This is a genomic window from Nitrospira sp. (assembly GCA_029194665.1).
Classification (GTDB): domain Bacteria; phylum Nitrospirota; class Nitrospiria; order Nitrospirales; family Nitrospiraceae; genus Nitrospira_D.
Map to the genome: position 1 here is coordinate 168,912 of JARFXO010000004.1, position 115,343 is coordinate 284,254.

The following is a 115,343-nucleotide window of genomic DNA, read 5'->3' on the forward strand; positions in this document are numbered from 1 at the left end:
GGATTCGTCTTTCGCTATTGATGAAGCCGTAACCAAAACGCCCCCGATCACAAAGAAAATACCCGTTGACCTCGCTGTGGTACCGGTTGAGGATGCGTCGTAGCGTGCCGTAGCGTTCTCCGGCAATCGTGTTGCACCCCAGGCTGCAGTGGGCGCAAACAGACGGGGCGGTCTGCAAGTCCCATTTACGGGTATAGTGCGGCATCAAGGTTTTGTCGTCGAACACCCCGGTCGGACAGACTTCGACCAGGTTGCCGCTGAATTCATTTTCCAGCGTGCCGTCTTCATGCCGGCCGAAGTAGACATGGTTGCGCGAGCCGAACGCATCGAAATCCCGCCCCCCCGCATAATTCCGATAAAAACGCACACAGCGATAACACTGAATACACCGATTCATCTCATGGGTGATGAACGGTCCGAGGTTCTGATTGCGGAAGGTACGTTTGGTGAACCGATAGCGGCGGTAGGCATGGCCGGTCATCACCGTCATGTCTTGGAGATGGCATTCGCCGCCTTCATCGCAGACCGGACAATCGTGAGGATGGTTCGCCATCATCCATTCGATGACGCTCGCGCGGAACGTTTTCGCCTCGAGATCCTCGATGGAGATGCGCGTACCATCGGTGGCCGGCGTCATGCAGGCCATGACCAGGTGCCCTTGATGGTCTCGCTCATCCCTGAATTGCTTGACCGCGCATTGCCGGCAGGCCCCGACCGATCCCAACGCAGGATGCCAGCAGAAGTACGGCAGATTGAAGCCGAGCGAGAGGCAGGCCTGCAGGAGATTTTCGCGCTCGTCTACCTGGTAGGCACGATCATCGACGATGATACCGGCCATGTTCTTGCTCCGTCCGCGCCATTGCGCCAATCCCGCCAGGGGCAACGTTTCTCATGGATGTGTCGCTCGAAATCGGCCCGACAATATTTTAAAAGGCTTTGCAAGGGGTCCATCGCCCCAGGCGCCAAGGCGCAGAAGGTTCGCCCCGGGGCAAGCAGCTTTGTGTGCATGGTCAGGATATCGATCTCATCCATCCTTCCCTGTCCTGCTTCCAGACTCTGGAGAATTCGTTCCGTCCAGGACAGTCCTTCCCAGCAAGGCGTGCACCAGCCACATGATTCCTGCGCAAAGAAGTGCTCCAAGTTTTGGGCGAACCCGACGGGACAGGTCTGATCGTCCAACACGATCATCGTGCCGGTTCCCATGCGGCTGCCTCCTTGCGGAATCGATTCGAAGTCCATCGGCAGATCAAGATGCTCTTCCACGAGCATCGCGGTTGAGGCGCCCCCCGGCAACAGGCCGCGGAAGGCGAACCCGTCGCGCATGCCTCCCGCATGCTCCTCCAGAATTTCACGAATCGAGGTGCCCATCGGAAGCTCCCAGGCTCCGGGCCGTTTCACGTTGCCGCTCACGCCATAAATTTTGGTCCCCCCGTCCTTTCCCCGGCTCAACTGCCTATACCACTCGATGCCGTGAGTAATAATATGAGGGACGTTACAGAGGGTCTCCACGTTCTGGACGATCGTGGGTTTGCCCCAGAGTCCGACGATTTGCGGAAAGGGCGGTTTGGCTCGAGGGATTGCGCGCTTCCCTTCCAACGCATTGAGCAAGGCAGTCTCTTCTCCGCAGATGTACCGGCCGGCGCTGCTGTGTAAGTAGATTTCAAAGCTGAAGTCCGAGCCGAGCAGGTTACGGCCCAAATACCCCTTGGCGCGCGCTTCCTGGATGGCCTTCCGCAGGCGGGCGGCGGCAATCCCATATTCCATGCGCAGGAAAATGTAGCCCACGTCTGCCTGGATCGCATAGGCGCTGACGATCATGCTCTCGATCATCTGGTGAGGATCGCCTTCCAGGAGTAGACGATCCTTGAATGTGCCTGGTTCCATTTCATCGGCATTGACAACCAGATATTTGGGACGAGGTGTGTCCGGTCCCATCGGGACGAAACTCCACTTCTTGCCGGTCGGAAACCCAGCACCGCCGCGACCACGCAGGGTCGACTCGGTGACGAGCTTCTGCACTTCTTGGGGAGCCATTGTCCGCAGCGCCTTGCGCACTGCTTCGTAGCCGCCGGCCTTCTCGTATTCGGCGAGCCACAGCGGTTCAGCCTTCGGCTTGATATTGCGTGTCAGCGGCCGGTCCATTGTTTCCTACCTCATGGATACTGTTCTAGGACCTGATCAACCTTTTCAGTCGTCAGATCTTCGTGCAAGTCATCATTAACCATCATGGTCGGCGCATGGTCACATGCGCCGAGACAGACAATCGGGAGCAGCGTGAATCGCCCGTCTGGTGTCGTCTCGCCCATCGAGATCCCTAGTCGACTCTGAAGACTGTTACGCATGGCGTCGCACCCGCATACCCAACAGCTGATGCTGTCGCACAGGAAGATCACGTGCCGTCCGACCGGCTTCCGAAAGATGAGGTTATAGAAGGTCGCCACGCTGTCCAGCTCTTCCCTCGTCATGCCGAGCAAGGCTGCGACGCTCTTGAGACTCTCGTCGGAGACCCAACCTCGATGCCGCTGGACGACCTTCAATGCCTCCACACACCCCGCCTGTTTATCAGGATAATGTGAGAGCTCCTCCTCGATCTCGGCTCGCTCGGCGTCGGACAACATGGGCGAAATTAATTATGAGTCATGAGGGCTGAATTATGAGTTCTCGATCATGATTTCGGAGTGACGACGTGCTTTGGATTCAGGAAACTCAGAACTTCCAACTCAGCACTCAGCACTTTCTATCGGTCCACGTCGGCCAGCACGAAATCCACGCTGCCGAGGATGGCCAGGAGATCCGCCAGCAACAGCCCGCGCGAGATCAATGGAACCATCTGCATGTGCGGAAAGGACGGCGTCCTGATACGCACGCGGTACGGCCATGGGGTGCCGTCGCTGACCAAGTAATAGCCGTTATTCCCCTTGGTGGCCTCAATCCCGACGAAGGCTTCGCCTGCCGGAATGACCGGGCCCCAGCTCACGCTCAGAAAGTGCGTGATCAGCGTTTCGATGTCGTGCATCGTCCGTTCCTTGATCGGCGGCGTGGTCAACGGATGGTCCGCCTTGTACGGACCATCCGGCATATGGTTGAGGCACTGTTCGATGATCCGGAGACTCTGGCGCATCTCTTCGACGCGAACGACGGCGCGATCGTAACAGTCACCGTGCATGGCGATGGGAATGTCGAACTCGAACTGATCGTAGCCGGAATAGGGCCGTTGCTTCCGAAAGTCCCACTCGAATCCGGTCGCTCGGAGTCCCGGGCCGGTCACGCCCCATTCGATGGCCTCTTCGGTTGAGTACCGGCCCACGCCTTGCGTGCGGGCCTTGAAAATAGCGTTCCGCATCACCATGTCGTCGTATTCGGCCAGCCTCGGCGGAAGATAATCCAGGAACTCCCTGACCAGTTTGTCCCATCCTTCCGGGAGATCCTGCGCCACGCCGCCGATGCGGAACCATTCCGGGTGCATCCGTCCACCGCAGATCGCCTCCACGATGTGAAAAATACGCTCCCGATCGGTGAACATGTAAAAGACCGGGGAGAGCTGGCCCACGTCTTGGGCGAAGGTGCCGTACCAGACGAGATGGCTTGCGAGCCGGAAGAATTCCGCCATCATGACGCGGATGACTTTGGCGCGATCCGGGACGTCGATGCCGGCGAGTTTCTCTACGGCAAGCACATAGGGCAACTCGTTCATGACGCCCCCGAGGTAGTCGATCCGGTCGGTATACGGGATGAATGTGTGCCAGGTCTGGCGCTCGCCCATCTTCTCCGCCCCGCGATGGTGGTAGCCGATGTCGGGCACCACATCGACGATTCTCTCTTCATCCAGTTGGAGGACCAGACGCAAGATTCCGTGGGTGCCGGTGTGCGCCGGTCCCATATTGAGGAACATGAAATCGGATGTCTCACGTGAACGTTTCATCCCCCACTCTTCAGGACGAAACTTGAGGGCCGCTTCTTCCGCTTCCTGCTTGTCCTCCGGCAAGTAAAACCGGCCCATCTCGGTGGCCCGAGCCGGATGATCTTTCCGCAGGGGATGGCCTTGCCAGGTCGGCGGCGTCAGAATCCGTCGGAGATGCGGATGGCCGACGAAGGTGATGCCGAACAGGTCCCAGACTTCCCGCTCATACCAGTTGGCGGCGGGCCAGAGATCGGTGATCGTGGGAAGAGAAGCGGCGCCCTCCGTAAGCGGGATCTTCAGACGCACGTCTTCATTCCGCTCGAACGAGAGCAGGTGATAGACCAGCGTGAAATCGCTGGGAGATTGATCCTTCCTCACCCGCCGGACCCGCTCGTCGATCGCCGTGAGGTCATAGAGCATTTTGTAAGGCCGTCCCGCTTCAGTCTTGAGGTAGCCGAGCACCTCGCGCGCCCGTTCTTTCGTCGTCCAGACGGTGGGAATTCCGTCACCCGTCTCTTGTCGACCAAACGTGCCGGACCCGAAGCGATTGCGGAGTTCATCGACGATTGCCGTCTGTGTCATTTCCACTTTTCCTGTTTCAACTCGGTCACCGGCAACCTATCTATCGTCAGCAAGTCCGTCGCTCGTTCTCTCTCCGCTCGTTTGTGATCGCGTTGTGATGGCATCGACGGCCTCGACACTTGCCGGTCGCCCATCACCCAGCTCAGCGGCCGCCGCTCTCGGCCGACCTGTTCCTGCAACCGCAACAGGCCCTCCATAAACGTATGCGGAGGAGGGGGACAGCCGGGAAGATAGACGTCCACCGGCAGGAACGAATCGACCCCCTGGACAACGGAATAGATGTCGTACATGCCGCCGGAATTGGCGCAGGATCCCATGGAGATCACCCAGCGGGGTTCCATCATCTGCTCGTACAGCCGCTTGATGATCGGCGCCATTTTCATGAAGACGGTTCCGGCGATGACGATCACATCCGCTTCACGCGGACTGCCCCGGACCACTTCGGCGCCGAACCGCGCGATGTCATACTGGCTCGTAAGGCTTGTCGCCATCTCGATGTAGCAGCAGGACAGACCGAAGTTGAACGGCCACAGCGAGTTCTTGCGGCCCCAGGCGATCAGGTCCTGGAGGCGTGCCGTGACGACGCTGCGCCGCACCGCTTCATCGAGCGTCCCGTCGCCGATCTCCGATCTATCTCCCGACTGATGATCGGAGATCGGCTTGCTGAGCCACCAACCCATCCTGTTGCTCCTGTCTCGGCGCCTCAATCCGCCGCTGAGAGGTTCCCCACTCCAACGCGCCGACCCGCCACACATAGGCCAGCGCGATAAACAGCACCGCGATGAAGACGAGCATCTCACCGAACCCAAGCCAGCCGGCCTCCGGCACCGCCACGGCCCAGGCGAACAGATACACCGCTTCTAGATCGAAGATCACGAACAGCATCGCGACCAGGTAAAACTGTATGGGTAACCGGATATGCGCCGAACCCGTGACGGTAATTCCGGATTCGTAGGGTTCGTCGGTTGCCTTCTCGCGATGCCGCTCGCCCAAGAGAGCGGAAGCGCCGATCATGATCGCCGCAACGATCAGAACCGCGATAAAGTAGCCGACGAGAGCCCAGAAGTATTCTGCCACTGAGTAGCTCCACGATGAGACGCGCCGTTCACCGTCCAGTAGTCCACCGCCACCGATCAATGCGGCGATGACGAAGCGGGCCGTCTCGTCGAACGGCCACAGACCAATGTGTCAACTGTATTTCCCTTGAGTAAAACAAATCTCTTCCCTCGAACACACTCGCAAAACCCCTAGCTGACTACGGAAAAGCCCTCTGACCGAACGCAACGCGCGACGTCTGAAAAGCCAAGAGTGAGGAAATCCTCCGCAAGGTTCACCGGGCTAAGCAGGTGCTGGCGATATAGCGATGTATGACCAAAGAGGACGCGACACGAGTTCCAGCCGGTGCAGACTGTCTCTATCGCAAGCAGCCACAGTGAACGCGGAACCCCATGGCTTAATCCAGGTGTGTTATAAGAACACAAGAGGGAAAACAGTGGACGAACAGCTTCGAAATCAGCTGTCCAGGCATAGGACCGAGTTGGCCAATGAGCGGACGTTGCTGGCCTATATCAGAACTGCGTTAGGTTTTGTGATTGTCGGGATACCGGCTATGTGGGTATTGGAACACCCGTACCTGCAGGCATTGGGCGGGTTGTCGTTGACGGCCGGAGCGGTGTGTCTCGCGCTGGGTTTACGTCGGTTCATGGCGGTCAACGCCATGATCGCGCGGGCATTCGAGTCGTAGTGAGTCGTCAGCCACTCGACACCTGGTATTTCGCCTGCCGTCGCGCGACAGCTGCTACAGATCCATGATCGAGGAAGCCATCACATTTTTACGAAGAAGGGCGTCGAGGAGATCTTGAATTTACAAACCAAAGGCGCTTATGGGAAACCCTACCAAGTCAAGCAGGTCCGTCATGTGATCCTTCGTTATAAATTGGGAGGCGAGGCGGATGATTAAGTATGAAGTCATCATCTATTGGAGCAGTGAGGACCAGGTATTCATTGCTGAGGTACCGGAACTTCCAGGCTGTGCGGCTGATGGAGCCACGTACCAAGAGGCACTGGCGAATGTGGAGGTCGTGATTCAGGAATGGATCGAGACTGCGAAAGAGCTTGGTCGCCCCATCCCTGAGCCCAAAGGCCGATTGACCTTTGCGTAGGCCATTTGACGCGTTCCCCCATTGAGGACAGGGCAATCCCTCTTGTTCGAGGAAGGCCTCCGACCGACCTGTTCTTCTCACTCAAAAGAATCGTTTTGGATTTCCGCGCGAATGATCGTGGAAGCCTCCTTGCGGGCGAACGATCCCCAGGCGCCGGTGGGAGCGATTCGCAAAGGCCTCTTTCTCCGCTTTTACGGGCATGAGTTTGATGCCGACAGCCGCGCCAAAATCCTCGCCGCCATTGATCGAGCAGCCCATCCCACCAGTAGGTAAGTTCAAACTGGCAGACCCCGCGCCAGTGCTCAGGGCAGGCATTTTGACAGGCCAGACTCATTGTGCGCAGTCAAACAGGAAGTCTCGAAAGTGTGGACTCCGAGTGACCTCGGATGTCACAGCATCGTGCCAGACTATGTCCACTATCACGACGTCCTGACGATGGACAAGGAGACTGGAACCATCATGACACTGTTGTTCTGAGCTACAGGTATGTTTCCGGGTCACCGGAAATAGTCGAGGTGAAAATCTTTTCTGCCTTCTTCGTTCATCCGACAAGCAAAGAGCGCCATTCTTCTTTCAGGTACGAAAGAGCGGTTGTATTATCTGTCCTTTACGACCATGTGATTCTTTACCGCATTCCCAATCTTGCTTCGTGATCTGAGCGTGACGGCCTATCTCGCCCATGTGCGCCGGAACGACGACGGGTCGTTTGCGATCCACCATCTTGAAGACCATTTGCGCGCAGTGGGGGATCTCGCGGGGGAGTTCGCGTCGAGCTTTGGCCATGCTGATTGGGGCCGACTCGCAGGGATCTGGCATGATCTTGGAAAGTATTCCGCTGCCTTCCAAAACTATATTGCTCACGCAAGCGGCTTTGATCCTGAGGCACACATTGAGGGTGCCAAAGGCCGAGTGAATCACTCCTCAGCAGGAGCGCTTCATGCGGTCGTAAAACTTGGCGGGAAGGGAAGGCTTCTTGCCTATCTCATTGCTGGTCATCACGCGGGATTGCCCGACTGGCACTCTGATGAACATGCCCTTGCCTCACTATCCAAGCGATTAGAAGATGAGCAGCACTTGCGAGCCATCTCTAATGTGACCATTCCTGCTGATGTGCTTGATCCTGGTATTACTCCAGTCACAAAACCTCTGGGCGACAGAGATGGCCTTGCGCTCTGGTTGCGGATGTTGTTTTCCTGTCTGGTTGATGGGGACTTTCTCGACACAGAGAAGTTCATGGATGGCGAGAAAGCGCAACCTCGTGGAGCGTACTCCTCGCTCGTGGAGCTTCTCGGAAAATTAGATACGCACATGGCGCAGCTCATGGCCGAGGCTCAGCCGACACCTGTGAACCACGTGCGTGCTGAAGTGCTTCGTCAGTGCCGTGACCAGGCGTCAAGTGCGCCAGGCATCTTCTCGCTGACTGTTCCTACTGGTGGCGGCAAGACGCTCTCCAGTTTGGCTTTCGCATTAAGTCATGCGATCCACCACAACAAGCGCCGCATCATCTATGTCATCCCCTATACCAGCATCATCGAGCAAACGGCAGGAATTTTCCGAGGTATTTTGGGTGAAAACGTCGTTGAACATCACAGTAATCTCGATCCAGAAAAGGAAACCGCCAAGAGCCGCTTGGCAACTGAGAACTGGGATGCGCCGGTCATCATCACGACCAACGTGCAGTTTTTGGAGTCCCTATTCGCCTCTCGAACTTCCAGCTGTCGCAAACTCCATAACATCGTGAACAGTGTCGTGGTTCTGGACGAAGCGCAACTGCTCAATCCTGAGTTCCTGCAACCGGTCTTGGACACCATCAATCTGCTAGCACGGCATTATGGCGTCACGTTTGTGCTTTCTACAGCGACTCAGCCGGCGCTGAATTCACGGGAGGGATTTGGTTGGACATTCAGGGGACTGGATGGCGTGCGCGAAATCACGACCGACCCGGATGCGTTGTATCGCAATCTTAATCGGGTGACAGTTGAGATGCCGCCAGATTTCCATGCTTGCCGAGGATGGGAACAAATTGTTACCGAGCTAATAACTCATGAGTCGGTGCTGGCCATCGTCAATACTCGGCGTGACTGCCGCGAACTATATCGACTGATGCCGGAAGGAACGATCCACTTGTCAGCTGCCATGTGTGGCGAGCACCGATCTCAAGTCATTGCAAATATTCGAGAGAGGTTGGAAAAGAAAGTCTCTACGCGGGTCGTCAGCACACAATTGGTTGAGGCTGGGGTAGATATCGACTTTCCGGTTGTATATCGCGCACTGTCCGGCCTGGATTCCATTGCTCAGGCATCCGGTCGCTGCAATCGGGAAGGAAAGTTAGATCGCGGCAAGGTAGTTGTGTTTGTGCCCCCCAAGTCATCGCCTCCGGGTACGCTCCGGCGTGCCGAACAAACCACCGTCAGTCTCTTGAGCGGCAGCACGAGTGACCCCATGGCGAGGGAGTTGTTCACGCGGTATTTTGAGCATTTCTACATGAAAGCGGACTCGCTCGACAAGCATGACATCAACGACTTGTTGACGAAGGATGCAGGAGAGCTGAAGATTCAATTCCGCAGCGCCGCCGATAGGTTCAAGCTGATTGACGACGTGGAAAGCCAAACCATCCTTGTCTGGTATGGTGAGAGCCAAGCGTTGATTGGAAAGCTCAAGAAGGATGGGCCGGAACGGTGGCTCATGCGAAAGTTGCAACGATACAGCGTGAACCTGCCCCGCCGGGACGTGGAAAAGCTACTCCAGTCTGGCGAAATCGAAGAAGCCTGGACGGGAATCTTCGCACAGAAGGTCAGCACGTTATACGACGATAAAATCGGTGTGACCATTGGCGGTGCATTAGCTGCTGAACAACTAATCGGGTGAGGGATTCTATGGCCAAATCGTATTGTCTTGAGGTGTCGGGCGACTTTGCCTGTTTCACGCGGCCAGAGATGAAGGTGGAGCGTGTCTCTTATGATGTGATGACTCCATCGGCAGCAAGAGCAGTATTTGAATCTATTGTCTGGAAACCAGCTATGCGATGGCGAGTGACTAGGATCGAAGTGCTGAAGCCGATCAGGTGGATCAGTGTTCGTCGGAATGAAGTGGGAGCCGTGGCCTCTACCCGGAATGTTCAGACTGCTATGGGGGCTGGCACTGGCAGCTTAGGGCTCTACGTCGAAGACGAACGTCAACAACGTGCAGGCTTGTTCTTGCGCGACGTGGCCTACCGCATTCACGCCCACATTGAACTTCGCGACCCCAGCTTTCATAAGTCTCATTTCCCACACCTGTCCAAAGTTCCGATCAATCGCGGGGAAGACGATCTGCTGACGATGCCTGATAACAATGCTGCGAAGTTCATGAGCATGTTCGAGCGACGAGCTTCACGCGGCCAATGTGTCAATCAACCGTATCTTGGCTGCCGTGAATTCGCCTGCTCGTTCAGATTGGTAGAGGACGTGAAGGATGAACCGAAACCGATCGCAGAGACAAGGGATTTAGGCTGGATGCTGTATGACTTGGACTACAGCAACCCTGCCGATCCCAAACCGCGTTTCTTCCAAGCTCGAATGGATACCGGCGTCGTCAATGTCCCGGCATGGGAGAGCGAGGAGGTGAGGGGATGATCCTCCAATCGCTCTACAATTATTACCAACGAAAGCCGGATCTGCCACGCGAGGGATTCGAGTGGAAAGAAATTCCATTTGTCATCGAATTGAACAAGAGCGGCTCAGTGGTTCAGATCGAAGATACGAGAACTACTGAAGGCAAAAGGAAGCGGGCGAAATCCTTTCTCGTCCCCCAAGCCGTTAAGAAAGCGAGCAACATTGCCTCGAATTTGTTGTGGGGAAACGTCGAATATGTCGTCGGTTTGCCAGATCCGAAGAAGCTGGCTGAAAGGAAAAACAACGGTAAGGAAGGAGATTACAGAGAGCGACTGAAGGAAATGCATGAGACCTTCATTGGGGCCATCAAATCTCTCCCTCCACCATGCCAAATTGATGCGGGCGTTCGCGCCGTTTGTAAATTTTGTGAAGATATCGATCTCACCGGTCTTCAGCGGTCCGGTGATACCTGGAAAGAGGTGCAAGCAAGCAATTCAAACATAACCTTTCGTCTTCAGGGTGATACCGAACTCGTTTGCCAACGTCAGGCGGTCATCGATGCCGTGTCCAAAGCAACCGCGAAGGATACACCTGACGGCGTGTGTCTTATCACGGGAAATCCTGATGAGGTCGAGCGCCTACATCCAGCCATTAAAGGCGTGTGGGGCGCTCAAACGTCAGGAGCCAACATCGTTTCGTTCAATCTTCCCGCTTTTAATTCGGGGGGTAAGGAGCAAGGCGCTAATGCGCCCATAGGCAAACAATCCGTCTTTGCTTACACCACCGCACTCAATCACCTGTTAGCGAAGGACAGTAGGCAGCGCCTCCAGATTGGCGATGCCTCCACGGTATTTTGGGCTGATAAGCCGACTCCGCTAGAGGACCAATTTGCTGACATTTTTGCCGAGCCACCCAAGGATGACCCCGACCGCAACGCGCGTGCGATAAAAGCCTTGTACGAATCGCCACGCCAAGGAGTGGCGCCGGTCAAGGACGATCAGACCCGTTTCTTTGTGTTGGGACTTGGTCCCAATGCTGCACGAATTGCTATCCGCTTCTGGCATGTAGGAACGGTTGCAGAATTAGCGAAGACTATTCAGCAACACTTTGATGATCTTGAAATCGCTCGGGCACCGTTCGAGAAGCCTTATCTCTCGGTATTCCGTCTGTTGCTAGCCACCGCTGTGCAGAGCAAGAGCGATAATATTCCGCCGAATCTTGGGGGGGACGTGATGCGATCGATTATGGAATGCCTCCCATACCCCAACACACTATTGCAAGGCGCGATACGACGCGTACGTGCTGAGCAAGATGTGTCTTATCCACAAGCAGCTATTCTCAAAGCCTGTCTCAATCGTCGGATGCGTTCTGAAGAAACCTCAGAAAAGGAGATGACCGTGTCACTCGATTATTCCAACACAAACTCGGGTTACCGCTTAGGACGACTTTTTGCCGTTCTGGAAAAAATCCAGGAGGAGGCGAACCCTGGAATCAATGCCACGATACGAGAACGTTTCTATGGGGCGGCTTCGAGCACTCCTGTAACAGTATTTTCCAATCTTATGAAGCTCAAGAACCATCATCTCGCCAAGTTGGAAAATCCTAGCCGGAAGGTGAACCTGGAGCGTCTCATCAGCGAAATTATCGACGGAGTCAGCGATTTTCCGTCTCACTTGAATCTTGCGGACCAAGGTCGCTTCGCCATCGGCTACTACCACCAGCGGCAAGCCTTATTTTCAAAATCCACAGAAGCTAAACAAGGAGACTAAAGATGGCCATTCAGAATCGCTACGATTTCGTGCTGTTGTTTGACGTAAAAGACGGCAACCCGAACGGTGATCCCGACGCCGGCAACCTGCCACGCCTAGACGCTGAAACTGGACAAGGGCTCGTGACAGACGTATGTCTTAAGAGAAAGATTCGGAACTTTGTTGCGCTTACCAAAGACCAAACCGAATCCTCAGAAAAGCTTCAAGGGAAAGAGAAGCGTTATGAAATCTATGTGAAAGAGAAGGCAATCCTAAATAAGCAGCATGAACGTGCTTACGTGGCTATTGGCCGTAAGGATCTGCTTGATGGGGATGATAAGAAACGCAAGGGTGGTGACGCTGTTAATCAGGCGCGCGATTGGATGTGTGCGAACTTCTTTGATATACGGACATTCGGTGCTGTCATGTCTACGGGGGTGAATTGCGGTCAGGTTCGGGGGCCAATCCAGATGACATTCGCACGGTCGATCGACCCTATAGTTGCATCGGAACATTCAATCACTCGGATGGCGGTTGCGACTGAAGCGGAAGCGGAAAAGCAGCAAGGGGATAATCGAACGATGGGACGCAAGTTCACGGTGCCGTACGGCCTATATAAAGCACATGGATTTGTGTCGTCTTTTCTTGCGAGACAGACAGGATTCACGGACGACGATCTAACCACTCTTTGGGAGGCTCTCGCATCAATGTTTGAGCACGACCGATCTGCGGCTCGGAGCCAAATGGCTACTAGAGGACTCTACGTCTTCAAACACGATTCCGAGCTTGGCAACGCTCCCGCCCACAAACTGTTCGATCTCATACAAGTCAAACGATCAAACGGTAATGGGGGACCACCAAGGAGCTTTAGCGATTATTCTGTGACGACGCCCGATGACGGACCGATCAATGGTTTTACGGGCGTGGCCTTCATCAAAAAGGTCTGATAGCTGTGCCAGAAGACGACGACCCCATCATGATCTCCGCGTTGGAACACTGGAGCTATTGCCCGCGCCAGTGCGCGTTGATTCATGTCGAGCAGACGTTCGATGAGAATCTCTACACGCTGCGTGGGCGGGCCGTGCATAAGCGGGTGGATGAGCCGGAGACAGAGGAACAAGCCGGGGTGCGGATTGAACGGGCGCTGCCTTTGTGGTCCAAGGCTCTCGGGTTGATCGGAAAGGCCGATGTGGTGGAGTTTCACGGGGAGACACCGTATCCCGTGGAGTACAAGCATGGGCCGCATCGGGCACACGAGCATGATGACTTGCAGCTCTGCGCACAGGCCATGTGCCTGGAAGAAATGCTGGGAAAGCCTGTGCCGCGCGGAGCGATTTATCATCACAGCTCGCGGCGGCGTCGCGAGGTGGCGTGTACGCCTGAACTGCGGGCACGGGTGGTGCAGTCTATTCAGGCGATTCGTGCCATGTTGGCGGCCAAGCACCTTCCTCCACCGGTGAACGATAAGCGATGTACCCATTGCTCCCTTCAAGAATCCTGCATGCCTGCTGCGATCGGTGAGGGTCGGCGGGCCTCTGCTGTGGTGCGCAACCTCTTTACTATCCACCCGTGAGACTGCCATGCATCAACTATTGAACACGCTCTACGTCACGACGGAAGGTGCGTACGTGCGGGTGGATCATGACACGCTGAAGATCGAGGTCGAGAAGGAGACCAAACTGCAAGTGCCGTTGCACCATATCGGCGGGGTGGTCTGTTTCGGCGATGTCATGATGAGTCCGGCAGCGATGGCTCGTTGCGCGGAGGATGGGCGCTTCGTGGTGTTGCTGGATCGGAATGGACGGTTCAAGGCACGTATTGAAGGCCCAGTGAGCGGGAACGTGTTGCTGCGTTGCGCACAGCATGAAGCGATGCGCGACTCTGAACGAACGCTGTCGATCGCGCGAAACAAGGTCGGAGGGAAGATTCAAAACTCCAGGCAAATTGTCTTGAGAGGCGCGCGCGAAGCGGACGATCCAACCGATGCCGAGGCATTGCGGAACACCGCCGATGCGCTCGCGAATGCCGTGGGAAGAATTCCTCAGTGCGATAATCTTGAAACGCTGCGTGGCATTGAAGGCGAGTCGGCACGTAGCTATTTCTCCACCTTCGATCGGATGATCAAGGAAGATCGCGAGGCCTTCAAGATGGAGGGCCGAAACAGGCGTCCGCCGACCGACCCCATCAATGCGTTGATGTCGTTTCTGTATGCGCTCGTCCTCAATGATTGTGTCGCGGCAGCGGAAGGCGTCGGCCTCGATCCGCAAATGGGCTTTCTGCATGCGCTCCGTCCAGGGCGGGCTGCGTTGGCCTTGGATCTCATGGAGGAGTTGCGCAGCCTGTTGGCTGATCGGCTGGTGCTGACGGTGATCAACCGTCGTCAGGTCACTGCCAAGGATTTCACCCAGCGCTCAGGTGGCGCGGTACACATGGAAGATGCCGCTCGCAAAGAAGTCATCGTCGCCTATCAGAAGCGTAAGCAAGAGGAGATCACGCATCCGGTACTTGATCAGAAGATGCCCTTGGGCTTGGTGCCGCACGTGCAGGCTCGCTTGCTGGCGCGTGTGTTGCGTGGTGATCTGGAGGCCTATCCACCCTATCTGTATCGGTAGGAAGCAACATGAATATTCTGATCACCTACGATGTCTCAACGGAGACGGCGGCAGGTCGCAGACGGCTTCGGAAGGTGGCGTTGGCTTGTCTGGACTTTGGTCAACGGGTGCAGAAATCCGTCTTTGAATGTTCGGTCAGTGAGATGCAGTATGAGGAGGTGATGCGGCGATTGCTGGAGATTATTGAGGAAAAAGAAGACAGTCTGCGGGTGTATCGCTTGATCGAGCCGAAGGAGAAATATGTGCAGGTCTATGGGGTGAATACGGCTGTCGATTTTGAGGAGCCGTTGGTGTTGTGAGCGCGAACCAGGAGCTCTGATGAAAAGCTGGTAGGATCGCGATGAATCTAACTCCTTGGAAGAGCAAGAGATTTGGTAGGCGTGAAGGGCGAGGAACTTTCGGACCTATCGAACTATTTCAGAGTTCGCGCGAACAGCCTCGCAAATCAGCAGAAGAACACGTGGTTGCAGTAGTACAGTAGCGTCCGCTCGAAAGGGCGGGCGAGGATTGAAACCAGCCGTGGGACTGGATAGCTACATTACGCTCGATGTAGCGTCCGCTCGAAAGGGCGGGCGAGGATTGAAACCAATGATCTGCTTCGCAAAATCGGCAAAACTTTTGTAGCGTCCGCTCGAAAGGGCGGGCGAGGATTGAAACATGTTGGCCACCGTGATCGCGCAGACGACGATGAGTAGCGTCCGCTCGAAAGGGCGGGCGAGGATTGAAACGTCCCTCTTGAGACCAATACCCGCTACCGTCATAGTAGCGTCCGCTCGAAAGGGCGGGCGAGGATTGAAACGCCGCTACGAGGGGCCTTAGAACTGCCCTTACTCCGTAGCGTCCGCTCGAAAGGGCGGGCGAGGATTGAAACGATCACGGCCGGCGAGAGAAGCCGGCGGCTACCAAGTAGCGTCCGCTCGAAAGGGCGGGCGAGGATTGAAACCCTGGTGCCAGCGTCACGTCCCGATCCAACACGATGTAGCGTCCGCTCGAAAGGGCGGGCGAGGATTGAAACATGTAGAAAGACAGCCATATTCTTCCCCCCTCGTAGTAGCGTCCGCTCGAAAGGGCGGGCGAGGATTGAAACAACGACAACATGGCATTTCGAGCATGGCATGATTGTAGCGTCCGCTCGAAAGGGCGGGCGAGGATTGAAACCGAATAGTTAAACCATAGTCCTTTATGTCATAACGTAGCGTCCGCTCGAAAGGGCGGGCGAGGATTGAAACTGACCCCCCAACACAGAGAGGGGATCATAGAGAAGTAGCGTCCGCTCGAAAGGGCGGGCGAGGATTGAAACACAAGCTCAACGTAGATGGTGTATCTAAACATGGGTAGCGTCCGCTCGAAAGGGCGGGCGAGGATTGAAACGGCGGCTTCAACTCTTTCAGCACCACCGGCGACCGGTAGCGTCCGCTCGAAAGGGCGGGCGAGGATTGAAACACAACAATCACTTTGCTGACAGTGGGCATTTGTGGTAGCGTCCGCTCGAAAGGGCGGGCGAGGATTGAAACACAAACTTGGGATTGATAACAACCTGACTCCTCGGTAGCGTCCGCTCGAAAGGGCGGGCGAGGATTGAAACCTCCCAAGCGTTGCGTGAAGAAGGAAGGGGGTCGGATACGTTTGGTTGGCAACCAACGTTCGATGTAGTAAGGCCATACCCGTCCAAATCCAATTGTGTCCTCGTCGGGCCTGCGTCTGTTCTGTTAATCCCTCCGCGCATCCGCTACAATGCCGGCATTGTGAAACCGGCGGCCTTCGATACGACACCGTGACTAGGACTGGCGGGACGATGCGATGCATCGACGTATCGACCAGTCAGCTAGGAGTTTCATGAGGACGATCGACACAGTCTCGGCACATGAGCTGGCAGCGCTGGCTGATCTGCAGCAACGAGTGTGTGGGGAATTGCCCGGCGTAACCATGCGGTGGACGCTCTTCGGCTCGCGGGCGCGGATCATCCTCCTCACGGCGGCGGGCGGGTCGGATCGGGCGGTCGCTGCGCAGTTGCGAATCAACCGCCACACAGTGCGGTTGTGGCGGCAGCGGTTTGCCGAGAAGGGGCTGGCCGGACTCACCGAGACCCCAGGCCGGGGCCGCAAACCGGTGCTCACCGACCGCGTGACGGCATCGATTCTGACCGGGGCTGTTCAACCGCCGCCCCATCGCGCACGATGGAGTTGCCGATCGATGGCTGCCGCCCACCACGTCTCCAAGAGCACGGTCCAACGACTCTGGTCGAAGAACGACATCAAGCCGCACCTGACACGGACCTTCAAGATCTCCACCGATCCGCGGTTCGACGAAAAGTTCTGGGATGTGATCGGCTTGTACCTCAATCCGCCGGACAAAGCGTTGTGCGACGAAAAGAGTCAGTGCCAGGCGATCGAGCGCACCCAGCCCGGCTTGCCCCTGAGCGTGGGGCACATCAGAACCGCCACCCATGACTATATTCGGCATGGCACGGTGACGCTGTTTGCCGCGCTCAATTATCTGGAAGGCAAGATCGTGTCGATGCTCGCGCCCCAACACCGGCATCAGGAGTGGCTGAAGTTTCTCAAGCAGATCGATCGGGAGACGCCCGCCGGGGTCGAGTTGCATCTGATTGCCGACAACTACGCTACGCACAAGCAGGCAGACGTCCACAAGTGGTTGACGAAGCACCCGCGGTTTCACATGCACCTCACCCCCACATCGGCGTCGTGGATGAACCTGGTTGAACGCTTCTTTCGGGATCTCACCGTCGACGTCGTGCGGGAGGGCAGTTTCACACACGTCAAGGAACTCTCCCGCCAGATTCTGGCCTACCTGGCCGAACGCAACGCCCATCCCATGCGCTACGTCTGGAAAGCCAAGGGGAAGGACATCCTCCGTAAGATTCACCGGGCCAAGCAGGTGCTGACTGTATAGCTATTTGAGAGACGCTGCACTAGCTTGTACTGAGAAGGGGCTCGAAGGACACCATAGGTTGCTTAATTATGAAGATGACGCACTGTGACGGGCGCCAAGGCCTTAGCGCGAGCTGGTATTGGGGTTTTGATGATCGTCTGCTGGCGGCAGGCAGGTCAAACAAGAAGTGGAGGACATCATGACAACATTGACAATCGAATTACCGGAGGGCGCGTTCTCGGCGTTGCGTCGCTCCCCTCAGGAGTTCGCGAAAGAGATGCGCATCGCGGCGGCCGTCCAATGGTATGCGCAGCAGCAGATTTCCCAAGAGAAGGCGGCGGAAATCGCTGGATTGAGCCGAGTCGAATTCCTCGACGAACTGTTTCGGCGGCGTGTGCCGGCCTCTCAGGTGACGCTGCAGGAATTAGTCAAGGAAATCGAGCGTGCCGGTGAGTGACGTCTGGGTGCTCAACGCGTCGCCGGTAATTCTATTAGGGAAAATCGGTCGGCTGGATCTGCTGGAGAGTCTGGCGGCCAAGGCCGCCGTACCGGACGCGGTGTTTCTTGAAATCCAGGCTGGGATCGGCGAGCACCAGGCGGTACAGAACACGGTGGATTGGGCTGCACCTCGCCGGGTGGCTGATGTGCCGATTCCCTTGTCGATTGAACGATGGGATTTGGGGCCGGGTGAGTCACAGGTGATTGCGCATTGCCTGAGGGAAACACAACGTGCAGTCCTTGACGATGCCCAAGGCCGCCAATGCGCAGGCGCACATGGCATCGCAGTCATCGGCACAATGGGGATCGTGCTGAGCGCGAAGCGTCAGGGGATGCTCTCGGCTGCCCGCCCTGTTTTGGAAACGCTCCGCCGCTCGGGCATGTACCTGTCTGACCAGATCCTCACCGAGGCTCTCAGACTGACAGGAGAATAGGGGACATGGCCATGCTGAAACCGTGAGTGGGATGGACGGTATTATCGCATGCGGCAAGTTGCCCCTGTGGTGGCTGAAGAGCCGGATCGCATTGTGGTAGTAACCGTGTACACCGTCTATTTCCAAGAAGGAGGCAAACCGTGAAGATCGAATACGACAAGGCAGCAGACGCGATGTATATTCGCCTCCATGAAGGTGAGTTTCAGTGCCGCAACGTCCGCCTCACGGACGATATTGCCTTGGACTTTGCTGTCGGGGAACAGCTCATTGGCATTGAACTGCTGGGTGCGAGTCGCCTATTCGAAAAACCTGAATCGCCTCTGATCGAACTGAAAGACCTCATTCCGAAAGTGATCGCCGCTTGATGACGGGAATGGACAGCCGAACCATGGCGATATCGTAGGTCTTAGGATCTTATGGAACCTTGATCCAAAATCGCGATGCCGCGTCCAGACGTCCGGGAAGGGCGGTCGTTCAATGCTGATGAATGTGCCATTGCGCTCGAGCAACCGGAGAAAAGGGACTGACAGGTTTCCACGAGGGACGAATTTTCAAGCGAAACGACGTTCAAGGCTTCGTAGAACAGGAAGTACCGGGGCCGAACGTAGCGGAGCTGCTTAACGTCCGGTAGAAGATTTCATGAGGCTATCTGCCTGAGGCGGAAGGAAGCCCTGGTAACCTCGGTGGCGTTCAGCCAACTCCAAGACGGAGAACGGTTGTCCATCGACGGTTTCCGGCGTGGAAAAAATTTGCCTGAGAGGCCCGCCCGCTGCTCCGACGATGCTGCCGGCGAACACCACACCCTTTTGCTGCAACCGAGCGACGGCCTGTTCGATATCTTCCACTCGGACGGCCACATGGTGAAAGACCTTGTCACCGAATTTGTTGACCCAGCCGGGAATGATGCTGGTCTTCCCTCGTGCATCCGGATAGGCTTGGTCGACGAAGAGAGCGGGATAACCGATCTTGCGGTAGACCTTCGCGTACCAATCGTCGTACTGCAAGGTCTCGTCATAGGCATAGCCCAGCTTGACGAATGGTTCAGCTCCACGATCGATATCGAGCGTTCGAATCGTGACATGATCAATGACGGGCGAAAAGCCTACGCCGGTCTCGTCAAGCATTGCCTTCAGGACCCCTGCCGCCCGGTTACGAGCGACATAGGTTGCAACCATTTGTTCCATAAGGTCATCGAGTTCATGAGCCTGATCCATCGGTTGCACCTCGTTCAAGATCCGAACTTAATCCCTTGCGCCAGTGGTAATTCTGTTCCCCAGTTGACTGTGTTGGTCTGACGGCGCATATAGGCTTTCCAGGAGTCCGATCCCGCTTCGCGCCCTCCTCCTGTTTCCTTTTCTCCGCCGAACGCTCCTCCGATCTCGGCTCCAGAGGTTCCAATATTGATGTTGGCGATCCCGCAGTCGCTTCCGGCCGCCGACAGAAACCTCTCGCTGTGGCGCACATCGCTCGAGAACATCGCCGACGAGAGACCCTGCGGAACGTCGTTGTGCATCTGAATGGCCTCGTCGATTGTCTGGAAGGTCATGACATACAGAATAGGCGCGAAGGTCTCACGCTGCACGATCGGCCATTGCTTTTGTGCTCTGATGATCGTCGGTTCAACAAAATATCCGGGTCGATTCAACACATGGCCGCCGAAGAGAATCTCGCCGCCTTCTTTCTTGATTTCATCGAGGGCCGCACGATAGCCCTCCACGGCCACATGGTCGATGAGCGGCCCCATGAGCACGGCTTTTTCCAGCGGATTACCGATCTGTACTTGGGCATAGGCCTTCACGAGCCTGCCGACCAATTCCTCGTAACGTGATTCGTGAACGATCAAACGTCTCGTCGTTGTACATCGCTGCCCGGCGGTTCCGACGGCTCCGAAGAGGATGGCACGTACCGCCATGTTGATATCAGCGGTCGCATCGACGATCACGGCGTTGTTGCCGCTGAGTTCGAGGAGGGTTCGGCCCAATCGCTGCCCGACCAACGAAGCGACCCGTCGACCGACCGGCACCGACCCGGTAAACGAGATGAGCGGCAAACGTTCATCCTGCACCATCTGTTCGGCAAGAGCCGGTTGGTCGGCGATGAACAGCGAAAAAATACCCGAATAGCCCTGTTGCTGCATGACACGGTTACAGATCTGTTGCACCGCGACGGCGCAGAGCGGCGCCTTCGGCGAGGGTTTCCAGATGACCGTATCGCCGGCAATCGCCGCCACAAACGCATTCCAAGCCCACACGGCAACAGGAAAATTAAACGCGGTGATGACGCCGACCGGTCCTAGCGGATGCCATTGTTCACTCATCCGGTGGGCCGACCGCTCCGACTGCATCGTAACGCCGTAGAGCATCCGCGACTGGCCGACGGCGAAATCCGCCATATCGATCATCTCTTGCACTTCCCCATCGCCCTCGGCCTTGATCTTGCCGACTTCCAGCGAAACCAACGTCCCCAATTGGTCCTTCTTTTCGCGGAGGGCTTGACCGATCAGTCGGACGATCTCGCCACGCTTCGGCGCCGGCACCGTTCGCCAGGCGCGGAAGGCCTCAACCGATTCTCTCACGATTCGCTGATAGTCTTCTAAAGAACACGGATACACTCCGGCTATCTGCTCTCCGGTTGAGGGATTGATCGACGACAGGAGGGACCCATCATTACGACCGGACCACCAGCTGTTGCCGGTACTTCCGCCGGAATTCACGGCTTGGATGCCCAGGTCTCTAAGCGCACTGTGTGTCGTGCTCATCGGAAGCAAGCTCCAAAATCATTGTCCAAGAAATCTTTCAATAGTATTGATTCCTGAGTGATGAATCCATGGTACGCCGATGGATGGGTCAACACAAGATCCATGACACAGCAGGCACTGGATGCAGTCGTCACTTGAATCGCCGACCAGAGTTTGCCCTTGATGCATTGCGGATACACTTTCTTCACATAATTTTCCTCAAAGAACCCATCTTCGTTCTTTCCCGTGACCGAGGCATAGATCAAGACGACGTCTTGCAGGGTTTGTGGAACGGCATGTTCGAGCACACGCTTCAGGGTCTCTCGATCTTCGTTCAGTTTGAGGTCCTTCATCAACAGGTGGATCTTTTCGCAGTGGCCGGGATAACGGAGAGTTTTGTAGTTCATCGTTCGAACTTTTCCCGCATAACTGTCGGCCAAGGTACCCAATCCACCGGAGGTGTTGAACGCTTCGTACAACAGCCCATCCAGCTCGATCGTTTCGTATCCTTCAAGCGGTTGCAGCTGGACTTTCTCACCCTCTTCTATGCCGTAACAGACATTGCCGTATTCATTGATGAGTCCATCAGTGGACCAGGTGAGCGAATACTTGAGGGCATTACTCGGATGGACGGGCAGCGCGCCGACACGCATTTTGACCGTATCCAACGTTTCAAAGTGAGTCATCAGCTCGTGGGCGACGATACTGATGAACCCAGGCGCCAGGCCACATTGCGGCATAAACGCATGGGTGGTGCCTTTGCTCAAAACCTTGATCTGGTTTGTCACTTCGACATCCTCCGTCAAGTCGAAGTAGTGCAGATTATGAGCTAGGGCCAGTGCGGCGACGGTCGGATTACAGAAATAGGGAAGGCTCGAGAGCACGGCGTCGAATGGATGCGCTGAGAGATAGGTGCCGACGGCATCCGGATGTCGTACATCCAGCAGACATGGGGTGACCCGTTCCAAACCGAGATCTTCGACCAGATGCTTCGGCGCATCCAAGGTCATGTCGCCCAGATGAACCTCGTACCGGCCATGTTGATTGAGCAGGCAGGCAATCAGAGATCCGATCTTGCCGGCACCGAGGACGAGCACACGATTCATCATGGCGCATTATACTCTACCCCGGAATTCTGACCACTCGCTTTGAGAAATGGCGCGGCGACAGATCGAGTCGTCACTGTTGATCGAGAGCATCGACGACATACTGGGGATGGTTGGTCGGTGCCGTTGTCGTCTGGCTGTACCGGCAGGGAGGAATATCGGCCTGCAGTCTTCGTAAGAGCGTCGTCACCTTCATTGTGCTGGGCACGTCGCAGATCCAGACATGCATGCCGGATTCCAGCTCATCAAAATGACGCAGGACGCGAAACCCCGGCTGCTCCATGAAGTAGGCGGAGAGAAAACCGTTCACGGCCGTCACGATCCAGGGATGTTCCTTGATATAGCGGTAACTCAGCCGCAGTTCCGTCGTCGTGGCTGGTTCTTCAGACTCCATCGCCGCACTCTATCAATTCCGACTATGAGACCGCCACTCCCTCGATGGAAGGTCCGTGTTATCGATCTCGACCGGAAGGTGCGGCGGGTGGTGATGTGAGAGAGCCGCTGAACTGAGCGGATCGAAAGGATTCGTGCCACGACAACAATTGCCAGCTACCGTTACGACGTTCGAGAACCCCGGTTTCTCGCATCGGGAGCACGGTCCGTTTCAATGCGGCTCCATCGGCAACATAGCGGATATAATCGAGTTCCATCGCATACCAGGCCAAGTCTCCCTTGGTCCACACCGTAAGTTCATGAATCGGAATCTCGATCTTCTGAGAATTGGCGAATTCCTCTCGCATTCCCTTCTCAAGCTCCGTCCAGCCGCTGTACTTCCGTCCGGCGACCGCGTAACTGATGATATCGGCATCGTGTGCCATCAACCGTGAAAGCGTCGGCAGGTCCTTTTCGGCGTTGGCGCGCACCATCCGACGGATCGCCGACTCCGGATCATCTAAGGGCTCGGACGCGATTGCGGCGGTCGGGACAGTGATGAGCAACGTCAGGACACAGCACGCAAACAGTTTGGGGCAGATCACGGAGAACGACCTTTCATCAACAAACTCAAGTTTCCGCACTGTCGGTCATCAATCCCGGGAATGAACGAAGAATCGAATCAACGTTCCCATCGATACCCGACGAGAAACGGCATAACCGTCAACACGCCGAGCGCGCCGACAGGAATCGTTCCAACGGCTGCGTCTTGACTGGTGACGTACCCCTGGAACGACAAGCTCTGAAGGGTTTGTATGACCGTCCACTCCGAAATCAGCATGAGGCAGAGGGCCACAAGCCCGACACCGAGGCGAATGCCGGGCAGCGGAGGCAAGGTGAATCGGTCCACCACCCACCGCGCTCCGATCATGGTGGCGAGCAGCACGTTCGGAATCTCCAGCATCTCGGCAAGCTTCTCGCCGATGTGCAGGGCCACCACTTGTAGGCGAATGACCTCCAGGACAAACTCCGCTCCGACCGCGACCAAGTAATAAATGGTGCCGGCCTTCAACACCTGCACCAGGCCATGCAGTTTCTCACTCCCGGGCGTCTTATCTGGTACGGAACTCACAGGATATGTCGCATCGCTGAGAGGAGAGTCAACTTGGCGCCTCCTTATGCAGATGAGGGGATAGCCGATTATTTTTGGTAGGTCAGTCTAGCGGAAAATCACAGTCAGATCCATGGTCTGAAGAATATGGAACGGCGAGGCAGCTCCATGGCCTGACAACCCTGAGCCCCACCTTCTGGCGGCGCAGAAGGAATGATGAGTGATAATATTCCCTGCTCCCTACGAGGTGTTGGGAGGCAAGTTGATCAAAGAGGGTTCCATGAACCAGGAGGACCTTGATGCATACGTGAAGCATCAAGACCTCGTCCTGCCGGTCGTCGATCAACAAGGGCAGCAAGCGTTCAGTACAAGATGGAAGGGAGAAAGGAACCGGCAGGCTTCTGATAGAGCCCGAGGCTCATTAGCGTCATGGGTTGGACGACCCGCAGGCCCTGAGCCAGGCACCATTGGAACAATTCCATGTTCCTGGTCGGCAGCAAGAATCCTAGTCCTGTAAAGGCCGGCGCCGCACCGATCAGAGCCTTGAGGTCTTCGTTTGTCCGACCGACTGCATGACCAAAGAAACCAATCCCCGTGGCATAGCCGGTAATCCGACTACAGTGCTCGACGACCGTTGCTGTTCCATCGGCAATGGCATGCGCAATCTCGCCGTGACGATCATGTCCATGCACGTTACGGCACAATGCATCGCACAACGCGAGATCGTCCACGATCGCTTTCCGTACACGATAGCCATGCAGATCTAACCTCAGGGGCGGTCCCTGTAGGATTGAGAGAGGCTCTCGTGCCTGGAACCCGAGTTTGGAGTATAGAGAAAGCGAGCGGTTATGGTACGCGGCCTGGACCAGCCGGACTCCTACCTGACGGCGAGCGTTGGCACGGTCCAGCACGGATTCCATCAACTTGCGTCCAATACCGGAGTTTTGGGCAGTCGAACCGACGGTAATCGGTCCCACCCCTGCGATAGGATCGCCTTCCCAGAGAAAGTTGCTGCCGACGACTTGACCGTCGAGCTCAGCGACAACTGAGTACACATCGGGAAGCGTCAATATCTTTGAGAGCAGTTCCACTGCTCGATCGACGGATGGAAAATCTGGTGTGAAGCCATGCTGCTCGGCGATCGCCTTGAACGCCTCATAACCGATTTGCCCGCACGCCGCGGCATCCCGCACCGTACCTGGTCTGAACGTCGGTTCCATTGGTTTGTCCTTTAAGAATGAAGGTACCTTTCCGTGGGGAAACGAGTCAATCGGCATATCATGGGGTAAGGCTTTCCAAGAAACCGGAGGACCATTCGGCAAGATGGTAGCCGCTGTGCGGCGCTGCCTGGGCCCGCACCAGGTTGAACACGACAGACCGGCAGAGCTCCAGAGGTACAAGGGGAGCAACCGTAGATGAAACCGAGATACGACGTGCGTCGCACATCGAGAAACCGCTGTCGGTCCTTGTCATCTAAGGAGATGTCCTGGCGGGCGTTGTCGCGATGAACAGAGAGTTTTCCCGCAGCCCGCTAGGCGACCGATACAACCGGCGCCTGCCGCGGTTGGAGCACCATGCGGATGCCACCTTTCGGTCGCAAGGTCACGAAGAATTCAGGCTCGACAGTCTTTTGATCCAGTTGCAGATTATAGCGGCGACCGATCAAGGCCAGCAGGAGCGGCCCTTCAACCGATGCGAAATGAAGTCCCACGCAGGCGCGCGGTCCTGCGCCAAAGGGGAGATAGGCATAACGAGCAGCCGGTCGCTCGCCGTCCAGCCATCGCTCCGGCAGAAATTGTTCGGGGTCCGGCCAAAAGGCTGGGTGTCTATGCAGATTGTATGTACTCATCATGATGAGTGCGCCGGCATGTAGCGGTAATCCATGGACAGTGGTGCTGGTTGCCGCCTTGCGCTGGAGGACTGGTGCGGACGGATACAGCCGGAGTGATTCGTTGAATATGGCTCGAGTATAGGGGAGGTGCTGAAGATCATCGACGTTTGGCGCTTTTCCGTGGAGAACCCTATCCACCTCTTCGTGAAATCGTGCCTTCGCCTCCGGATGGGTTGCGAGGAGGTACCACGTCCAGGCGAGCGCGTTCGCAGTCGTCCCGTGTCCAGCTGCAAAGATCGTCAAGGCCTCGTCGCGCAACTCCTGATCGGTCAGTCCGACACCGGTCTCTTCATCGCGGGCTTGGAGCAGCAGATCGAGGAGATCGCCATGCTGCACCCCGCTTTGACGCCGCTCGGCCAGTAATCCATAGATCAGTCCATCCATGAACTGCATGACGGAGCGAAATTCACGGTTACGTGGAGTCGGCACCCAGCCGGGTAGTCGCAATGGATTCTGAAACGAGTCGAATGCATACTTCAGGCTCACACGCAGTGCATGATTGATCTGATCGATGTGTTGCGCCGTGCTGGTGGTGAACATAGTTTGCGAGATCACTTCGAGCGCCAACTGCCTCATTTCGGCTGCGATATCGAGCGACTCTCCTTCGTGGTCTCCCCAGTCGGCAATCCGCTGCTCGCCCACCTGGACCATCCGATCGGCCATCGCCGCCATACGAGAGCGATGGAAGATCGGTTGGATGATGCGACGATGGCGTTTCCAGATCTCCCCTGAACTAGTCACCAATCCATTGCCCAGGACCAGTGCGAGTCCGGCCGGCCGCCGAGGGTCGTACACTTTCGCGAAACGGTCGGCTTGCTGGACCAGAATTTCTTCGGCGAGATCAGGATGACTGAAGAGGTGGAGAGTTTTCGGACCGAGCCGAAAGCGCAGCGCATCGCCGTGCCGGTGCCACCACGTCGACATCGTCTCCAAGGGACGCTTCTTGAACGTACCCAGGTGGCCCAGGAGGGGCATGCCACCGGGCACGTCGACAAACGTAAAGGTAGGAACCGAGTTCGGCATGAGAAATGGACTGTATCAAACTAGGGCCTGAGCAGCAAATGGACTGAGAATAGCCCTTGCTGCGGATGAATGCGGTCGATGGAACTGTGAAAGCCAGAAATCGCAAAGGGAACCACCGGACTTTTGGACAGTGTGGTAAGTGGAGGTCTGGTTTCTTGGTCGAAACACTAGACCCAAGTCCGAGTAGACGCGCCTTCTTCCTTCGTATGCGGCCGACAGATCCCGAACTACGCAGCTCCACAGCCTGTCCGGCATAAGGAAAAAGAGTAGCGCGGCAGTGACGGTTTGCTGGAGGACGAGGCGCGGGTTGTCCATATCGGGTTTTCGGCGCAAGGCTCCTGGATGTCCTTAGGCACATTTCACGATAGGTTAATTGCGGAGGGGTGTGGTATGATCCGTCGTTGTGACAACAGAGACAGACGGTACTCTCCCAATTCCGTCGACGCCGGATGCGATCAGCTCCAGCTGGCTCACACGAGCGTTACGTCACGCAGGGGTGCTCAACCGCGCCGAAGTGGTCGCCATCGATGTCACTCCGATCGCGGCCGGCAGTGGATTGGTTGGGCAAGCAGCCCGACCTCAACCCCATCGAGCATGACTTCGCGGCCATCAAGAAACATCGAGAGTATCAGGAACATGCAACCATCGACGATATCGTGAAAGCCTATCACTGATTAAGGGCTTGGCTATAAAGATTCACGATGTAACCGCCATGGATGGTACAAGACCTGTCCCGCTTGTACTCTCGGGTGCGGCGGTCGGCTGGTTTCGCCTGTGCGGTGATGCACAGTACAAGACCCGACCCCCAGGAGTTGTCTGCCTCTATCGAAATCCGTCGCGAAGTCCTCTTTGGGAGGGCAGTCTGACCAGTCAAGTTGGTTTTTCTAAACAGCCTGCTATTGCAGGTCTTCCAAGCTGTACATCAGCTCATGAACGAGCCGATCTGTCCTTATCATGAGGTCGTAGTGGACATCCTGTGTTGTAAGGAGTGTTTCGAGGCTCTTTCCTTGACTTCGTTCCAAAGCGAGTCTAACTGGCCCTCTTGAAATAAACCTGGGATCAACACCGACATAACGGCAGTCCCATAGGCGTTACGAGCAGGCCTAGGGTGAGTGTCATCACCGAGCACATCGGATAATTCCCTCCACAGGTCGAGGTAGTAGTCTTTCCTCTGATCAAAGCTCTTGAGGATGGGGATGAAGGTTTCCGTGATGACCAGCCGAGCATCCTGGGAGAGGGGCTGAAGCCAGCCTTCGCGGAGACCCACTTCGCGATAGATCCGAGGGATCAGGACATCTTTCGGCCCAACGCCGTCGATTCCAAGGACCTGGCAGATCTCCGAGAGGATATCTTCGTCATACCTGTTCAGATAATAAATGGTCTGTCTGGGAAAACTCTCGGCTGGAAGCACCAGCGAGTCGGCATGCTGTGTAACCGAGCGAGCTTTTCCCGCATCGTACCGGTTGGAGGAAGTCCGAGATCTTGCAGCCACTCGGAGAGCTCCTTGGACATAGAAAAATTGAGATAGCAGTCAATGAGTCTTGCCCTCAGCTCCTTGTCGTCCGGAGATAAAACAGCCACCTGTCCGCTAGGCTCGCTCGCTTGATCGAGCTTTCCTGAAACGGCTTTCTCGAATCTCATCTCGTCAGACGCCTTCACCTTGGTGCCACAGAAAGGACAGAACCGAGCTTTCAGCGGGAGCGCGGCATCACAATGTGTGCAATTCATGGCGACCTCCCACGCGGGGCCGGACGGCTTTTTCCGCTACTCTGTTCGATTTATCCCAACACCCAGATTGCCGTTCCGGACAAATCCCGCAATAACCGATCGGTGATGCTGCTACTAAAGAGTCGCTTGGTGCCCGTCGTTTCATGACGTGCGACGACGATGGTGCCATAGGCCCCGGATTTTGCCTCGTCGATAATCGTGTCGGCAATATCACGCTCATGTCCGAACTTGAGCGTGACGCGATCGATTGGGAACCCGGTCTGCCCCAGTCGTTCCAGCGCTTTGAGCAGGATGGGATATTCGACAGCTCCCTCCATCCGTACCCACTCCTCCTGCTCTTTGCGTAACTGCGTACCCAGACTGTCCTCGACCTTCGGATTCTCGGAGCCGCCGTGCTCCATCAACTCACGAGGCATCGGTTTCAGCACGTGAAGCAGCGTCACGTGCACATCGTGGGTGTCGCGGAGCAACGAGCCCACGTAATGCATCGCATGAAGCGATTGATCCGAATCATCCACGGCCACGAGGATTTTCTTGGGGAACGTTCCGGTCGTGTGGGCCTGCTGTTCTGCCGAGGGCAATGCATCTGGTTTGGGTATCGTAGCCATGCTGTTCACCATTTCTCAGGGTGACGAAGGTCTCTGTTTCTCGCCGCACTTTCTCCCTTCTTTCTTGAAAGGATTCTGCGTCAGGTGCTTCGGAGGCACGACGACCGGTTGTGGTAGAAGAGGCTCGTCTCGTGGGTTGTGATCAGACTCCTGATCGGAAGACTATCGTGATGATTCTTGAAGATCGCGTGACAACCGACCGACCAGAAGCCCGCTGTCACATCGGCGGGCCACTGTGAATTGGCGGACTCAGCGGTTCCATTGTACCCCTCCTCGTGGAACGATCAGCCGACCACATCCGGCACATGGAACAGCCATCAGCCTATTCCCATCGAGGAAGGAAGTCAACGCTCGGACCTGACATGTCAACCCAATTTAGAAATGTCCTGTTTCTCCCACAGTAGAAATGTTCGGGTTTAGGTGAGAGCCGCGTTGTGCAATCCTCGGAGATGGCCTTAGCCGGTTGATCCACTTGGATCAGGTCGGTATAGAGGCGGAGCTTGAGGATGCATGGGTGTCAGCTATTCTCACGTTGAGACCATCAGCATGCCCTGTGTATGGTATAGGAATTCATGGGAGATGCTCTGATGCCACTGACCACATACAATCGCCTTTCCATTCCCTCTTTTATGTACGGCACGGCCTGGAAGAAAGAGGCTACGACCGGGCTGGTGCTGCAAGCTGTGGAAGCCGGATTCACTGCGATCGATACGGCCAATCAACTCGTCCATTACGATGAAGCGGGGGTCGGGGAGGCACTGCTACAGCTGTCGAAGCAAGGCCTCACCCGCAACAAGCTGTTTCTTCAAACGAAGTTCACACCCATCAACGGTCAAGATCATCGCCTTCCATACGACGCACGAGCGAGCATTACCACGCAGGTGCAGCAATCGTTCACCAGTTCTCTCGAACATCTTCATACGGACTATCTCGACTCCTATGTGTTGCATGGACCCTATTCACGGCGCGGCTTAGGAGCGGAGGATTGGGAGGTCTGGTCTGCGATCGAGTCTCTCTACGAGGCCGGCAAGACGAAGGTGATCGGGGTCAGCAACGTCACGGCCGATCAGCTGACCTTGCTCTGCATGAAGGCAAGACATAAGCCGATGGTGGTGCAGAATCGCTGCTATGCGGCCTTCGGATGGGACAAGGAGGTTCGGGAGATTTGCCGGACGCATCATATCATTTATCAAGGATTCTCGCTTCTGACTGCGAATCGCGACCTGTTCGTCGATCCTGCGATACGAGCCATGGCAGCGCGATATGAGATTACCCTGGCCCAGCTCATTTTCCGCTTTGCCATGCAAATCGGCATGCTGCCTCTGACCGGCACCACGAATCCTCAGCATATGAAAGAAGACCTGCAATCGGATCAATTCACCCTGCTGTCGGAGGAAGTTCGACAGATCGAAACCATCGGCCTCTAGCCCTCATTACTCATGACGACTTGTTGCAGCGGCGTATCGGCGATTGCAGTAGAAGCGTTCATGAATAATGTGGGCTAGAGCTCCAGGCTATGGATCTGGGGATTACAGGTTCAGCGAGCTCTCCTTTTTTCAGGCGCGATCGTTCGCAGGAAGCCTGAGGATTGAACAATCATAACCATCGGCGGACTGAACGTTTGTACGTTGTAAATGCCTCTGGGAATTTGGAGGCTAAGGCCCGTTCCTCGGGTAGGATTTGAAAACGGTTCATGTACCACACGAAAAGCGGGAGGATTACGAAGGCCAGTAGGTGAGAGAGATCAATCGCCCAGCCGGCAAGAATCGAGAGGAAGCCCAGGTACATCGGGTTACGGGTGAAGCGGTAGATGCCCGAGGTGACCATCGTCGTGGTTGCTTCCGGAGTGAGTGGATTGACGGTGGTTTTCATCCGGCGAAACGTCAAGACGCCAGCCAGTACGATCGCTGATCCTCCGGTGTAAAAAACAAGGGCGAACGCCGGACGCCATGGCAGTACGATGGTGAACATAGAATAGGCAGAGACGAGCCACATCAGCGCCCCGAACAAGAATACGAGCGCAAGCGGGGGCACTTTCAGTTCTAGGGTATTGAACATGTGAGTTGGGAACGAGTAGGGGCGGGCTCAACTTGGGCGTTTAATCATCCCACAGGCCACTTCCCATAGCGCCTGGTTGATACTGCCTGGTTCCACGGGTTTCCCATCGCCTTGTTCGACCAATACCGCATTTTGAGTTCCGGTGCCCATATGTTGAGAGAATTCCGAAGAGGCCAATAGCCGAACCTTGTTGCGTACGCAATCAAACTTCTTGTGCGTTTTCGTCGAGAAAAATCGGTGAGGGCTCATCATGAACGTCCCAGACGACGCATTCCCTTGCATCCACTTATAGTCTGTCAATTGCCATAGTGTCACGAGATCTCCACCTCGGCGAATCGTCTTGGGATCATAGTACACCATTTCCCGCGAAGGGGATTGGTACGCACCATCGATGGCTACCCAACTTTCCCCAGGCGGCATCTCGCCATATCCCCGTGGTTGACTGATCTGGTAACTAGGGGTTCCACAGGACGCAAGGCTGAGCAGGAGGACACAGAAAGAAAGACCGATACCGGTAATCTGGAGCATAGATCCCTCGCCGGATAACGCATTCTAGCAAAGAGTGAAAAGGAAGGTGCAAGGGCTGTTCGCTGGGCGTACTGATCTCCTAGTCGCACCCTTTAAACTGTGACTGCTGACAGCGCCGCGCCATCTCCTGGCCTTCTCGATCTGCGCAGTGGTCATTTGTGAGGTCAGAGGTCTCGACGCCTCAGAGCTGTCTTCTCCTCATAGCCAGTCAACATAGCGGCGACGGTGTACCACATACGCGCGCGAACGACGTCTTTCCGGATGCCTCGTCCTTTTTCATACATGAGGTCCAACGTTGCGCGAGTGAAACGGGTGGGGAGTAATTGTTTAAGATGTGTTCTGGGACGAGGGATCGTTGCCACGAAAAGTCTCCCGACCCGGTTGTTGTCTTCCGTCGCTGTCTGATTCCATTCACACACCTATTGACACGACCTCTCTAGTGATTCGGTGTGGCCTGGCCGGCTGTGCATGCCAGGTGTGAGGGAATCTCCAGCTGCCCTGATGGACGGAAGCCCCAGGCTGTGGCGAGGGCTTGGCAGGTCAGGTTCTGAACGGTTTTGTCGTTGTCTCCAACGCACTGTGGGTAATAGGCGTTGCCCCGCAGGACAGCTTCTTGGCGTTCCACTGAAAGGCCTCGCACATGGACATTGATGTTGAAGAGTGCGCCGCAGTTCGCCCGGATCAATGCCCCTTCCTTCAGTGCTTCCTGCTCCAGCATGAGCACAAACGCGGCATTCGCCTCTGCCGCGACCGCAAACGCTCCCTGACGATCCGATGAAGTGTGAGACCGCGGAGGGGGTATCAGGGTGTGTGAATAGTGATGAGACCGGAGCCATTCGTCAGCCACGCTGGTCAGGAGAGGATCCCCCCAGATGAGGATGCGCTGCTCCTCACTTGGCAAGAGCGTATGGGAGCCGTTGGTGATCGGAAAGTGGACGCCGGAGGGAGGTGGTGTAGACAAGCATCCTTCCAGAAGGAGTAGAACGGAGAGAAGACACGTGAGCGTGATGGCCGAGCTGAAGCAATCTCGTCGTTCCACAGAGCAGGATTATAACAAATGGGAGCGGTGTGAAAGGTAATCGAGACGGCGAGGGGAGGAACGGTGCGGAACTGTGTCAAGAAGAGATCCCCAGCCCCTTTGTGCTTCTGGTAGAAATGAGGCCGGCGGGTGTGGCGTCTGCTGCGCGTGTCGGCCAAAGTGTCTCCAGGCCCTTATCGATTTGACCAGGATTGGATCGGCACGGTGGAGATGGCATTTTGTGGCGACCCCTCGATCACTCGATCGCTATAGGCGAGATAAATGTAGGTCTGGCGTTTTTTGTCGAAAAATCGTACAACTTGTAACTTCTTAAAAATCAGGGATCGACTCTCACTGAATACCTTTTCCCCTTCCTTCGGCTCACCCACAACGCGAATAGGACCGACTTGGCGACAGGCAAGTGAGGCATCTGAGGTTTCCTCTGCCAATCCGACCATGCCTTTGAAGCCGCCTTTTTTTGATCGACTTAGGTAACAGGTGATGCCTTCAATCTTTGGGTCGTCAAACGCTTCAACCACAATTTTGTGATCCGGACCCAACCATTGGAATTCCGTGTCGACATGCCCAATTTCCTCTGCATGACTTGCCGAAACGATCGTCGCGCAACAGAGCAACATGGTCACATACATCGTTGTCTTCATCTGCCTATTCTCCCCTCATAGTGTCGCTGCGTTGACCTGGCTCCCCTGTGGAGGTTCAGTCTATTCGACCCCTTTACGGTCTATTGCTGCTATTCAGAAGGGTTTCGCCCTGTAGCCATGATCGTGGCCTGACTCTTCCTCATGTCGGCTCTTCTCTCGCATCTCCCTTTCGGCCTCCACACGGCGTTGCTCTGACACGATCATTCGGTCGAGCTCTGCCATGTGCTGCTCGGCGAACGCTTTGATCGGTTGTCGTTCGTCTGTCAGCCATCGCGTCAACGACTCCTTCTTGACCCGCCATGCTTCCGCAAGCCCGAATTCACCGGAGACCACGCCGGTGCTATTGATGTTGATCCGGACTTCGTCCATTTTGCGATCGTCATGCGGAAATCGCGACACAATCTCTTTCAAGATACCGTCGGTGGAGGTCGAACCAAGGTAATTCTGGAGAATCGCCAGAGAGAAATCTGCCTCCCTGTCGCCGCCGGCTTTGACCAACGCGGCGAGCGCGGCAGCGAACTCGGGTGTACATGTGGGAAACGCTCTGCCGAGCAGGCTCCCTCCTCGAAAGCGAAATTCTGCGCGGTCTTGCGCGAACCACGCCAGCCCCTTGCTGATGGCGAGTTCAGGGTCTTTTGAAAGCACCGATTCCAGTCCTTGGAACTCAAACGGCACGACCTCGACCTGTTCTTCGTCGCGGTCCTCAGGCTTCCTCGCAAGCAGAGTTGCCATCACGTCGTCGAGTCGCTGCTGTTCAGTCTCTCTGATCCGAACAAAAGTCAGCCCTGCGGTTTCCTCATTCACCCACTGCACATCAGCCCCATCAATCATCAACGCCCAGTCCAAGCCTGGCACAGCGATGCGCAGTTCTAGCGAGAGGCCAGGCGACATGAGGAGCGGGCTTTCCAGCCGGCACCCGCCCCCTGAGAGATCGAGGATGAGGCCCGTTCCTTCGGGCTGTGCGGAGCCTGACAACATGGCGCGAAACTGCACACCAACTCGGGGCGCTGACCGCTGATCCTCTACCTTTAGATCCATGACGGACATTCTACTTTTTCAAAACGGGCGCGTCTATGACAGGTGAGAAATAAAGGGCGGAGGGTCTGCCATCTGTCGAGGTAAGGCTGGACCCTTATTCCTGAGTCACGCACGATTCAAGATCCAACCCTAACTGTCCATGGGCTGAAGATCGTATCACAGAACGTGTGAGCGTCCTGTCGGTGATTGGATGGGGTTCGAATCCCTGTTCCGGGGGGCTCCTGCTGGTGTCGGCGGTGGCCTTCGGCTACACTGCACTGGGGCATCGCGGTCTTTTACCCTAACCAGGAGCGTACACCATGCAGAACCGTTGGCCGGTCGCCGTCTGTAGCTTCGCACTGAGCCTCTCCCCCCTCTCGGTTCAGGCCGGAGACTTTGAAGGCATTCTCCATATGACCATCAAACATGCGGGAACCGGCGCTCAGAGTTCGACGGATCGATATCTCAGCCCTCCGAGTACGATGGATTGGTATCTCAAGGGCGACAAGGCGCGAGTGGAGTCATCCCGCGGTGACGGACAAACGCATGTGATGATCTTCGATGCCCGGACCAGGACGATGCAGGTGGCGATGCCGGGGCAGAAGCGCTATATGGAAATCAGCATGGACGGTGAACGAGGCGAATATGTCACAGATGCCTTTGAAAAACAGACGGTCGAGCGCACGGGAAAGACCGACAAGATCGCCGGCTATTCCTGTGAAATCTGGCGGATCACGGACAAGGAGGAGAATCGGCTGAAGAGCGACGTCTGCGTGGCGAAAGGATTCGGCAAGGCGGCCACGTTCTGGATCGATCCGAAGGAGATGCGCCGGTCTTCACAGCCGAGTTGGGTCAAGCGGCTTGTGGAGGAGGGAGGATTCGGACTCCGGAGCATTCACTATGACGACGTGGGCAAGGAATCTTCCCGCACGGAAGTGACGAGCATCGACAAGAAGAGCCTGGACAACGCCCTGTTTGCTTTTCCTGCCGATTGGGTGAGGCAAGATATGTCGGCCATGCAGGAGCGGATGAAGGCGATGCGGGGGCAGAAGGGGCAGGGAGGCGAAGACTTCTCCAAGATGATGGAGGAAATGAAGAAGCGAAAGGCCGGTCAGGGCGGTGCGAGGGAGCCTTCCGGCGAAGGCGGAGAGGAACCGGATATGAAAGAGGTCATGAAGCAGTTCGGCGAAATGATGAAGAAAAAGCAGCAGGGCGGACAATAGAGACCCCGGTTGTCAATAGTGGACGCCATGAGTTGCAGCCTCACGCCGTTGGCTGTTGACGGGCCCACTGCTGGGCAAACGCAGCGGGCGAGCGATTCCCGAGTCGAGACTGCCGCCGCTGCCGGTGATAGAAGATCTCGATGTACTCCGAGATCTCGCGCCGAGTCTGCTCACGGGTCTCGTCGCGACGCTGATGCACCGGCTCATTTTTGAGCGTCCCCCAGAAACTCTCCATCGGGGCGTTGTCCTAGCAGTTGCCCCTCCGACTCATGGACGCGGTCATGCCACACTGGCGGACCTGATCTTGAGAGTCCTGGGCACAATACTGCGAACCACGATCGGAGTGGTGGATCAGTCCCGGGCGCGGGCGCTTCGCCCATACCGCCGCTCTCAGTGCCTGGATCACTCACTCCGTCGTCATCCGGGCCCCCATCGCATGGCCGACGACCTCGCAGGGGAACAGGTCCTTGATGCCAGCGAGATACAGCCAGCCTTCCACGGTCGGCACAGAGGTAATATCGGTGCCCCAAGCCTCATCGGTCGCCTGGCGGCGAAGGTCTGAGCCAACACGTTTGCCGCTACCGGCAGCGCATGCGTCGAATCCGTGGTGGTCGTGAACCGGCGCACCTGTGGACAGCGCAGGCCTAGTTTCTTCCGCAGCCGCTTAATGCGGCCGATCCCAGCTGGCAAGCCGTCCTCACGCAGTTCGCCGTGCAGCCGTTCCGGGCCATACGTCTGGCGGGTACGCACCTGCGCGGCCTGGATCGCCACGTCCAGCCGCGCGTTCCCCTGAGCGCGCGTCGAGGGGCGGCGGGTACGCCAGGCAGAGTACCCGCTTCGGGACCCGTCACGGACCCGGTGTCAGCGGTCATGCAATAATCCCCAGATGTGGTCAATGAATTCTCCCCACCCTCTCACCGAAGGAGGGATGTGATGGAACTTGACGATAGCAAGGAGACAACGATCATACCGTCCCAGGTAGACCACACTCGGGAGGTATGTATGGTGGATCAAGAGCGGTGGGCGGAGATTCGACGGTTGCGTCATGAAGAGCGGGGATCCATTTCAGGGATTGCGCGGCGGTTGGACCTGGATCGGAAGACCGTGCGGCGCAGTCTGCAGCAGACGACGTGGCAACCCTATCGCCGAGCGGCGATGACGGAGACGCTGCTGACCGCCCATGCCGACTTTGTGCGGACCCGTGCGTCGCAGGTTAATTATTCGGCGCGGATTCTCTATCAGGAACTGCGAGCGAGCCACGAGTACATCGGCAGTTATGAGACGGTGAAGCGAGGGGTGGCGCCGCTGCGTGAGGGTCAGCTGCAGGCGGAGCGGGCCCTCCTCCGCTTTGAGACACCGCCGGGCCAGCAGAGTCAGATTGATTGGGGCCAAGCCACCGTGCCCTTCCGCGCCGGCCCGACGGTGGTGCACGTGTTCGTGTTGACGTTGGGGTTCAGCCGACGTGGGTTCTATTACGCCTGTGCCGATGAGCGGCTGGCGCAGTTTCTCGAGGCCCATGAACGGGCTTTTGCGCATTTCGGTGGCCACACGCGAGAGCATCTGTATGACCGACCGCGAACCGTCTGTTATGCGGATGAGACGGGGCGGCGGCTCTGGAATCCCACCTTCAAAGCCTTCGCCGACTATTGGGGCTTTGAGCCGCGCGTGTGTCGGCCCTATCGGGCCCAGACCAAGGGTAAGGTCGAATCCGGCGTGAAATATCTGAAACGGAACTTTCTGCCGGGACGAACGTTTGTCGATCTGGTGGACTTTCAAACCCAACTTGACGAATGGACCGCGACAATTGCCGACCGCCGCATCCATGGCACGACGCATGAGGAGCCACTCGTCCGGTTTGCGCGAGAACGCAACCACCTGGTCCCGCTGGCGGACCAGCGCGCCTTCCAGCAGGAGGCGCGCGTCTCACGGATCGTGGCCGAGGACTATTTGGTCAGCCTGGCGACGAACCGCTACTCCGTGCCCTTCCGGCTCATTGGTCAGCGGGTTGAAGTGCAACGACGGGGGGACACGGTCCACATCTTTCACCGTGACCAAGAGATCGCGACGCACCCGGTGCTCCCGGGCCAGCACCAATTCCGAATCCAGCCCGAGCACGGCCCTGGAGCCAGTGCGCGTCTCGCCCGCCACCGTCGGTCCACGGTGAGCGATCGGTCCCCTCGCCCCGATGCCTTGCCGGAGGTCGAAGTGCGGGATCTGGCCTGGTACGAGGCGGTGTGTGAGCGCACGGCGTCGCAGGAGGGGCGGCCATGAACGCGGCGCAACTGGAACGGCTCCGTGACCAACTCACGCGCCTACGGCTCTTGAAGAGTCGGGAGCGGCTGGAGGCCCTCTTACAAGAAGCGGCCGTCAAGGAGCTGCCCTATGCCGACTTCCTCGACCAGGTGCTCGGCGAAGAAGTCGCGTCCAAGACCGCGAAGAACATTGCGATGCGGACGAGTTTGGCGCGATTTCCATTCGTCAAGAGTCTGGAGGTCTTCGACTTCAGCTACCAGCCTTCGTTGGATAAGAAGCAGATTCAGCAGGTGGCGACCTGCCACTTCATCGAGCACGGCGAGAATGTCGTGATCTTGGGGCCGCCCGGTGTGGGCAAAAGCCACCTGGCCATCGGGCTAGGGCTGCAAGCCATTGCCCAGGGCTATCGGGTGTTGTTCACGACAGCCGCCGCCATGATCGCTACGCTGACTCGGGCGCTCACGGAGAATCGGCTGGAGGACAAGCTGAAGCTCTATACCATTCCCCGGTTGCTGATCATTGATGAGATCGGCTATCTGCCCATTGACCGCACCGGGGCCAACTTGTTCTTTCAGCTCATCTCACGCCGCTATGAGAAGGGGCCGATGATTTTGACCAGTAACCAGAGTTTCGGGGCTTGGGGCGAGGTGTTTGGCGACCGGGTGCTGGCGACTGCGATCCTGGATCGGGTGCTCCACCACGCGATCACCATCAACATCCGGGGCCATTCCTACCGGCTGAAGGAGAAACTCAAAGCCGGACTTGTGCGGGTCGAAGAAGCGTCAACGACAACCTAACGGGGTGGGGAATTTTCGATGACCATAACTGGGGCAATTTGGATGACCCTTGACAACCCGGCACAACAGACGCAACGGATACTGGGGACACAGCGTGCTCATGAGCGCGTACCGGGCCGCGGCGCCTTGGCAACGTACGCGGTGGCTCTTTTGGATGTCACGCTCCATCCGCGCTGCAGCGAGATCGCGTTTGAGTCGGGACCGCTCCGCTTCCAGATCCGTCACGGGCCGTCGGCACTCCCCCAGCGTTGCGAGCTGGCCCTGTCGGGCTTGACACACCCAGCGCTCAAGAGTCTTACCCGACAGGGTGAGGCGTCTGGCTGCCTCCGGAATCGTCAACTTCTGTTCCAGGACCCGCTGCACCGCTTGCTCCCGGAACTCCTTCGTCTACTGCTGTTGTGGTACTTGTTCCATCCCCCACCTCCAGACCTCAGATCATAGGGTGAAGGCGTCCACTTTTTCGAGCCTAGCACATCCCGAGTTCCGCCAGCGCCTGCGGACACTTTCCGTGGGGTTGCCGATTGCGACGCAGTTGGACTGGAATCTCAGCGAGACCGACGACGCGGATCACGCCTCGGCTCGTACCCTGTATGCCGTTGTACTCGCCGTCCAACCGTCACCCTGGAGGCTCAGGGCTTCCCCCTAATCGTATTTCAACTGCGGACTTCAGGATAATATTCAGAACGTCCCTGTTTTCTATTCCATCGCCGAGGCTAACGTGCACTTCAGCCGCAGCGGCATGGATTGTCTGCGGGCGCCATCGTGTGTAAGTGCGCGTTATGTGGTCTATCACTTGTAAACACGCCTAATTCCCCCAGAGAGTGCACCTGGCAAGACTGAGATGTGACTCTCCTCAGGGTATGTCCGCGTGATCCAACGGAGGCCGTCGTAGCGGCGCGACTCTATGAGCCGGTTGAACTCCGCCCATGGTTCGAGGATCGTGGGGTCCTCCTGATTCCCCACCGCGGTGAATACGGTTGCAGTGAGTGCGCTGGACTTGGCACGATAGTCGGCCTCGTACTGCCAAATACGTCTGTTGTCCCAGACAAGAGGCGGCCCGATCAGGATGTACCGGTGGAACAAGGCTGGACGGGTAAAGAGGCTGACTGTACCGAAAAGCCCACCGAACGAGAGGCCAGCCACCGCGCGATCATCAGCCAAGGCCCGGTAGCGGCTCTCGATGAGCGGAAAGAGCTCTCTGTACAGGAACTCCTCGAATTTGACCGCTCCACCTGCCTGTGGCCATTCTCCCCAGAGCCTTGTCACGTCTTGCGTCGGCGTGAAGTCGCGGCTCCTCTTCTCCCACCAGTCGCGACCTGGGCCATACCCGATGCCGACGACGATGAGATCGGGAGCCTCCTTCGCCCAAGCAAGCCATTCCGCCGTATCTGCCGCCAGGCCGAAGCACTTGTCGCCATCGAGCACGTACAGCACTTGGTACTTTTTCTCGGTGGTGGCATACGATATCGGCAGTCGAACCTGGATGACGAAGGTGTCGTCAACGTACGCCGACTCAATCGTGTGTTGCACCGAGCGCTCAACGGTGACCGGCACAACGCTCTGCCCCAGCGCGTCAGTGCACGCACCCCCCGCGATTCCAACCGAGAAGAGCAGGACAGCTAGAAGTCCAATCCGCATCGTGCACCTCACAATAACGATCTGTTGCTCCGTATAACTAGGGAAGGTCTGATTTGTTCAAGGTTCCAACAAATAATTAACTCAATTCCCCGTGTTTTGAGTACCAACTGATTACAATCAGGAATTAATCAGACCTTCCCTAGGTTTAGGCCGTTCCGCACAACACTTCTCCCGTGAATCGGTCCACATGCTGTTCAACGGACTGCGAGCACCTACTGCTCCATGATAAAGAACAATGACACACCACAAATTTAGGGTCTGGTCTTGCCATTTGCATTCCCCATCTAGCCTCTCACTGTCCAACTCGAGCCGCCATGGCGAAGTGAAAGAAATAACGGTCGAGAGCAGCTGAATCGCTGCCGTCGGCGTTCCCTCCGAACATCGCATCGCAGAGCAGCTCTCGTGCGCGTGTCAGTTCTTTCCGCTGGCCTTTCCACCGCTCACCCGCGATCGTCAAATCCAATAATTCTAGAGTACGATCGAAGGCCTTCTCGCAGCGTTGCTGGTCCTTTCCCCACCAATGGGCGGCGCGTGTAACATCGCTGCCGACATTGGCCAGTTGCTCGACGAGCGAGAGAGTGTGCCATCGTCCTGCGGTTAATTGCTCGTGAATGAGTGCCATGCTAGCCTCCTGCACCAATCGATTGACGATCGCTATGACGGCGTCGCGTAACTCCTCGCGTCCGACGTATCGAGAACGGTTCTCCTCGGAGTTAGACCGATACCATGCATCTTTGCCCGTTACATTGCCCAAAGCGGAGGTATTGTAGGCTGTTCTCATTTTTAGGTCCACATCCCATTCATGATCACCTTCTCCGCTTTTCAGGTATTTAGAACCTGGCTATAATACTCACCATGGAATAGACCAAATATATCTTTTTGGTAAGATGAGGGGAAGTGGCTCGGCTATCTGCAAGAGTACCCTGATTACTGGACGCAAGGAGAGTCTTTAGAAGATCTGCAAGCCCACCTTCGCGATCTGTATCACGATCTTACCAGTGGTGAAATCCCCGGAGTGCCCAAGCTGGCAGAACTAACACTTCAGGAAGGTCTGATTTATTCTTCTCCCTGAATGTGCTACGGGTAGCACAGCACTGAACGGGCGGCGCACCCATGCACCAACAGACCTTTGCGGAAGTCACCTTCGAGCAGTATCGCAAATCCACCCGCCGCGAGCGGTTCCTCGACGAAATGAACCGCGTGGTGCCGTGGGGGGAACTGATGGCTGTGATCGAGCCGGTCTACCCCAAGGCCGAAGGCCCCGGACGTCCGCCGGTCGGGATCGAACGCATGCTGCGTCCCCATTGTTTGCAACAGTGGTTCAACCTGTCGGATCCGGCCGTGGAAGAGGCGCTGTACGACTCGCGCGCCATGCGGCAGTTTGTGGGGATTGATCTCGGCCGCGAACCCGTGCCCGATGAGACGACGATTTGCAAGTTTCGGCATCTCTTGGAAACCCACCAGTTGGGCCAGCAGCTCTTTGCACGGATCGGGGAGTATCTGACGAAGCAGGGGCTGCAGGTGAGCCGAGGAACCATCGTGGATGCGACCATCATTAGTGTGCCCAGTTCGACGAAGAATCGGACCAAGGCGCGGGATCCCGAGATGCATCAGACCAAGAAGGGCAATCAGTGGTCTGTCGGCATGAAGGCCCATATCGGTGTGGACAGCCAGACGAAACTGATTCATTCGGTCGCGGCGACCGCCGCCAATGTGCCTGACAGCCAGGTGTTCCCGGAGTGGCTGCATGGCCAGGAGACCCGGGTGTGGAGCGATGCCGCCTATAGCGGGCAACGCGACGTGATCCGGCAGCATGCGCCCAAGGCCAAGAGTTTCCTGCAGGCGAAAGCGCCTCGCCATCGGCCGCTGAGTGAGGAGGAGCGGGCTCGCAACCGCACAAAGTCGAAAGTGCGGGCGAAAGTCGAACATGCGTGCTTGGTGATCAAGCGGATCGTTGGGTGGGCCAAAGTCCGGTACCGGGGGCTAGCGAAGAACACCCACTGGCTCCAGATCAGCTGCGGCTTGGCGAATCTGTATGTGGTGCGGCGGCGCCTCCTGGCGAGAGCCTAGCGAGGGGGGCGAACGGGGTTACGAGCGGCCCGACGGCGGGCGACCCCCAAGAAAAGCACTCCCGAACGAGCAGATTCCCACCTGAGTGCTCGTATGCAATCACTCAGAAACAGAGTTCTTCATACAAACATGAATTAATCCTGAATCATGCGGGAACAACACCTGAGATTGCCGTCTGGTCCGCGTGCCGACGGGTTTGTCTGGCCGTCTGGTGGTTGCACTGAAGCCTACTTTTTAAGTAGGGTTCAGTGCGATGGCAAAGGGTCCGCGAAATGTGCAGATTACGTTCGGTTCGCCAACCCTGACGCATTACGGCGGTGTCTATCTCCTGCACCGCTTCTTCACGCGGATTGGACCGAAACACGCCTTCGCCGAGAAGCTCCGGGTCTGCCATCGCAACACGCGCTACACCGTTGGGGAGATGGTCTTGGCGGTGTTGTATCCGATGATCCTTGGCCTTGGACGGATCGAGACGACGCAACTCCTCCAACACAATGGTGTCTTCCAATATCTGACCGGCCTGCAGCGCTATCCCAATCCCACGACCGTGCGGCGCTTCTTGCTGCGGGCGGCACCGACTGCGCTGCCAAGACTGCGCCGGCTGCACGATCGGTTTCTGGCCCTGATGACGGGACGGCCACACCAGCCATCGCGGCTGATCTTCGATGTCGACTCGACCGTCCTCGTCCTCTACGGCAAGCAAGAGAAGGCGACGATCGGCTACAACCCGATCAAGCGTGGCCGGCCCTCGTATCACCCGTTGCTCTGCTTCGAGGGCCGGAGCAAGGATTTCTGGCACGGCGAATTGCGGCCCGGCGCCACCCACACGGCCAGCGGGACGCCCGATCTCCTCGCGGCCTGCTTCGCGAAGATTCCTGCCGGGGTTCGGCTGGTCATCGTCCGCGCGGACAAAGGGTTTTACGACCACACCCTGATCGAGTGGCTCGAAGAGCGACGCGCCCGCTTCGTCATCGTCGCTCGCTTGACGACGCCCATCAAACGCAAGCTGGCGCACCTGCGGTATGTAAGTCCCCGTCAGACCATCGACGTCGCCGAGTTTCGCTATCAGCCCCTCCGGTGGCCTCGGCCCTATCGCTTTGTCGTGGTGCGACGGCCTCAGCCCGACGAACCGACCGACCAATTGACGCTCTTCAAGCTCGGCCGATATCACTACCAGGTCCTGGTCACAAATCTGCCGTTGCAGCCGCTCAACCTCTGGCGCTTCTACAACGACCGCGCCGGAGTCGAATTGTTGATCAAGCAGCTCAAGGGAGATTACGCCCTGGGCAGCATTCCCACCCGCCACTTTCTGGCCAACGAGACCTACTTTCATCTATTGCTCTTCGCGTACAACCTCATCAACTGGTTCAAGCGCCTCTGCTTGCCGGCGGAACTACACACAGCCACCTTGCAAACGCTGCGGCAGCATATCCTGCTGATGCCGGGGCAACTCTCGCGCACCGACAATCGCCCGCGTCTGATTCTGCCCGCAAGCGGCTCCCGCGAAGCAGCCTGGAAGTATGCCCTGGATCACATCGAGAACCTCAAGTTGTGAAACCATCACTTTTCACGCCGGATTCAGGTTAATCAGACGTTCCCTAGCTACAGGTTTGATGGTTGGAAGATGGACGGGTTTCCTAAGAAGTGGTACTATGTCTTTATCAGGAGGGGGGGCGGTGTGAGCAGAGTTGAAGCGATTGAACAGCAGATTAAAACGCTATTGCCCGACGACCTTGCCGCGTTTCGCCGGTGGTATGCCACAGTTGATGCTGAGGGCTGGGATCGCCAGTTTGAGGCTGATGTGAAAGCAGGGAAACTCAATGCGTACGCTGACAAAGCGCTCCATGCCCATACTACCGATCGGACCAAGACTCTTTGATTCACCACGCCTCACCCGACTTTGGACTTGCTACAATGCGCTGCCTCCTTCAATCCGTGAGCAAGCTGATCGTGCCTACGAACTCCTCAAAGTGAATCTCAAACATCCGTCGTTGCATCTGAGACAAGTGGGCCGGTTCTGGTCTGCGCGAGTCGGACTCCAATATCGAGCTGTCGGGGTTGACGCAGCAGACGGAATTGTGTGGTTTTGGATTGGAGCCCCTGCTGAGTATGACAAGTTGATGCGGTAGCATCTCCGCTCCCGCCCCCTTGCATATCCTTCTTTCTCCTCCGTACAATATTCTTTTTATTCAGCTAACTCATCGTCTTTCTTGTTCGTTTTGATCAGTTTGAGGGAAGAGGTCAGGCCTGCGTGAAGATCGAGTATTCTAAGGGCGAACGGGCTTCCAAGGAGCTGATTCTCCTCAATCGCCAACAATTCGAATCCACCAGCGGCCGGAAGATGAAGGTGATGCTGATCTTCCCACCGGACTGGTACCCCTCCGAACCCTATTTGAGCCTTCCCTCTCTCACAGCCGTTCTCCGCCAGGCCGGCCATACGGTCATCCAAAAAGACATCAACTGCGAAATGTGGGACTGGTACTTCAGCGAGGACTTCCTGAGGAAGGTGTTGCGTCGGGTGCCGCAGCAGTTGGATCGGCTTCGCAAGCTGGCGAGGAAGCGGGACTTGGCCGAGTGGGAGATGGATGTGCAGCTGGCGCTCTGTGATGTCACGCGTCCCCGGATGGAAAAATTGATTCGGGATGCAGAAGAGGCGAAGGATATCGTCAGAACCGAAAAATTTTATGATATCGATAAATTAGAATGGGCGATTCAAGTCTTTCGCGAGGTCACCTCGATCATTTCACTGGTCTATGCCCCGGCGCGGATCTGCATGCCGCCGATGGAAACGAATCTGTCGTACAAGCCGTATGTCTCGGCCGAAGTGATGGATGCCGTAGAGAATGAACAGGTCAACGTATACCGGGATGTGTTCGACCATCTGGTCAGGCCAGTGATCCAAGCTGAGCAGCCGGACGTGGTTGGGATCTCGATTGTCTTACAGCAGCAGATGTTCTCGACGATGACCTTTTGTGCCCTCATCAAGCGGCATTTTCCGGACATTCACGTGACGATCGGCGGCAATACGGTGACTCGCCTGCGTGACGTGCTGCCCGAATCGCCGCTCTTTCAGTATTTTGACAGTGCCGTAGTCTATGAAGGAGAGACGGCCTTCGTGCAACTGGTCGAGGTGATCGGCGCCAAGCAGAGTTTGGCCGGCGTGCCGAATACGATCTATAAGGACGAGACGGGAATTCATGTTTCTCCACTGAGTTATGCGGAGGATATGGCTTCGCTGCCGCCACCGGACTTCGACGGCTTGCCGCTCGAGAAGTATTTTGTGCCAACAAGGATTCTCCCCTATCTGGCGACGCGGGGCTGTTACTGGGGACGCTGCGAGTTCTGTGACCATGGTGAGGGCTATACAGCGGGTTATCGGTCGAAGAAGATCCAGGACATTCTCGCCGACATCACCTATCTGCGCGACAAGTATGGCGCCAAACATTTTCACTTTACCGACGAGTCCTATCCACCGGCTTTGTTCCGCAAGCTTTCGCGAGGATTGATTGAAAGTAAGATGGATATCTTCTGGACGACGCATATGCGGTTCGAGAAGAGTCTGTTGGAAGATGCCGTTTGGCAGGATGCCAAGGGGTCAGGCTGCCGCTATCTCCACTTCGGCTACGAATCCGGAGTTGAGCGAGTGCTGCAGCTGATGGATAAGGCAACGACGACTGAAGTGATGACGAGGCACCTCAAGCTCACGGCGGAGGCGGGCATCTGGAACCACTGCATGGGCTTCTTTGGTTTTCCCGGTGAGACGAAAGAAGAAGCCTGGCAGTCGGTTCAGTTCCTAGAGCAAAACAAGGATCATGTCCATTCGCTGGGGTTCGGGACGTTCGACTTAGGCCGACACAATCCGGTGGCCAAACATCCGGAGAAGTGGGGCGTAACGGCGTACAAGAACCCGGAGTGGGATCTCGCGCTCGATTACTATTACACCGTGAAAAACGGTATGAGCATCGAAGAGGCCGAGCGAGTATTTGAACAGTTCGAACGGAGCCACAATCCCGGCTGGGATCTGAGGCTGTATATCCGAGAATATATCTTTCTCTATATCTCAAGATTTGGTTTAAGGAAGCTGCAAGATCTTCAGTATCAATCTGTCAAAACCGCCGGAGTGATGCCGACGTTAGCAGGAAAAATGTAGGGGACTGGCTCCGGCCTCGCCGGTGCCTGTCCCATTTCTTAAGGCTCGGACGGGAATAGTTGCCAATCGGAAGGGCGACAATCCCCAAGCAGGGACGATGAGCGCAAGTGGCTTGGTGCAAATAGATGGGCTTACGCCGATCAAGCGGGAAGATCGGAAGCAGTCGAAAGTCACGCTCATCTTTCCGCCTGAGTGGGTGCCGACAGCGCCGTACCTAGCATTACCCTCACTCACAGCCGTCTTGCGAGAGGCGGGCCATAGGGTCATCCAGCGCGATATCAACATCGGCATGTGGGATCACTTCTTCAGTCTCGAATTTCTGATCTGGGTGAAGGGTCGGCTGGCGATGCAGCTCAAGGCCTTGCACGAGAAGGAAAAAGCAGGGTTTCTCACGGAACGGGATGTGGACCAAATGGCCGTCGTGGAGCAGGCCGATGCCGTCGATGTGTTCAATCTGGCGGATCGGGCTGAAGAGGCTAAACTGATCGTGCGTGGCGAACGTTTCTATGAGGCTGAGACGCTGGAGGGGGCGCTCAATACTTTCCGTGAGACGATGTTCTATATCTCTGCCGCCTACTATCCCGCCTCACTCGTCTTTTATCCGATGGAGAGCAATTTGGGCTATCGTCCGGGAGTCTCGAAAGAAGTATTTGCCTGTTTAGAAGATGAGCAAGTGAACGTCTATCGGGATCTCTGTAATCAGTTGGTTATGCCGGACATGGCGAGAGAGCAGCCGGATGTCGTCGGGATTTCCATCGGGACGCAGATGCAGCTATTGGCAGGCCTGACTTTCGCGAAGATGATCAAGGAGGCGTTTCCAAAAATCCATGTAGTGGTGGGCGGGAACGTCATCACACGGCTTCAAGAAGACCTCATCAATCATGAGAGGTTTTTTGCAGAAGTGTTTGATTCAGCGATCCTCTATGAAGGGGAACATGCCTTGCTGTGGCTCATCGAAGCGTTGAATGAGCACCGGCCGCTTGCCTCTATTCCCAACCTCATGTATCGCGATGAGTCAGGTCTCCATCGGAATTCTGAAGTGTATACCGAGAAGACCAATGAGCTACCCTTGCCGGACTTTGAGGGCATGCCGCTGGATCGCTACTTCGTTCCGGAACTGATCATTCCCTACTTGGCGACGCGCGGCTGCTATTGGGGGCGCTGCACGTTTTGCGACCATGGTCAGGGCTACTTCGATCAGTACCGAGGGATGGCGGCTCAGCGGGTGGTTGAGCAGATCAAGGCTCTACGGGATAAGTACCAGTGCCGGCACTTTCTCTTCTCCGATGAATCCTATCCACCGGCGCTCTTCAAGAAGGTTTCGCAGCTGCTGGTGGACCAAGAGGTGAAGATCAAGTGGACGACGCTCATTCGATTTGAAGAGACTCTGCAAGATCAAGCCATCTGGAATCTCGCGGCTGAGGCCGGCTGTTGCACGCTCTATTATGGGATGGAATCGGCGAACGAGCGGGTCTTGAATCTTATGGACAAGCATGCTCGGAAAGACGTCATTGAACGCAATCTCCAAATGGCGGCGAAGGCGGGGATTTGGAACCACGTGATGGCCTTTTATGGCTTTCCCGGCGAGACGTTTGAGGAGGCCATGGAAACTCGTCAGTTTGTCCTCGATCATCAGCCGGTGATTCATTCCCTCGAACTGTTCTACTTCGTGGCGTACCGCCACACCCCAATGGTGCGGCATCCGGAAAAATTCGGCATCACGATCCATAAGCAGGAGGAGTACGATCTGCCGTTGGACTATTACTACACCTTGAACGACCCGAAGACACTGGCTTGTCTCGACGCAATGCAGCTCTGCGAGGAATTCTATAAGAACGATTTTCATCCCTGGGCCGTGCGGGTCAACTCTCGCGAACATGTCTTTCTCTATATCTCGAAGTTTGGGACGAACCGGTTACCCCAAATTTATGCTCAGCAGACGCAGCCGGTGGGGTCACCAGACGGAGTGTCAGGCTTGATTACCTGGCCGGTTGTACATTCGCAAGGCGACGAAGGAATGTCACGTGTCACCAGTCACGACACCGGCTGAGGTGGGACGCGTCACCTGTCGGGAGTGAGAGCAGATTGTTGTTAGGGATTATCGTTCGGCTTCGTCGGGAATAAACACGGCAGAGATCAATGCATAGGCGGCTTCGATCGTGCGAGTCATGTCCTCAGCTTTTTGAAACTGTTGCATGTATTGCTTCGGATTGTTGGTGAGACCGGCATAGCGCGTAGGATTCCAGTTGTAGAGCTGGACGCGCTTCGCCCGTTCCAGGTCTTCGGTGGTGATGGGCAGCGTGAGGTTAAGAATGTCCAACGCATGGGCGACATCCTGCTCGGTGATGTGGTCCATGGGCGGAGTCTGCCAAATATAACGAGGCCTGTCAAATGTCGGGCGGTTGTTTTCTGACGGCACGGATTCTCAGGTGGTGTGGTCCAGACGAGTTCGGGAGTGACCATGGTTGAGCAACGGTCTCTCAAATTCTATCAGGCTGATGTCTTCACCTCTCAACCGTTCGGGGGTAACCCGGTGGCGGTTTTCCCCGAGGCGGATGGACTGACAGACGACGAGCTGCAGCAGATTGCGCGGGAGATGAATCTCTCGGAGACGGTGTTCGTTTTACCACCGACCGATCCTGCCGCAGTCGCTCGCTTGCGGATCTTTACCCCGACCCAGGAAATCCCCTTTGCTGGCCATCCAGTATTGGGTACATTTTACGTGTTGGCCCAACTGGGAAAGGTTTCTACCAGGGAACAGGTTACGCATGTCATGCAGGAATGTAACATCGGTCTATTCCCGGTCGAATTGCATGTGGAACAGAGTGGTGTGGTGCGGGTCGTCATGTCTCAACCCAAACCGGAATTTCTCGATCCTATCGAGGCGATCGACGAGGTGCATTTGGTCGGTGGAGCTCTCGGCTTGCCGAAGCACGTGATTGCCGACATGAAATGGCCCCTCCAAGTTGTGTCGACAGGCTTGCCGGTTTTGATCGTGCCGGTGCGAACGTTGACGGCCGTCCGGTCGATCAACCCTGATGCGTCGGCTATTATCAACATCTGCGAACGATTCGGGGCCAACGGGATTATGGTTTTCACGACGGTGACGGTTGAATCGTTCGCATCTGTCCACGCGAGGATGTTTGCTCCGAAAATTGGAATCTTGGAGGATCCTGCGACGGGGAGCGCCGGCGGCGCGCTTGGAGCGTACCTGGTCCAGAACGGCGCCGTTGAAGTTGGACCGAGGACGGACATTATTGTTGAACAGGGTTATGAAATCGATCGGCCATCTCGGATTCTGGTGCAAGTTGAGTCGGATGACGATGTCATCCAAGGGGTGAAAGTCGGTGGGCATTGTGTGATGGTGGTGGAAGGAACGTTGACGTTTTAGGGGAAGCGCTGAATCCTGTACGGCCCTTTCAATCTTGTCCTCACACTCAGAACTCAGCACTCAGGACTTAAAGCACTCAGGAGTTAGTATGAAGGTGGTGTTGTTTCGAGAACCATGTGTCCTGCTTTCCCTACTCGCAATTTTGTGACGAACAATCCAGGTCATGCGACCGAACGGCCTCGCACGTTCCACTCATTCATGATACTCTACGCTGGACCGAAGAAGCCGGCGTTCGAACGTCGGCAATCCACCACCACAAGATGAGTATGAAAGGGGGAGGGAATGCCTACAGTTAGTCAAATTGCGAACAAGAGTCCAAAGTCCATCGGACTGAAGATGTCGATTGCCAGTGCGGCCAGGACAATGCGCCAGGCTCGTGTGGGATCGCTGTTGGTAAAAAAAGGCAAGCAATTGGTTGGAATCGTGACGGATACCGACATCGTGCGTCGTGGGGTCGCGAGCGGCAAACCATTGGGTAAGTTGACGGTCGAGAAAATCATGACGGCGCCGATTTGCACGATTGAGGGGAGTGAGACGATCGACGACGCCCAAGACATGATGGCTGAATTGGGTGTGCGCCATCTCGGCGTCACCAAAAACGACGAAATCATCGGCGTCGTCTCAGTGCGCGATCTGCTGCGGCACTATAAGCGGTACGCTCAGTCGAAGATTTCGACAGAAGGGATCTACGAGGAACCGAAGATTACTCAGGATTGAATCAGTAGTGGGCGATGAGGACTGAGATGAAAGCCGACGATTTCGCGGCCCTCAGCCCTCAGTCCTACTTTGTGAGTTCTCTGACCAGGTGGCCCAGCTCTGGAAGGATCAACTTTTCCATCGCGAGGCGGACGGCGTTTTCGGAGCCGGGGACGGAGAAAAGCACACGACCGTCGATCACGCCGGCAGTGGCCCGGCTCAGAATGGCTGATGGCCCAATCTCCTGATAGGTGAGCAACCGAAAGATTTCGCCGAATCCATAGAGCCGCTTTTTTAACATTCCGTCCAGAGCTTCGAAGGTCGAATCGCGCCGCGAGATTCCTGTGCCACCGTTGACGATGATGACCTGCACTTCCTCATTGGCGGTGCTTTGAGCGATCCGAAACTGAATCTGCTCCGGCTCGTCCCTGACGATGTAATAGGCGGCGACAGTGTGGCCTTGCCCTTCAAGCAATTTCTGAATCAGTCGGCCGCTGCTGTCGGTTTCAGACGTACGGGTATCGCTACAAGTAATGACGACGCACCCGATTGAGCTGGGAGCATGCTCTTTGTGCTCCTGATGGCTTGGTGTGGGCATGTGCTAAGAGATACGCTATCAGTAATCAGGTTGAGCAATCAAGCTGCAGTTTCAGCTGACGGTTCGAAACAAACCGCCGGTGACAAAGGTTATTTCCACACGGAGTCTGGGTTCAGCTTCGCTGCCGGTGTTCCTTTCGCGACATGTTCATCCAGGATGGTGACGACGTCCGCCTCAGTGACCTTGGAATACCAGGTGTTGTCCGGATAGACGACGACCGTCGGGCCCTGCTCGCAGGGACCGAGACATCCCGTTGCACTCACCAATACTTCTCCGGGCGGGACGGCGCGTTGCATCAGTCCCATGTTGAAGGCCATCAGCAACTGCGCAGCACCGGCCGACCCGCAAGACGGTTTTGGGTGGCCGGGGGGACGGGAATTGGTACAGACGAGAATATGATATTTTGGTTTCGGCATAGTCTCCTCAATCAAAAAGCGACAGGGAACATGTAGCGACGGTACGTTATCGAGGTCGATACGACTCCCACTCCTGGATCACTTCCTCCGGAAACTTCCACTGTTTGAGCCCTTTCAGCACCCAGTCCAGGTAATGGTCTTTGGGCTTAAACTTCCCGATCGGGTTTGCTGCGTAGGTGGTGACGAGTTCTTTGTCTCCGCCCGCTGCCGAGACGGTGACTTGGAGGTGGCGGTAAGCTCCTTGCGGTATGTCCTGCTCAAACTGATCCATGATGTTCACGTCCTCGTCCGTGACTTCAAACACTCCGCCCCAGGTCCGTTCACCTGGTGAAGGCACGATACTGACGAGTCCGCATCGCCATTGTGACGACCATCGGCAAAATTTGACGGCATGGTCCGACAGGGTCGCGAGATAGAGAAACCTGTGTTCAGGAGCTCGCCGTTTGAGTTGTGAGGGATTGAGGAGATCACCGTACAAAAAGAACTTCATGCACCGTACTCATGTTGTGCTGACCGTCTTGAAGCTTGCTCGTACTTGTAACACACCGGCTTTTCGCCAGACAAGCGGCCCTCATCACAACCAATTCTCGACGATGCATTGACATGGCGTCCGGGCCTTCCTAAGATGCCGTGCAGTCAACAAGGGTTCTCGACTCTTGGTCTCCATAGGGCGACAACACTCCGGCATGACTGACAGCGGTACCTTCTCTCGATCGTTCGTCATCCATCTCATCCGCTACGCAATCGCTGCGGTCCTGCTGTTGGGTGGACTCTACTATGCATGGACCACGCTTCCGTCGACAACTCCGTCGAGAGACAAGCGAGAAGCTGAGGCATTGACCTTGGTGCAGGGTCATCCGGCGATTGGACAGCCGACAATCCTAATGGCCATGAATGAGCATGTCCGTATCATGAAGGATCGCGGACAGGGGGTTCGGCTCGGCGAATGGCGAGTCAAGCATGTCGAGGGAGATATCTACGAGATTCGTGTGCAGCTTCGCGATCAGGGGGCGCGCGGTCAATGGTTCGAACGGGAATTCATCTGGCATGCGCATCTCGAACTCAAAAAGGTCAATGCAGCCTCGTTACCGGCGGATGGAGTGACACCGAAAGGGACCGATAATGATCCGTGAGCCGCTCCTTCGCCGCATCCTTCATCCTATAAACGGCAGTTGAAGCAGTGGCCTACTCCGGTATAGCTTTGCTGGAAGCGGAGTAGCGGCACATTTCTTCATACGAAGGGAGTCACCCAATGGGTGAGGCACCACGCAAGGGGGTGGCAGGACAGAAGGGGGCGATTGCGCTCGATACGTTTGGAGGGCGCATCCATGTCGAGTGGGATCCAGCTGCAGCCGTGACCCCACTGGGCCAGTTGCCGTTCTTCATCGAGTTTCTCAAGGTCAGTGGCCTGTTCGAGGCGTGGGTAGCGGACTGCCCGCTCACCTACCACAGCAACCACGCGTCGAATAAACGCGCGGTGCTGGCCACCTTGCTGTTGTCGATCCTGGCCGGCCACCACCGCTACGCGCATATTACGGCGATTCGCCATGACGGGATTCACCCTGAGCTTCTGGGCGTCACGCAGCTCGTGTCGGAGGATGCCGCACGGCGGGGGCTCGCCCGGATCGACGAGTCATCGGGCGTGGCCTGGCTCGATCGGCAGCTGGCGAAGACGACACACCCGTTACTGACGACGCTGTGGATTCTGGATCTGGATACCACGGTGAAGTGCCTGTACGGCAAGCAGGAAGGGGCGGTGGTGGGCTACAACCCGAAGAAACCGGGGCGACCGTCGCACAGCGATCACAGCGCGGTGATGGCCAACACCCGGCTGGCCCTGGCAGTGGACGTGCTGCCGGGCAATGAGACGGCCCCGCTGCATAGCATGCCGGGGATCTGGGCCTGGCTGGATGCCTTGCCGAAGGAGGCGCGCCCCGCTGTGCTCCGAGGGGACGTGGCCTTTGGCAACGAATCGGTGCTCCGCGAGGCCGAGGCTCGCGACCAGCCCTATCTCACCAAGCTGCGATTGACGAAGAACGTGAAGGCCCTCATCAAGACGTGGTTCCGCTCCACCGCATGGGAAGAGGCGGGACAGGGTTGGGAAGGGGTCGAGGACAGGCTGAGGCTGTCAGGCTGGAGCCGTGCACGACGCGTGGTGGTGTTGCGCCGGGCACTCACCGGCGAGATGCTGATGACTGGAACGGACGACGATCAGGAGTGGTTCGACTTCATAGAGAGCGAGGGGCCGACCAAGCGGTACGAGTACGCCGTGCTGGTCACCTCAACCCCGTACGAGATCATTGCCCTCGCCCAGCTCTATCGCGATCGGGCCGATGCCGAACACACCTTCGACGAGCTGAAGAATCAGTGGGGCTGGGGCGGCTTCACCACGCAGGATCTGGCGCGCTGCCGGCTCATGGCACGGATGGTGGCGTTGATCTACAACTGGTGGACGTTGTTCGTGCGGCTCGCCCAGCCACACAAGCACTTCGAGGCGATCTCCAGCCGGCCGCTGTTGCTGCATGGCGTCGCCACGCAAACTCACCACGCTGGACACACGCGCCTGACCATCACCAGCCTGCACGCGAAGCGCTCGGCCATCCAAGCTGTGCTGTCGAACTTGGCGGGCTTTCTGCGGACCCTCAAAGCGACTGCGGAGCAGTGGACCGATGCCGACCGCCTGCGTGCGATGCTCACCCGTGCATTCGCCACATTCATGCGCACGACAGCGGGTCCTCCGACCCTGTTGATCTCAAAAACTGCCCCGACATGACACGTTGACTGCCGTTTTTAGGTTCATCGCAAAGTTAAGCTGGTTCTCTGAAGGCCGGGGGGATGGCGATCTGAACTTCGTTACCTTGGATCCGAACCTCGCAGCAAGCAACGTGGAAGTTCGGGTTACCGACCCGTTCTCCAGAAATGACACTGAATTTCCAGCCATGCCAGGGGCATTCGACAACCGCGTCGCACAGTTTCCCTTCTCCGAGCGGGCCGCCCGCATGGGGACAGGAGTTATCGATCGCATAAAAACGTCCTTCCACGTTGAAGACCGCAACCCAGATCCCATCGACTTCAACGGTTCGTCCTGTGCCTGGCGGAATCTCGTGCGTGAAGGCCGCTCTGACGAAATCGTTCACCATGGTCATCTCTCCATCGGTCCGCCGCGTGCGGCATCAGAAGGGCGCTTGCTTGATTTCAACGTCACCTTATGGCATAGAACTATCAGCCTGTAGCCCTGCCCCGCGGAAACAGCCCCTGGCCGCTGTAGAGGCCCGATTGGGGATGAGGTTCCTTCATGGAAATGACTCTCCTGCTCAACGCGACCTATGAACCCCTGCGGGTCGTCCATTGGCAAAAAGCGATCGCGCTTCTCTGGCAAGGAAAAGTCGAAGTCTTGGAGGTATACGACAGGGAGATCCACGGGATTTCCCTATCGATCAAGCTCCCAGCCGTGATGCGGCTGCTGAAACTGGTTAAACTGAAAGACAGTCATCGAGCCGTCAAGTTTTCCCGTATCAATATTTTTACGCGAGACGGGTACTGTTGCCAATACTGTAATCACAGGTTTCGGACGGAGGAGCTGACGTTCGATCATGTCGTGCCCATCGCCAAGGGTGGGAAAAAGACATGGGAAAATATCGTGACTGCCTGCTGGCGATGCAACAATCGGAAGAGTGGGCGTACGCCGGAAGAGGCCGGCATGAGGTTAAAAAAGCGGCCCGTGAAACCTCGATGGAGCCCCGTCATTACTATTACTATCGGCATTCGCAACACACCGGAAAGCTGGCGTGATTATCTCTATTGGAATCTGGAACTCGATGCAGATCCAGCCGAGACATAACGGGCAGTCTTGAAATAATCGTCAACAGCCGATTGGTCTGAAAGTGCTCTTTCCGGTCAGTCTTCCAAGACCGCACACGAAGTTCTTCCAGCCTTTCGAGCTTGCTGCATTATAGCGACGGACCGATCAAAAGGGAAAATGGAGTGTGGAGTCCTGAAATCTCTCTTGCATGACGGAGGTCCATTTTCGGATACTGAGCCATTCGATCGAAACGGGAGTTGCGTCATGACTGCCAATCCTGGTTTTCCCTTGGTCTTGGACGTGAGAGGCTGGCCGGTTCTGGTCATCGGTGGCGATGAGGAGGCATCGGAGAAATCTCAACGCCTGCTTGAGTCCGGCGCGAGGGTCACAGTGCTCAGCCCTACCCTGAACGAACCGCTACGCCTGCTGGCGGCTTCGGGGAAGATCATCCATCGCGGGCGACTGTTTCGAGAAACGGATCTCGAACACGCTATTCTCATTCTCAATACTATTCGAGGCGATCGTGACTTCGCTCAGATGTTGTCGGCTAAAGCCCGAGAAAGGCGGGTGCTGCTTTGGTCGGTAGACTACCCGGAGGCAAGCAGCGTCACGATGCCGGCAGTCGTGGCAGTGGGACATGTGCGAGTCGCGATCAGCACAAGCGGAGTGGCACCGGCCCTTTCCGGGTTCATGAAAGAGGATCTGGAACAAATCCTCGATGCGGAATTCATCGAGTTCGTCGAGTGGCTTGGGCATCTTCGTGAACAGGCCAAGATGAATGAGCCGGATGCCGAAAAGCGACGGGCACTGCTCCGCGATGCGTTAGACGGGTTTCGTTTCCTCGGCAAGGTACGATATCCCAAAGTCTGGTTGGAACGACGAGCCGAGACCGTGACGAACAAACAATCCGATATGGAGAAATAGATAGGAGCACCGATGGTTCTACTGGAATTCAGCATGTCGCCCTTGGGAAAGGGCGAGAGTGTCGGGAAATATGTGGCCCGTTCCCTCGATATTATTGATAGGAGCGGAGTCGCGTATCGCTTGAACCCGATGGGAACGGTCTTAGAAGGGGAATGGGAAGAAGTCTTCGCAGTGGTGCAGCAATGCTATGAGCGAATGAAAAAAGATTGCAACCGCGTTTCCTGTACGATCAAAGTCGACTACCGAAAGGGCTATTCCGGGCGTCTCCAAAGCAAGGTTGCGAGTGTCGAAAAGAAGCTCAAGCGATCAGTGAAACAATAGGGGGTGCAGTTAGCGGCGCTCTGGCGTAGACCTCCCGCGCGTCGAGCATCAACTCCTCGGACATTTCTCCCCATCTTTGGACCGGCTTCCCCCCACTGATGCGAGGGGACAACCCTTCGTATTGCAAAGGTCACCCAGTCGCCATATACTCCGCCAGCCATAGGCGCTGTTTCTGCAGGCGAACGCTGCAGGGGCTCAAGACCTGTGGCCCTGTTCCGTCCTACGACCTTCGTGATGACTGACAGCGATGAAGGTGCCATCGTCTACTTCCGCCACATAGACCTGTTGTCTTAGGGGATGACGCCATGACAAGCAGCACGATCGACATCGTCGAGGCCAAGATCGCCCCGAACATCGAACTCTTACCAAAAGATCGAACTATTCTTGAGCAGGGCGCAATGGTATTTCGCCCGTTCGGTTTGGATGAACAGGGTCAAACAATCCGCGACCTCAGCGGCGTCAGTATCAGAGCGGTGACCGTCTTTTTAGAGAAGTTGGCCACGTCGGAAGGAGGCGCGTCGGCTGGAACAGAAGCAAGCGAGGAGTTGTGCCGCCTCTTGAACGACCGCATCAAGGATCCCGTCTATCACGTGACGCCAGAATTCTTGAGGAACCCCTGGAACAGTTACTCGTACGAATTTGCCTCGTATTTGTATGAATTCTGTGAACGGATTTCGGGCGACCCTCGCTTTGCCTTCAAAGCGGGGGCAGAAAAGGTGTCTCCCATCATGCTGGCCCTGACTCGTCCCTTTTCCCTGTCACAGATCTACACGATGTTTCCCTACTTTGGGAATAAGTTTACGTCTGGAGCCGTCGAGTTCCGCGTGGCGGAAGTCACGAGCAGTACGGCTGCGGTGGGGATGCGGTTTACCGACCGAACGCTTCGACAGTTCGGGCCCTATCGCAGGCGCTGTGCTTGCCTCGTCTGTCAATCTGCCCAGGGCATCATGGTTGCCATGGCTGCTCGCATCCACGGTCTCGCTCAGGCGGAAGCGATCGAAACCTCTTGCATCGGCGATGATGATGAATGGTGCCAGTGGACGATCCGATGGCAGGAAGAGAGCCGGTATCGGAAGCGATTCTGGCGAGTGCCATCACCCCTTGAGCAGACACGACCGACTCGACTGAGCAGTGAGTCGGTCGTCGCCGGAGAGCGTGCCCAAGACGCTCGGCCATCGGCAGAGACCCGCGTCGAGCCTTCGCCCCATGTGCAGCAGAGTGTTACATGGCTTTTGTGGGGAGGGCTGTTGGGCGCTGCTCTTATGGTGGGAGTCGCGGTGCTGAATCCGGCGGTGAGTCTCGGCGAGCTGTTGTTGGTCGGATTGTGCCCGATCCTCGCTGTGGGCATCATGGTCAATCGACGGCTCCTTCGTGAGAGCGAGCGACGCGAGGCCTTGATCCAAGAACAGATTACATTCGTCGAATCCCGGCATGAGGAATTGCGCGAAGCCTATCTGGAACAAGAGCAGATGCGGGTGGAGCTGCGCCGGAAAGTGGCTCAACTCACGGCGCTTCATCGAGCGGGGCTCTCATTCGGCTCGACCTTCGAGCGAGATGCTCTCTTGCATCAGGTGTTGGAAGCCTTGACGCACGAGCTCAACTACAACAGTGCCATGGTGTCCATGTTTGATCCCTGTGAACATTCCGTCCAACATATCCGTCTGATCGGCGCGGCTCGGGAGGTTGAATCGTTTGCCCAGTCCTGCCGGATTCCAATCACCGATCCCGAGAGTCCCGAGGGGACGGTGGCCCTTCAAGGGCGCCCCCTGTTGGTCAAGGATATCGAGTCGATACGACACAGCCTTCATCCGCTCAATCAACGCTTAGCCGAATTGAGCGGGACCAAAGCCTTGGTCGTGGTTCCCATCAAGACCAAAGACCGTATCTGGGGGATGTTGACGGTCGATCGCTCGCACAATCAAAGCGTGACGGAAGACGATTTGGAACTGATGACGACGGTTGCAAGTCAAGTCTCCATGGCCTTGGATAACGCGTCAGCCTACCAGCAGATCGAAGCATGGAATGAAGGGTTGGAGGCCAAAGTAAAAGAGCGCACCGAAGCCCTTGAGCGGGCCGACCGGTTGCGTGCACAGTTCCTCTCCCATGTGTCCCATGAATTGAGAACACCGCTTACGTCCATCAAGGGATTCATACAAAATCTGCTGGATGGACTGACCGGACCGTTGAACGAAAAGCAGCAGCGTTATCTCGTGCGTATGTCGGAAAACTCGGATCGGCTGGTTCGTATGATCGAGGATCTCCTCGATCGCACCCGTATCGAGACCGGACGCTTGGAAGTGCATCCGGCCGATGTCGAGCTTGAACCCTGTCTTGCCGAGGTGATCGAGCAACTGAAGCCTCTGGCTCATGCAAAGCAACAGGCACTGGAATTCCGTGGTGCCGACACCGAAGTCATCGTTTGGGCGGATCGTGATCGTTTGATTCAGACGGTCGTCAATCTGGTGCAAAATGCCATCAAGTTCACTCCGCCGGGTGGAACCGTGTCGATCGCCTGCGAGTTGCTGAATCACCGCAGGGCAACCGTTTTGGTTCGAGACACGGGCCCCGGTATTGCTCAGGAATACCTTGACAAGATTTTTGAGCCGTTCTTCCGCATCCAACAGGGCCAACGCACGGCTCCCAAAGGGTTGGGACTTGGACTTTCAATCGTGAAAACGCTAGTGGAGTTGCAAGGAGGAGAGGTGGCGGCTCGTAATCGACCGGAGGGCGGCGCAGAACTGTCCTTCACAATTCCGATCCATGCCGTGAAGGCGCCACTGTTACTTGAGTCTCATCTCAGAGGCCAACACATCTTGGTTGTGGATGATGATGCCGACATTCAGCAACTGCTTCATGACCGGCTGAAGGCAGGAGGGTACCGGACATCCTCGGCGTTCGACGGCTGCCAAGCACTGACGATTCTCCAATCACAGGAGTTTGATGGGATGATTCTCGATATTGGAATCGGTCAGGTCGACGGCCTGGAGGTGCTACGACTGGTACGGCTGACGAATCAATACCTTCCCATCATCATGATTACGGCGTCGGGATCCCAGGAACTCGCCGTGAGGGCCATCGGGTTGGGGGCCCAAGCCTACCTGCTCAAGCCATTCGACGCGGGCCAGCTTCAGGAAACCATGGAGCGGTGGTTCCGACGTGCATGAACCGGATACGAGGCAGGCTCTGAACCATTCGAGATTGCGCTGCGGGGGGCGACGGCACTCCTCTCGAAATGGCATGCAGGTTCCTGTGCGCTGGGGGCTCGCGTTTCTGACTCTGGTCCTTGTCTCTTACAGTTCGTCCTCTGTATCGGCTCAAGTCCCCCGCGTCTACGGACAGGGATCGGCCGCGTCCGGGATGGGCAATGCCTTCGCCGCACAAGCAGACGATCCTTCAGCTCTTCATTACAACCCAGCTGGGATGGCGCAGCTTCGGGGAGTGCAAACGATGGCCGGCTTAACCTTCGTTGGAGGGACCACCGGCTTTACAAGTCAAACCGGGATCTCGGTCACGGGGGACCATAATGGCGCCTTCGCATGGCCTGGTCCAGGCCATGCCTATATTACAGCGAATCTCCAAGGCCTTGGCGTTTCCCTGCTCGATAAACTGACGGTAGGGGTCGGGGTGACCACCCCATTTGGCTCAGTGTTGAGGTGGCCCGATGACGGTCCCTTTCGGACCGTGACCACATTTACCGCATTGCCCTTGTTCGACATCAAGCCCACCTTTGCATATCAGCTGCTCCCAAACCTCTCAATCGGTGTGGGAGCGGATATCTATACCTTCGCGAGTTTCTTCGGGGAAGGGCAGGCAGAACGGCAGTTGATCTCGCCAGGCGGGTTGGCGCCCGCTGAAAGCCAACTCGAGGTTAGCGGAAAAGGCACAGCTCCTGGATTCAACGTAGGAGCATTGTATACGGCACTCCGAAATGGCGAGGGGCAACCGGTAGCGAATGTCGCCGTGGTCTACAGAAGCCAAGCGACACTCCACCTGGACGGGGCCTTGTTGGTCAACGGTGTGAAGGCCCAAGATGCGACGACGACGTTGGTATTGCCTCAGGTGATTACAGGTGGAATCGCGCTATGGCCGGTTCGGAACATAGAACGGGAGTGGAAAGCCGAATTGAACGTGGACTATGTGGGTTGGAACTCGGTCCAAAATCTGGATATCCATCTGGCAAGCGGAACCGTCATTCCGCAGCCGCAAAATTGGACGGACACCTACGCTATTTTGATCGGGACGGAGTATCGATGGCTGAAGATCGAGCGGCTGCCTGGCTGGGAAATCGCGCTACGCGGCGGCTATACCTACCAGCAAGCGCAGGTATCGGACCTCAATTTCAGTCCCGGAGTTCCATCGGCCGATCTACATGTTATGTCAACCGGCGTTGGCTTGCACTGCCGGAGAAATGGATCATTCTTGGGCCTGATCCCCTGTGGCAGTTTGGGCGTCGGTTCGGCAAAAGCAAGATTGGTCGGCCTGGACTTGTCGTACCAGACGTTCTTCTATGAGCCGCGAACGATTTCCGGAAATACCGGGTCTCGTGCCGTGGTGAATGGACTCTACGATACCACCCTGTACGCGGGCGCATTGTCGGTCCGAGTCAGTTTCTGATTGGGGTCTTCGACAGTGATTTTCGCACACATGCCCTAACACTAGGGCGTCTCCTCAATTGAGCCAGATGACGGCAGCGGCGAGATGGATGGCGCCAAGAAAGTTTCTGGCGGTTTTATCGTAGCGGGTCGCAATGGCGCGGAACTGCTTGAGTCTGGCGAAGAAGTTCTCAATCAGATGCCGTGCTTTGTAGATCTCTTGATCGTAGGCGCGTGGGACCGTTCTGTTGGCTTTCGGCGGGATCGCGATGATCTTGCCGGCTGTGCGCAGCGGCTCGATCACTCGCTCATCGGCATCAAACGCCTTGTCGGCAATAATGGTGTCTGCGGCCAGACCAGGGAGCAGCGCATCGGCTCCGTCCAGATCATGCGCCTGTCCCGGCGTGAGATATAGCTAAGCCCATAGTTATGAATAGGCCTTCACGATCTGATCGAGGGTAGCGGTTTCATGGTATTCCCTGCGTTTCTTGAGGGCAGCGAAGTCCTGTTCGATCGGGTTAAAGTCGGGAGAGTACGGCGGCAGGAACAGCAGCGTGGCGCCGGTGGCCTCGATGAGCGCCGCCGTCTCCGACGATGTGTGAAAGGCCGCGTTGTCCATGATCACGAGGTGCTGGGCATTGAGACGCGGGCACAGCCTCGTCTTGAGCCAGGTGTTGAAGACCACCGTATCGCACGTCCCCTCAAACAGCAGTGGTTCTTCGAATCGCCCATCCATACGGGCCGCAATCAGCGAGGTCCGTGGCCGGCGCTGCCCGGAGACCAGGCCGTCCACGCGGTGACCCTTCGGTGCGTACCCATACCGCCGCGCCGTCGACGACGCAAACCCGCATTCATCGATATGGACGGGTCGTTTGCCACGGCGAAAGAACCGCTCGCGCAGGCGCAGGAATTGTTTCCGTTGCTGCGGATCGCGCTCCTGGTACCCGATCCTTTTTTTTATGGGTCAACGCCAGTTTGTGGAGTGCGTTCCAGATGCAATGCCGGGACACCTGGAAATGCCGTGCTCGCTCCGCTTGTGTCCGATCGGGATGGACTTCCACATGACGACGCAAGGCGTCCCAATCCAGTTTGTGGGGTCGTTGTGGGCCGGGACGCTTGTATGCTAGGCCGCCGGGCTTGAGCCAGCGGTAGACGCTGGCCTCGCCCACCTTGAATCGCCGAGCCGCCTCGGCCTTGCTGCCACCACTCCGGACAAAATCCACGACCCGTTGGCGCAAATCTGATGAGCATCTCATGCCCCATGATCGCAAAGTCCACCGTCAATGTCCATCAGTAATTGAGGGCTTGGCTATAAACGCTCGTCGGGTTGCCCAACGCATCGCAGGTGGCGTGGATTTTGGTGGTCAGTCCGCCCTTGCTACGCCCGATGGCTTCCCGGTCGCGGACGTCTTGGGTTGCTTGCCCACCTTTTCCCGCGCCCCTGCCGCATGCTGATGCGCGCGCACGATGGTGGAGTCGATCATGGCGTATTCGTTGTCGGCATCGGCAGCCAGCTGTGTCAACACCGCTGTGGTCAAGCAGTATGTCATCCAGGTTTACATTGAAGTCAGCGACGTGAGCACTGACAAGCTGCGTACCCGCAGGTTTTGGAGCGTTTGGCGCCTTGAAGAAGATTTGCCGAGTATCCTGCTGACCACCATGGCCATTCACATTTAGTTTAAAGAGTGGGCCACCATCAACGGTTATGAGGCTGTTAAATGGCCCGGCGGCGCTCGTGCTGACCAGTGCATCATTGTTCCCTGTGATGTGTAAGAATATGCCTGTCATGTTGATGTGGCCGTTGTTACGAATCCGGACTCGAAACGAGTGGACCTCATTTACGTTGACCGCTCCTGCCGTGGCAGGTGGCACGGCAGCGACGTCTACAATGGACAAATCTACAGCTGTCCTACCGAATACGATTTCCGCCCTAACGGGGATGCTGCACGAAGAACGGCCAGACCCGATCGGGAAGATTGAAATTCAAAGGCGGATTGTTCGTGCCATTGGGATACTCGTGGACGACATCGTCAAGAAAAGTGAAGACCACCTCGTTCCCATCGATGTTGCCGGCTTGTGGAGTCTGCGCGCGTAGCTCTGTCCAGTGGACGTTGGTCACGGTGGTGACGGGCGTGGCTTCGAGATTGAAGGAATCAAGAGTGACCAAAATTCGGCTCTTTATTTGCGGAATCCTGTCGAGAGCCGAGGGATTCAATGGTAGCTCGGTTATCGGAGTCCTTCCCAAAGCGACCAAATAAGCGTTGATTCCCGCCAGTGCGTTATCGTCCCGCGTACCAAGAGAAAAATACGCGGAAAGATTACGATGCCCGACCAGCGTTTCATGCACCTCACCCAAACCTGACGTATGGCAGGCGACCGCCGCGATAAGATGCGACAGCTCAACACCGAGACGCGCACACATCGCACCACCGCTCGAGAAGCCTGCTACATACATGCGCCTGGGATCGGTCGCGAGCTGTTGGAGGACGTCATCCCCGATTTGACGAATAAACTTCACATCATCCGCCGGCCAAGACGACGTCGCGGGATAGCCCGCCGGCCGCCTATTTGGATCATAATCAACCGGAAGCCCATAATTGTTCCAGCGGGTGGAGAAGCGCTGGTGTTCCAGGACAAAATGTTCCACCGCCGTTGGAAAAATTGCGGCAAAGCCTTCCTGGGTCGCCTTTTCACGCCAACCTGACATATTCAGGAACTGTTCGCCCGTGCCGCTCCCGCCGTGGAGCATGAAGACCGCTGGGCGGTTCGCGGGCACGCCGGCGAGCGGCACCCACACCACGTATCGGCGGGTATAGCCGTCTACCTCCATCAACCTACAGTTCACGCCCGGCACATAGGCAATACCGGCGACACCGACGCTATCGCAGTGAATGCCAAACGGCGCAACGGAGTGATTCGCATGAGCCCACGACATGTGCCCGAACAGCGCAGCTATCATCAGCACAATGCCCACGAAATACCGGAAGAGATGAGTGCTCACTTCCATCGACGATCGTTCGAGAACCAGTGGTCGAGTCTCGTTAGCACGAAATATCAAGCCACCGACAGTATGGTTGTGTTTGAACGACAATCGTTGCCTTTTCATAACATGCTCCTTTGATTATTCGGGACAACGGTTATTCTAAGGGTCAGTATTTTGTGTGTGCTCGCCATTTCCGCGTTACTCCACTCTTATAGGATTGCACAGGCTAGCCGCGTACCCCGGTACATTTAAACCATCGATCTTTGGAAGAATTTACCGCTGTTCATCTACCTGCATCGGACAGGATTGCTGTTTCTCGACCTGAGCGACATACATGCGACTGTGTCAGCAAGTCACGTGCCGGAACGACTACGTAGAAGTCTTTCCTACTCTTATTCAAAAGATACGAATGGGTGTATCTGTCCGGAAGAGAAATCAGGGATGGGGAAACGTATCTAAATAGATAGGACCAGTATCGAAAGAGATACGAGGTCAGGCGCGGGCCACTTCTTACGAGGAGAGGGATGGAACAGCCGCCACCGTCGGATCGGGTCAGAAACCTGATTCTCTTAGAGGGACAGGCACTCTCGAACGGGTACGACCTCTTTTGCAGAAGCGAGTCAGCGCGGAGTAGAGCCGAGTACAAGTGACTTATGCTTATCTCAAACCCTGCACTGGAAGTGGCGTTTCGTGCTGGATGGCTGAGGCCGACTCAAGCTATTCCAGGCATGGATTTGAACCTGGCAATTTCGGATGCCAACGTCCATGTCCTATAGCTAGGAGTAGGCTCTATCTGCAAGAAGCCAGGGAGGATTGATTAGGTTTCGTCTCATGGGTGTATCTGTTGTGATACCGTCAGTTATCCTTTCCGATACACTCTTCTCGCCTGAATTCTTTCTAGAATAACTACGCACATTCGTATCGTCTGAATAAAGCTAGGATCACGGCTAAGTAATTGTTCTGGCATATGCCTTGCCGTCTCGCTGACGTGTATGGCGTTCGGATCACGAAGCAGCAATTGCGTTCGGTATGACAGAACAGAAATTCGGATTGCGAGCACCTTAATAAGGAGAGAACCGGTTCGTCCAGTCACCCTCATTTGGACAGGGATATTCTCTGTCACAAACGAAAGGAGATTCATGATGCACACAGACAAATCGAGATCGCGGTCGGCGGTCTATTCAGGTGGCGCTCTGAATGCGAGTAATGGTGATGGGTGTCAGGATTTGAGAAAAAATAGCAATGGCTCAATATCTCCTCAATTATCACGTCGCATCTCCAACGTAAGCACAAGGATCGTGACAGCGTCGCAGGCTCTGGTGAAGCTGACCCTGGCGGCCTTGGTCTCGTGTGCTGCCTTGGTCTCCTCACCGACCTTCGGGCAGTCCACGGCCCCGGCGGCCGACCCCGCATGGCGGCAATCGGTCGAACAAGTGATCGAGTCGTACATTCGATCACATCCCGAAATGATTCAGCAGACGCTTCAGGCGTTGGACGCAAAACGTCAAGAAAAAGAAGAAGCGAGTGTGAAACAGGTGATCGTCGCGCATCAGAGCGAATTGCTGCACGATCCGGCATCGCCGGTAAGCGGCGATCCGGCCGGTGACGTCACAGTGATCGAGTTCTTCGATTATCGCTGCGGATTCTGCAAACGAGCCGCCGGGTCCGTCACGCAATTGCAGAAAGACGACGCGCGAGTGCGCATTGTCTATAAGGATTTCCCTATCTTAGGAGATGCCTCCGTACAAGTGGCGAAAGCGGCGTTAGCGTCACGGGCGCAAGGCCGTCATCAAGCGTTTCATGAAGCCCTCCTCGCGGCGAAAGGCGATCTGTCGAAAGAGCATGTGCTTCAGATCGCGAGGGACGTGGGCTTGGATGCTAAGAAATTGGAGGTGGACATGGAGCAACCTCAATGGCTCACGATCATTGAACGTAACCGTGAACTGGCCAATGATTTGCGCGTCACGGGCACCCCGGCGTTCGTCGTGGGTAACGAGTTGGTTCCCGGCGCCATAGACCTGGCGGCCCTCAAGGCTCTCGTCGCACGAGCCCGCACGCGAGCATCGCACTGAGCGTGAACGGCTAGTGACCGTGGTGTAATGAGCGCCGGCTGCCATGGCAATCTAGCAAACGAGCAACTCAATTGAATAACTCTAAGCTTGAGCAAAGGAGGACGATATGTTTATCCGCAGACTCTTCATCATTGTTCTTGGTGCTTTCTCCCTTGGTTTTTTTGCAGCGCCGGCCTTAGCCTATTCCATCAAGAAATGCGATGCGAGTGCCGAGCACGATGTCATAGGGGCTGCCGACTATATCGACCGGCGGCTTCAACGAATCGCAGACGAATTCACGCATCTTAGCAACGACAACCGCGACGAGTTTGTCCGGAAATGGCCGCGCATCAATATCGTCTGCCAGGATGAAGGGCCGAAAGGGAAGTCGCGCGAATGCTTGAACGCGCAAACCCTCAACGGTCTGGCCCATGATGGGGTGGGGAATCGGGTTAACATTTGCTACTACAATCACGTCGATCGTGGGGAGAAACTCTGCGACCTGATCGGTAGTATCGTCCATGAGGCTGGCCATGCGAACGGGTTCCCAATACTTGAGAACCACAACAATCCGACGCCCTTTGTCTTTGGCAACGATCCCGTCTACGTGATGCAAAAGCAGGCACAGGCGTTCTGCGAGGCAGATAAGACCTTCACGAATACGCTGCTCGTCGGACGCAGCGATCTCGCACTTGGTGCCGCGTGTCAAGTCGACGACCAATGCCGCACCGGACGCTGCCTCGGCGGCACCTGCCAATGCGACCAAGACGGCGACTGCCCAACAGGTCAAAGCTGCTTCAAACCGGCGGTTGGAAAGAATTTCTGCTCAAGGACCGACTTGGCGATCGGCGCTGCGTGCACGCGGGAGTCTGAGTGCCGCTCGGATCATTGCGAGAGCGGCCGGTGCGTCTGCCGCCGTGACGGCGATTGTCCAACGGGCCAAGTCTGCCGCACGCCGATCACGGGGCCAAATCGCTGCGAGGCTGGCACTGACGGTACCCTGGCACTTGGCGCTGCCTGCCAGAAAGACAATCAGTGCAAGTCCGGCCAATGCGAAGGAGACCGGTGCGTCTGCCGCAGCGACAGCGACTGCTCCACCGGGCAGAGTTGCTTTACTCCGATAACTGGACAAAACTTTTGCCAGAGCACGACCTTGGGGCTCGGGGCTGCCTGCAACCGCGACAGCCAGTGTCGCACCGATAAGTGTCAGGGCGGCGCATGCCGCTGCAATAAGGACAGCGATTGTTCGGGTGACCAAAAATGTAAGAAGCCACTGATCGGAAACAATCACTGTGAGTAACGGAAAAGATCGGCGCCGTAAGCGAAAGGGGCCAACTCATTAACGGTGTCGATGCCTAACCAGGCGGTTGAGAGGGATGCCGCAGAAAACGCGGCACCCCTCAGCTTGGTTTGCTAGGCATACCGTCTGTCACAGAATCGTAAGGAGGGAGAAAGCATGAGCGCACAAATGATTGTCCACTTGCGGTCGATACGGCATCACGCAGGCATTACAGTACTTATGGCTTTTGCAATATTTGCAGTGAGTCCGTGTACCACCTCGGCCGAGGCTGTGCCCGTGACTGTGATTGTGAATCCGAATGGGACCTTCACACCGAATCCGGTCAACATTGTAGCAGGCCAATCGATTCAGTGGGTGGGTCTGTCCAGAACCGATTCAATTGTCTAAATCGGCGACGTAAGGCGATTCCCCATGGCTGATCCGTGTGGAATCAAGGGCAATGATTTGGACCACGCATTCGCGGCGACTGATCCCAACGAGTTCACCGGACCGAGTCGTCAAGGGGTGTCGGGGATCTTCGCGCTGGGTCCAAATGAACCGGGCTTTGTCCAAAATCGGTCAACGGAGACATGCCTCTGCGAGAAGCAGAAATTGGACGAGCTGTGCGTTCCCTTGCTGGTCGACTCACTGGACGGAAACTCGTACAAACTCTGCCCACGGGAAGGAGGAATCATACAGACACTCGATACGACCTGGACCAATCCGGACATCACTAGCGTCACCATCCGCATCAACTGGAGCGACATTCAGATCGAAAACCACGGCAGGATCGTGTTCCATTGGGATGATCTCGACAGAGAAATGAATAAGGCGGTCGCAAACGGGAAGCTCTTCACTCTCGACGTGCGGGCCGGAAAGGTCGGCACTCCACTCTGGATCTTCAACGACTATGATCCACCAGGTCCGGTCACTCCGCTCAGCTTTAAGGACTTCGGCAGCGACGGATCACCGCCGCCCCATTGCGGATTCGACCTTATCATCGGCTCGCCCACGCACGTCAACTACCGGGATCTCTACGTCGCAATGATCACTGCACTGGCAGACCACGTTGCGAGCGACTCACGTTGGTTTCAAGCATTGGCCCACGTGAAGATCTCAGGGGCCAATTTTCTTTCCTCTGAAGCGCGCCTGCCGAAGAGATGCCTTGACGAGGGCGGCGATGGCGTTCTCGACACCATCGAAGGGGATGATTGTTGGTGTAATTCGAAGATATGGGCTACCGAGGGCAACTATACGCCCAACGGACTGTACGAATACTACCGGGTCATCGGCAATACGATGTACAACGCCTTCTTTCAGAGGAAGTCGATGGGTTACCAATTAATTCAAGACGGGTTTCCACGGGTCGAGAGCCCCACCAACTTCCAAGGAGATTCTCTGCGGGATCAGCGGGGCAATAATCTGCTCAAATCGCCCGGAGTGACCTTGGATGATCTCGGCCCCTTCATACAGACCAAGACGATTCTCCAGGAGGGACGAGAAGGGCGTTTCATTGACCCCTTCCTGAAGCTAAACGATCTCGCGGCTGGAAAGCTTTTCGTGCCCCAACACAGCGGTCTCCATCGTTTGCCCGAGGATGACGATCCGGTGAACGGCAACTGCACGCAGTCTGTGGCTGTCCATCCTGTAACCCAACAGGCGCTCTTCCCTATTCCAGTCGGCACCAACGGCGATGGAGCACCCGGCTGTCCCAATAGATGGGCCGTAAACGAAGGAACGCTCTTCTCACAGATCATGGGATTCCAAACTGACAACCCTGAGGGGATCACCTCATCGGCGGACGTCGAGTCGGCCCTCTGGAATCTGACCATCAACTCCAATGGAGTCTTCATCGAGCTGTATGAGCAGCGCCTGTGGGAGATCTATCATTCACGCGGTACCGGCGCAGCGGCTGCTGTGCTTGACCCCACGCCAATGGTCCTGCCGGAGGACCACCCGGCGCATTTTTCCAAAAACCTCTTCACCTGGTCAGAGGAACTCCACGGCAGGAGGAAGACGTTGGTAGATTCGACCAATCTGCACCTTGGCGACCCTTTTCCGGCATTCTATACTTACACGTTTGCAAAGGCGATCACCGCACCAGAGACCTACTATTACATCAACCCTTCCGAATGCTCGATGACCATAGAGCCGAACCGCGTGGGCCAGATCACAGTTGCTCCGTAAATTGTTCAAGACAATAGAGAAGGAAGTCATGAGCCTGTTCTGAAAATGCCACCACTCTTAGGCCGGAGGCTCAAGGATCACACGATGGCCCAAGGGCTCCAACTGCTTGACGCGCCGGCGTGTGGCGTGCTCCCGATCCCGCTGCTCAAGATACGTGGCTCCCAACTCCTGATACGGGACGTGGTCCTTTAGCAGATGATAGGTGATGACCAATGCCATTCTGATCGGGATGAAGATCGAGCGGCTGCCTGGCTGGGAAATCGCGCTACGCGGCGGCTATACCTACCAGCAAGCGCAGGTATCGGACCTCAATTTCAGTCCCGGAGTTCCATCGGCCGATCTACATGTTATGTCAACCGGCGTTGGCTTGCACTGCCGGAGAAATGGATCATTCTTGGGCCTGATTCCCTGTGGCAGTTTGGGCGTCGGTTCGGCAAAAGCAAGATTGGTCGGCCTGGACTTGTCGTACCAGACGTTCTTCTATGAGCCGCGAACGATTTCCGGAAATACCGGGTCTCGTGCCGTGGTGAATGGACTCTACGATACCACCCTGTACGCAGGCGCGTTGTCGGTCCGAGTCAGTTTCTAGTCCCTCGGTTTGCTCCAGTCCCTGCGGAGGTTGTGCGGGAGTGGATTAGGATGAGAGGTAGAGTCTGGGAATCTGCGGACTGATAGCACAGAGAACTTCGTAGGAGATCGTCCCGGTCCACTCGGCCATGTCGTGGGCTGTGATTTGCTCCTGCTCTTGTTGTCCGATCAACATGACTTCGTCACCGACGGCAACGCCCGGTATCGGGGTGACATCCACCATCATCATGTCCATGCACACCAATCCTGCGATGGGAGCTCGCCGTCCCCGGATGAGAACATAGCCTCGATTCGAGAGGTGCCGGCTCAACCCGCCTGCATAACCGATCGGGAGAACGGCAATCCGCGTGAGGCACTTTGCGGTGAAGGTGCGATTGTAACTGACGGTTTCACCAGGTTGGATGGTTCGGAGCTGAGCGATAGAGGTCTTCAGTGAGAGGACCGGTCTCAGGTCCGGAGTCTCAACCGTGTCGGGAAGGGTGTGGTAGCCGTACAACATGATGCCGGGCCGCACGAGGGAAAAGTGGGTTGACCGGAAGCGAACCGCTCCACCGCTATTGGACACATGAACGAGAGGAACCAGAAACCCGCCTTCCAGAACGACTTTCAGGGCTTTATTGAAGCGACTGAGTTGTTCTTCGGTTGCGCTAGGGTCTTTTCCATCCGCATCGGCCAGATGGGTCATGAGCCCTTCCAGTCGAAGCGAGGGAGGAAACTTTGATGAACGGATGAGTGCCATCAGCTCATTCCGTGTCAGGCCAAGTCGACCCATGCCGGTCTCGATTTTGAGGTGGATCGAGTGGGAGATCTCGCGCGAGGCCGCAGCCTGTCCCAGCGTAGTGAGCACGGCAGGGTCACTCACCACCGGAGTGAGGTGATGTGCAAAAAGATCACCGAATTGTTCTTGGAAGACCGGTCCGAGAACGACGATCGGCACAGTGATGCCGGCTTGGCGAAGTGCGACCCCTTCTTCCGTCGAGAAGACGGCAAGGCGAGTCACACCATGCCGTATCAGTGTCCGTGACGTTTCGATCGCGCCATGACCGTAGGCGTTGGCTTTGACGACCGCCATAACGTCGCACCCAGGGGACAGAATCCGACGAAATTGGGAGAGATTATGTGCCAGCGCTGTCAGATCTATGGTGGCAACGGTCGGGAAGAATGTCGGCGTACTCGGCACGCGCAGAAGGAAAAATCAGGAAGTCGGACTCAGACCTCCATGATTTCCTGTTCCTTTTTCTTGATCACGTCATCGATCTTCTGCCCATATTGCTCGATCAGCTTCTGGGTCTCTTGCTCGGCCTTGCGCAGTTCGTCTTCGGTGAGCTTGGCATCTTTTTGGAGTTTCTTTAACTCTTCATTCGCGTCTCGCCGAAAACCTCGAATCTGGACCTTCGTCTCCTCTCCATGCTTTTTGCAGATCTTGGTCAACTCCTTCCGGCGCTCTTCCGTCAGCGGCGGAAGCGGGACTCGGATCACTTTACCATCGTTTGAAGGCGTCACCCCCAACCCTGAAGTGGAGATGGCTTTCTCGATTTCTTTGATCAGTTTCGGTTCCCAAGGTTGAATGATGATGAGTCGTGCTTCGGGGGTGGAGACATTTGCGATCTGTTTGAGCGGAGTCATGGTTCCATAATAGTCGACACGGATGCCGTCGAGCAGCGCGGCGGATGCCCTCCCGGTTCGGAGACCGGACAGATCCTTTCGCAAGTGGTCGAGAGACTGATCCATGTGGGTGATGAACGCCTGCCGAACCGGGGCTGCGTTGGACATGAGACACCTCGTGATGGGATCAGTGATCGCCGAGCGTAACCAGGGTGCCGATCGGCTCGCCTAATGCCACGCGTTTAAAGTTGCCCTTGACTTTCAGGTTGAATACGATGAGCGGTAATTTATTGTCCATACAAAGGCTGATCGCCGTGGAATCCATCACCGTGAGCTTTTGGTTGAGGATGGACAGAAATGAGATCCGCTCGTACTTCTTCGCCGACGGATTGGTGACCGGATCGGCATCGTAGATGCCGTCGACTTTCGTTCCTTTCATGATCACTTGAGCACTGATCTCCATCGCCCGCAGGACGGCGGCCGTATCGGTTGAGAAATAAGGATTACCCGTGCCGGCGGCAAATAGGACCACGCGGCTCTTTTCAAGGTGGCGGATTGCCCTCCGACGGATGTATCCCTCTGCGAGCTGACGCATTTCGATGGCAGATTGAATGCGGGTCATAATTCCGATCCGCTCGAGTGCGTTCTGGAGCGCCAGCGCATTGAGCACCGTCGCCAGCATCCCCATGTAATCAGCCGAGGCCCGTTCCATACCGGATGCACTTGCTGCAATTCCACGAAAAATATTGCCTCCCCCGATGACGATCGCCACTTCAACGTCAAGGGCGACGACGGAAGCAATTTCCTCCGCGAGGTTTTCCAAAACGGATGGCTGGATGCCGTAACCCTGCTCACCGGCCAACATCTCCCCACTGACTTTCAGAAGGAGGCGTCGGTATTTGGCAGAGCTCATGCTTCGCCTAACTGATAGCGAGTGAATCGGCGGATGTTCATGTTTTCGCCGATCTTAGCGATCTTCTGAGCGAGTAGATCTTTGATGGTGACGGCCGGGTCTTTGATGAATGACTGTTCCAACAGGCAGCTTTCCTGGTAGAACTTTTCAAGCTTGCCTTCGACGATCTTCGGCCATGCAGTGGGAGGCTTGCCCATTTCCTTGGCCTGCCCTTCGTAGATCGTTTTCTCTTTCTCGGCAACATCAGCCGGAACATCTTCGCGCTTCACGAATGACGGCTTTGCGGCCGCCACCTGAAGGGCCAGATCGTTGACGAAGGCTCTGAATTCCTCATTTCGCGCGACGAAGTCGGTTTCGCAGTTGACTTCGATCAAGACCCCGATCTTGCCGCCCATATGAATGTAGGAATGAATCAGCCCTTGGTTGGTTTCGCGCCCGGCCTTCTTGGCCGCCGCCGCCGCGAGGCCTTTTTGCCGCAGATAGTCGACGGCTTTGTCGACGTCGTTCCCGTTTTCGTTGAGCGCCTTCTGACAATCCAGAATGCCGGCGCCTGTTTTTTCCCGAAGCTCTTTTACGAGCTGACTGGATCCTGCCATGATTCGTTCTGTTCCTTCGCTTGGTCGATGATGAGAATGAGCCGTTGATGGATCAATCGTGTTAATTTACGAAACCGGAACGCTTTCCACGCGCATGGGCTGGTTCTTTTCGCCGCCGGCTGGAGTTGCTTGAAACTCCGCTTCTTCCCGCTGGGCTTTCACATGCGCGCCCTCGATACAGGCATCGGCGATTTTGGAGGTAATCAGTTTGATCGAACGAATGGCGTCGTCATTTCCCGGAATCGGGTAGGCGATGTCGTCCGGGTCGCAGTTGCTGTCTGGATGGCGATCACCGGGATATCAAGTCGCTTCGCTTCCTGGACGGCAATCTTCTCGACTCTTGTATCCAACACAAAGACCGCACCAGGAAGGCTGCGCATGTTCTTAATACCGGACAGGTATTTTTGGAGCTTGGCGATATCCTTCTGCATGAGAAGGACTTCTTTCTTTTGAGACCATGCTCGCTGGGATTCAGGAGCGTCGTTTCCATCTTTTTCATCTTATCGATGCTGCGGCGAATGGTTTGAAAGTTGGTCAACATCCCCCCAGCCAACGCTGGTTGACGAAAAACATGTTGGCGCGCTTGGCTTCTTCTTCGAGGATTTCCGCCGCCTGCCGCTTCGTGCCGACGAACAAGACGGAGTCTCCGGCTGCAACAAGGTCTCGGACGAAGGCATAGGTCTGCTCCATCCTCGCGACGGTTTGCTGAAGATCGATGATATAGATGCCGCTGCGTTCACCGAATAAAAACTTCTTCATCTTGGGATTCCAGCGGTTGGTCTGGTGCCCGAAATGAACGCCGGCTTCCAACAATTCCTTGATCACCACCACTCCCATGCCTTCACCTCCCTTCAAGCTTGCAGAGCACCCACACACCGGGTGAGGGAATTGCTTCCCTTATTCTCAAGCCGCGCAGCGTATCAACGCTGATAGAGATTTTATTCAATGGGGCCGTTCTCTCTTTGTGTCGGAAACGAACCCCTGCCGAACCCAGACCGGGGACGCTACCATAGTCCCGTCGAGGTTTCAAGCTGCCCGCAGTCTTTTTGAACTAGGATCGATAGCTCGCGTTAATGCGAACATAGTCATACGAGAGGTCTGTCGTCCACATGTGGGCATGGGCGTGACCCTGCCCAAGCTGAACCGTGATCGTAAACTCCTTTTGTTTGAAGACGGACGCGATTTTCTGTTCCGCTTCCGGTCCCATTCCTACCCCTCGCCGCACCATGACAATGTCATCGAATCGCACCGTGATCTGAGCTGGGTCGATCGCAACACCCGATCGCCCGATGGCAGCCATGACTCTGCCCCAATTGGCATCCTCTCCAAACAACGCCGTCTTGACCAGATTTGATGTTGCAATGGTGTCGGCCACTCGTTTGGCCGCTGCCGTCGTGGCGGCTTCTTGCACCCGAATCGCGACGACCTTGGTGACCCCTTCTCCATCGCGGCAAATCATGAGAGCCAATTCCTGTGCTGCATCAGTCAAGAGCCGCTCGAACTCGCGAACTGCCTTGGTGCCTTGTTGAATAGGTCGGTTCTTGGCCAGGCCATTAGCGAGACAGAGAACCGTGTCGTTCGTGCTGGTATCACCGTCCACCGTAATGCAATTGAAGGATTGATCGACTGCCGATTTCAACGCCGACTGGAGGGCAGCTGGAGCAATCGCTGCATCCGTCGTCAGATAGGCAAGCATGGTGGCCATATTCGGGTGGATCATGCCCGAACCCTTGGCCATACCGCCGATGGTGATGACCCGACCGCCGATCTTCGCTCGTCTCGCGACGGTTTTAGGCCGCAAGTCCGTGGTTAAAATCGCTTGAGCTGCTTGATCGCCTCCTGGGATGCTGAGACGCGCGATCAGGGTCGGGACGGCTGCGGTGATGCGATCAATCGGCAGGACACGACCAATCACACCGGTCGAACCCACGAATACTTGGTGCACGGGAAGGGAAAGCTGTTCCGCCACGGCCCTAGCCATTGCTTTCGCCGCCACCAGCCCTTGTTCACCCGTGCAGGCATTGGCATTCCCACTGTTGACAATGATAGCTCGCCCTCGGCGAGACCGAAGATGGTGTCGATCCAGGAGTACCGGTGCGGCGACAACGCGATTCTTCGTGAAAACCCCGGCGATCGGTCCGCTTGCGTCGGACAGGCAGAGGGCCAAATCGAGCAGATCCGGTTTTTTGATCCCGCAATGGATTCCGGCGGCTTGAAACCCCAGCGGTGCAGTGATGCCGACGTGTCTTGGTTTCATAACGAGTTCTCGAGTGGTGTGACGGTTGAGTACGCGATCCTCGAGGGGATTGGTTAGGGATAACTGCCCGGTGCGGTAAGGCCGGTGTCCTCGGGAATGCCGAGCATCAAATTCATGGCTTGAATGGCCTGACCAGCGGCTCCCTTGACGAGATTGTCGACCGCCGCCACGGTGACGACCCATCCGGTGCGCGAATCCACATACACGCCGATGTCGCAATAGTTTGTGCCTTTGATGTAACGCGGATTGGGAACGATGTCCTCGTAGAGCCGGACGAAGCGTTCACCTGCGTAGAACTCTCGGTACAAGTCTCGAAGGTCAGAAAGCTGCATGGGTTGCGTCAGTTTACAATACGCCGTACTCAGGATACCGCGATTCATCGGTACAAGATGAGGTGTGAATGTCACGGTCACGGAGGCGACGTTGTCCATGAGTTCGGCAAGTTCCTGTTCGATTTCAGGAGTATGGCGATGTTGACCGATCTTGTAGGGCTCCAGGGATTCATGCGCTTCTGGAAAATGGTAGGCCAGGGCAGGACTCCGTCCCGCTCCTGACACGCCGGACTTCGCGTCAATCACAATCGTCTCCGGCCGCGCGAATCTTTTAGCGAAGAGGGGCGCCAACTGTAGGATCGCGGCAGTGGGATAACAGCCAGGCGAAGCAACCAGTCTCGACTTGGCAATCGCGGTCCGATGGAGTTCCGGCAAACCGTACACCGCGTCTTGGAGCAAATGGGGGTGGCCATGCGGAGCGTGATACCACTTCTCATAGATGCCGACGTCTTTCAGTCGATAATCTGCGCTCAGGTCGACGACGGGTTTGCCTGCCTTGAGACAGGCTGCAACGGGGTCCTGTGATTTTGTATGAGGCAGTGCGAGAAAAATGGCATCCGCCCGCTCCGTCAGGGCTTCCGGCGTCAAGGCTTCAAATTGATGGTCGACAATTCCCTTGAAACTCGGAAACACGGATGAGACCGACTGACCCGCTGATTTTTCAGACGTTACGGCGGTGATGGCAAAATAGGGATGGGCCGCAGCGAGCCGAACAAGTTCCGCGCCGGCATATCCGCTGGCTCCGGCAATGGCGATTCGAAATTTCTTACTCACGGGTGAATAGTTCTCTCCTCGCCGACAGTCGGTTCACCTGAAAAAGACACAAAAAAGGGAAGGCATGGAGCCTTCCCTTTTTCTGGATCGTCGGCCCCTGCGCCTAGCGCTTGGAGTATTGGAACCGCTTGCGCGCGCCCTTCTGTCCGTACTTTTTTCGCTCCTTCACGCGCGAGTCACGAGTGAGTAACCCCTCTTTTTTCAGGGGACTGCGGGTGGCAGGGGTTATCGCGACAAGCGCCCGCGCAATGGCATGGCGGAGAGCGCCAGCTTGTCCGGTCGGGCCGCCCCCATAGACGGTCGCGCTGATCGAGTATTTGCCCATCAGGCCGGCCATCTCGAGGGGTAGCTGGATAATTTGCCGCAGGGTGAGACGAGGGAACGCCTTCTCCAACGGCTTCTCGTTCACGATAATATCGCCCTCGGTGCCTGTGACCCAGGCCCGTGCCACTGCGCACTTTCTCCGCCCCGTTGCGTATTGTGTCACCACTGCCATGCGGCTTGTCTCCTTCTGTTTGAGGACATGTCTCTAGAGAGAAATAGGTTCAGGACGTTGAGCCTGATGCGGATGGTTGGGTCCGACATAAACGCGGAGCTTACGCGCCATCCCATTGCCGAGCGGGGTTTTCGGAAGCATGCCCTTGATCGCTCTTGTCAAGAGCTGCGTAGGGTCTTTTCGAAATACGTGTGCGGCGGAGGCGGTTTTCAACCCTCCTGGATACCCAGAATGGCGCCGGTACAGTTTGGTTTCCATCTTGTCGCCGGTCAATTGAATCTTTTCCGCATTCACGATGACCACATGGTCACCCAGATCGACATTCGGTGTGAATGTCGGGCGATGTTTTCCCCGTAAGACGCCGGCCACTCGTGCCGCCAATCGGCCCAGGGTTTTCCCCTCGGCGTTCACCAGATGCCAGGTTTCTTTCACATGAGTCGGATTCGCGAAGTACGTCGTCATCTTTCTCTCCACAGTTGCAATGCTGTCGGCATTTGACACGCGTTAGACTTCTTGGGCACCGATATTCTTTGTTTCCAGCTTGGACAACCACGCGTCCAGATTCTGACCGCTACGTCGTCGCCAAACATCCTGAGTGACATAGATCGGCGCGTGACATCGAAGGGCCAGCGCGATGGCGTCACTCGGTCGAGCGTCAATGGTGCGTATGACTCCTTTGTTTTCAAGGAAGACGGTCGCATAGTAGGTGCTGCTCTTGACGTCGGTGAGGACCACTCGTTCCATCTTGATACCGAGATGTTCGCCGAAACTCTTGATCAGATCGTGGCTCATCGGCCGTGGTGTGGTCGATGTGTCTAGGGCACGCCTGATTGCTTCACCCTCCGACGCTCCCACCCATACCATGAAATGGTCTGACGCGCCATCGGTTCGTGCCAGCACGACGATCCTGGTATCCGTCGTCGAGTCTTCTACGACTCGATTGACCGTAAGACGTATCAACGGTTCGCTCGTTTGGGGCGTCTGCGCGTCCATGCAACGATCAACAAATTCGTCAGGTGTCCAATTTCCCGAAGTCCTCTGGCTTCAGGTTTTCCAGCCACTGATCGAGTTCCTCTGAGCTCTGCTTTCGAATCACGGACTCACTCGCAAAAATCGGGGCCTCGCTCCGGAGCGCGAGAGCAATGGCGTCGCTGGGACGGGAATCGACGGTGTACTCTGAGTCTGCATAGGTCAAATGGACTTTGGCGAAATAGGTATGTTCATGCAGGTCTGTGATCACCACACTAATGACCTTGGCGTTGTACGCATCCAAGTAAGACTTCATGAAGTCGTGGGTCATGGGACGGGGGGGGGCGACATTCTCGATCGCCAGGCTGATCGAACTGGCTTCCGATTTCCCGACCCAGATCGGTAACATTTCTGATTGATCATCGTCTCGGAGTATGACGATATACGCATTGTTGTAGGGGTCAAACATGAGCCCCTTGACCTGCATCTGCGTGATCATCTTCGAACCGAATCCTCTCTCTTTCCTCATTAAAAGTGATGAGAATGGCAGAGCATGACACTCTTACCACTTTCGGATTTCCGATGTCAACGAACTCTGCGACAATCCAAGGGAAAACGTGAAGCTCAGTGGCTACAACGCTTCCGGAAGAAACGCGCGATCAGCTGGTCTGAGGACGATAGTTTTCGGCAACCTTCGACGAATCCACCTGTTCCCCTAGCTTCAAAAATGCTTTCATCTGCTTGCGAACGAGTTCACGTCCGCTCTCATCGCCGAGATTGACCTGATATTCATTGATGACCATCACCCGCATGCCTTCCCACTTTTTCCAGCAGTCGAGGCAGACCTTGCTCTTTACCTCCGACTCAAGCCTGCCGAGAAACAAGGGAGCCGTGATCGCTTCTCCCGTTTGCCCGCATGTCACACAGGAAACCTCTGCCATATCTGCGCACTCCTTTTTCGTGCCACATAAGGTTAAATCATCAAGGCTGAGATCCAACTTCTCTCGTATTGGCCGGCATTCTAACAGAGATGTTCCGATGAAGAAAAGGCCAGGATTTCCTCCAAACAGGTGGAGCCACCTCGTAATATCTGAAGCAGACGGCGGACTGCAGGTCGACAGGAGCCGCATGACCCTGTCAACTTGTGATTCCCCGCAGCACGCTACGGGGAATCACAAGTGCAAGGGTTGCGACGCCTGTCGGAGTCTTTGCCTCCTCGAAAGGGAGCAGACCTTCGCCTCAGATGCCGTTCAAGATCCGCTTCTTGGAAAAGTGATTTTTGGACAAGGGTAGTTCGAAACTCTTTTCAGGACGGCACGACCAGGAATGAATGGAGCGAGTTTGTCGGCAGGGCGTGGGTTTCAATGAGGACTCCGACGTTGGTAGCCCAACCAACCAAGTTCCTGAATTCATGCAGCCAGATCCTGTGTGTGGCGACGCCATCAGGTATAGTGTTTGTGAGAGCTTCGAGGCCAAGGGGCCCGGACTATCTGGACTATATTATATAGTGTACGGAAGGGCGATCTGTTCCCAGGAACACGGAGTTGCGATGCGCGAATCTAGAGGTGGAGCGGTCAAGGACTTTATGCATCGCAACCTGGAGATGGTTCCACAAGAGACGACGGTCGTGCTGGCGGCCGAGCGGATGGGTGCTCGGCGTATCGGCTGCGTGTTGGTGGAGTCCGGCGATCCCGAACGAGGACTGATAGGGATTGTGACGGAGACGGATTTGGTGCGGAAAGTGCTTGCGAAGGGAGTGGATCAGGCGGTCACGGCGGTGGATCGTGTGATGAGCCGCCCACCGTTGACGATCGCGGCAGAAGGCTCCATGTTGGATGCCAGCCATGTGATGGAAGGCAACCAGGTCCGTCACCTCTGCGTGGTGGAGGGAGAGGAGATCGTCGGGGTTGTTTCAGTACGGGATTTGGTGCGATCGTTTGTGGATGCGGAGAGCAATCCCGTCATCGATCTCGACGGGGTATACCGGCCGCTTGGCGTCCTGATGGCGACCCCGGCCGCTACGATCGGCACAGAAGAGTCCATTTTTGCGGCTGCTGTGCGAATGAGCGAGAAGCGCATCGGGTCATTGCTGACGATTGAGGCCGGCGAGCTCGTCGGCGTCGTGACCGAGAGCGACCTGGTCCGAAAAGGGCTCGCCTCCAACCAGGATGCAGGCAAAACCCGTGTTAGTGCCGTGATGAGCTCCCCTCTGCTGAGCATTGATGTCAATCGTACGATTCGCGATGCCAGTCAAGTCATGACCGAACGGGGTGTGCGTCACTTGGCCGTCAGTGAGAACGACAAGATTGTCGGAGTGCTTTCCATACGGGACTTAGTGAAAATGGTGTCGGTCCGGGACCGCCCTGGGTTTTTCGGCTATGCGTAGGTCGAGAGCGAGGAAGGAAGAACGTGACATCCTACGTTTGTGCAGAGGTTAGGTCTATGCTGAGGCAATGCGGTAGGGACGCACGGGGGTGAGTGTGGCTCGACACTGTTCGGCAATCGGGAAATGGTTTCTGACACCTGTTGTTATCTCCAAACAATCCTTGAACTTACCCAACAGCCGGACATGGAAGAAGCCTTCGGGTCCATCCGTCTCGTGGAGACGGAAAGCTAAGGTGAAACAGATTAGGACAAGAGTTAAGGGTAATGATAATGTTGTGCCTGGATCAGGAGCTTCCATTTTCCCTGAACCTCAACCTTAGCCTCAGGTCCTCGGAGCACTCATGGCACACTACGACTTACTCGTTATCGGCACGGGACCGGCCGGCCAAAAGGCCGCAGTGCAGGCAGCCAAAATCGGCAAGAAGGTGGGTTTGATCGAGAAGAAGGAAGTCGTCGGAGGCGTCTGCATCAACACCGGCACGATTCCGAGTAAAGCCCTGCGCGAAGCCGTGCTCTATTTTTCCGGAATTCCACAGCGCAGCATCTATGGTACCCCGTACCGATTCAAGGAAACGGTTAGGATCGAAGAACTCGTCCGCCACGTCAACTACGTCATTGCGAGCGAGATCCAGATCGTGTACGATCAGATGGCTCGGAATCGGGTCGATATGATTTTCGGATCAGCCAGTTTTCTCGATCCACACCGTCTCCGTGTCCAACACCGGAGCGGCCCGAGCGAACATACGGCGGATTTCATTGTCGTCGCCGTCGGCACAGAACCAAGCCGTCCGCCCGAGATCCCATTCGACGACACCTCTATCATCGATACGGACGGGCTCCTGACCTTCAAACGCCTTCCCTCTTCGATCGTGATCGTCGGAGGGGGTGTCATTGGCACAGAGTACGCCTCCATGCTCGCGGCACTGGGAATTCCCACCACCCTCATCGACAAAGCACCTCGTCTGTTGGAGTTTGCCGATGCTGAGATCATCGACCGACTCCAGCGACAGATGAAAGATTTCGGTGTCACCCTGTATCACGACGAAGAAGTCCTCGCGATCAAGAAAGCGCCGGATAATTCCATCCATGTCGATTTGCAACACGCCGAGCCGATCCAAACATCCACGCTTATGTATGCGATCGGCCGGGTCGGCGCGACAAAAGGGCTCAACCTGGAAGCGGCGGGATTGAAACCGGACAATCGGGGTCGCCTGAGAGTGAACGAACACTTTCAGACCGCAGTCCCGCATATCTATGGGGCCGGTGACGTCATCGGCTTTCCGGCCCTGGCCTCGACTTCAATGCAGCAAGGCCGTCATGCCTCCAGCAATGCCTTCGGCCTTCCGAATCATACCGACAATTCGTTGTTACCCTACGGCATTTACTCCATTCCTCAAATCTCCATGGTGGGACGGAACGAGGAAGAACTCACTCGTGCCGGGGTTCCCTACGCAGTGGGCATCGCTCGCTATAAAGAAATCGCCCGTGGACTGCTGATGGGCGACGAAACGGGCATGCTCAAGCTCTTGTTTCACCGGCAGACCTACGAATTGCTCGGCGTCCATATCATCGGAGAGGGGGCTACTGAGCTGATCCACATCGGTCAGGCCATCATGGCTCATCGCAGTCGAATTCACTATTTCATCGACACAGTCTTCAATTACCCGACTCTGGCAGAATGTTACAAAGTCGCCGCACTGGACGGCATCAATCGCTTACCGCGTCCCTGGGCTCCAGACCGGTAAGAAGCTGACTTGTCTTCGCATTGAGATGGCATCGAGAGGCAGCAGAAGTTTCTCGTTCAGAGTCTCTCAAATAACTATGCGGTCAGCACCTGTTCGGCCTGGTGAATCTTGCGGAAGATCTCTTCCTCGTTTCGGTCAGCTCAAGCGACTGGTTTCCCTCACATCCTGCCGACCTTCGGGCCTGGATCGGCAAATGGCAAAGGGGTGGGGAGCCTGTGTGCTACGAACGTCGGCATCTTGGTAAAAATGGACGCGATGTTTTACCCGCGATGAGGGGAGGTCCCTCGAAGTTTGCTTGCAGACGCAGACTTCAACCTACCGCAGGCGGCAGCGATCAAGGGTCGTTCTCGTGAGCGTCGTCGGACAAGACGGAGCAGGACTCCGTCACGTACGAATCCAGAACACGAACGCAAGTGAACCGCCGGATGATCTGTCGAAAGAACGAACGCGACGCCAAGTGAAAAGTGGGGGTCGGATACCTTTGAATGATCCTATGGGAACGCCAGGGGGTCTGCGTGAGGAGGGCGATCATCAATTAGGTATGAACAAGTCGTCGTGCGGCATTTTCAGACTGTCCCCCACACACCAAGTCCAACGGTCCAGCCTATAACTTGTACATGACATCGGTCCGAAGTACATATTTCTCCCCACTCTGCACAACAGCCCCTTCGTGCCAGATGGAGTGGAGGAAGACCAACGCCGCCCCTGTCCTTGGCTTCACACTCAAATAGGGACATCGTTGAGCGGCCTGGTCCATGTCTGCGAAGAATCGTGTTTCTCCGCCCGTCATGTCGTCGTTCAGATAAATCAAGAACGTCACTTCGCTTTGCTCGTAGGTTTCCAGCGACAGGTACGATCCGTCCCGATGGGCATGGAAGGTTTGTCCGGGACGATAGCGGTAGAAGCGCCAACGTTCGTTGAACCGGACCAGGTGTTGGCGTTCGACGACCTGAGGAAGCCATGGGAGCGCGCGTTGAAATAATTTGTCTGACAAGGGTTTGTCATCGAGTAAGACGCGCTCATTGTTTCTGATTCCCTCAGCCACTACACCTCCGACGGTGCCGGTCTCGTAGGTGAGATTTTCGCTCCGACGGATCAGTGCAGCGCACTCATCGCTCGACAGAAAGTTGTGCAGGACAAACACCCTATTGGAATCCAACTCTTCCGTAGTCATGACTGGTTCCAGTGATTTGCGCAACGGATGCGGCGTGGTGGCCGCCGCTCACAACCGTACCGCAGTTTGTCGAATCGTCAAATGGGCTCCGGTCGTCCTGGCTAGGGCGAAAAATAGTCGCGCATATGTTCATTCTTCATCCATTGCTCCAATGGACGGGCCGGAGAATGTCACGTACAGAGCCATTTCATTCCTGTCAGAAATCTGTTCCCAATAATATGCAGTGGAGACGGGACAGTTGCCGATTGACCCTCTAGCGGCGGCATGTTAGAAACACAGCTGCTGTGCCCGCGCGGTGGATGTGCCCGGATGGCGGAACTGGCAGACGCGCCGGACTCAAAATCCGGTTCTCGCGAGAGAGTGGGAGTTCGACCCTCCCTCCGGGCACCAGATGAGCGTCGAGCTGATTGATTGCTGGTCGAACAATGCCAACGTGTCTTGATGAAGCGGTGTTGATTTGTGAGCGTCCCACTCGGTGATTCGGCTACCCACTTGACAGCGCCGCGTTATTGGCCTACCTTCTCTCATATTTCTCAATGGTGTACGTATTGATTTCTTCCTGCTTAGATTAAGAAGCAATGGAACGCTCAATAATAATAATAAAGATCGATCGATTTCTTTCTCTGGGACTATCCGTCTCGTCCACCTACTTTTTTAAGGAGGCAGCACATGCGTAAAGCGTTGGCACTAGGGGCCGCACTGCTTTGTGTCGGCTCTATGAATATTGCAGTGGCTCAAGAGCGACTACAGCAATCTTCTGGCGGGTCCGCAATGGGTGTGGGAACCGGGGTTGGCGATGTGTCTGGAAGTGCCAATCGGGTCCAGACCTTTGATCGCAGTGCGTTCCTTGATCGCCTCTCTCTTCCCGAGACGATTTATGGCCGTGTCTTGGCGATAGATTTTCCTGCGGGCAAGATGCATCTGGAAACCGGGGGAAGCTCTCACGACGAAGGTCGTGCGGGAACCGGAGCGATGAGCTCGCTGACTGTCTACTTCGACGAAAGAACCAACCTGGATCAGTTTAGGGCGTTGAACAACGGCGATGATATTGCGCTCCAAGTGGTTGAGGCGACTTCGCCCAATCAACCCTATGGCACAGGCCGCAAGATTGTTCGCGAGGTGTACTTGCTGCGAGGCAACGAGAAACTCGCCGGATTTGGCGGCCTAGGGCAGCGACCGAATCCCTCGACCGAGCGGGCTATCGAAACAACCAGCACCACCACGACAGGTGGGGTGGCGGGATCTGTGTTGCCTGGCAAGATTACCGGAACGGTGGATACCACCATCGGCGAATACACCGGTACAGCTCCCTGTTGGAATTGCGAACCTCAGCCGGGTTGGGGCTATCAAACCGTGGCTCCGGAGACGAAGATGCCGAACAAATCGGATTACGGAACCGACGCGTCTAAGCCGAACCTGGTAAAGGGATTCAATTAAGACGCTCTGGAGTTCGGGTTTTTGAAAGGGGCAGCTTGCGCTGCCCCTTTTCATTGGGCTGGGACGCTGCTTGCTCAATCCCAATGATCCTTGGTAATCTGACGATGCCGTCGGATTGTTCTTCACTCAATCGTCAGGATGAACGAGCATCGGAATGAACGAGTATCAGAATGCGCCGGGTGTGCCGACGTCAGAGCTTGATCTTCGCGGGGTTATTTGTCCCTACAACTTCGTGAAGACGAAACTCAAACTTGAAACGATGAAGGAAGGCGAAGTGCTGTCGGTCTTGTTGGATGACGGCGATCCTATCCGGAACGTGCCGCGCAGTGTCGAGAATGAAGGCCACACGGTATTAGCACAGGAACGAGCCGACCAAGCCTACAGAGTTTTAATTCGTCGAGAGGATAGCGACTAGACAGGCCTTGGTTTTGTGTCCCGCCCGCCTCGGTTTTTTCCCGCAAGAACAATCGTGATCTGTTCCCCTTGCACGTTGGGCAGGCATCGGCTTACTTGTAGTGATGTTCCGCGAATAATATGTTCGCTGGACATTGTCAGGTCACAAGCCAAGACGACAAGGCGACGGGGCGCGATGTTCACAAGGAGCTGGACCGCACGCAGAAGTGAGTTCACAGGGCAAAACGCCACCGTGGGAACTTCCCTCTTCAACGCATCGATAAGGCAGCGGGCGAGATGGGGGGTCTTGCTCGGCAGATACCCAAGAAGATAGAACGACTCACAGGGTACGCCTGCGGCGGTGAGGGCCGCAATCGCTACGGAAGGACCAGGTAGGGGGACCACAGGGATTCCATGTGCATGTGCTGCGACCACGAGGAGATGGCCTGGGTCGACCACAAGGGGAGATCCGCAATCAGAGACAAGCGCGACGTCAGTGCCCCGCTGTAACCGCTGCACAAGCACCGCCGCCTTCTCCTTCAGATTCCGGGGGCCGTAACTCGTCACCATCGCTTGAATATGGTGATGTGCGAGAAGTTGTTGCGTTGCCTTCGGATCTTCCGAAGCGATGAGATCTACGTTCCTTAGGACCTGAATGGCACGTAGGGTCACATCGTCAGGATGTCCGATTGAGGCGGCCACCACATAGAGTGTTCCTTTACGATCGGGCAGACTGCCGGAAGTCCTTGAAGCTCTTGCGTTTTGTTGACTCCCTTTGGTCGGCATCGATATAATTTCAAACTTATCTTGTTGACGTTCGAGCAGTAGACACCTCAGGGGCGTTCCCGATGGCAGCAGTCTGTTTCATGATCACGCTGGTCCTGTACATTGTGGCCACGGTGTCGTTTCTATCCTATTCGCTGCGGCGCTCTGAAGCCCTATCAAACGTGTCGCTGGGTATGACGGCGGCAGGCTTTGCTTCACATACCGTTGCCCTCGTCCTGCGGATAGCGGGTGCCTCATCATCGGCGCCGCCCAGCTTTTCCGATGCCCTTTCTTTTTTCTCGTGGATGATCATCCTGGTGTTTTTGGTCGTCGAATTCCGCCATCGGATTCATGTGCTTGGGTCCTTCATGGTGCCTCTAGCCTTGGTCTCGTTGATTTCGGCCGCAGCCCTTCCAGAGACGGTACCTACCCTCCAGCCGGTGTTCAAGACCCTCTGGTTTCATGTCACGCTCAGCATGCTGGGCGCCGTGGGATTTACAGTCGCGTTTGTCGCAGGTGTGATGTATCTGATCCAGGATCGGCTCCTCAAGTCGAAACAGTTTAATGTTCTCTACAATAAGCTCCCCGCGCTCGACTTTCTCGATCACCTTAATCAACAATCCATCGTGTTAGGGTTCCCGTTGCTTACGCTGGGAATCGTGACGGGAGCCATCTCAGCGCAATTTGCACGCGGATCGTATGTGAGTTGGAATCCCGAGCAGACCTGGGCGCTGGTCACGTGGCTTTTCTATTTTATTGTGTTGCTCGGAAGGCTGACTATCGGGTGGAGAGCCAAACGCGCGGCCTATCTCACGGTCATCGGATTTGCTTGCGTGATCCTCACGTTGGTCGGTGTCGTCCTTAAAGGACATAGTGCGTTGTCGTAATATGCGTCTGAGAATCCTATGCATCTGATCGTCGTCGGGTTAAGTCACAAGACGGCTCCCGTCGAGATCCGAGAGCGGGTGGCTGTTCCCGAAAGCCGACTCGGCGAAGCCCTCACCCGTCTATGTTCTTATCCCGGTGTCAAGGAAGGCATCCTCCTCTCGACCTGTAATCGAGTCGAAGTGTACTCAGTTGTCGACAATATTGAATCCGGATATGGCCGTATCCAAGAATTTCTAGCCGACACGCATCTGTCGTTGTCTTCCGAGCAGTTGACCCCGCATCTCTACTGGCATACCGGGGATCGAGCGATCGGTCACTTGTTCAGAGTCGCAGCCAGTCTAGATTCAATGATTATCGGAGAATCTCAAATCCTGGGACAACTGAAAGATGCGTTTGAAGTCGCGCTGGCCTATAAAACGACCGGCGTCATCATGAACAAGGTCGTCAAGAAGGCGATCTCAGTCGCCAAGCGTGTGCGGACCGAAACGAAAATTTCTGAAATGGCGGTGTCGGTCAGCTATGCTGCCGTTGAGCTGGCCAAGAAGATTTTTTCGAATCTGCACGAGAAGACGGTGCTGTTGGTCGGTGCCGGGGAAATGGCGAAGCTGGCCGCGCGCCATCTGATCGCTCAAGGTGTGGGGCATGTGCGTATCACGACAAGAACTCCACAGCATGCGGTTGATCTCGCCGCCAAGTTCGGCGGCACGGCGGTTCCATTCGATCAGTTCAAGGATGATATGGCCTCAGCGGATATTGTTCTCGTTTCGACGGGTGCGGCACATTATCTGGTCGGGGCAGAGGATGTACGTCGTGCGGTCGAAGAACGTATGAACCGTCCGATGTTCTTGATCGATATTTCGGTTCCCCGAAACATCGATCCGGCCGTTCGGCACGTCGACAATGCGTTTCTCTTCGACATCGATGATCTGAAACATCGAGTTGAACAGAACCGAGCCGAGCGAGTGCAGGAGTCGGAGAAGGCCGAGAGAATGGTTGTGGAAGAAGTGACCACCCTGGTGGACTGGATGAAATCCCTGGAGGTCACGCCGACGATCGTTGCGCTCAGGAACCGCGTCGATGATATGAGGCGGGCGGAGGTCGACAAGGTGCTCGCGCGACTGCCACATCTGTCTCCTCAGGAGCGCGAACTGGTTGAAGGCCTTGCCTCCTCGATCGTGAACAAATTGATTCATCGCACGATGGTCACCCTCAAGGCCGAAGTCAACTCGTCGAGCGGTCCTGCGTTCGTCGAAGCGGCGCGTCGGTTTTTTTCTCTCGACCTGCAATCGCCGTCTGTTCAACAGATCGAGACGTACAGGCAATCGACGCATTACCAGGCCGAAAGCCCCGCAGAGTCGGGTGCCGAGGATCCAGTTCCGGAAACGTCGATCCATAAACGAACCCGCTGATCGGCGGGCTACGAAAAGAGTCTCAACGTGTCGATACAGAACGGCAGGCGTTCAACCTTGGTTCTTGGGACGAGAGGGAGCAAATTGGCGCTTTGTCAAAGCGAATGGTTCCAATCCAAGGTTCAGGAGGTCGCGCCGGATGTCCGGGTTTTGCTCAAGAAGATTCACACCTCCGGCGACAAGATTGTCGACGTGCCCTTGGCAAAAATCGGAGGGAAAGGCTTGTTCGTCAAAGAAATTGAGGACGCGTTGCTCGCCGGTGAGATCGATTTTGCCGTTCACAGCATGAAGGATGTTCCGGCGCAATTGCCCGAAGGGCTTGAAATTCTCTGTATTCCTCAACGTGAGGATGTTCGTGATGCCTTGATCAGTCGTGCAGGGTACTCGTTTCAGGAACTTCCATTGGGAGCCACCATCGGGACTGCAAGCCTCCGACGCCAGGCTCAACTGTTGCAGGCCAGACCAGACCTGAAGATCGCGATGCTGCGGGGCAACCTGGATACACGATTGAGAAAACTCAAAGAGGGACAGTTCGATGCCATCGTCTTGGCAGCTGCGGGCCTGCATCGGTTGGGATGGTCACAGACCATCACGGAATATCTACCCTTCAGGCTCAGTCTGCCTGCGATCGGACAGGGAGCGCTTGGTATCGAAGGTCGGACCAACGATGCATTCGTGCATTCGGTCTTAGCCCGACTCAATCATCAAGCCACCCATACAACTGTGACAGCAGAACGGGCTTTTTTGCATCGTCTAGAGGGAGGCTGTCAAGTGCCCATTGCAGCCCATGCAACTCTATCCGGCGAGGGGCTCGTATTGGAGGGTCTCGTCGCCACGGTCGATGGGAAGACCGTTATTCGCGATCGGATGGAGGGGATACATCGGCGGGCTCACGCTCTGGGTGTTCAGTTGGCTGAACGACTGCTGACTCGGGGAGGGGACAAAATTCTTCGGGAGATTTACGGGTCAGCATGAACCTGGTACGACAAAAAAAGGGGAAGGTCTATTTGGTCGGAGCCGGTCCCGGAGATCCTGGGCTCTTGACCCTGCGAGGAAAGGAGTGTCTTGGGCAGGCTGACGTGGTTCTCTACGATTATCTGGCGAACCCCGCTCTCCTTACCCATGCCCAGGACCAAGCGGAGCGAGTCTATGTCGGGCGCAGGGGAAGAGGAAAGTACTCTGAACAGGAGGCCATCAACTGTCTGCTGATTGAGCGAGCAAATGCGGGCAACGTGGTCGTGCGGTTGAAGGGAGGCGATCCGTTTGTCTTTGGACGAGGAGGCGAAGAAGCAGAAGTGCTGGCAGAGGCGGGGATCGAATTTGAGGTGGTTCCCGGGGTGACTGCCGCAGTGGCGGTGCCTGCCTACGCCGGGATTCCCGTGACTCATCGAACGTTGGCATCTACGCTGACGATTGTCACCGGGCATGAGGATCCGGAGAAGCCCTCCACGACTCTGGACTGGTCAAGGCTTGCGATGAGCCAGGGTACGGTCGTCTTTCTCATGGGTATGAAAAACCTTTCAACGATCTCGACTCGTCTTATCGAAGAAGGGCTGGCGCCGACGACACCCGTGGCCATTACCCGGTGGGGGACAAGGGTTTCCCAGCAAACCGTTGTCGGCACGTTAGCCGATATCGTTCAAAAAGCCGGAGCGCTGAGGATGGAGCCGCCGACCGTCATCGTCGTGGGAGAGGTTGTTCGACTCAGGCCGAAACTCGACTGGTTCGAGCGACGCCCGCTCTTTGGGAAACGGGTGCTCATGACGCGAGCGAAAGAACAGGCTGGCGAATTAGCCGCTCGATTGACAGGGTATGGAGCTGAACCGGTGGAAGCTCCGACGATCAGGATCGTTCCTCCTCTCGACTGGGGGCCTGTCGATCATGCGATCTCCAAGATCGGGACGTACGACCGGATTATTTTTACCAGCGTCAACGGCGTGAGCCGTTTCATGACCAGGCTCTTTGCTCGTGGGCTCGATTCACGATGCTTGGCCGGACGGCAGCTGTGCTGCATCGGGCCTCGCACGGCTCAGGAGCTGGAAAAGTTTGGTGTCAGAGCCGATCTGGTTCCGTCGGATTATCAGGCGGAAGGACTGTTAGCTGAACTGAATCGGCGAGAGGTAGAAAACACCCACATCCTGATCCCTCGGGCGGAAGTGGCTAGAGAACTCTTGCCGAACGAACTGCGCGCAGCCGGGGCGCATGTCGACGTCATCCCCGTGTACCGCACGCTCACATCGGAACAAAATCCCAGTGGGTGGCAACAGGAGCTGATGGATCATCGGATTCATGTCGTCACGTTTACCAGCTCTTCCACGGTCCGCAACTTTGTCGCGATGCTCGGCGGTGCGGAAGCGGTGAAGCCGCTTTTGCAATCCGTGCTGATTGCTTGCATCGGACCCATCACAGCCAAGACGGCAGAGGAATATGGTTTGACGGTCTCAATCATGCCGAGCGAGAATACGATTCCCGCACTGGTGGACAAGATCGCCCACCATTATGATGGAAGCCGTGCGCAGGTGACGACGGGAGCGCTGGAGTGACGAATGCACGCAAGATGTAGGATGGGTTCTTACAAGGAGGGAGGGTGAGATGGTCCCTGTAAAGTCATTCATGATTCCCCGAGAAAAGTTCGTGACGGTGCCTCGTGACACCGATGCTCAGACGGCCGCCCGGATCATGCGGGACCGCGAGATCGGCAGTTTGTTCGTGACCAACGATCGCGAGATTATCGGCATTATCACGGATACGGATATGGTGCGCCGAGTGGTTGCGGCTGGGACAGCTGCAACCCAGACGACGGTCGAACAAATCATGTCGGCGCCGATCATGACCATTGAAGAGAGCAAGACGTTGCTCGATGCCAACGATTTGATGGCGCAATCCCATCTCCGCCATCTCGGGGTCACGCGCGAGGGGAAGCTGGTCGGGGTTATTTCCGTTCGCGACCTTGTCGTGTTCTTGACGAACCTTCCAAGAAAGTAAGACGAGGCATGGGGTTTCCGATCCAGCGGCTTCGACGACTGAGACAGCATGAATCGTTGCGTCGGATGGTACGTGAAACGGCGCTGTCCTCGTCGGATTTTATCTACCCGCTGTTCGTGGTCGAGGGACAGGATCGCCGTGAAGAGATTGCGTCGATGCCGGGCCAATGTCGGCTGTCCGTCGATCGTCTGATCAAAGAGGCGGGAGAGATTCAGGCCTTAGGGATTCCGGCCATCATGCTATTTGGGATACCGACGCACAAGGACGAACGTGGCAGCTCAGCGTGGGATCCGAACGGCATCGTGCAGCGGGCGATCAGGGCCGTCAAACAATACGTACCGGGGTTGCTGGTGATCACGGATGTCTGTATCGACGAATACACCAGCCACGGACATTGCGGACTCGTCAAGGACGGAAAAGTGCTTAACGATGAGACGCTCGAATGTCTCGCGGTGATGGCACGTTCTCATGCTGAGGCAGGCACCGATATGGTTGCGCCGTCGGATATGATGGATGGTCGTGTTGCTGCGATCAGGCGCGAATTAGATCGCGCCGGGTTCTCTGATCTGCCGATCCTGGCCTATGCAGCCAAGTTCTCCTCCTGTTTCTATGCGCCTTTTCGCGACGCGGCCTTTTCCAGCCCTCAATTCGGTGACCGCCAGTCCTATCAGATGGATCCGGCTAATGCGCGCGAAGCGCTGCGCGAGATCGATCTCGATATCGATGAAGGTGCCGATATCGTGATGGTCAAGCCGGCGCTGCCTTACCTGGACATCATTGCGAGGGCCCGTGCGCACACGCTTCTCCCACTGGCGGCGTATCAGGTGAGCGGGGAGTACAGTATGATTAAGGCGGCAGCGAGAGCAGGGTGGCTCGATGAATCACGTGCCATGATGGAATCGCTGTTGGCGATCAAACGGGCTGGAGCCGATCTGATCCTGTCGTACTTTGCGAAAGACGTCGCCAAGCTCCTTCATTGATCGACGATGAGAGTGACCGGCGGATATTCGGACGAAGACGTGCGGCCGTATCCGGTGGGAACCATCGGGAATTTCGACGGCCATCATCTCGGTCACCAGGCGCTCCTAAAACAGGTGGTCGAGACGGCGCGCCGAGCCTCTGGAACGGCTGTCGTCCTGACGTTTGACCCTCACCCGGTGAAAATCCTCGCGCCTCACGTTGACTTGCGGTTCTTGACGAGCGTGGAAGAAAAGCATGCCCGTTTCGAACAAGCCGGAATCGATGAACTGGTCTCCCTGGGCTTTACCCAAGCATTTGCCGCACTCCCTGCGGAGATGTTCGCCGAGCAGGTCCTCTTCAAAGGGCTCGGACTAAAAGAGATATTCGTCGGTCAACATTTTGCCTTTGGGCACAAGCGAGAAGGACGGATCGGCGATTTGATCACGCTCGGCAAACGATTCGGCTTTATCGTCCATCCGATTCCTCCCGTGGTGATCGACGGAGGAGTGGTTAGCTCGACGAGAATCAGGCAGCTCATCGTCGCGGGACATGTCGATCAAGCGGCTGTCTTGTTGGGACGATGCTATGCTCTGAGCGGAGTCGTATCTTCCGGCGAGAGGAGAGGGCGAACATTAGGATGTCCTACCGCGAACCTTCGGTTACCGCCGGACCGCGTGATCCCTGGCGACGGAATCTATGCAGCTGTCGCAATGCTGGGCCAAGAGCGACATGATTCGGTCGCCTATATCGGTACTAGACCGACCTTTGATGGTGGGGAGCGTGGATTGGAAGTATCGATTCTGGACGGAATCCACGAACTGTATGGGCGAACGCTCACGGTTGAGTTTATCGGTCGTATCCGGGGCGATGCACAGTTTGCCGGCGGAGATGCTCTGAGTCGGCAAATCACGGCCGATATGGATTCTGCGAGGGGCATCTTACGTCGATATCATAAAACAATCGGAGGACGCTGAGTCTTTGGAACGGGCCTTAAACAGCTCCCTCAACAAGATGGCCTGGCCTCCGCTGTTGCATCGGGTCGTTCGAACCGTTCGGTCCAGAAGCCTCTTGCTCTGCGGACAGCACATAGTGGTTGCCGTCTCAGGCGGGGCAGATTCCGTCGCACTGCTATCGATTCTGCATCGTCTCCGGTCGAGCTGGAAGCTGACGCTGTCAGCCGTTCATTGCAACTATGGACTGCGAGGAGATGAGTCTGAAGGGGACCAGCAATTTGTGGAGGCCTATTGCCGAGAGCTCGGGGTGCCTCTCCATGTTCGGCGGGTTGGATTTCAGGTCGGTACGCGCAAGGCCTCGCTGCAGGCTGAAGCCCGTGACCTCCGCTATCGGGTGATGCAGGAGGTTGCCGAGAGGTGCGGGGCCGATCGTATCGCCGTAGGCCATACGGCGGACGATCAGGCAGAAACGGTCTTGCTGTGGATGCTCCGTGGTGCAGGACTGACGGGTCTTTCCGGCATGCCGGCATTCCGCAATAACAAGGTTATTCGGCCTCTCTATGACACCAAGCGGCAAGAAATCCTGACGTACCTTCGCACGGCAGGATTGTCGTTTCGCGAGGACTCCAGCAATTTCCAACCACGTTACTTGCGAAATCGAGTGAGGAGCGAGGTCATCCCAATTCTGAATCGACTGGTCCCGTCAAGCGTTGATGCGCTCTGCAGGCTCGCGGATATCTGCCGAGAAGACGATCACTATCTGGATCAGCAGGTCGCCATCCTCTCCTCTTCCGCTTCCGCAGTGGAACGGGGATCGACGGGAGACTGGTCGATCGATCGCATGTTTCTTCTCGATCTTCCGCACGCACTTCAACGGCGTTGCATCCGAAACCTTTTTCGCCAGCATGACGATCGATTTCACTCACCCAGTATCCGAACGGTTGATCGCATCATTCGCTTGGCCTCCAAGAGGGAATCTGGTTCGAGTCTCGACGTGAAGGGAGGGCTGGTTGTTGTCGGTGATCGCCATCTACGGTTTGTTCCGTTTCCAGCGCGGGAGAGCTCGCATGCTGGACCACCGTACCGGAGATGTCAGGCACTTTTTTCTGTGCCAGGAGAGGTCATATGGCCTGGAACGAGACAACGACTTCAGGTACAACAGCAGTCACGAAACCAACTTGGCGTTGGTCCTCTCGGAAAGGATCGTATTCTGGTCGATGCGGATCGAGTGTCTCAGCCACTGATGGTACGGAACTGGTTGCCGGGAGACCGATTTCATCCCTCCGGTATGGGAGGGCATTCGAAGAAGCTGCAGGATGTTTTTACAGATCTGAAGATCCCGATTGCGGCCCGATCGCTGATTCCCCTGGTCGTGGCGCCCGAGGGAATCCTGTGGGTCGTTGGTTATCGGCAGGATGGTCGCTGGATACCCACTGCCGCGACGGAACGCTGTTTGCTGTTCACTTCTGATAGTTTATCTTTGAGGGAAGGGACTGAGTGAAATGGAACGGATATTCGGACGCCCGATCGTTACCCAGGAGCAAATGCGGAGCCGCATCCGCGATCTGGGAAGACAGATCAGCGCCGACTATGCCGGGAAAGATCTCGTGCTCATCGGGGTACTCAAGGGAGCCTATGCATTTTTTGCCGACCTGGCACGAGCGATCCGAATTCCGGTACGGGTAGATTTCATCCTCGTGACGAGCTATGGAACGCAGGTGAGGACGACCGGGAAGGTCAAGCTGATGACCGACCTGACCGAAAAGATCAAGGATAGAGACGTGTTGCTGGTTGAGGACATCGTCGATTCTGGCTTGACCGTTCAATACCTCACAAGGACGTTGGCGAAGCAGAAACCGAGAAGCATCAAAGTTTGTACCTTGCTGAGTAAGCCTGAGCGTCGCGTCGTCAATGTGCAGTTGCAGTATATCGGGTTCAGAATTCCGAACAGGTACGTAGTCGGCTACGGACTCGATTACCAACAAAAGTACCGGAACCTTCCGTATCTCGCTGTCCTCGATCATCCGAGTCAGGAAGAGGAATAAGAGTTTTCCAGCGAGCTGTTGTCAATTTACGCAAGGCTATGTTAACATCACCACGAATTCTACATACGTTGCGTTCAACGTTGTCGCCAAGGAGAACTGGATGAATTCCCGGGTCAAGAACTTGCTTTTCTGGGTGGTGGTCGGCTTGTTCATGATTCTCCTGTTCAATCTGTTCAGTGTCCCGACTCACGCACCTGAAGAAGAAGTGATATTCAGCGATTTCATGGCCAAGCTCGACAAGGGTGATTTTGAAAAGGTCATCATTAAGGGTAATCACATCAGCGGGGTCCTAAAAGACAAGACTCGTATTCGTACCTATTCAGCGGACTACCCTGACCTTGTCAAAGTCCTTCGTGAAAAGGACGTTCAGATCGAGGTCAAACCACCGGATGAGAGCCCGTGGTATATCACCTTCCTCGTTACGTGGGGACCATTTATCCTCTTCCTTGGCCTCTGGTTTTTCCTGATGCGTCAGATGCAAATTGGCGGAAACAAGGCTCTGTCATTTGGAAAGAGTCGAGCACGTATGCTGACGGAAGAGCGAAAAAAGGTCACGTTTTCAGACGTGGCCGGTGTCGATGAAGCGAAAGAGGAAGTCCTTGAAATCATTGAATTCCTGAAAGACCCTCGGAAGTTTCAAAAGCTCGGTGGACGCATCCCCAAGGGCGTGCTCGTTGTCGGTCCTCCAGGAACAGGAAAGACGTTGCTGGCCAAGGCGATTGCAGGCGAAGCAGGGGTGCCGTTCTTCAGCATCAGCGGTTCTGACTTTGTAGAAATGTTTGTCGGCGTCGGAGCTTCACGGGTGCGGGATTTGTTTGAGCAAGGGAAGAAACATGCCCCATGCATTATTTTCATCGATGAAATTGACGCGGTCGGCCGCTTACGGGGCGCAGGCCTCGGTGGTGGTCATGACGAACGGGAGCAAACCCTCAATCAGTTGTTAGTAGAAATGGACGGTTTCGACACAACCGAAGGAGTTATTTTGGTTGCAGCGACCAATCGCCCCGATGTACTCGACCCGGCTTTGCTGAGGCCTGGACGCTTTGATCGGCAGGTGGTCGTGAATCGCCCAGACCTCAAGGGCCGTTCGGAAATCTTGAAAGTCCATACGAAAAAAGTTCCTGTCGCTGCGAACGTGGAGCTGGAGAAGATTGCCAGAGGGACACCTGGGTTTTCCGGCGCAGACTTAGAAAACCTTGTGAATGAAGCGGCGCTGTGGGCGGCCCGTCAGAACAAGAAGGAAGTTGAAAACATCGACTTTGAAATGGCCAAGGATAAGGTCATGATGGGTGCCGAGCGCAAGAGCATGATTCTCACCGAGGAAGAAAAACGAGTTACGGCTTATCATGAAGCCGGCCACGCGTTGATGGCGAAGCTTCTGCCGGGAACCGATCCCGTTCACAAAGTGACGATCATTCCCAGAGGTCGTGCGCTAGGTGTCACGATGCAGCTGCCGACAGATGATCGGCACAACTATTCGAAAGAGTTTCTCTACAATACCTTGGCGATTCTTATGGGTGGGCGTGTTGCCGAAGAGCTTGTATTCAAACATGTCACGACCGGAGCCGGGAACGATCTTGAACGTGCGACGGACCTTGCCCGTAAGATGGTATGCGAATGGGGTATGAGCGAGAAGTTGGGACCCCTGACCTTCGGACAGAAGGAAGATTCAGTGTTCCTCGGAAGAGACTTTGCCACGAAGCGAGACGTCAGTGATCAGGTTGCGCTTGAGATCGACTTGGAAATCAAGCGATTCGTGACAGAAAACTATGAACGTGCTAAACGTGTGCTGACCGAGCAAATGACGAGTCTGAAGGCCTTGGCGGAGGCGCTCCTTGAAAAGGAAGTGCTCGACGCACCGGAGATTGATCAGATTCTGTTGCAATCCTCCTCTCAAACTGTTCCAGCCTAAATCTATTGTGCCAACGGTTCGTTGGTGTAGGAATCGTTGGTCCCATGGTGCCGTACTCATGGGTCGCATTGCGTCTGATTCTTCCATGATGACCGGATCAACAGGTTGGATCTTCCTTCCGTCGGCAGACTAGTTGGGTCGAGTGTCACCACAGGCAGGAACGGCACAACATTGGTTCTCCGCCAAAGGACGCAAGATTCATTGCAAAGGGCGCCCACTCATCATGGGCGTTGTGAACGTCACGACTGATTCCTTCTATGATGGAGGACGATATGTCGAGCCTGAAAGAGCCATCGCCCACGCACTGGAACTTGTTGAGCAGGGGGCGGACATCATCGATGTCGGGGGAGAATCGACAAGGCCTGGAGCACGTTCCTTAAGTGAACGGGAGGAATTGGCTCACGTGATCCCGGTGGTGACAGGACTGGTACATCGTGTGTCGGTCCCGATTTCGATCGATACCACCAAGTCGCGAGTGGCAGAAGTCGCCCTGGATTGCGGAGCAGCGATCATCAATGATGTGAGCGCCTTGCGGCAGGACCCTGCCATGGCGTCGGTTATTGCCTGTTCGGATGCGGGAGTCGTCCTGATGCATATGCAAGGATCTCCGCCAACGATGCAACAATCACCGCACTATGTCGATGTCGTCGGCGAAGTCGTACAGTTTCTTGATGAGCGCCTCCAGAATGCCATCCGTGCAGGAATTGCTCGAACGAACATCATTCTTGATCCGGGCTTTGGTTTTGGCAAGTTGTTAGTCCATAATCTTGACCTTCTTGATGGATTGTCCGCGTTAGCGGCATTGAACCGCCCAGTACTGGTCGGTTTGTCACGCAAGGCGTTTATCGGGAAAGTGGTTGGACGGCCTGTTGAACATCGAGAATGGGGGACCGCAGCGGCGGTGGCATTGGCGGTCGATCGCGGCGCTCATATTGTGCGCGTCCATGATGTTGCGATGATGATCGACGTGGTCAGGCTGGCTGCGGCGTTGAATCCGTGCTGGTCATCTTGTGGAAAGGAGCACGATGCGTAAATTATTTGGAACCGACGGCGTCCGAGGGGTTGCCAATCTTGATCCCATGACAAGTGAAATGGCGATGCAGCTCGGACGCGCCGCCGCCCATATCTTTATGCGACGAGCGGGTCGCCATCAGATCGTCATCGGTAAAGATACTCGTATTTCCGGGTATATGCTGGAGTCTGCTTTGATGGCAGGAATCTGCTCGATGGGGGTTGATGTGCTGTTAGTCGGGCCGATGCCGACGCCGGCGATCGCGTTTTTGACCAGGAGCCTACGGGCGGATGCAGGGGTGGTCATTTCGGCATCGCACAATCCTTACCAAGACAATGGGATCAAATTTTTTTCAAGCGATGGATTCAAGCTTCCGGACGAAGTGGAAGCTCGTATCGAAGAATTGATCGTCTCGGAAGAAATCAGTCATCTTCGACCAACGGCAGACCTCATCGGCAAAGCCTACCGCATCGACGATGCAGAGGGACGCTATATCGAATTTGTAAAACGGTCGTTGCCGAAGGATTTGGATTTTCAGGGAATCAAGCTCGTCGTCGATTGCGCGAACGGCGCTGCATATAAGGTGGCTCCGATGGTTCTCAGGGAATTGGGCGCCACGGTTGAAGTGATCGGCAATAACCCTGATGGGATGAATATCAATGCCGGTTGCGGTGCCGTCCATCCGCAACTCCTGCAAGAGTCGGTGCGCCGTTACAATGCGGACCTTGGTATCGCCTTGGACGGCGATGCCGATCGGGCCGTCTTTGTTTGCGAACAAGGAACGGTCATCGATGGCGATCATGTGATGGCGGCCTTGGGCCTGGATCTTCATCGAGAGGGGCTCCTAGCCAAGCAGACCTTGGTGGGAACCGTGATGAGCAACTTTGGGCTGGAACTGGCGATGTCGAAAGCGGGCGTCAAGCTGGTTCGGACACCGGTCGGTGATCGGTATCTGCTCGAGCGAATGTTGGCTGAAGGCTATACCTTCGGAGGAGAGCAATCGGGACACTTCATATTCCTTGATCATAACACGACCGGGGACGGCCTCATCTCGGCGCTGCAGATGTTGTCATTGCTGAAGCGAACCAGGCAGCCGCTATCCGAGTTGGCCATGGCGATGACCGCCGTGCCGCAAGTGTTGGTGAATGTGCATGTTACGAAGAAACCGAGATTGGATTCCATTCCCGACATTGATTGCGCCATGCAGGAGAGCGAACGGCGCCTGAACGGGTGTGGGCGGGTCCTCATCAGATATTCCGGGACAGAGCCGCTGCTGCGGATCATGGTGGAAGGAGAGCAGGCCGCCCTGGTGAGGGAATTGGCTGAGGATCTGGCCAGGGTTGTACGAAAACATATCGGCTGAGTCTTCCCTCAGCTTCCGGCACATGAGGGAAGCTCATGCTCCCATCCCTCCTAGCAGCGTTTGTCCTCGGTCTTCTGTGTGGCGCGCAGATTTCATGTTTTCCGTTCTCCATCATAGTCTTGTTGGCCGGGATTGCCGTCGGATTCAGCATTCTCGAGCGAACCTGCTATATCGACTCACGCTCCGCACTACTGCTGTATGCCGGCCTGCTCTGCGGAGTACTGTACTGGAGTTTCGCCACCCCAACGTCGGAGTTCTCCCGGCTGTCACCGCGTCCTCATGAGACTGTTCAAGCCTCGATCGTCGGTCGGATTGTGGCTCCCATTCAGCACAGTGGGGGACGGCAGACGATCCTGGTTCAAACAGACGACACGGATTCGGAATTGAGACGCATACGCCTTGTGTGGCGCGACCCTGGTATCACGCTTCATCACGGTGACCGAATTTCGTTTCGGGGAAAACTTCATGGTCCACGAGGGTCGTTGAATCCGGGTGGATTCGACTATGCTGCCTACCTGGAGCGTCAGGGCATCGACTTTCTGGCCACCGTATCCGGTGCCCAAGCGGTGACATTGTTGGATGCAGAGCGTCCAGTTGGGTTATGGAGCTTGTGGAACCGGATCGATCATTGGAGGGATACGATACGTGCGGCAGCCATCAAGACATTGAATCAACCCACACGAGGGCTATTCCTCGGCATGATCATCGGCGAACGAGGCTATCTCGAACCAGCGCTCCAAGACTGGTTCATGGTGACCGGAACCGTGCATCTGCTCTCCATCTCCGGTTCACATCTCGGTCTCGTGGCCCTCGTGGTCTTTTGGTCGGTGAAAAGACTTGTGCTTTGGCTTCCGCCCACTCTCTTGTTGACGCTGTCACGAAGAGTCACGGCGTCGGAAATTGGGATTGTGCTCGCATGGCCCGCCGTCGCATTGTATGCCTTGCTTGCGGGGGCCGAGGTAGCGACCGTGCGATCGCTCGTGATGATCACTCTGGCGATGATCGCAATGTGGTTGGGGTATGAGCGCCATCTGGGGCATGCGATGGCTGTGGCTCTCCTGGCGATCCTCTTGCACGATCCTCGTGCCATCTTTGACATTTCATTTCAACTCTCCTTTCTGTCTGTGCTCGTGATGGTCAGAATGATCGCACTCACGAAATCTTGGAGCGACGACGCTGCGTGGGCCGATAGTCGGCTGCGAGACCGCTTCATGAGCCATGCGATTAAAGCACTGTCGATGAGCGGGGCTGTGACTGTGGCTACTTTTCCCATGGTTGCGTTCTATTTCAATCAGGTTCCATGGATGGGAACCGTCACCAACGTGATAGCCGTCCCGTTTACCGGTATCATCTTGGTGCCTTTAGGACTGCTCGCTGCCCTATGGACGATCGTGACTGAGAATGGTTCGTTGATCCTAGGGGCAACGATAGAGCGATTGTTCGGGTTGATGGTCCTTGGATTGCAGTGGTGTGCCCGCTTCCCAGGAGGGGAGTGGCATGTGGCAGCACCATCCATACCTACGATCGTCCTCTTTTATTCTGGGTTACTTATGGCAACTTTTCAGGCGATACCGTGGCGCGTCCGAGTTGCCGGTGCCGGTTTGGCGATAGGGTTGCTCGGCTGGTGGCTGAGCCCTCCCGTATCGCAAGCAGACGGCGATCATTGGCGTGTCACATTCCTCGATGTCGGACAAGGAGATAGCTCCGTGGTCGAGTTGCCGGATGGTCAGACCGTTTTGATCGACGGAGGAGCTCGATATGAACGATTGGACATGGGAAAAGATGTGATCGCACCGTTTCTGTGGAGTCGAGGTGTCCACCATATTTCCCATGTCATCGGGACACACCCGCAATTGGATCACGTCGGCGGGTTGATTTGGGTACTCCGGCATATGTCGGTCGGACGGTACTGGAGTGGGGGGATAGATCGCTCTGAGAAATTCGTTGAAGATCTGAAGGCTACCCTTCGCGATCGGAATATCGATCAACGCACCGCCGTGAATGGTCAAGACCTGTTGCAGTCCGGTCAGTGCCGACTCAACATTCTCAGTCCACCGGAAACATCAGTGGTGCGTGAACCGACTCAGCCCCCGACCGGAACGCTATTGAACAATCTGTCCATCGTCTCGCGACTGCAGTGTGGAACCCATTCCATCCTTTTTGCAGCCGATATTGAAACTGCCGGATTGAGGCGGTTGAACGAGCAAGGGTATCAACCGGTGACTCTCCTGAAAGTGCCTCATCACGGAGCGCGCAGCTCGCTGGATCCGGGCTGGCTTAGTCGGCTCCACCCACAGTACGCAGTCGTCTCGGTCGGCGCGGCCAATCCCTATGGCCATCCGGTTGAATCGGTATTACAAGCGTATCGAGATCAGCATATTCCGGTCTTTCGCACGGACCGTGATGGAGCGATCTGGATCACAGGACGGCTTTCAACATCGGAGTTCACGGTGAGCCGCATGCGAGATCTACTTGTGCAGCCGGTTGACTTTCCCCGTTGTCCTTGGCGTTGCGAGTATGAGAATTGGCGTCGGCTCTCACTCCAATTCTCGTAACGACGAACATTCTTCCTCTGCTGCTTTAGCCAGCCCCATCCTCTGGAAGCGGCACCATTTCTGTACAACACCGGCAACAAATGACAGTTTTTGGCTCTCTCGGGCAGAAATGCTGGCAGAGTGCAGCAGAAGTGTCAGCTTTTTCATACTGTTAACGGGATGCTAGCAAGGCACAGCATGTGCAGAAGTTCCATGCCGGCCCAGTACTTTTCCCAAAAGGGAGTCGCGACCATGTCCAAGCTTGTTCGCATTGTTGTTCAGCTTCCTGTCGAATTGAAGGAGCAACTGGACGCCCTCAAACAACAGGGATATACGACGAGTGGTTTCATCCGCGCCACCTTGGAGCGGGAACTGAATCAGCTCAAACCACGGCCGGACTCTGTCGCGAGAAAGGTTGTGAATAAGTGAGGTCATGAAGCATCCAGAGTCACAGGAGTAGGCACAAGGGTGGCACGGCTTGCTGACTTGATCAGAGAGCGGACGCCTGATTCGCAGAATGGAGGGGCATTGTCCCCGAAGCTGGGATCCTCAACTCTGAACAGTGATCGTTCCTGGTGCCTCTCAACAAGACAGGAGCTCTGGAAGATCAGAGAGGTGGTTCGTTCAAGTAAGACCCCACCGCTCACAGGATGTCCCGATCTCGCGGGACAGTTGGTGCAGCTCCTCAATCGCAGCGACGAACTCGTCAGATGGGCCCTGAACGGCCAAACCGAGGACTACGTCCTAGACAATGCCCTCCATGTCGCAGTCTTGGCAGCCAAAGTCGGCATGGGGTTACAGTATTCTCAGCAGAACTTGGAGCAGCTGGTGTTGGCAGGCCTGTTGCACGACATCGGTATGTGGACCCTTCCGGTATCGCTCGTCGAGAAAAGCGAAGCCCTATCTGATGAAGAACGAGATATCCTTCGTACTCATCCTGAACGAGGCCGTCGGATTCTCGCATGTCAGGGTAGTGTGTTTGAAGGCGTCTCGGCGATCATTGCACAAGAACATGAGCGGTGTGATGGCAGCGGATACCCATGTCGACTTAAGGACGGGCAGATTACCGAGTCTGCACTGGTCATTGGAGTGGTCGATACACTCGACGCAATGGTCACCTTACGACCCTATCGCGAGCGCCTGACGCCACACCGGGGTGTTCGTGAGTTGCTTCTCCACGCCAAGACGACCTTTTCCCTCCCTGTGCTGAAAGCCTTGGGAGATCAGATCACGCTCTATCCGATCGGAACCGATGTACGCCTCAATACGGGCGAAAACGGAACGGTGACGAAGGTCAATTCGCACTATCCGCTCCGGCCCGTGGTGACGATCTCAACGCTCGGTGAGGCGAGTGATGTCGATTTGTCCCGATGTCCGTCGGCGCACATTGTGGAGGCCCTGCACGGAAGGAGCGCCCAGTAGGGAGAACCGGTATGCCGAGACTTTGGAGGAAGCCTGTGGCGGTCGGGCTATTGCTGGCCGAAATCGGGTCGTTGCTGCTGACCGGTTGTCGAAACCCCGGACAATCCACCTTGCCCCCATCCGCAGTGCCTTCCGCTCCTCATGCACTTCCACCCCTGTCGAAAGGCGATGTGTATGCGGACGAGACTGTCCCGACTTCAGAGATACCGATCGAGGCGGGAGACACGCTGGAGGTCGCCATTCGTAGAGGAGCGGGAGAAGAAAAGTACAGCAGCTTGGTACGCGAGAACGGATCCGTGTCCGTGGGGTTTATGGAGGTCGACGTCGGAGGCGTCACGGTGGCTGAGGCCGAACGGCGGGTGCAGGAGGCCGCCAGGCCTTTCATGCGAGAGCCCCGTGCTCAGATCGCCCTGAAAAAAAAGCTGCTCAAAATCAAACGTGTCTTTGTATTCGGAGATGTCAAGAAACCCGGGATGGTTCCCATGGTGAGGAATATGACGGTACTGCAGGCCCTCGCAGCGGCAGACAACTTCCACGAGACCGCGCTCTTGGAAGAGATTCGAGTGGTTCGAGGAGGAGATTTCACCAGGCCCCATATTCTGACGGCGGATCTCGCGCGGGTGTTCACATATGGCGATCTTTCGCGAAACATCGCGCTCGAGGAGAATGACGTGATTTATGTCCCACGTGAGCACCTGGGTGATGCGAAAGAAGCGGCGCTGAAGATGATGCCGATTGTTCAAGTCGCCATGATGCCGCTTTATCCGGCGCTTCTGGTCCCGGCGTTCATGACGTTTAGGCCATAGTTCGATGGTTGGAGACGAGACGCATGGCACAATACGAGCTCAACCTCATCGACTACTGGCTGATCCTCAAGAAGCGCAAATACCTGATCCTACTTTCCACCGTCATGGTGGTACTGTTCACTCTCCTCTTTTCGGAACTTCTCAAGCCGAGCCCGATGTATGAAGCTGCTGCACGGGTAAAGTTCGAGCGTAGTACAACGGTGGCCCAGCAACTCCTGGAGTCCCTCTCGTACTCAAGTGTGAACGATCTCAGCACTCAGCTCGAATTCATACGAAGTTTTCCGGTCATGGAGCGGGTGGGGATGGATCTCGGACGGGTGCCTCATAATGCTTCAGAAGAGGAGAAACACTCGGCTACCTATTTGAACATCGTGTACAACCTCGGCCAAGAAATTACGGCACAACGCGAAGGTGATACCAACATCATCCGCATTTCAGCGACGTCTGATGACCCGGAACAGGCGGAGCGGATGGCCAATTTCGCAGCGACGGCCTACCGAGTGGAAAATATTGCCGCGCGCAATCGACTGGTGACCGAATCCCGTCGGTTCGTAGAAGAACAGCTGGAGAATCTGGAAAAACGGCTCAATGACTCCGAGGAAGCGTTGCGGGCTTTCAAGGAACAGGAGGGGCAGGTGTTTCTTTCGGAGGAAGCCCGAGCGGCGTTGGATACCTTCACCAAGCTTGAAGAACAGTCTAACGACGTCTTGCGAAAACGCATCGAGGGCGAGCGACAAATCGAGGTCTTGAAACGATCGGACGCCGTGATCGGTCATCAGAGCACCGGGCGGATTTTCACTGAAGAACCGAGTGCGCTCCTCACGATCCTGAATCAACGGCTGCTGGATCTGATTCAAGAACGAGATGCCATGCTGATCAATTACACGTTCGATCATCCACAAGTCGCCGAACAGCAAAAGAAGATCGACAATGTCAAGTTAGAGATGATTCGGGAGCTGAAATCAAAGGTGGCCACGCTGAGTGATCGAGAGGATGCGCTTCAAAAACAGCGGGACCACTACCGCCAGCGCTATCTGGGGTACCCTCGATCCTCGATTCATATGAGCCGTTTGGAACGCGAGGTCAAGGTGAATACGGACCTTCTTGCGACCCTAAAGGCCAAACACCAGGAATTGTTGATTAAAGGAGCAGAGCGGATTGAAGAAGTGACGATTATTGCTCCAGCCATGACGCCGAACAAACCGATCAACGCATCGAACGTCGGGTTGAACTTGATGATCGGATCGCTGATGGGATGTGTGCTGGGCGTTGTGCTGGCGTTCGGTCGTGAATCCTTTGATACGTCCATAGGAACCATCGAAGGAGTCGAGGAGTTCCTCAAAGTGCCTGTCTTGGGAATCATTCCCCAGTTTGATTACAAAGCGCTCAAGGAGATGGCCGAAGAAACCCTGCCGCCGGATACCCCCGCTACTGTGGTGGAGAGTTTGTCGAAGCTGATCTGCCTTCTTGACCCGAAGTCCGTCTTGTCGGAGAGCCTTCGCTCGCTTCGGACGAACATTCAATTCGCCAGCATGGATCGCCGAGTCAAATCGATTATTTTTACCAGCGCCGGCCTGGGCGAGGGTAAGAGCACCTGCGTCATCAATCTGGCGATCACTATGGCTCAAGAAGGGATGAAGGTGCTGCTGGTGGATGCCGATCTCCGCAAACCGATCGTGCACCAACGGCTGGGGTTGGACCGCGAGCCGGGATTGGTCGATGCATTGCTCGGGGCCACTTCCTGGCGATCCTACGTCCGTTCTGCCACGGATCTGATGCTTGGGACTGTTGGTGTCGATCGAGTCATGAATACCCCTGGGTTGGACAACCTTCACGTGCTTACCAGCGGGTCAGAATCAGGAAACCCCAACGAGTTCTTGAACATTAATAAAATCAAGACCCTGACATCAGAAATGCAAGCCGATTACGACATCGTGCTGATCGACACACCGCCAATTCTTCCCGTGACGGACGCGGTGGCCTTCAGCTCACGTGTCGATGGGACCATCTTGGTATACCAGGTCGGTCGAATCGGGCGAAACGCGCTCAAGCGAGCCAAATTCCTGCTCGACCATGCCCAGGCGAATGTTCTTGGTGTCGTCTTGACCAATGTGAAGTCGGAAGTGACGCCGGAGTACGGACTCTATCGGTATGAGCCCCGATAACCAGCCGGAGGAGCCTCCGTGTCATGCAACAAGCAACCATTAGCCCCCAAGATAGTCTGGTTATCGCGGTACTAGCCGCCGTCACCGCAGTTGGTCTCACACTCACGACCCCCACAGTCGGCATGCAAGCCGTCGTGGGGTTTGTGATCGTTCTCACGGCCTTCACCTCCGTCTCTGCTGCTCTCTACCTCCTGATTGCTTCCATGCTGTTGTCTCCCGAGGTCGCGATCGGGCGGATCGAAGGACGCGGTGTCGGTGGGCGAGAGTTGTCGTTTCGGATGGACGACATTCTATTGGTTGTCATTGGATTCAGTTGGTTGGTCAAGAACATCGTCTATCGTGAACTGGCTTTATTTCGTGAGACACCACTGAACCGACCGATCGCTGCATACATGGCGATCTGCGTTGTCTCAACTTTAGTCGGTGTTCTGAACGGACATGTCAGACCTATGACGGGGTTTTTCTTTGTGCTGAAGTACTTTGAATATTTTTTCGTATTTTTTATGGTCGTCAACCATGTGCGGTCTCAGCAGCAGGTCGTTGGGCTCGTGGTGGCTCTCCTTACCGTCGGCCTCCTTGTCAGCTTGTATGCGATCTCCCAAATACCGAGCGGCCAGCGTGCCTCAGCCCCGTTTGAAGGTGAAAGCGGAGAGCCGAATACGTTGGGCGGCTACTTGGTGTTCCTTCTGGCTATCATGACCGGACTCTTGTTGCATGTTCAGTTCCTCCCGATTCGCATCACATTGTTGGCACTCAGCGGTTTTGCCGTCTTGGCCTTGATGGCCACCTTGTCGAGATCTTCATACTTGGCCGGCATCGTCCTCCTCATGACGGTAGGGTTGACCCAGTGGAGACGTCCACGGGTGCTGACGCTGTTGCTCGTCATCGTTGCATTGGTTCCATTGCTGGCCCCTCCCAATGTGAAACAACGGGTCAATGAAACCTTTTTTGGTCGCCAATATGGCGGAGAGATCAAAGTGGGTCATGTGGGATTGGACCTCTCCACAACGGAGCGCCTCAAATCATGGGCCTATATTCTCAAGGACTGGGTCCATGATCCTATTCTTGGGCGAGGAATTACCGGGTATGCATGGGCCGACGCACAATACGTCAAAATCATCGGTGAGACCGGTCTCGCCGGACTCGTCGCGTTCGGGTTCATTATCTATCGACTTTGGCGCTGTGCCCGCGAGTCCTTCTTGTCTCAAGCCGATCCCTTTGCCAAAGGGTTGGCCCATGGGTTTCTCTTAGGGCTCGTCGCCATGCTCGCGCACGGGATCGGAGCCAATACGTTTATCATCATCCGGATTATGGAACCGTTTTGGCTTTGCGCTGGGTTGGTCATGCTATTGCCCACCCTGTCTACTCAGGCCCAGCCATTGACCAAGCCCGAGGAGGCCCTGTGACGTGGTTTTTCTTTTGTTATTGGTATGAGCGGGATGCCCCGCATGATCCTGTCGGACTGGTGCGGATCTGGGCGTTGGCCGATGCCTTAACCGACGTGGGAGACAGAGTGACGCTCTTCCCTCCGCGGTATCGATCGGCACGAGCTCAACGAACTTGTACCATCATTCCGATTCCCCTTATTCATCTGCCGCTGATCCGTCCACTATCATATGCGTTCTTGTCGTTCGTGCGTGGCCTGATGCAAGCGCTCATCATCAGGCCGGATATCGTGTACTACCGATGGATGGACAGTCCGCATGCTCTGATCTTGGCCAAATTGCTCCGCGTGCCGTGCGTCTGCGAAGTCAACGGCGAACCGGTTCCTCAATGGCCTGGAAACCAGAGAGAGTTTGTGCGTTGGTTCAAGCAGCTGTTGGCCTGCTTGGCGTTGAAACGCTGCGATCGCATCGTTGTTTTGACAGCGGGATTGCGGACATTGCTGCAGGAACGGTATGGGGTCCCGCTTGAGCGGATCGCTGTACTTCCGAGTGGTACCGATGTGCAACGGTTTGCTGCACGAGATGCGGTGGCCAGCCGCCTTGAACTGGGCCTTTTGCCGAATCGACCGTACGTTGGGTTCGTCGGAAGCTTCTATCGATACCAAGGTTTGGCTTGCCTGCTCGATGCGATGATGTTGGTCAGGCAGGTCCGTCCATCGACTGAGCTGCTACTGGTAGGGGACGGAGAAGTGATTGAAGAACTGAAGCAACAGGCTAAGGGGATGGGATTCGACGGCAGCGTTACGTGGGTTGGCCGAGTCCCTTACTGGGAGGTGCCGACTTGGATTGGTGCGATGAACGTGTGTGTCGCACCATTCCGCGGGGAGCGAGGAGAAACTTCGCCGGTGAAACTTTTCGACTATTTGGCCTGTCATCGTCCGGTCGTGGCAAGCGCCATCCCCAGCGTCGTATCGACATTTACTCCTGACAGCGGGGTGCAGCTTGTCCAGCCGGACGATCCTCGTCCGTTGGCCGATGCGATTCTTGCCTTGTTGAGCGATCCAGGTCGGTGCGCGTTGTTGGGTAGGCAGGGGCGTCGATTTGTTGAAGCGCGGTTCTCCTGGACGGCTCTCGTAGAGCAACTTCGTCAATGGGTCGGCGAAGACCTGGGAGTCATCCGGCATGCGGATTCTCACGTATTGTGATGAAGACATCGGGGTGGCGGCCGGTGGGTCCCGACAGGTGCTGGAACTTGCCAAGGCACTCGCATTGCGCGGTCACGAAGTCACTCTAGTGGCGCCGCAGTCAGAACGAGAGAGAATCGCCCTCGCGCCTTCGACCCAGGTTCAGATTGCGTTCGTCCCAGTGGTGCGGTGGGGTGGGTTGCGCCCGTTGTTGTTTTTCTGGGGTTCCATGAGAATGTTGAAAAGGCTGTTATTGGCGAGGCGCCCGGAGGTGCTGTTGTGGTTTGATTCACCGGGACAGATGGCTCCGCTCTGGGCACTTAGAACCAGCAAATGTCCGGTCGTGTATTTTGTAAACGGACTTCCGCATGAGGAAATCCAAGGCCTCTGGCACCGCCCGCCTCTTCTCGACCTACTAGCCTATGGTCTTCGTCTCGCCTTAAGGAAGGCGACCGCCTTGGTGAGCGTGTGTCCGGATGTGTTGACCGGTCTTGGGAAGTTGGAGCCTATCGACACGAAGCGATGTTCCATCATCAAAAACGGGGTTGATCCGGATCACTTCTTCCCACAGCCTCAGGAGCAAATCAGAGCAGAACTCGGCCTCACCGCTCAGGGCCCGTACATCGTGTTTGTCGGAGGATTCTTCCCATGGCATGGCCTGGATACATTGGTTGAAGCCATTGCCCTCGTCGCGAAGTCGTTCCCAACGGTTCAATGTCTCTTGGTTGGAGATGGACAGACTAAAAGGGTTCTTGAGGAACAGGTTCGACGGTTACGACTCTCGCCTCACATTCAATTCATCGGACGTGCCGACTTCGACATGGTCCCGAAATGGATCGCGGCTTCAGATGTCTGTGTGGTGTTGCATCGACAGACTCGTTCTTATCCTGGAGATTCGATGAAGCTGTGGGAATACCTGGCTTGCGGGCGACCTGTCGTTACGACAGCCGGGCCTGGATATGGGGACACCGTTGAAGAGTTGCGCTGTGGTTTGTCGGCTAAAGCCGATGATCCTACCGATCTTGCCCGTCAACTTCTTTGTTTATTAGTCGACCAGGATCTTCGGAGAAGTATGGGCGAACGGGGGCGGATGGCCGTGATCCGATCTCATACCTGGGCGTCGCGGGCTGCGCAACTTGATCGGGTTTGTGGTCACGCGATTGCGGACATGAAATCAGCGGCTTAAACAGATCATGATCCCAAAAACCAATGTCGGCTTGTCGATGATGAGTACCCAGGACGATGAACCGGATTCGTTGCGTTTACGCCAGAGGATTCTTCGGGCCGGTTGGTGGACCGGAGGAGGATTCCTGCTCGATAAAGTGATCGCGGCTGTTCAATTGGCGGTATTGGTACGAATCCTGACTCCGGCCGACTTCGGTGTGATGGCGGCTTCTGCCGCCGTATTGCTGGCGATGCTCACGATCAGCGAGCTGGGGCTGGAATCAGCACTCGTTGCCAAAGAGATCGTCAGCGAAGACGACCTTGCAGCGGTTTGGACATTGTCTGTTGCCAGAGGGCTCTTGATGGCCATGGGGATCTGGAGCATCGCCGGTGTGGTCGGTGAGATCATGCGCATGCCGACCTTGGAATCTCTCCTGCGAGTCCATGCATGGGCCCTGATCATCCAGGGGTTCCAAAGCCCGGTTTTGGCGCTCATGCTGAAGAAGCTGGACTTGCGTCGAAAAGTCGCGATCGATGTCGTCCGACGCATCGTGGAAGCAGTCGTGACCCTTACCATCGCCATCCTCTATCGGACGGTGTGGGCTCTGGTCATCGGACAGTTGGTCGGCTTGACGATCGGGAGTCTGCTTTCTTTTCGAATTGCCCCATTTACTCCGGGCCGACCCCTAAAGCTCTCGGCGTTCTCCTATTTTGTCCGGTATGGCAGACATTTGAACCTGACCACGCTGTGCGCCTTCGGGGTCATGACCGGAGGAGAGCTGGTGATCGGTCGTCTGCTGGGACTAGAAGCCTTGGGATTTTATCAGGTGGCGCTGACCATTCCGCTCCTCATTGGTGCTCGTGCCACAGCGCTCATGCAACAAATCAGCGTACCGACCTATGCTTCATTGCAGCGGGATCAACTCGGTCTGATTCGTGTCTTCGATCTGCAGATGGGACTGATGGGCATCGTCTATATTCCCCTTGCCGTCGCCATAGGTGCCTTGACTCCCATTATGGTTCCGATTGTATTCGGCCCGCAGTGGACCAGTATTAGCGACTCTTTGCAAGTCTTCTGCGTGTATTCCGTCTGCGCCGGTTACGCCAGCGTCATGGCCTCTTTGCACTATGGCCTGGGACGGCCGGACCTTCAGGTGAAAAGTTGGGTCGCACAAGGTGCTCTGTACCTGACGATGATCGTTCCCATGACGGTCTCGCTCGGACTGTTCGGCGCCGCAGTCTCGCTGACGGCAAGCTATATTCTCGGCACAACAGTGCAAGTACTGGAAACGCGGAAGCTCCTTGGAGTTTCGACGGACGGTACGTTTCTATCGCTTGGCCGGACCGGACTCTTTGGCCTGGTGGCCGGCGCATTGCTGTGGACCGGAGTCGGTCAGACTCATATCGCCATCCCGTGGACACCGGAAATCCTAGCCATGGCGGCGACCGGAGTATTCGGTTGGTATCTCTGGCGGGTCGAGCGGCCGCGACTCAAGACACTCTGGAACTATCAATCGCAGGCAGGAGCGTAATGTCCGACGACTCCGTGGATCTATCCATCGCGATCGTGAGTTATAACACCAGAGTGCTCATGCTGGAGTGCCTGAGATCGGTGGTCGAGTCCACTCTCGCGATCCGATTCGAAGTGATCGTCGTCGATAACGACTCCAAGGACGGGACGGTGGAAGCCATTCGAACAAGCTATCCCACGGTGCACATCATCGTGAATCACGAGAATCGGGGTTTTGCAAAGGGCATCAATCAAGCGTTGGAGGTTGGTACTGGGCGATTTCTTCTCATGTTGAACAGCGATACGCTGGTGCAACGGCAGGCATTGGATCGGATGGTGGCTTGTCTCGATGGAGATTCCAAGATCGGGGCCGTAGGATGCAAACAATGGACGGGAGACGGCCGGCTATACCAGTCGTGTTTCCCGTTCCCCTCGATCCAGGACCATCTCATCCATGCATCCTTCCTTCGAAAATGTGCGCCGGCCTGGCAGGAGCTGTTGGCGGCAAGGCAGGCCATCGACTGCACGCAATCGCAAGACGTGGACTGGATTAATGGAGCCTGCTTGATGGTCAGAACGGATCTGATGAAGGCCTGCGGTGGATTGGACGAAGGCTACTTTATGTATTTTGAAGATGCTGATTTATGCCAAACCCTTCGTCGGCTGGGCTATCGCGTTCGGCATCTGGCCGACGCGGACATCGTACATCTGATCGGCCGAAGCGGGGCGGGAGACCGTACTCGCCTCAATTTCGTATGGGAATTCAGCCGTATCCGTTACGTGGAGCGGCATTTCCCTCCATTGAAACGGATCATCATGAAAATCTGGATCGCACTCGGTACGGTCCTGCGGCTGATCGACGCGATCGGTCGTCGCCCGTCAACCGTGAGTGGCCGCTCGCTCGGCATCTATGTCTCGGTTGTACGACGACTCTGGCCGTGGGGGAAGCCGGTTCCATCAGGTCTTGTGTGGACCGAGTCGAACAGGGGATAGGGGAAATTGTTGAACGGATCGCGCATCCAGTCGTACTGAATTTTCCTGTGGGCCTTGGCGAATAAGGGGTAGGGGGAACCGTGGAGCGAAGGGCCGCTTATCCGACAGATACGCAGCATGTCGTGAATCTATCAGGCTATGTGTGGGCGGCTCGTCAACTTGGACCGCTTGAAGAGCGGTACGTCTTAGACCTTTCCTGTGGTACGGGCTACGGCAGCGACTATTTGGGTGCTTGTGCCGGACGAATCGTGGGGATCGATTGTGCTCCTGACGTCGTCGCCAAATGCCGGGCGGACTATCCTCGATCGAACGTCGCGTTTCTTGCGATGGACGCTTGTGCGTTGGCCTTTCGATCTGCGTCATTCGACTGCATCGTCTCACAAGACACTATTGAGCATGTCCAGGATGACAGCCGCTTCGTATCTGAGTTGACTCGGGTGCTGAAACCAAACGGCATGCTCATCATATTCACTCCGCACGGCAAGGGTCGGGGAGCGATTCCCGACGACCCCCACCACGTTCGCGAATATACGTCGGACGAATTGAACGCTTTGCTGGAACCGCATTTTTCGACTATCCGCTGGTACGGTCGCCGTCAGGGACATCGTCTCAAGGTGGTTGAACGTTCCATGGACCGCGTGCGCAATTTGGACCCGGTTAGCCTCCGCAATTGTGTTCCACGACCTATTCGTCATTGGCTTGGAACCGTGATGAGTCAAGCACAAGGAGGGCCTGCCTTACACGAACTAGTGCCCGACGACGTCGAGTATTGCGAAGGGGTCGCGGGCGATACCAATTTGATCGGGGTTTGCATCAAATGAGTTGGTCTGATTCTTCGATCATAAAAAACCCCCACATGCTCCTTCTGTCTGCAACGGTTGCAGGTCTCTTCGCTCGAACCTGGGTCATTCTGCATGCTCCTGGCCATGCGTTTGCCGCCGATCAATTATTCGATACCTTGGCGTGGAATCTCGCGACCCTGCATCAGTTCACACTCGACGGGGTCAATCCGGCAGCGCATGTCGGTCCTCTCTATCCCCTAGTGCTCGCTGTCTTCTATACATTCGTGGGCCACCGGCCGGAATGGGTTCCGATGCTGCACGTCTTCTTCGATCTCGGCACTGCATGGTGCATGTATCGAGTCGCGACAACATTGTGGGGTTCATGGATCGGAGCTTGGGCTGTCGCTCTCGTGTTCCTCTATCCTGCCTATTGGACATATGATCCGCGGATCAGGAGCGAAGCGCTCCTCACGTTCCTCATGAGCGTCTGGCTCTGGGCAACTGTCATCTGTCGTCACAGTCCATCCGTCCGTCGATGCGCGTTCGTGGGGCTTGCAGCTGGTTTGACCAGCTTGTGTAAGCCGGTGGCGCTGATTCTGGCGGTGCTTCTCGCGGGATTTCTATGGATCGACAAGGATCGATTTTCACAAAAGGTCGGCTACGTAATCGTATACGGCGCAACCTGTGCCGCGCTCGTCATCCCTTGGTCGCTACGAAATTATGTCGTATTTCATCACATCATTCCTGTCTCAGCAGGGATCGGGGCAGGATTGTGGATGGGGAGCGATCCGGTATCTCGAGGAAGCTGGCCGATGCCGCCGGAGCGAGAGCAGGCTATCTGGGAAAGTGCCGGCATCACCCCGCTTCCCTATGCGCACGCGATGTACGACGTGCACACAGATCGGCTGTTGCATGAAAAAGGCCTGAGTCGGATCGCAGCCGATCCTATCGCCTATATGGGATTGATCTTCACAAGGGTGTGGGATTTCTGGATCGGCAATTCGTTCTATTTAGTCAATGGGGATGGGCTGACGGATGGATTGCAGAATGATGCAGTAGAGCGAGGATGGGGGGTGGCAATCTACAGTTTGGCCAAACGACTGCTCTTGATTCCCGGCTTGATCATGTTTGCCGCATGCAGCGCCTGGGTCCATCGAAAGCGCTGGCGGGACCTTCTACCGCTCTATCTTTTTCCTATTGGACTTACAGCCGGCTATGTCCCATTTGCAGTGGAAGCAGGTCGCTATGCCTTGCCTGTCTTACCTTGCCTCATGATGCTTTCGGTGGCTTTGATAGCGCACTGTCAGAGCGTGCGATCATCGCTTTTGCACGGACAAGCCTCTCCACAGACAAGGACCGTATGATGGCCTACGAACTGACCAGATATCGCTTTCTTGACCTATTACAAACATATCAGCCTTCTGCTTACGAGGTATTCGGAGAAGGTGACACACGCTTTACCATTCCCATGCATCATGCGATGAAATGCCGAGACCGATTGCATGTGGCTTTGAAATGCGGCTTGCATAGGCTGCCGCCTGAACAACAGACGATCGTCGATTTTGGTCCGTTTCCTGGAAGCCTCTTACGGCTTTTGCGCAGGCTGGACTACACCAGCTCGGCTCGATTGTTTGGTGCTGGTCTGATGGTTTCAGACGAGTTCGTTCACTTCATGCATCGAGATGCGCAGGCGGACATTCACGCCGTCAATCTCGATCCGGCCGGTGGTCATTTCCTGAACAAAGGATATTCCGAGAAAGTTCCGCTTCCAGATCACTCCATGCAGTTGG

The 115,343-nt window shown here is 56.0% G+C and carries 114 protein-coding genes, 1 tRNA gene, 5 pseudogenes and 1 CRISPR repeat array (2 of these 121 cut by a window edge); of the genes and pseudogenes, 67 read left to right on the plus strand and 53 right to left on the minus strand.

What is annotated here, in order from left to right; translation table 11 throughout:
* The 6 genes and pseudogenes from nuoG to ndhC form a co-directional block, all read right to left on the minus strand.
* Positions 1-838, minus strand: the 5' end (the start) of a protein-coding gene (nuoG, locus tag P0119_14155; GenBank protein ID MDF0667204.1) for an NADH-quinone oxidoreductase subunit NuoG. It extends 1,892 nt beyond the left edge of the window; 838 of the gene's 2,730 nt are visible here — the first part of the coding sequence; the start codon lies at positions 836-838; the stop codon falls past the left edge of the window.
* Entirely contained in the window at positions 799-2,142 is a 1,344-nt protein-coding gene (gene nuoF / locus P0119_14160) for an NADH-quinone oxidoreductase subunit NuoF (GenBank protein ID MDF0667205.1), read from the minus strand. The genes nuoG and nuoF overlap by 40 nt, the downstream gene beginning before the upstream one ends.
* An 11-nt stretch (positions 2,143-2,153) precedes the next feature.
* Positions 2,154-2,618 carry an NADH-quinone oxidoreductase subunit NuoE gene (nuoE, locus tag P0119_14165; protein ID MDF0667206.1) on the minus strand — a complete coding sequence of 155 codons (465 nt, stop codon included), beginning with the start codon at positions 2,616-2,618 and terminating at the stop codon, positions 2,154-2,156.
* Positions 2,619-2,737: 119 nt separating this feature from the next.
* Positions 2,738-4,483 carry an NADH-quinone oxidoreductase subunit C/D gene (gene nuoC / locus P0119_14170; protein MDF0667207.1) on the minus strand — a complete coding sequence of 582 codons (1,746 nt, stop codon included), beginning with the start codon at positions 4,481-4,483 and terminating at the stop codon, positions 2,738-2,740.
* Positions 4,484-4,635: 152 nt separating this feature from the next.
* Positions 4,636-5,163 (minus strand): annotated as a pseudogene (locus P0119_14175) (NADH-quinone oxidoreductase subunit B).
* On the minus strand, positions 5,114-5,560 hold the full coding sequence (ndhC, locus tag P0119_14180; GenBank protein ID MDF0667208.1) for an NADH-quinone oxidoreductase subunit A: 447 nt from the start codon (positions 5,558-5,560) through the stop codon (positions 5,114-5,116). The pseudogene P0119_14175 and the gene ndhC overlap by 50 nt, the downstream one beginning before the upstream one ends.
* Before the next feature lie 415 nt (positions 5,561-5,975).
* On the opposite strand from ndhC, the gene P0119_14185 reads away from it, so the two are divergent.
* The 14 genes and pseudogenes from P0119_14185 to P0119_14250 all read left to right on the plus strand — a co-directional run bounded on the left by P0119_14185 (position 5,976) and on the right by P0119_14250 (position 18,787).
* Positions 5,976-6,227, plus strand: coding sequence for a DUF202 domain-containing protein (locus P0119_14185; protein ID MDF0667209.1), 252 nt, complete (start codon positions 5,976-5,978; stop codon positions 6,225-6,227).
* Between the two features lie 208 nt (positions 6,228-6,435).
* Entirely contained in the window at positions 6,436-6,645 is a 210-nt protein-coding gene (locus P0119_14190) for a type II toxin-antitoxin system HicB family antitoxin (GenBank protein ID MDF0667210.1), read from the plus strand.
* Positions 6,646-6,756: 111 nt separating this feature from the next.
* Positions 6,757-6,918, plus strand: coding sequence for a hypothetical protein (locus P0119_14195; protein MDF0667211.1), 162 nt, complete (start codon positions 6,757-6,759; stop codon positions 6,916-6,918).
* A gap of 387 nt (positions 6,919-7,305) precedes the next feature.
* Positions 7,306-9,513, plus strand: coding sequence for a CRISPR-associated helicase Cas3' (gene cas3, locus P0119_14200; protein MDF0667212.1), 2,208 nt, complete (start codon positions 7,306-7,308; stop codon positions 9,511-9,513).
* 8 nt (positions 9,514-9,521) lie between these two features.
* Positions 9,522-10,259 carry a type I-C CRISPR-associated protein Cas5c gene (cas5c, locus tag P0119_14205; GenBank protein ID MDF0667213.1) on the plus strand — a complete coding sequence of 246 codons (738 nt, stop codon included), beginning with the start codon at positions 9,522-9,524 and terminating at the stop codon, positions 10,257-10,259.
* A complete protein-coding gene (gene cas8c / locus P0119_14210) occupies positions 10,256-12,007 on the plus strand; it encodes a type I-C CRISPR-associated protein Cas8c/Csd1 (GenBank protein ID MDF0667214.1) in 1,752 nt (583 codons plus the stop codon). Before cas5c ends, cas8c begins: the two co-directional genes overlap by 4 nt.
* Before the next feature lie 2 nt (positions 12,008-12,009).
* The gene (gene cas7c, locus P0119_14215; GenBank protein MDF0667215.1) at positions 12,010-12,933 is read left to right on the plus strand and encodes a type I-C CRISPR-associated protein Cas7/Csd2; all 924 of its coding nucleotides are present in this window, start codon (positions 12,010-12,012) and stop codon (positions 12,931-12,933) included.
* 29 nt (positions 12,934-12,962) lie between these two features.
* A complete protein-coding gene (gene cas4 / locus P0119_14220; protein MDF0667216.1) occupies positions 12,963-13,559 on the plus strand; it encodes a CRISPR-associated protein Cas4 in 597 nt (198 codons plus the stop codon).
* Positions 13,560-13,566: 7 nt separating this feature from the next.
* Positions 13,567-14,598 (plus strand): type I-C CRISPR-associated endonuclease Cas1c, encoded by a 1,032-nt coding sequence (gene cas1c / locus P0119_14225; GenBank protein ID MDF0667217.1) that lies wholly within the window; start codon positions 13,567-13,569, stop codon positions 14,596-14,598.
* Between the two features lie 8 nt (positions 14,599-14,606).
* Positions 14,607-14,897 (plus strand): CRISPR-associated endonuclease Cas2, encoded by a 291-nt coding sequence (cas2, locus tag P0119_14230; GenBank protein ID MDF0667218.1) that lies wholly within the window; start codon positions 14,607-14,609, stop codon positions 14,895-14,897.
* Positions 14,898-15,075: 178 nt separating this feature from the next.
* Positions 15,076-16,183: a CRISPR direct-repeat array (repeat unit 37 nt; unit sequence GTAGCGTCCGCTCGAAAGGGCGGGCGAGGATTGAAAC).
* Positions 16,184-16,542: 359 nt separating this feature from the next.
* A pseudogene (locus tag P0119_14235) lies at positions 16,543-17,511 on the plus strand (IS630 family transposase).
* 178 nt (positions 17,512-17,689) lie between these two features.
* Positions 17,690-17,947, plus strand: a complete 258-nt coding sequence (locus P0119_14240) for a UPF0175 family protein (protein MDF0667219.1) — start codon at positions 17,690-17,692, stop codon at positions 17,945-17,947.
* Positions 17,940-18,422, plus strand: a complete 483-nt coding sequence (locus P0119_14245) for a DUF3368 domain-containing protein (protein MDF0667220.1) — start codon at positions 17,940-17,942, stop codon at positions 18,420-18,422. Before P0119_14240 ends, P0119_14245 begins: the two co-directional genes overlap by 8 nt.
* Before the next feature lie 140 nt (positions 18,423-18,562).
* Positions 18,563-18,787 carry a DUF2283 domain-containing protein gene (locus tag P0119_14250; protein ID MDF0667221.1) on the plus strand — a complete coding sequence of 75 codons (225 nt, stop codon included), beginning with the start codon at positions 18,563-18,565 and terminating at the stop codon, positions 18,785-18,787.
* A gap of 252 nt (positions 18,788-19,039) precedes the next feature.
* Here P0119_14250 and P0119_14255 read toward each other — a convergent pair whose 3' ends face one another.
* The 8 genes from P0119_14255 to P0119_14290 form a co-directional block, all read right to left on the minus strand.
* A complete protein-coding gene (locus tag P0119_14255; GenBank protein ID MDF0667222.1) occupies positions 19,040-19,636 on the minus strand; it encodes a VOC family protein in 597 nt (198 codons plus the stop codon).
* Between the two features lie 14 nt (positions 19,637-19,650).
* Entirely contained in the window at positions 19,651-21,180 is a 1,530-nt protein-coding gene (locus tag P0119_14260) for an aldehyde dehydrogenase family protein (protein MDF0667223.1), read from the minus strand.
* Positions 21,177-22,268 carry a saccharopine dehydrogenase C-terminal domain-containing protein gene (locus P0119_14265; protein ID MDF0667224.1) on the minus strand — a complete coding sequence of 364 codons (1,092 nt, stop codon included), beginning with the start codon at positions 22,266-22,268 and terminating at the stop codon, positions 21,177-21,179. Before P0119_14265 ends, P0119_14260 begins: the two co-directional genes overlap by 4 nt.
* A 70-nt stretch (positions 22,269-22,338) precedes the next feature.
* Positions 22,339-22,659 (minus strand): hypothetical protein, encoded by a 321-nt coding sequence (locus P0119_14270; GenBank protein ID MDF0667225.1) that lies wholly within the window; start codon positions 22,657-22,659, stop codon positions 22,339-22,341.
* Positions 22,660-22,717: 58 nt separating this feature from the next.
* On the minus strand, positions 22,718-23,242 hold the full coding sequence (locus P0119_14275; protein MDF0667226.1) for a nuclear transport factor 2 family protein: 525 nt from the start codon (positions 23,240-23,242) through the stop codon (positions 22,718-22,720).
* A gap of 77 nt (positions 23,243-23,319) precedes the next feature.
* Positions 23,320-23,769, minus strand: a complete 450-nt coding sequence (locus P0119_14280) for a hypothetical protein (protein ID MDF0667227.1) — start codon at positions 23,767-23,769, stop codon at positions 23,320-23,322.
* A gap of 341 nt (positions 23,770-24,110) precedes the next feature.
* The gene (locus tag P0119_14285; GenBank protein ID MDF0667228.1) at positions 24,111-24,968 is read right to left on the minus strand and encodes a GNAT family N-acetyltransferase; all 858 of its coding nucleotides are present in this window, start codon (positions 24,966-24,968) and stop codon (positions 24,111-24,113) included.
* Positions 24,969-25,279: 311 nt separating this feature from the next.
* Entirely contained in the window at positions 25,280-26,662 is a 1,383-nt protein-coding gene (locus P0119_14290; GenBank protein ID MDF0667229.1) for a cytochrome P450, read from the minus strand.
* A 527-nt stretch (positions 26,663-27,189) separates the two neighbouring features.
* On the opposite strand from P0119_14290, the gene P0119_14295 reads away from it, so the two are divergent.
* Positions 27,190-27,336, plus strand: a complete 147-nt coding sequence (locus tag P0119_14295) for a hypothetical protein (GenBank protein ID MDF0667230.1) — start codon at positions 27,190-27,192, stop codon at positions 27,334-27,336.
* Positions 27,337-27,614: 278 nt separating this feature from the next.
* On the opposite strand, the gene P0119_14300 is transcribed toward P0119_14295, so the two are convergent.
* Both P0119_14300 and P0119_14305 read right to left on the minus strand, forming a co-directional pair.
* A complete protein-coding gene (locus P0119_14300; GenBank protein ID MDF0667231.1) occupies positions 27,615-28,154 on the minus strand; it encodes a hypothetical protein in 540 nt (179 codons plus the stop codon).
* Positions 28,155-28,440: 286 nt separating this feature from the next.
* Positions 28,441-28,998, minus strand: a complete 558-nt coding sequence (locus P0119_14305; GenBank protein ID MDF0667232.1) for a universal stress protein — start codon at positions 28,996-28,998, stop codon at positions 28,441-28,443.
* Positions 28,999-29,585: 587 nt separating this feature from the next.
* Between P0119_14305 and P0119_14310 the strand changes: the two genes are divergently transcribed.
* A complete protein-coding gene (locus tag P0119_14310) occupies positions 29,586-30,425 on the plus strand; it encodes an aldo/keto reductase (GenBank protein ID MDF0667233.1) in 840 nt (279 codons plus the stop codon).
* A 169-nt stretch (positions 30,426-30,594) separates the two neighbouring features.
* On the opposite strand, the gene P0119_14315 is transcribed toward P0119_14310, so the two are convergent.
* The 5 genes from P0119_14315 to P0119_14335 form a co-directional block, all read right to left on the minus strand.
* The gene (locus P0119_14315; protein MDF0667234.1) at positions 30,595-31,056 is read right to left on the minus strand and encodes an isoprenylcysteine carboxylmethyltransferase family protein; all 462 of its coding nucleotides are present in this window, start codon (positions 31,054-31,056) and stop codon (positions 30,595-30,597) included.
* Positions 31,057-31,083: 27 nt separating this feature from the next.
* A complete protein-coding gene (locus P0119_14320) occupies positions 31,084-31,584 on the minus strand; it encodes a hypothetical protein (GenBank protein ID MDF0667235.1) in 501 nt (166 codons plus the stop codon).
* A 436-nt stretch (positions 31,585-32,020) separates the two neighbouring features.
* A complete protein-coding gene (locus P0119_14325; protein ID MDF0667236.1) occupies positions 32,021-32,545 on the minus strand; it encodes a hypothetical protein in 525 nt (174 codons plus the stop codon).
* A gap of 251 nt (positions 32,546-32,796) precedes the next feature.
* The gene (locus P0119_14330) at positions 32,797-33,264 is read right to left on the minus strand and encodes a CreA family protein (GenBank protein MDF0667237.1); all 468 of its coding nucleotides are present in this window, start codon (positions 33,262-33,264) and stop codon (positions 32,797-32,799) included.
* Between the two features lie 93 nt (positions 33,265-33,357).
* Positions 33,358-34,302: a PilZ domain-containing protein gene (locus P0119_14335; GenBank protein ID MDF0667238.1), complete on the minus strand. Its 945-nt coding sequence runs from the start codon at positions 34,300-34,302 to the stop codon at positions 33,358-33,360.
* 299 nt (positions 34,303-34,601) lie between these two features.
* On the opposite strand from P0119_14335, the gene P0119_14340 reads away from it, so the two are divergent.
* On the plus strand, positions 34,602-35,504 hold the full coding sequence (locus tag P0119_14340; GenBank protein MDF0667239.1) for a DUF4412 domain-containing protein: 903 nt from the start codon (positions 34,602-34,604) through the stop codon (positions 35,502-35,504).
* 40 nt (positions 35,505-35,544) lie between these two features.
* Here the strand turns inward: P0119_14340 and P0119_14345 are convergent.
* Positions 35,545-36,362 (minus strand): annotated as a pseudogene (locus P0119_14345) (IS3 family transposase).
* Positions 36,363-36,506: 144 nt separating this feature from the next.
* On the opposite strand from P0119_14345, the gene istA reads away from it, so the two are divergent.
* Entirely contained in the window at positions 36,507-37,775 is a 1,269-nt protein-coding gene (gene istA, locus P0119_14350) for an IS21 family transposase (GenBank protein MDF0667240.1), read from the plus strand.
* On the plus strand, positions 37,772-38,554 hold the full coding sequence (gene istB / locus P0119_14355; protein ID MDF0667241.1) for an IS21-like element helper ATPase IstB: 783 nt from the start codon (positions 37,772-37,774) through the stop codon (positions 38,552-38,554). Before istA ends, istB begins: the two co-directional genes overlap by 4 nt.
* Here the strand turns inward: istB and P0119_14360 are convergent.
* From P0119_14360 to P0119_14370, 3 genes and pseudogenes are all read right to left on the minus strand, one after another.
* Positions 38,540-38,926 (minus strand): annotated as a pseudogene (locus P0119_14360) (transposase). The gene istB and the pseudogene P0119_14360 sit on opposite strands and share 15 nt — an antisense overlap.
* A gap of 417 nt (positions 38,927-39,343) precedes the next feature.
* Positions 39,344-40,192: an alpha/beta hydrolase-fold protein gene (locus P0119_14365; GenBank protein ID MDF0667242.1), complete on the minus strand. Its 849-nt coding sequence runs from the start codon at positions 40,190-40,192 to the stop codon at positions 39,344-39,346.
* A 292-nt stretch (positions 40,193-40,484) separates the two neighbouring features.
* The gene (locus P0119_14370; protein MDF0667243.1) at positions 40,485-40,814 is read right to left on the minus strand and encodes a hypothetical protein; all 330 of its coding nucleotides are present in this window, start codon (positions 40,812-40,814) and stop codon (positions 40,485-40,487) included.
* Positions 40,815-41,305: 491 nt separating this feature from the next.
* Here P0119_14370 and P0119_14375 point away from each other — a divergent pair, with 491 nt between their 5' ends.
* From P0119_14375 to P0119_14400, 6 genes are all read left to right on the plus strand, one after another.
* Positions 41,306-42,262, plus strand: coding sequence for an IS5 family transposase (locus P0119_14375; GenBank protein MDF0667244.1), 957 nt, complete (start codon positions 41,306-41,308; stop codon positions 42,260-42,262).
* A 253-nt stretch (positions 42,263-42,515) separates the two neighbouring features.
* Positions 42,516-43,817, plus strand: a complete 1,302-nt coding sequence (locus P0119_14380; GenBank protein ID MDF0667245.1) for an IS1380 family transposase — start codon at positions 42,516-42,518, stop codon at positions 43,815-43,817.
* Positions 43,818-43,940: 123 nt separating this feature from the next.
* A complete protein-coding gene (locus tag P0119_14385; GenBank protein ID MDF0667246.1) occupies positions 43,941-44,141 on the plus strand; it encodes a hypothetical protein in 201 nt (66 codons plus the stop codon).
* Positions 44,107-44,391, plus strand: coding sequence for a hypothetical protein (locus P0119_14390; GenBank protein ID MDF0667247.1), 285 nt, complete (start codon positions 44,107-44,109; stop codon positions 44,389-44,391). Before P0119_14385 ends, P0119_14390 begins: the two co-directional genes overlap by 35 nt.
* A gap of 122 nt (positions 44,392-44,513) precedes the next feature.
* Positions 44,514-46,412 (plus strand): cobalamin-dependent protein, encoded by a 1,899-nt coding sequence (locus P0119_14395; protein MDF0667248.1) that lies wholly within the window; start codon positions 44,514-44,516, stop codon positions 46,410-46,412.
* A gap of 97 nt (positions 46,413-46,509) precedes the next feature.
* On the plus strand, positions 46,510-48,462 hold the full coding sequence (locus P0119_14400; GenBank protein ID MDF0667249.1) for a radical SAM protein: 1,953 nt from the start codon (positions 46,510-46,512) through the stop codon (positions 48,460-48,462).
* A 48-nt stretch (positions 48,463-48,510) separates the two neighbouring features.
* Here the strand turns inward: P0119_14400 and P0119_14405 are convergent, their stop codons facing one another.
* Entirely contained in the window at positions 48,511-48,768 is a 258-nt protein-coding gene (locus tag P0119_14405; GenBank protein ID MDF0667250.1) for a hypothetical protein, read from the minus strand.
* Positions 48,769-48,873: 105 nt separating this feature from the next.
* Between P0119_14405 and P0119_14410 the strand changes: the two genes are divergently transcribed.
* Together P0119_14410 and P0119_14415 are read left to right on the plus strand one after the other, a co-directional pair.
* Positions 48,874-49,803 (plus strand): PhzF family phenazine biosynthesis protein, encoded by a 930-nt coding sequence (locus tag P0119_14410; protein MDF0667251.1) that lies wholly within the window; start codon positions 48,874-48,876, stop codon positions 49,801-49,803.
* Positions 49,804-50,085: 282 nt separating this feature from the next.
* Positions 50,086-50,520 (plus strand): CBS domain-containing protein, encoded by a 435-nt coding sequence (locus P0119_14415; GenBank protein ID MDF0667252.1) that lies wholly within the window; start codon positions 50,086-50,088, stop codon positions 50,518-50,520.
* A 64-nt stretch (positions 50,521-50,584) separates the two neighbouring features.
* Here the strand turns inward: P0119_14415 and P0119_14420 are convergent, their stop codons facing one another.
* The 3 genes from P0119_14420 to P0119_14430 all read right to left on the minus strand — a co-directional run bounded on the left by P0119_14420 (position 50,585) and on the right by P0119_14430 (position 52,003).
* Positions 50,585-51,097, minus strand: coding sequence for a molybdenum cofactor biosynthesis protein MoaB (locus P0119_14420; protein ID MDF0667253.1), 513 nt, complete (start codon positions 51,095-51,097; stop codon positions 50,585-50,587).
* 89 nt (positions 51,098-51,186) lie between these two features.
* Complete coding sequence (locus P0119_14425) at positions 51,187-51,513, minus strand: (2Fe-2S) ferredoxin domain-containing protein (GenBank protein MDF0667254.1); 327 nt, start codon at positions 51,511-51,513, stop codon at positions 51,187-51,189.
* A gap of 46 nt (positions 51,514-51,559) precedes the next feature.
* Positions 51,560-52,003 carry a gamma-glutamylcyclotransferase gene (locus P0119_14430; protein MDF0667255.1) on the minus strand — a complete coding sequence of 148 codons (444 nt, stop codon included), beginning with the start codon at positions 52,001-52,003 and terminating at the stop codon, positions 51,560-51,562.
* A gap of 196 nt (positions 52,004-52,199) precedes the next feature.
* Here P0119_14430 and P0119_14435 point away from each other — a divergent pair, with 196 nt between their 5' ends.
* Positions 52,200-52,646 carry a hypothetical protein gene (locus tag P0119_14435; GenBank protein MDF0667256.1) on the plus strand — a complete coding sequence of 149 codons (447 nt, stop codon included), beginning with the start codon at positions 52,200-52,202 and terminating at the stop codon, positions 52,644-52,646.
* Positions 52,647-52,765: 119 nt separating this feature from the next.
* Positions 52,766-54,286, plus strand: a complete 1,521-nt coding sequence (locus tag P0119_14440; protein ID MDF0667257.1) for a transposase — start codon at positions 52,766-52,768, stop codon at positions 54,284-54,286.
* Between the two features lie 34 nt (positions 54,287-54,320).
* Here P0119_14440 and P0119_14445 read toward each other — a convergent pair whose 3' ends face one another.
* Positions 54,321-54,653 carry a Rieske 2Fe-2S domain-containing protein gene (locus P0119_14445; GenBank protein ID MDF0667258.1) on the minus strand — a complete coding sequence of 111 codons (333 nt, stop codon included), beginning with the start codon at positions 54,651-54,653 and terminating at the stop codon, positions 54,321-54,323.
* Between the two features lie 155 nt (positions 54,654-54,808).
* Here P0119_14445 and P0119_14450 point away from each other — a divergent pair, with 155 nt between their 5' ends.
* From P0119_14450 to P0119_14470, 5 genes are all read left to right on the plus strand, one after another.
* Positions 54,809-55,354 carry an HNH endonuclease gene (locus tag P0119_14450; protein MDF0667259.1) on the plus strand — a complete coding sequence of 182 codons (546 nt, stop codon included), beginning with the start codon at positions 54,809-54,811 and terminating at the stop codon, positions 55,352-55,354.
* A 225-nt stretch (positions 55,355-55,579) separates the two neighbouring features.
* Positions 55,580-56,239 carry a bifunctional precorrin-2 dehydrogenase/sirohydrochlorin ferrochelatase gene (locus P0119_14455; GenBank protein MDF0667260.1) on the plus strand — a complete coding sequence of 220 codons (660 nt, stop codon included), beginning with the start codon at positions 55,580-55,582 and terminating at the stop codon, positions 56,237-56,239.
* Between the two features lie 12 nt (positions 56,240-56,251).
* The gene (locus P0119_14460) at positions 56,252-56,560 is read left to right on the plus strand and encodes an MTH1187 family thiamine-binding protein (protein ID MDF0667261.1); all 309 of its coding nucleotides are present in this window, start codon (positions 56,252-56,254) and stop codon (positions 56,558-56,560) included.
* 305 nt (positions 56,561-56,865) lie between these two features.
* Positions 56,866-59,724, plus strand: a complete 2,859-nt coding sequence (locus P0119_14465) for a response regulator (GenBank protein MDF0667262.1) — start codon at positions 56,866-56,868, stop codon at positions 59,722-59,724.
* Between the two features lie 73 nt (positions 59,725-59,797).
* Positions 59,798-61,174: an outer membrane protein transport protein gene (locus P0119_14470; protein ID MDF0667263.1), complete on the plus strand. Its 1,377-nt coding sequence runs from the start codon at positions 59,798-59,800 to the stop codon at positions 61,172-61,174.
* A 54-nt stretch (positions 61,175-61,228) separates the two neighbouring features.
* On the opposite strand, the gene P0119_14475 is transcribed toward P0119_14470, so the two are convergent.
* The 5 genes and pseudogenes from P0119_14475 to P0119_14495 form a co-directional block, all read right to left on the minus strand.
* On the minus strand, positions 61,229-61,492 hold the full coding sequence (locus P0119_14475) for a transposase (protein ID MDF0667264.1): 264 nt from the start codon (positions 61,490-61,492) through the stop codon (positions 61,229-61,231).
* 87 nt (positions 61,493-61,579) lie between these two features.
* On the minus strand, positions 61,580-62,053 hold the full coding sequence (locus P0119_14480; protein MDF0667265.1) for an IS630 family transposase: 474 nt from the start codon (positions 62,051-62,053) through the stop codon (positions 61,580-61,582).
* Positions 62,004-62,408 carry an IS630 transposase-related protein gene (locus P0119_14485; protein ID MDF0667266.1) on the minus strand — a complete coding sequence of 135 codons (405 nt, stop codon included), beginning with the start codon at positions 62,406-62,408 and terminating at the stop codon, positions 62,004-62,006. The genes P0119_14480 and P0119_14485 overlap by 50 nt, the downstream gene beginning before the upstream one ends.
* A gap of 70 nt (positions 62,409-62,478) precedes the next feature.
* Positions 62,479-62,666, minus strand: a pseudogene (locus P0119_14490) (IS5/IS1182 family transposase).
* 416 nt (positions 62,667-63,082) lie between these two features.
* Positions 63,083-64,159 carry a PHB depolymerase family esterase gene (locus P0119_14495; GenBank protein MDF0667267.1) on the minus strand — a complete coding sequence of 359 codons (1,077 nt, stop codon included), beginning with the start codon at positions 64,157-64,159 and terminating at the stop codon, positions 63,083-63,085.
* A gap of 1,274 nt (positions 64,160-65,433) precedes the next feature.
* Here P0119_14495 and P0119_14500 point away from each other — a divergent pair.
* Positions 65,434-66,207: a DsbA family protein gene (locus P0119_14500; protein ID MDF0667268.1), complete on the plus strand. Its 774-nt coding sequence runs from the start codon at positions 65,434-65,436 to the stop codon at positions 66,205-66,207.
* Between the two features lie 175 nt (positions 66,208-66,382).
* On the opposite strand, the gene P0119_14505 is transcribed toward P0119_14500, so the two are convergent.
* Entirely contained in the window at positions 66,383-66,952 is a 570-nt protein-coding gene (locus tag P0119_14505; protein MDF0667269.1) for a hypothetical protein, read from the minus strand.
* A gap of 60 nt (positions 66,953-67,012) precedes the next feature.
* Positions 67,013-67,444: a hypothetical protein gene (locus tag P0119_14510; protein ID MDF0667270.1), complete on the minus strand. Its 432-nt coding sequence runs from the start codon at positions 67,442-67,444 to the stop codon at positions 67,013-67,015.
* Between the two features lie 453 nt (positions 67,445-67,897).
* Between P0119_14510 and P0119_14515 the strand changes: the two genes are divergently transcribed.
* Positions 67,898-69,652 (plus strand): hypothetical protein, encoded by a 1,755-nt coding sequence (locus tag P0119_14515; protein MDF0667271.1) that lies wholly within the window; start codon positions 67,898-67,900, stop codon positions 69,650-69,652.
* 57 nt (positions 69,653-69,709) lie between these two features.
* On the opposite strand, the gene P0119_14520 is transcribed toward P0119_14515, so the two are convergent.
* Positions 69,710-69,871 (minus strand): hypothetical protein, encoded by a 162-nt coding sequence (locus P0119_14520; GenBank protein ID MDF0667272.1) that lies wholly within the window; start codon positions 69,869-69,871, stop codon positions 69,710-69,712.
* On the opposite strand from P0119_14520, the gene P0119_14525 reads away from it, so the two are divergent.
* Positions 69,858-70,241: a hypothetical protein gene (locus P0119_14525; protein ID MDF0667273.1), complete on the plus strand. Its 384-nt coding sequence runs from the start codon at positions 69,858-69,860 to the stop codon at positions 70,239-70,241. The two genes, P0119_14520 and P0119_14525, sit on opposite strands and share 14 nt — an antisense overlap.
* 45 nt (positions 70,242-70,286) lie before the next feature.
* Here the strand turns inward: P0119_14525 and alr are convergent, their stop codons facing one another.
* From alr to P0119_14590, 13 genes are all read right to left on the minus strand, one after another.
* Positions 70,287-71,420, minus strand: a complete 1,134-nt coding sequence (gene alr, locus P0119_14530) for an alanine racemase (protein MDF0667274.1) — start codon at positions 71,418-71,420, stop codon at positions 70,287-70,289.
* A 29-nt stretch (positions 71,421-71,449) separates the two neighbouring features.
* On the minus strand, positions 71,450-72,013 hold the full coding sequence (frr, locus tag P0119_14535) for a ribosome recycling factor (GenBank protein ID MDF0667275.1): 564 nt from the start codon (positions 72,011-72,013) through the stop codon (positions 71,450-71,452).
* 19 nt (positions 72,014-72,032) lie between these two features.
* A complete protein-coding gene (gene pyrH, locus P0119_14540; protein ID MDF0667276.1) occupies positions 72,033-72,758 on the minus strand; it encodes a UMP kinase in 726 nt (241 codons plus the stop codon).
* Positions 72,755-73,354, minus strand: a complete 600-nt coding sequence (tsf, locus tag P0119_14545; protein ID MDF0667277.1) for a translation elongation factor Ts — start codon at positions 73,352-73,354, stop codon at positions 72,755-72,757. The genes pyrH and tsf overlap by 4 nt, the downstream gene beginning before the upstream one ends.
* 203 nt (positions 73,355-73,557) lie before the next feature.
* Positions 73,558-73,785, minus strand: a complete 228-nt coding sequence (locus P0119_14550; protein ID MDF0667278.1) for a 30S ribosomal protein S2 — start codon at positions 73,783-73,785, stop codon at positions 73,558-73,560.
* Between the two features lie 103 nt (positions 73,786-73,888).
* Positions 73,889-74,191 carry a 30S ribosomal protein S2 gene (gene rpsB / locus P0119_14555; GenBank protein ID MDF0667279.1) on the minus strand — a complete coding sequence of 101 codons (303 nt, stop codon included), beginning with the start codon at positions 74,189-74,191 and terminating at the stop codon, positions 73,889-73,891.
* Between the two features lie 214 nt (positions 74,192-74,405).
* Complete coding sequence (gene argJ / locus P0119_14560; protein MDF0667280.1) at positions 74,406-75,611, minus strand: bifunctional glutamate N-acetyltransferase/amino-acid acetyltransferase ArgJ; 1,206 nt, start codon at positions 75,609-75,611, stop codon at positions 74,406-74,408.
* Between the two features lie 53 nt (positions 75,612-75,664).
* The gene (argC, locus tag P0119_14565; protein ID MDF0667281.1) at positions 75,665-76,717 is read right to left on the minus strand and encodes an N-acetyl-gamma-glutamyl-phosphate reductase; all 1,053 of its coding nucleotides are present in this window, start codon (positions 76,715-76,717) and stop codon (positions 75,665-75,667) included.
* 103 nt (positions 76,718-76,820) lie between these two features.
* A complete protein-coding gene (gene rpsI, locus P0119_14570; GenBank protein ID MDF0667282.1) occupies positions 76,821-77,213 on the minus strand; it encodes a 30S ribosomal protein S9 in 393 nt (130 codons plus the stop codon).
* Between the two features lie 33 nt (positions 77,214-77,246).
* Positions 77,247-77,675 carry a 50S ribosomal protein L13 gene (gene rplM / locus P0119_14575; protein MDF0667283.1) on the minus strand — a complete coding sequence of 143 codons (429 nt, stop codon included), beginning with the start codon at positions 77,673-77,675 and terminating at the stop codon, positions 77,247-77,249.
* 42 nt (positions 77,676-77,717) lie between these two features.
* On the minus strand, positions 77,718-78,206 hold the full coding sequence (locus P0119_14580; protein MDF0667284.1) for a bifunctional nuclease family protein: 489 nt from the start codon (positions 78,204-78,206) through the stop codon (positions 77,718-77,720).
* 19 nt (positions 78,207-78,225) lie between these two features.
* Positions 78,226-78,681 carry a bifunctional nuclease family protein gene (locus P0119_14585; protein ID MDF0667285.1) on the minus strand — a complete coding sequence of 152 codons (456 nt, stop codon included), beginning with the start codon at positions 78,679-78,681 and terminating at the stop codon, positions 78,226-78,228.
* 160 nt (positions 78,682-78,841) lie between these two features.
* Positions 78,842-79,123: a Fe(2+)-trafficking protein gene (locus tag P0119_14590; protein ID MDF0667286.1), complete on the minus strand. Its 282-nt coding sequence runs from the start codon at positions 79,121-79,123 to the stop codon at positions 78,842-78,844.
* A gap of 608 nt (positions 79,124-79,731) precedes the next feature.
* On the opposite strand from P0119_14590, the gene P0119_14595 reads away from it, so the two are divergent.
* Positions 79,732-80,568 (plus strand): CBS domain-containing protein, encoded by an 837-nt coding sequence (locus P0119_14595; protein MDF0667287.1) that lies wholly within the window; start codon positions 79,732-79,734, stop codon positions 80,566-80,568.
* Positions 80,569-80,908: 340 nt separating this feature from the next.
* A complete protein-coding gene (sthA, locus tag P0119_14600; GenBank protein ID MDF0667288.1) occupies positions 80,909-82,312 on the plus strand; it encodes a Si-specific NAD(P)(+) transhydrogenase in 1,404 nt (467 codons plus the stop codon).
* A 604-nt stretch (positions 82,313-82,916) separates the two neighbouring features.
* Here the strand turns inward: sthA and P0119_14605 are convergent.
* Positions 82,917-83,486 (minus strand): 2OG-Fe(II) oxygenase, encoded by a 570-nt coding sequence (locus P0119_14605; protein ID MDF0667289.1) that lies wholly within the window; start codon positions 83,484-83,486, stop codon positions 82,917-82,919.
* Positions 83,487-83,789: 303 nt separating this feature from the next.
* Between P0119_14605 and P0119_14610 the strand changes: the two genes are divergently transcribed.
* The 3 genes from P0119_14610 (at position 83,790) to P0119_14620 (ending at position 85,338) form a co-directional block, all read left to right on the plus strand.
* Positions 83,790-83,876: transfer RNA gene (locus P0119_14610), tRNA-Leu, on the plus strand.
* A gap of 279 nt (positions 83,877-84,155) precedes the next feature.
* A complete protein-coding gene (locus P0119_14615; GenBank protein MDF0667290.1) occupies positions 84,156-84,923 on the plus strand; it encodes a hypothetical protein in 768 nt (255 codons plus the stop codon).
* A 154-nt stretch (positions 84,924-85,077) separates the two neighbouring features.
* Positions 85,078-85,338 (plus strand): sulfurtransferase TusA family protein, encoded by a 261-nt coding sequence (locus P0119_14620; protein ID MDF0667291.1) that lies wholly within the window; start codon positions 85,078-85,080, stop codon positions 85,336-85,338.
* Here the strand turns inward: P0119_14620 and P0119_14625 are convergent.
* A complete protein-coding gene (locus P0119_14625; protein ID MDF0667292.1) occupies positions 85,335-86,102 on the minus strand; it encodes an SAM-dependent methyltransferase in 768 nt (255 codons plus the stop codon). The two genes, P0119_14620 and P0119_14625, sit on opposite strands and share 4 nt — an antisense overlap.
* 80 nt (positions 86,103-86,182) lie before the next feature.
* Between P0119_14625 and ccsA the strand changes: the two genes are divergently transcribed.
* From ccsA to P0119_14750, 25 genes are all read left to right on the plus strand, one after another.
* Positions 86,183-86,968: a cytochrome c biogenesis protein CcsA gene (gene ccsA, locus P0119_14630; protein ID MDF0667293.1), complete on the plus strand. Its 786-nt coding sequence runs from the start codon at positions 86,183-86,185 to the stop codon at positions 86,966-86,968.
* Between the two features lie 18 nt (positions 86,969-86,986).
* Positions 86,987-88,378: a glutamyl-tRNA reductase gene (gene hemA / locus P0119_14635; GenBank protein MDF0667294.1), complete on the plus strand. Its 1,392-nt coding sequence runs from the start codon at positions 86,987-86,989 to the stop codon at positions 88,376-88,378.
* A 27-nt stretch (positions 88,379-88,405) separates the two neighbouring features.
* A complete protein-coding gene (gene hemC, locus P0119_14640; GenBank protein ID MDF0667295.1) occupies positions 88,406-89,353 on the plus strand; it encodes a hydroxymethylbilane synthase in 948 nt (315 codons plus the stop codon).
* Entirely contained in the window at positions 89,350-90,921 is a 1,572-nt protein-coding gene (gene cobA / locus P0119_14645) for a uroporphyrinogen-III C-methyltransferase (protein MDF0667296.1), read from the plus strand. Before hemC ends, cobA begins: the two co-directional genes overlap by 4 nt.
* Before the next feature lie 49 nt (positions 90,922-90,970).
* Positions 90,971-91,363: a CBS domain-containing protein gene (locus P0119_14650; protein MDF0667297.1), complete on the plus strand. Its 393-nt coding sequence runs from the start codon at positions 90,971-90,973 to the stop codon at positions 91,361-91,363.
* Between the two features lie 8 nt (positions 91,364-91,371).
* Positions 91,372-92,343 (plus strand): porphobilinogen synthase, encoded by a 972-nt coding sequence (gene hemB, locus P0119_14655; GenBank protein ID MDF0667298.1) that lies wholly within the window; start codon positions 91,372-91,374, stop codon positions 92,341-92,343.
* Between the two features lie 6 nt (positions 92,344-92,349).
* Complete coding sequence (gene ribF, locus P0119_14660; protein MDF0667299.1) at positions 92,350-93,297, plus strand: riboflavin biosynthesis protein RibF; 948 nt, start codon at positions 92,350-92,352, stop codon at positions 93,295-93,297.
* Between the two features lie 4 nt (positions 93,298-93,301).
* Positions 93,302-94,777 (plus strand): tRNA lysidine(34) synthetase TilS, encoded by a 1,476-nt coding sequence (gene tilS / locus P0119_14665; GenBank protein MDF0667300.1) that lies wholly within the window; start codon positions 93,302-93,304, stop codon positions 94,775-94,777.
* Position 94,778: 1 nt separating this feature from the next.
* Positions 94,779-95,321 carry a hypoxanthine phosphoribosyltransferase gene (gene hpt / locus P0119_14670; GenBank protein MDF0667301.1) on the plus strand — a complete coding sequence of 181 codons (543 nt, stop codon included), beginning with the start codon at positions 94,779-94,781 and terminating at the stop codon, positions 95,319-95,321.
* A 100-nt stretch (positions 95,322-95,421) separates the two neighbouring features.
* Entirely contained in the window at positions 95,422-97,233 is a 1,812-nt protein-coding gene (gene ftsH, locus P0119_14675) for an ATP-dependent zinc metalloprotease FtsH (protein ID MDF0667302.1), read from the plus strand.
* 142 nt (positions 97,234-97,375) lie between these two features.
* Positions 97,376-98,266 (plus strand): dihydropteroate synthase, encoded by an 891-nt coding sequence (gene folP / locus P0119_14680; protein ID MDF0667303.1) that lies wholly within the window; start codon positions 97,376-97,378, stop codon positions 98,264-98,266.
* On the plus strand, positions 98,259-99,608 hold the full coding sequence (gene glmM, locus P0119_14685; protein MDF0667304.1) for a phosphoglucosamine mutase: 1,350 nt from the start codon (positions 98,259-98,261) through the stop codon (positions 99,606-99,608). Before folP ends, glmM begins: the two co-directional genes overlap by 8 nt.
* Before the next feature lie 35 nt (positions 99,609-99,643).
* Positions 99,644-102,163 carry a DNA internalization-related competence protein ComEC/Rec2 gene (locus P0119_14690; GenBank protein MDF0667305.1) on the plus strand — a complete coding sequence of 840 codons (2,520 nt, stop codon included), beginning with the start codon at positions 99,644-99,646 and terminating at the stop codon, positions 102,161-102,163.
* 231 nt (positions 102,164-102,394) lie between these two features.
* A complete protein-coding gene (locus P0119_14695; protein MDF0667306.1) occupies positions 102,395-102,571 on the plus strand; it encodes a YlcI/YnfO family protein in 177 nt (58 codons plus the stop codon).
* A gap of 39 nt (positions 102,572-102,610) precedes the next feature.
* Positions 102,611-103,564: an HD domain-containing protein gene (locus P0119_14700; protein MDF0667307.1), complete on the plus strand. Its 954-nt coding sequence runs from the start codon at positions 102,611-102,613 to the stop codon at positions 103,562-103,564.
* An 11-nt stretch (positions 103,565-103,575) separates the two neighbouring features.
* Entirely contained in the window at positions 103,576-104,370 is a 795-nt protein-coding gene (locus P0119_14705; GenBank protein ID MDF0667308.1) for an SLBB domain-containing protein, read from the plus strand.
* 23 nt (positions 104,371-104,393) lie between these two features.
* Positions 104,394-106,535, plus strand: coding sequence for a polysaccharide biosynthesis tyrosine autokinase (locus tag P0119_14710; GenBank protein MDF0667309.1), 2,142 nt, complete (start codon positions 104,394-104,396; stop codon positions 106,533-106,535).
* A 23-nt stretch (positions 106,536-106,558) separates the two neighbouring features.
* A complete protein-coding gene (locus tag P0119_14715) occupies positions 106,559-107,941 on the plus strand; it encodes an O-antigen ligase family protein (GenBank protein ID MDF0667310.1) in 1,383 nt (460 codons plus the stop codon).
* Positions 107,938-109,125: a glycosyltransferase family 4 protein gene (locus P0119_14720; protein ID MDF0667311.1), complete on the plus strand. Its 1,188-nt coding sequence runs from the start codon at positions 107,938-107,940 to the stop codon at positions 109,123-109,125. The genes P0119_14715 and P0119_14720 overlap by 4 nt, the downstream gene beginning before the upstream one ends.
* The gene (locus tag P0119_14725) at positions 109,103-110,290 is read left to right on the plus strand and encodes a glycosyltransferase family 4 protein (protein ID MDF0667312.1); all 1,188 of its coding nucleotides are present in this window, start codon (positions 109,103-109,105) and stop codon (positions 110,288-110,290) included. The genes P0119_14720 and P0119_14725 overlap by 23 nt, the downstream gene beginning before the upstream one ends.
* A gap of 7 nt (positions 110,291-110,297) precedes the next feature.
* Positions 110,298-111,800 (plus strand): oligosaccharide flippase family protein, encoded by a 1,503-nt coding sequence (locus P0119_14730; protein ID MDF0667313.1) that lies wholly within the window; start codon positions 110,298-110,300, stop codon positions 111,798-111,800.
* Positions 111,800-112,771, plus strand: coding sequence for a glycosyltransferase family 2 protein (locus P0119_14735; protein ID MDF0667314.1), 972 nt, complete (start codon positions 111,800-111,802; stop codon positions 112,769-112,771). Before P0119_14730 ends, P0119_14735 begins: the two co-directional genes overlap by 1 nt.
* Before the next feature lie 80 nt (positions 112,772-112,851).
* Positions 112,852-113,592 (plus strand): class I SAM-dependent methyltransferase, encoded by a 741-nt coding sequence (locus P0119_14740; GenBank protein MDF0667315.1) that lies wholly within the window; start codon positions 112,852-112,854, stop codon positions 113,590-113,592.
* 35 nt (positions 113,593-113,627) lie between these two features.
* The gene (locus tag P0119_14745) at positions 113,628-114,917 is read left to right on the plus strand and encodes a glycosyltransferase family 39 protein (GenBank protein ID MDF0667316.1); all 1,290 of its coding nucleotides are present in this window, start codon (positions 113,628-113,630) and stop codon (positions 114,915-114,917) included.
* Positions 114,914-115,343: the 5' portion of a methyltransferase domain-containing protein gene (locus tag P0119_14750; protein MDF0667317.1), read on the plus strand. Its footprint extends 416 nt past the window's final position; only the first 430 of its 846 coding nucleotides appear in the window; the start codon lies at positions 114,914-114,916; its stop codon lies off the right edge, out of view. Before P0119_14745 ends, P0119_14750 begins: the two co-directional genes overlap by 4 nt.

What these genes read in the sequence shown, in the direction of transcription:
- nuoC (MDF0667207.1), bottom strand. Translation starts at nt 4,483, where the DNA reads ATGACACAGACGGCAATCGTCGATGAACTCCGCAATCGCTTCGGGTCC.
- P0119_14425 (MDF0667254.1), bottom strand. Translation starts at nt 51,513, where the DNA reads ATGCCGAAACCAAAATATCATATTCTCGTCTGTACCAATTCCCGTCCC.
- P0119_14255 (MDF0667222.1), bottom strand. Translation starts at nt 19,636, where the DNA reads ATGGATCAGGCTCATGAACTCGATGACCTTATGGAACAAATGGTTGCA.
- P0119_14310 (MDF0667233.1), top strand. Translation starts at nt 29,586, where the DNA reads ATGCCACTGACCACATACAATCGCCTTTCCATTCCCTCTTTTATGTAC.
- P0119_14315 (MDF0667234.1), bottom strand. Translation starts at nt 31,056, where the DNA reads ATGTTCAATACCCTAGAACTGAAAGTGCCCCCGCTTGCGCTCGTATTC.
- frr (MDF0667275.1), bottom strand. Translation starts at nt 72,013, where the DNA reads ATGTCCAACGCAGCCCCGGTTCGGCAGGCGTTCATCACCCACATGGAT.
- P0119_14320 (MDF0667235.1), bottom strand. Translation starts at nt 31,584, where the DNA reads ATGCTCCAGATTACCGGTATCGGTCTTTCTTTCTGTGTCCTCCTGCTC.
- P0119_14525 (MDF0667273.1), top strand. Translation starts at nt 69,858, where the DNA reads ATGACCAATGCCATTCTGATCGGGATGAAGATCGAGCGGCTGCCTGGC.
- P0119_14340 (MDF0667239.1), top strand. Translation starts at nt 34,602, where the DNA reads ATGCAGAACCGTTGGCCGGTCGCCGTCTGTAGCTTCGCACTGAGCCTC.
- P0119_14295 (MDF0667230.1), top strand. Translation starts at nt 27,190, where the DNA reads ATGTCACTCCGATCGCGGCCGGCAGTGGATTGGTTGGGCAAGCAGCCC.
- rplM (MDF0667283.1), bottom strand. Translation starts at nt 77,675, where the DNA reads ATGACGACGTACTTCGCGAATCCGACTCATGTGAAAGAAACCTGGCAT.
- cas2 (MDF0667218.1), top strand. Translation starts at nt 14,607, where the DNA reads ATGAATATTCTGATCACCTACGATGTCTCAACGGAGACGGCGGCAGGT.
- pyrH (MDF0667276.1), bottom strand. Translation starts at nt 72,758, where the DNA reads ATGAGCTCTGCCAAATACCGACGCCTCCTTCTGAAAGTCAGTGGGGAG.
- P0119_14265 (MDF0667224.1), bottom strand. Translation starts at nt 22,268, where the DNA reads ATGATGAATCGTGTGCTCGTCCTCGGTGCCGGCAAGATCGGATCTCTG.
- P0119_14710 (MDF0667309.1), top strand. Translation starts at nt 104,394, where the DNA reads ATGGCACAATACGAGCTCAACCTCATCGACTACTGGCTGATCCTCAAG.
- cas5c (MDF0667213.1), top strand. Translation starts at nt 9,522, where the DNA reads ATGGCCAAATCGTATTGTCTTGAGGTGTCGGGCGACTTTGCCTGTTTC.
- tsf (MDF0667277.1), bottom strand. Translation starts at nt 73,354, where the DNA reads ATGGCAGGATCCAGTCAGCTCGTAAAAGAGCTTCGGGAAAAAACAGGC.
- P0119_14330 (MDF0667237.1), bottom strand. Translation starts at nt 33,264, where the DNA reads ATGAAGACAACGATGTATGTGACCATGTTGCTCTGTTGCGCGACGATC.
- P0119_14410 (MDF0667251.1), top strand. Translation starts at nt 48,874, where the DNA reads ATGGTTGAGCAACGGTCTCTCAAATTCTATCAGGCTGATGTCTTCACC.
- hemA (MDF0667294.1), top strand. Translation starts at nt 86,987, where the DNA reads ATGCATCTGATCGTCGTCGGGTTAAGTCACAAGACGGCTCCCGTCGAG.
- cas8c (MDF0667214.1), top strand. Translation starts at nt 10,256, where the DNA reads ATGATCCTCCAATCGCTCTACAATTATTACCAACGAAAGCCGGATCTG.
- P0119_14705 (MDF0667308.1), top strand. Translation starts at nt 103,576, where the DNA reads ATGCCGAGACTTTGGAGGAAGCCTGTGGCGGTCGGGCTATTGCTGGCC.
- P0119_14730 (MDF0667313.1), top strand. Translation starts at nt 110,298, where the DNA reads ATGATCCCAAAAACCAATGTCGGCTTGTCGATGATGAGTACCCAGGAC.
- istB (MDF0667241.1), top strand. Translation starts at nt 37,772, where the DNA reads ATGAACGCGGCGCAACTGGAACGGCTCCGTGACCAACTCACGCGCCTA.
- ftsH (MDF0667302.1), top strand. Translation starts at nt 95,422, where the DNA reads ATGAATTCCCGGGTCAAGAACTTGCTTTTCTGGGTGGTGGTCGGCTTG.
- P0119_14195 (MDF0667211.1), top strand. Translation starts at nt 6,757, where the DNA reads ATGATCGTGGAAGCCTCCTTGCGGGCGAACGATCCCCAGGCGCCGGTG.
- P0119_14595 (MDF0667287.1), top strand. Translation starts at nt 79,732, where the DNA reads ATGCGCGAATCTAGAGGTGGAGCGGTCAAGGACTTTATGCATCGCAAC.
- P0119_14285 (MDF0667228.1), bottom strand. Translation starts at nt 24,968, where the DNA reads ATGGAACCGACGTTCAGACCAGGTACGGTGCGGGATGCCGCGGCGTGC.
- P0119_14690 (MDF0667305.1), top strand. Translation starts at nt 99,644, where the DNA reads ATGCTCCCATCCCTCCTAGCAGCGTTTGTCCTCGGTCTTCTGTGTGGC.
- P0119_14390 (MDF0667247.1), top strand. Translation starts at nt 44,107, where the DNA reads ATGCCCATACTACCGATCGGACCAAGACTCTTTGATTCACCACGCCTC.
- P0119_14615 (MDF0667290.1), top strand. Translation starts at nt 84,156, where the DNA reads ATGCGTAAAGCGTTGGCACTAGGGGCCGCACTGCTTTGTGTCGGCTCT.
- glmM (MDF0667304.1), top strand. Translation starts at nt 98,259, where the DNA reads ATGCGTAAATTATTTGGAACCGACGGCGTCCGAGGGGTTGCCAATCTT.
- P0119_14745 (MDF0667316.1), top strand. Translation starts at nt 113,628, where the DNA reads ATGCTCCTTCTGTCTGCAACGGTTGCAGGTCTCTTCGCTCGAACCTGG.
- rpsB (MDF0667279.1), bottom strand. Translation starts at nt 74,191, where the DNA reads ATGGGAGTGGTGGTGATCAAGGAATTGTTGGAAGCCGGCGTTCATTTC.
- P0119_14335 (MDF0667238.1), bottom strand. Translation starts at nt 34,302, where the DNA reads ATGGATCTAAAGGTAGAGGATCAGCGGTCAGCGCCCCGAGTTGGTGTG.
- P0119_14415 (MDF0667252.1), top strand. Translation starts at nt 50,086, where the DNA reads ATGCCTACAGTTAGTCAAATTGCGAACAAGAGTCCAAAGTCCATCGGA.
- P0119_14190 (MDF0667210.1), top strand. Translation starts at nt 6,436, where the DNA reads ATGATTAAGTATGAAGTCATCATCTATTGGAGCAGTGAGGACCAGGTA.
- P0119_14240 (MDF0667219.1), top strand. Translation starts at nt 17,690, where the DNA reads ATGACAACATTGACAATCGAATTACCGGAGGGCGCGTTCTCGGCGTTG.
- rpsI (MDF0667282.1), bottom strand. Translation starts at nt 77,213, where the DNA reads ATGGCAGTGGTGACACAATACGCAACGGGGCGGAGAAAGTGCGCAGTG.
- P0119_14440 (MDF0667257.1), top strand. Translation starts at nt 52,766, where the DNA reads ATGGGTGAGGCACCACGCAAGGGGGTGGCAGGACAGAAGGGGGCGATT.
- P0119_14460 (MDF0667261.1), top strand. Translation starts at nt 56,252, where the DNA reads ATGGTTCTACTGGAATTCAGCATGTCGCCCTTGGGAAAGGGCGAGAGT.
- P0119_14370 (MDF0667243.1), bottom strand. Translation starts at nt 40,814, where the DNA reads ATGGCACTCATTCACGAGCAATTAACCGCAGGACGATGGCACACTCTC.
- cobA (MDF0667296.1), top strand. Translation starts at nt 89,350, where the DNA reads ATGAACCTGGTACGACAAAAAAAGGGGAAGGTCTATTTGGTCGGAGCC.
- P0119_14260 (MDF0667223.1), bottom strand. Translation starts at nt 21,180, where the DNA reads ATGAGCACGACACACAGTGCGCTTAGAGACCTGGGCATCCAAGCCGTG.
- cas7c (MDF0667215.1), top strand. Translation starts at nt 12,010, where the DNA reads ATGGCCATTCAGAATCGCTACGATTTCGTGCTGTTGTTTGACGTAAAA.
- P0119_14725 (MDF0667312.1), top strand. Translation starts at nt 109,103, where the DNA reads ATGCGGATTCTCACGTATTGTGATGAAGACATCGGGGTGGCGGCCGGT.
- P0119_14455 (MDF0667260.1), top strand. Translation starts at nt 55,580, where the DNA reads ATGACTGCCAATCCTGGTTTTCCCTTGGTCTTGGACGTGAGAGGCTGG.
- P0119_14305 (MDF0667232.1), bottom strand. Translation starts at nt 28,998, where the DNA reads ATGGCTACGATACCCAAACCAGATGCATTGCCCTCGGCAGAACAGCAG.
- P0119_14290 (MDF0667229.1), bottom strand. Translation starts at nt 26,662, where the DNA reads ATGCCGAACTCGGTTCCTACCTTTACGTTTGTCGACGTGCCCGGTGGC.
- P0119_14270 (MDF0667225.1), bottom strand. Translation starts at nt 22,659, where the DNA reads ATGGAGTCTGAAGAACCAGCCACGACGACGGAACTGCGGCTGAGTTAC.
- P0119_14450 (MDF0667259.1), top strand. Translation starts at nt 54,809, where the DNA reads ATGGAAATGACTCTCCTGCTCAACGCGACCTATGAACCCCTGCGGGTC.
- P0119_14435 (MDF0667256.1), top strand. Translation starts at nt 52,200, where the DNA reads ATGACTGACAGCGGTACCTTCTCTCGATCGTTCGTCATCCATCTCATC.
- P0119_14400 (MDF0667249.1), top strand. Translation starts at nt 46,510, where the DNA reads ATGAGCGCAAGTGGCTTGGTGCAAATAGATGGGCTTACGCCGATCAAG.
- cas4 (MDF0667216.1), top strand. Translation starts at nt 12,963, where the DNA reads ATGATCTCCGCGTTGGAACACTGGAGCTATTGCCCGCGCCAGTGCGCG.
- P0119_14380 (MDF0667245.1), top strand. Translation starts at nt 42,516, where the DNA reads ATGGCAAAGGGTCCGCGAAATGTGCAGATTACGTTCGGTTCGCCAACC.
- istA (MDF0667240.1), top strand. Translation starts at nt 36,507, where the DNA reads ATGGTGGATCAAGAGCGGTGGGCGGAGATTCGACGGTTGCGTCATGAA.
- P0119_14515 (MDF0667271.1), top strand. Translation starts at nt 67,898, where the DNA reads ATGGCTGATCCGTGTGGAATCAAGGGCAATGATTTGGACCACGCATTC.
- ribF (MDF0667299.1), top strand. Translation starts at nt 92,350, where the DNA reads ATGAGAGTGACCGGCGGATATTCGGACGAAGACGTGCGGCCGTATCCG.
- hemB (MDF0667298.1), top strand. Translation starts at nt 91,372, where the DNA reads ATGGGGTTTCCGATCCAGCGGCTTCGACGACTGAGACAGCATGAATCG.
- P0119_14585 (MDF0667285.1), bottom strand. Translation starts at nt 78,681, where the DNA reads ATGATCACGCAGATGCAGGTCAAGGGGCTCATGTTTGACCCCTACAAC.
- P0119_14420 (MDF0667253.1), bottom strand. Translation starts at nt 51,097, where the DNA reads ATGCCCACACCAAGCCATCAGGAGCACAAAGAGCATGCTCCCAGCTCA.
- ccsA (MDF0667293.1), top strand. Translation starts at nt 86,183, where the DNA reads ATGATCACGCTGGTCCTGTACATTGTGGCCACGGTGTCGTTTCTATCC.
- P0119_14715 (MDF0667310.1), top strand. Translation starts at nt 106,559, where the DNA reads ATGCAACAAGCAACCATTAGCCCCCAAGATAGTCTGGTTATCGCGGTA.
- P0119_14695 (MDF0667306.1), top strand. Translation starts at nt 102,395, where the DNA reads ATGTCCAAGCTTGTTCGCATTGTTGTTCAGCTTCCTGTCGAATTGAAG.
- P0119_14465 (MDF0667262.1), top strand. Translation starts at nt 56,866, where the DNA reads ATGACAAGCAGCACGATCGACATCGTCGAGGCCAAGATCGCCCCGAAC.
- P0119_14405 (MDF0667250.1), bottom strand. Translation starts at nt 48,768, where the DNA reads ATGGACCACATCACCGAGCAGGATGTCGCCCATGCGTTGGACATTCTT.
- P0119_14470 (MDF0667263.1), top strand. Translation starts at nt 59,798, where the DNA reads ATGCAGGTTCCTGTGCGCTGGGGGCTCGCGTTTCTGACTCTGGTCCTT.
- nuoF (MDF0667205.1), bottom strand. Translation starts at nt 2,142, where the DNA reads ATGGACCGGCCGCTGACACGCAATATCAAGCCGAAGGCTGAACCGCTG.
- argJ (MDF0667280.1), bottom strand. Translation starts at nt 75,611, where the DNA reads ATGAAACCAAGACACGTCGGCATCACTGCACCGCTGGGGTTTCAAGCC.
- P0119_14375 (MDF0667244.1), top strand. Translation starts at nt 41,306, where the DNA reads ATGCACCAACAGACCTTTGCGGAAGTCACCTTCGAGCAGTATCGCAAA.
- P0119_14365 (MDF0667242.1), bottom strand. Translation starts at nt 40,192, where the DNA reads ATGCGGATTGGACTTCTAGCTGTCCTGCTCTTCTCGGTTGGAATCGCG.
- P0119_14445 (MDF0667258.1), bottom strand. Translation starts at nt 54,653, where the DNA reads ATGGTGAACGATTTCGTCAGAGCGGCCTTCACGCACGAGATTCCGCCA.
- hpt (MDF0667301.1), top strand. Translation starts at nt 94,779, where the DNA reads ATGGAACGGATATTCGGACGCCCGATCGTTACCCAGGAGCAAATGCGG.
- P0119_14620 (MDF0667291.1), top strand. Translation starts at nt 85,078, where the DNA reads ATGAACGAGTATCAGAATGCGCCGGGTGTGCCGACGTCAGAGCTTGAT.
- P0119_14495 (MDF0667267.1), bottom strand. Translation starts at nt 64,159, where the DNA reads ATGGAAGTGAGCACTCATCTCTTCCGGTATTTCGTGGGCATTGTGCTG.
- P0119_14520 (MDF0667272.1), bottom strand. Translation starts at nt 69,871, where the DNA reads ATGGCATTGGTCATCACCTATCATCTGCTAAAGGACCACGTCCCGTAT.
- nuoE (MDF0667206.1), bottom strand. Translation starts at nt 2,618, where the DNA reads ATGTTGTCCGACGCCGAGCGAGCCGAGATCGAGGAGGAGCTCTCACAT.
- P0119_14650 (MDF0667297.1), top strand. Translation starts at nt 90,971, where the DNA reads ATGGTCCCTGTAAAGTCATTCATGATTCCCCGAGAAAAGTTCGTGACG.
- P0119_14580 (MDF0667284.1), bottom strand. Translation starts at nt 78,206, where the DNA reads ATGGACGCGCAGACGCCCCAAACGAGCGAACCGTTGATACGTCTTACG.
- P0119_14550 (MDF0667278.1), bottom strand. Translation starts at nt 73,785, where the DNA reads ATGCAGAAGGATATCGCCAAGCTCCAAAAATACCTGTCCGGTATTAAG.
- P0119_14590 (MDF0667286.1), bottom strand. Translation starts at nt 79,123, where the DNA reads ATGGCAGAGGTTTCCTGTGTGACATGCGGGCAAACGGGAGAAGCGATC.
- P0119_14605 (MDF0667289.1), bottom strand. Translation starts at nt 83,486, where the DNA reads ATGACTACGGAAGAGTTGGATTCCAATAGGGTGTTTGTCCTGCACAAC.
- cas1c (MDF0667217.1), top strand. Translation starts at nt 13,567, where the DNA reads ATGCATCAACTATTGAACACGCTCTACGTCACGACGGAAGGTGCGTAC.
- P0119_14735 (MDF0667314.1), top strand. Translation starts at nt 111,800, where the DNA reads ATGTCCGACGACTCCGTGGATCTATCCATCGCGATCGTGAGTTATAAC.
- sthA (MDF0667288.1), top strand. Translation starts at nt 80,909, where the DNA reads ATGGCACACTACGACTTACTCGTTATCGGCACGGGACCGGCCGGCCAA.
- P0119_14485 (MDF0667266.1), bottom strand. Translation starts at nt 62,408, where the DNA reads ATGAGATGCTCATCAGATTTGCGCCAACGGGTCGTGGATTTTGTCCGG.
- P0119_14625 (MDF0667292.1), bottom strand. Translation starts at nt 86,102, where the DNA reads ATGCCGACCAAAGGGAGTCAACAAAACGCAAGAGCTTCAAGGACTTCC.
- P0119_14430 (MDF0667255.1), bottom strand. Translation starts at nt 52,003, where the DNA reads ATGAAGTTCTTTTTGTACGGTGATCTCCTCAATCCCTCACAACTCAAA.